This window comes from Streptomyces katrae (assembly GCF_000717655.1).
Taxonomy (GTDB): Bacteria; Actinomycetota; Actinomycetes; order Streptomycetales; family Streptomycetaceae; genus Streptomyces; species Streptomyces katrae_B.
In genome coordinates this window covers 508,567-597,876 of the sequence record NZ_JNZY01000002.1, presented here as the reverse complement: position 1 = coordinate 597,876, position 89,310 = coordinate 508,567, and the positions used below count along the sequence as shown (strand labels likewise).

Annotated in this window: 87 protein-coding genes (1 of these 87 only partly in view); 31 read left to right on the top strand and 56 right to left on the bottom strand. The window is 71.6% G+C overall.

Going from position 1 to position 89,310, the window contains the following annotated elements; genetic code table 11:
- Positions 1–285 precede the first annotated feature (285 nt).
- From IF09_RS0104945 to IF09_RS42325, 9 genes are all read right to left on the bottom strand, one after another.
- On the bottom strand, positions 286–666 hold the full coding sequence (locus IF09_RS0104945; protein ID WP_030292293.1) for a hypothetical protein: 381 nt from the start codon (positions 664–666) through the stop codon (positions 286–288).
- Complete coding sequence (locus IF09_RS0104940) at positions 663–1,274, bottom strand: hypothetical protein (RefSeq protein WP_030292292.1); 612 nt, start codon at positions 1,272–1,274, stop codon at positions 663–665. Before IF09_RS0104940 ends, IF09_RS0104945 begins: the two co-directional genes overlap by 4 nt.
- A gap of 90 nt (positions 1,275–1,364) precedes the next feature.
- The gene (locus IF09_RS0104930; protein WP_030292290.1) at positions 1,365–1,613 is read right to left on the bottom strand and encodes a hypothetical protein; all 249 of its coding nucleotides are present in this window, start codon (positions 1,611–1,613) and stop codon (positions 1,365–1,367) included.
- Positions 1,610–2,080 (bottom strand): hypothetical protein, encoded by a 471-nt coding sequence (locus IF09_RS0104925; protein ID WP_030292288.1) that lies wholly within the window; start codon positions 2,078–2,080, stop codon positions 1,610–1,612. Before IF09_RS0104925 ends, IF09_RS0104930 begins: the two co-directional genes overlap by 4 nt.
- The gene (locus IF09_RS0104920) at positions 2,077–2,262 is read right to left on the bottom strand and encodes a hypothetical protein (protein ID WP_030292286.1); all 186 of its coding nucleotides are present in this window, start codon (positions 2,260–2,262) and stop codon (positions 2,077–2,079) included. The genes IF09_RS0104925 and IF09_RS0104920 overlap by 4 nt, the downstream gene beginning before the upstream one ends.
- Positions 2,259–2,522 carry a hypothetical protein gene (locus IF09_RS0104915; RefSeq protein WP_030292284.1) on the bottom strand — a complete coding sequence of 88 codons (264 nt, stop codon included), beginning with the start codon at positions 2,520–2,522 and terminating at the stop codon, positions 2,259–2,261. The genes IF09_RS0104920 and IF09_RS0104915 overlap by 4 nt, the downstream gene beginning before the upstream one ends.
- Positions 2,515–2,817, bottom strand: a complete 303-nt coding sequence (locus tag IF09_RS0104910; protein ID WP_158709906.1) for a hypothetical protein — start codon at positions 2,815–2,817, stop codon at positions 2,515–2,517. The genes IF09_RS0104915 and IF09_RS0104910 overlap by 8 nt, the downstream gene beginning before the upstream one ends.
- 105 nt (positions 2,818–2,922) lie before the next feature.
- The gene (locus tag IF09_RS0104905; RefSeq protein ID WP_030292280.1) at positions 2,923–3,270 is read right to left on the bottom strand and encodes a hypothetical protein; all 348 of its coding nucleotides are present in this window, start codon (positions 3,268–3,270) and stop codon (positions 2,923–2,925) included.
- A gap of 1 nt (position 3,271) precedes the next feature.
- Positions 3,272–3,514, bottom strand: coding sequence for a helix-turn-helix domain-containing protein (locus IF09_RS42325; protein ID WP_030292278.1), 243 nt, complete (start codon positions 3,512–3,514; stop codon positions 3,272–3,274).
- A gap of 151 nt (positions 3,515–3,665) precedes the next feature.
- Here IF09_RS42325 and IF09_RS0104895 point away from each other — a divergent pair, with 151 nt between their 5' ends.
- The 3 genes from IF09_RS0104895 to IF09_RS46225 all read left to right on the top strand — a co-directional run bounded on the left by IF09_RS0104895 (position 3,666) and on the right by IF09_RS46225 (position 6,242).
- Entirely contained in the window at positions 3,666–4,127 is a 462-nt protein-coding gene (locus IF09_RS0104895; RefSeq protein WP_030292276.1) for a helix-turn-helix domain-containing protein, read from the top strand.
- 430 nt (positions 4,128–4,557) lie between these two features.
- Positions 4,558–5,853 (top strand): hypothetical protein, encoded by a 1,296-nt coding sequence (locus IF09_RS0104890; RefSeq protein ID WP_051832099.1) that lies wholly within the window; start codon positions 4,558–4,560, stop codon positions 5,851–5,853.
- Positions 5,854–6,065: 212 nt separating this feature from the next.
- A complete protein-coding gene (locus IF09_RS46225; protein WP_166663187.1) occupies positions 6,066–6,242 on the top strand; it encodes a hypothetical protein in 177 nt (58 codons plus the stop codon).
- Positions 6,243–6,352: 110 nt separating this feature from the next.
- Here the strand turns inward: IF09_RS46225 and IF09_RS0104880 are convergent, their stop codons facing one another.
- Together IF09_RS0104880 and IF09_RS0104875 are read right to left on the bottom strand one after the other, a co-directional pair.
- On the bottom strand, positions 6,353–7,792 hold the full coding sequence (locus IF09_RS0104880; RefSeq protein ID WP_030292272.1) for an alkaline phosphatase PhoX: 1,440 nt from the start codon (positions 7,790–7,792) through the stop codon (positions 6,353–6,355).
- A 194-nt stretch (positions 7,793–7,986) separates the two neighbouring features.
- Positions 7,987–9,462 carry a hypothetical protein gene (locus tag IF09_RS0104875; protein ID WP_030292270.1) on the bottom strand — a complete coding sequence of 492 codons (1,476 nt, stop codon included), beginning with the start codon at positions 9,460–9,462 and terminating at the stop codon, positions 7,987–7,989.
- A gap of 364 nt (positions 9,463–9,826) precedes the next feature.
- Here IF09_RS0104875 and IF09_RS0104870 point away from each other — a divergent pair, with 364 nt between their 5' ends.
- The 3 genes from IF09_RS0104870 to IF09_RS0104860 all read left to right on the top strand — a co-directional run bounded on the left by IF09_RS0104870 (position 9,827) and on the right by IF09_RS0104860 (position 12,624).
- A complete protein-coding gene (locus tag IF09_RS0104870) occupies positions 9,827–11,668 on the top strand; it encodes an endonuclease/exonuclease/phosphatase family protein (protein WP_030292266.1) in 1,842 nt (613 codons plus the stop codon).
- A 71-nt stretch (positions 11,669–11,739) separates the two neighbouring features.
- Positions 11,740–12,186, top strand: coding sequence for a GNAT family N-acetyltransferase (locus IF09_RS0104865; RefSeq protein WP_030292265.1), 447 nt, complete (start codon positions 11,740–11,742; stop codon positions 12,184–12,186).
- A gap of 183 nt (positions 12,187–12,369) precedes the next feature.
- Entirely contained in the window at positions 12,370–12,624 is a 255-nt protein-coding gene (locus tag IF09_RS0104860; RefSeq protein WP_030292262.1) for a hypothetical protein, read from the top strand.
- A 137-nt stretch (positions 12,625–12,761) separates the two neighbouring features.
- Here IF09_RS0104860 and dapD read toward each other — a convergent pair whose 3' ends face one another.
- Together dapD and IF09_RS0104850 are read right to left on the bottom strand one after the other, a co-directional pair.
- Positions 12,762–13,742 (bottom strand): 2,3,4,5-tetrahydropyridine-2,6-dicarboxylate N-succinyltransferase, encoded by a 981-nt coding sequence (gene dapD / locus IF09_RS0104855; protein WP_030292261.1) that lies wholly within the window; start codon positions 13,740–13,742, stop codon positions 12,762–12,764.
- Between the two features lie 9 nt (positions 13,743–13,751).
- Positions 13,752–14,981 carry an MFS transporter gene (locus IF09_RS0104850; protein ID WP_051832114.1) on the bottom strand — a complete coding sequence of 410 codons (1,230 nt, stop codon included), beginning with the start codon at positions 14,979–14,981 and terminating at the stop codon, positions 13,752–13,754.
- Between the two features lie 84 nt (positions 14,982–15,065).
- On the opposite strand from IF09_RS0104850, the gene IF09_RS0104845 reads away from it, so the two are divergent.
- Positions 15,066–15,941 carry a winged helix-turn-helix transcriptional regulator gene (locus IF09_RS0104845; protein ID WP_030292257.1) on the top strand — a complete coding sequence of 292 codons (876 nt, stop codon included), beginning with the start codon at positions 15,066–15,068 and terminating at the stop codon, positions 15,939–15,941.
- Positions 15,942–16,235: 294 nt separating this feature from the next.
- On the opposite strand, the gene IF09_RS0104840 is transcribed toward IF09_RS0104845, so the two are convergent.
- From IF09_RS0104840 to IF09_RS0104805, 8 genes are all read right to left on the bottom strand, one after another.
- On the bottom strand, positions 16,236–16,583 hold the full coding sequence (locus tag IF09_RS0104840; protein WP_030292256.1) for a metal-sulfur cluster assembly factor: 348 nt from the start codon (positions 16,581–16,583) through the stop codon (positions 16,236–16,238).
- Positions 16,580–17,041, bottom strand: coding sequence for a Fe-S cluster assembly sulfur transfer protein SufU (gene sufU / locus IF09_RS0104835; protein ID WP_030292254.1), 462 nt, complete (start codon positions 17,039–17,041; stop codon positions 16,580–16,582). Before sufU ends, IF09_RS0104840 begins: the two co-directional genes overlap by 4 nt.
- A gap of 22 nt (positions 17,042–17,063) precedes the next feature.
- Complete coding sequence (locus IF09_RS0104830) at positions 17,064–18,320, bottom strand: cysteine desulfurase (RefSeq protein WP_030292252.1); 1,257 nt, start codon at positions 18,318–18,320, stop codon at positions 17,064–17,066.
- Entirely contained in the window at positions 18,317–19,081 is a 765-nt protein-coding gene (gene sufC / locus IF09_RS0104825) for a Fe-S cluster assembly ATPase SufC (protein ID WP_030292250.1), read from the bottom strand. The genes IF09_RS0104830 and sufC overlap by 4 nt, the downstream gene beginning before the upstream one ends.
- Positions 19,082–19,088: 7 nt before the next feature.
- Positions 19,089–19,406, bottom strand: coding sequence for a bifunctional 3-phenylpropionate/cinnamic acid dioxygenase ferredoxin subunit (locus IF09_RS0104820; RefSeq protein ID WP_030292248.1), 318 nt, complete (start codon positions 19,404–19,406; stop codon positions 19,089–19,091).
- On the bottom strand, positions 19,406–20,584 hold the full coding sequence (gene sufD / locus IF09_RS0104815; protein WP_030292246.1) for a Fe-S cluster assembly protein SufD: 1,179 nt from the start codon (positions 20,582–20,584) through the stop codon (positions 19,406–19,408). The genes IF09_RS0104820 and sufD overlap by 1 nt, the downstream gene beginning before the upstream one ends.
- A 62-nt stretch (positions 20,585–20,646) precedes the next feature.
- Positions 20,647–22,062: a Fe-S cluster assembly protein SufB gene (gene sufB, locus IF09_RS0104810; protein WP_030292244.1), complete on the bottom strand. Its 1,416-nt coding sequence runs from the start codon at positions 22,060–22,062 to the stop codon at positions 20,647–20,649.
- Entirely contained in the window at positions 22,059–22,802 is a 744-nt protein-coding gene (locus IF09_RS0104805; protein ID WP_030292243.1) for a helix-turn-helix transcriptional regulator, read from the bottom strand. The genes sufB and IF09_RS0104805 overlap by 4 nt, the downstream gene beginning before the upstream one ends.
- A gap of 228 nt (positions 22,803–23,030) precedes the next feature.
- On the opposite strand from IF09_RS0104805, the gene IF09_RS0104800 reads away from it, so the two are divergent.
- The 4 genes from IF09_RS0104800 to IF09_RS0104785 all read left to right on the top strand — a co-directional run bounded on the left by IF09_RS0104800 (position 23,031) and on the right by IF09_RS0104785 (position 26,978).
- Positions 23,031–23,957, top strand: coding sequence for an ABC transporter ATP-binding protein (locus IF09_RS0104800; RefSeq protein WP_030292242.1), 927 nt, complete (start codon positions 23,031–23,033; stop codon positions 23,955–23,957).
- A gap of 26 nt (positions 23,958–23,983) precedes the next feature.
- On the top strand, positions 23,984–24,751 hold the full coding sequence (locus IF09_RS0104795; RefSeq protein ID WP_030292241.1) for an ABC transporter permease: 768 nt from the start codon (positions 23,984–23,986) through the stop codon (positions 24,749–24,751).
- 84 nt (positions 24,752–24,835) lie between these two features.
- Entirely contained in the window at positions 24,836–25,984 is a 1,149-nt protein-coding gene (locus tag IF09_RS0104790) for a hypothetical protein (protein ID WP_051832097.1), read from the top strand.
- A 4-nt stretch (positions 25,985–25,988) separates the two neighbouring features.
- The gene (locus tag IF09_RS0104785; RefSeq protein WP_030292239.1) at positions 25,989–26,978 is read left to right on the top strand and encodes a COX15/CtaA family protein; all 990 of its coding nucleotides are present in this window, start codon (positions 25,989–25,991) and stop codon (positions 26,976–26,978) included.
- 15 nt (positions 26,979–26,993) lie between these two features.
- On the opposite strand, the gene IF09_RS0104780 is transcribed toward IF09_RS0104785, so the two are convergent.
- From IF09_RS0104780 to IF09_RS0104770, 3 genes are all read right to left on the bottom strand, one after another.
- The gene (locus IF09_RS0104780) at positions 26,994–28,121 is read right to left on the bottom strand and encodes an amidohydrolase family protein (protein WP_030292238.1); all 1,128 of its coding nucleotides are present in this window, start codon (positions 28,119–28,121) and stop codon (positions 26,994–26,996) included.
- A 106-nt stretch (positions 28,122–28,227) separates the two neighbouring features.
- On the bottom strand, positions 28,228–28,572 hold the full coding sequence (locus IF09_RS0104775; RefSeq protein ID WP_030292236.1) for a hypothetical protein: 345 nt from the start codon (positions 28,570–28,572) through the stop codon (positions 28,228–28,230).
- A gap of 39 nt (positions 28,573–28,611) precedes the next feature.
- A complete protein-coding gene (locus tag IF09_RS0104770) occupies positions 28,612–29,553 on the bottom strand; it encodes a heme o synthase (protein WP_030292234.1) in 942 nt (313 codons plus the stop codon).
- 260 nt (positions 29,554–29,813) lie between these two features.
- Here IF09_RS0104770 and tkt point away from each other — a divergent pair, with 260 nt between their 5' ends.
- The 5 genes from tkt to pgl all read left to right on the top strand — a co-directional run bounded on the left by tkt (position 29,814) and on the right by pgl (position 36,615).
- Positions 29,814–31,901: a transketolase gene (tkt, locus tag IF09_RS0104765; RefSeq protein WP_030292232.1), complete on the top strand. Its 2,088-nt coding sequence runs from the start codon at positions 29,814–29,816 to the stop codon at positions 31,899–31,901.
- Positions 31,902–31,936: 35 nt separating this feature from the next.
- Positions 31,937–33,055: a transaldolase gene (gene tal, locus IF09_RS0104760; RefSeq protein ID WP_030292231.1), complete on the top strand. Its 1,119-nt coding sequence runs from the start codon at positions 31,937–31,939 to the stop codon at positions 33,053–33,055.
- A gap of 5 nt (positions 33,056–33,060) precedes the next feature.
- Positions 33,061–34,587 carry a glucose-6-phosphate dehydrogenase gene (gene zwf, locus IF09_RS0104755; RefSeq protein WP_418953018.1) on the top strand — a complete coding sequence of 509 codons (1,527 nt, stop codon included), beginning with the start codon at positions 33,061–33,063 and terminating at the stop codon, positions 34,585–34,587.
- On the top strand, positions 34,584–35,636 hold the full coding sequence (opcA, locus tag IF09_RS0104750; protein WP_030292228.1) for a glucose-6-phosphate dehydrogenase assembly protein OpcA: 1,053 nt from the start codon (positions 34,584–34,586) through the stop codon (positions 35,634–35,636). Before zwf ends, opcA begins: the two co-directional genes overlap by 4 nt.
- Before the next feature lie 196 nt (positions 35,637–35,832).
- On the top strand, positions 35,833–36,615 hold the full coding sequence (pgl, locus tag IF09_RS0104745) for a 6-phosphogluconolactonase (RefSeq protein WP_030292227.1): 783 nt from the start codon (positions 35,833–35,835) through the stop codon (positions 36,613–36,615).
- A gap of 86 nt (positions 36,616–36,701) precedes the next feature.
- On the opposite strand, the gene pgi is transcribed toward pgl, so the two are convergent.
- The 13 genes from pgi to IF09_RS0104680 all read right to left on the bottom strand — a co-directional run bounded on the left by pgi (position 36,702) and on the right by IF09_RS0104680 (position 52,689).
- Positions 36,702–38,357: a glucose-6-phosphate isomerase gene (gene pgi, locus IF09_RS0104740; protein ID WP_030292222.1), complete on the bottom strand. Its 1,656-nt coding sequence runs from the start codon at positions 38,355–38,357 to the stop codon at positions 36,702–36,704.
- A 153-nt stretch (positions 38,358–38,510) separates the two neighbouring features.
- Positions 38,511–38,846: an RNA polymerase-binding protein RbpA gene (locus IF09_RS0104735; RefSeq protein WP_007263454.1), complete on the bottom strand. Its 336-nt coding sequence runs from the start codon at positions 38,844–38,846 to the stop codon at positions 38,511–38,513.
- 187 nt (positions 38,847–39,033) lie between these two features.
- A complete protein-coding gene (gene secG, locus IF09_RS0104730) occupies positions 39,034–39,255 on the bottom strand; it encodes a preprotein translocase subunit SecG (RefSeq protein WP_030292220.1) in 222 nt (73 codons plus the stop codon).
- Positions 39,256–39,396: 141 nt separating this feature from the next.
- A complete protein-coding gene (gene tpiA / locus IF09_RS0104725; RefSeq protein ID WP_030292218.1) occupies positions 39,397–40,173 on the bottom strand; it encodes a triose-phosphate isomerase in 777 nt (258 codons plus the stop codon).
- A gap of 6 nt (positions 40,174–40,179) precedes the next feature.
- Positions 40,180–41,391 (bottom strand): phosphoglycerate kinase, encoded by a 1,212-nt coding sequence (locus tag IF09_RS0104720; RefSeq protein WP_030292216.1) that lies wholly within the window; start codon positions 41,389–41,391, stop codon positions 40,180–40,182.
- A gap of 144 nt (positions 41,392–41,535) precedes the next feature.
- On the bottom strand, positions 41,536–42,543 hold the full coding sequence (gene gap, locus IF09_RS0104715; protein ID WP_030292214.1) for a type I glyceraldehyde-3-phosphate dehydrogenase: 1,008 nt from the start codon (positions 42,541–42,543) through the stop codon (positions 41,536–41,538).
- Between the two features lie 231 nt (positions 42,544–42,774).
- Positions 42,775–45,729, bottom strand: a complete 2,955-nt coding sequence (locus tag IF09_RS0104710; RefSeq protein WP_030292213.1) for a M14 family metallopeptidase — start codon at positions 45,727–45,729, stop codon at positions 42,775–42,777.
- Positions 45,730–45,887: 158 nt separating this feature from the next.
- Positions 45,888–46,877 carry a DNA-binding protein WhiA gene (gene whiA, locus IF09_RS0104705; RefSeq protein WP_030292211.1) on the bottom strand — a complete coding sequence of 330 codons (990 nt, stop codon included), beginning with the start codon at positions 46,875–46,877 and terminating at the stop codon, positions 45,888–45,890.
- Positions 46,868–47,938, bottom strand: coding sequence for a gluconeogenesis factor YvcK family protein (locus tag IF09_RS0104700; RefSeq protein ID WP_030292210.1), 1,071 nt, complete (start codon positions 47,936–47,938; stop codon positions 46,868–46,870). The genes whiA and IF09_RS0104700 overlap by 10 nt, the downstream gene beginning before the upstream one ends.
- A complete protein-coding gene (gene rapZ / locus IF09_RS0104695; protein ID WP_030292208.1) occupies positions 47,935–48,882 on the bottom strand; it encodes an RNase adapter RapZ in 948 nt (315 codons plus the stop codon). The genes IF09_RS0104700 and rapZ overlap by 4 nt, the downstream gene beginning before the upstream one ends.
- Positions 48,883–48,914: 32 nt before the next feature.
- Positions 48,915–50,951, bottom strand: coding sequence for an excinuclease ABC subunit UvrC (gene uvrC, locus IF09_RS0104690; RefSeq protein ID WP_030292206.1), 2,037 nt, complete (start codon positions 50,949–50,951; stop codon positions 48,915–48,917).
- A gap of 341 nt (positions 50,952–51,292) precedes the next feature.
- Positions 51,293–52,072 carry a hypothetical protein gene (locus IF09_RS0104685; protein ID WP_078613058.1) on the bottom strand — a complete coding sequence of 260 codons (780 nt, stop codon included), beginning with the start codon at positions 52,070–52,072 and terminating at the stop codon, positions 51,293–51,295.
- Positions 52,073–52,077: 5 nt separating this feature from the next.
- A complete protein-coding gene (locus IF09_RS0104680) occupies positions 52,078–52,689 on the bottom strand; it encodes a papain-like cysteine protease family protein (protein WP_030292203.1) in 612 nt (203 codons plus the stop codon).
- A gap of 248 nt (positions 52,690–52,937) precedes the next feature.
- Here IF09_RS0104680 and IF09_RS0104675 point away from each other — a divergent pair, with 248 nt between their 5' ends.
- Positions 52,938–53,894: a hypothetical protein gene (locus tag IF09_RS0104675; RefSeq protein ID WP_037633882.1), complete on the top strand. Its 957-nt coding sequence runs from the start codon at positions 52,938–52,940 to the stop codon at positions 53,892–53,894.
- 13 nt (positions 53,895–53,907) lie between these two features.
- Here the strand turns inward: IF09_RS0104675 and IF09_RS0104670 are convergent, their stop codons facing one another.
- Positions 53,908–54,339, bottom strand: coding sequence for a Rieske (2Fe-2S) protein (locus tag IF09_RS0104670; protein ID WP_030292200.1), 432 nt, complete (start codon positions 54,337–54,339; stop codon positions 53,908–53,910).
- 105 nt (positions 54,340–54,444) lie between these two features.
- Here IF09_RS0104670 and IF09_RS0104665 point away from each other — a divergent pair, with 105 nt between their 5' ends.
- Positions 54,445–55,332 carry a carbohydrate kinase family protein gene (locus IF09_RS0104665; RefSeq protein ID WP_030292199.1) on the top strand — a complete coding sequence of 296 codons (888 nt, stop codon included), beginning with the start codon at positions 54,445–54,447 and terminating at the stop codon, positions 55,330–55,332.
- On the opposite strand, the gene IF09_RS0104660 is transcribed toward IF09_RS0104665, so the two are convergent.
- A complete protein-coding gene (locus IF09_RS0104660; RefSeq protein WP_030292198.1) occupies positions 55,322–55,927 on the bottom strand; it encodes a TetR/AcrR family transcriptional regulator in 606 nt (201 codons plus the stop codon). The genes IF09_RS0104665 and IF09_RS0104660 overlap by 11 nt on opposite strands.
- A gap of 63 nt (positions 55,928–55,990) precedes the next feature.
- Here IF09_RS0104660 and IF09_RS0104655 point away from each other — a divergent pair, with 63 nt between their 5' ends.
- Positions 55,991–56,638 (top strand): NAD(P)-dependent oxidoreductase, encoded by a 648-nt coding sequence (locus IF09_RS0104655; protein ID WP_030292196.1) that lies wholly within the window; start codon positions 55,991–55,993, stop codon positions 56,636–56,638.
- Between the two features lie 55 nt (positions 56,639–56,693).
- Here IF09_RS0104655 and uvrA read toward each other — a convergent pair whose 3' ends face one another.
- Positions 56,694–59,699, bottom strand: a complete 3,006-nt coding sequence (gene uvrA, locus IF09_RS0104650) for an excinuclease ABC subunit UvrA (protein ID WP_030292195.1) — start codon at positions 59,697–59,699, stop codon at positions 56,694–56,696.
- A gap of 186 nt (positions 59,700–59,885) precedes the next feature.
- Between uvrA and IF09_RS0104645 the strand changes: the two genes are divergently transcribed.
- From IF09_RS0104645 to IF09_RS0104635, 3 genes are all read left to right on the top strand, one after another.
- Entirely contained in the window at positions 59,886–60,584 is a 699-nt protein-coding gene (locus tag IF09_RS0104645) for a maleylpyruvate isomerase family mycothiol-dependent enzyme (RefSeq protein WP_030292193.1), read from the top strand.
- A 9-nt stretch (positions 60,585–60,593) separates the two neighbouring features.
- Positions 60,594–61,250 carry an MBL fold metallo-hydrolase gene (locus IF09_RS0104640; RefSeq protein WP_030292191.1) on the top strand — a complete coding sequence of 219 codons (657 nt, stop codon included), beginning with the start codon at positions 60,594–60,596 and terminating at the stop codon, positions 61,248–61,250.
- Positions 61,251–61,410: 160 nt separating this feature from the next.
- Positions 61,411–62,745: an MFS transporter gene (locus IF09_RS0104635; protein WP_051832092.1), complete on the top strand. Its 1,335-nt coding sequence runs from the start codon at positions 61,411–61,413 to the stop codon at positions 62,743–62,745.
- 19 nt (positions 62,746–62,764) lie between these two features.
- Here IF09_RS0104635 and IF09_RS0104630 read toward each other — a convergent pair whose 3' ends face one another.
- The 4 genes from IF09_RS0104630 to uvrB form a co-directional block, all read right to left on the bottom strand.
- The gene (locus IF09_RS0104630) at positions 62,765–63,748 is read right to left on the bottom strand and encodes a TerC/Alx family metal homeostasis membrane protein (RefSeq protein ID WP_030292187.1); all 984 of its coding nucleotides are present in this window, start codon (positions 63,746–63,748) and stop codon (positions 62,765–62,767) included.
- Between the two features lie 238 nt (positions 63,749–63,986).
- Positions 63,987–65,972, bottom strand: a complete 1,986-nt coding sequence (locus IF09_RS0104625) for a TerD family protein (RefSeq protein ID WP_030292186.1) — start codon at positions 65,970–65,972, stop codon at positions 63,987–63,989.
- 87 nt (positions 65,973–66,059) lie between these two features.
- The gene (locus IF09_RS0104620; protein WP_030292185.1) at positions 66,060–66,638 is read right to left on the bottom strand and encodes a TerD family protein; all 579 of its coding nucleotides are present in this window, start codon (positions 66,636–66,638) and stop codon (positions 66,060–66,062) included.
- An 85-nt stretch (positions 66,639–66,723) separates the two neighbouring features.
- The gene (gene uvrB / locus IF09_RS0104615; RefSeq protein ID WP_030292184.1) at positions 66,724–68,883 is read right to left on the bottom strand and encodes an excinuclease ABC subunit UvrB; all 2,160 of its coding nucleotides are present in this window, start codon (positions 68,881–68,883) and stop codon (positions 66,724–66,726) included.
- Positions 68,884–69,129: 246 nt separating this feature from the next.
- On the opposite strand from uvrB, the gene IF09_RS0104610 reads away from it, so the two are divergent.
- The 3 genes from IF09_RS0104610 to IF09_RS0104600 all read left to right on the top strand — a co-directional run bounded on the left by IF09_RS0104610 (position 69,130) and on the right by IF09_RS0104600 (position 72,151).
- Positions 69,130–70,077, top strand: a complete 948-nt coding sequence (locus IF09_RS0104610) for a glycerophosphodiester phosphodiesterase (RefSeq protein WP_030292183.1) — start codon at positions 69,130–69,132, stop codon at positions 70,075–70,077.
- A 50-nt stretch (positions 70,078–70,127) separates the two neighbouring features.
- A complete protein-coding gene (locus tag IF09_RS0104605; protein ID WP_030292181.1) occupies positions 70,128–70,691 on the top strand; it encodes a methylated-DNA--[protein]-cysteine S-methyltransferase in 564 nt (187 codons plus the stop codon).
- A gap of 155 nt (positions 70,692–70,846) precedes the next feature.
- Complete coding sequence (locus tag IF09_RS0104600; protein WP_030292179.1) at positions 70,847–72,151, top strand: MFS transporter; 1,305 nt, start codon at positions 70,847–70,849, stop codon at positions 72,149–72,151.
- On the opposite strand, the gene IF09_RS0104595 is transcribed toward IF09_RS0104600, so the two are convergent.
- Both IF09_RS0104595 and IF09_RS0104590 read right to left on the bottom strand, forming a co-directional pair.
- The gene (locus IF09_RS0104595) at positions 72,141–72,503 is read right to left on the bottom strand and encodes a cupin domain-containing protein (protein ID WP_030292177.1); all 363 of its coding nucleotides are present in this window, start codon (positions 72,501–72,503) and stop codon (positions 72,141–72,143) included. The genes IF09_RS0104600 and IF09_RS0104595 overlap by 11 nt on opposite strands.
- 98 nt (positions 72,504–72,601) lie before the next feature.
- Complete coding sequence (locus IF09_RS0104590; RefSeq protein ID WP_030292176.1) at positions 72,602–73,387, bottom strand: class I SAM-dependent methyltransferase; 786 nt, start codon at positions 73,385–73,387, stop codon at positions 72,602–72,604.
- An 80-nt stretch (positions 73,388–73,467) separates the two neighbouring features.
- Between IF09_RS0104590 and IF09_RS0104585 the strand changes: the two genes are divergently transcribed.
- Together IF09_RS0104585 and IF09_RS0104580 are read left to right on the top strand one after the other, a co-directional pair.
- On the top strand, positions 73,468–74,394 hold the full coding sequence (locus IF09_RS0104585; RefSeq protein WP_030292175.1) for a pseudouridine-5'-phosphate glycosidase: 927 nt from the start codon (positions 73,468–73,470) through the stop codon (positions 74,392–74,394).
- Complete coding sequence (locus IF09_RS0104580) at positions 74,391–75,299, top strand: carbohydrate kinase family protein (protein ID WP_030292174.1); 909 nt, start codon at positions 74,391–74,393, stop codon at positions 75,297–75,299. Before IF09_RS0104585 ends, IF09_RS0104580 begins: the two co-directional genes overlap by 4 nt.
- 55 nt (positions 75,300–75,354) lie before the next feature.
- On the opposite strand, the gene IF09_RS0104575 is transcribed toward IF09_RS0104580, so the two are convergent.
- Both IF09_RS0104575 and IF09_RS0104570 read right to left on the bottom strand, forming a co-directional pair.
- A complete protein-coding gene (locus IF09_RS0104575) occupies positions 75,355–76,014 on the bottom strand; it encodes a hypothetical protein (protein ID WP_051832090.1) in 660 nt (219 codons plus the stop codon).
- Positions 76,015–76,180: 166 nt separating this feature from the next.
- Positions 76,181–76,834 carry a uridine kinase gene (locus IF09_RS0104570; protein WP_030292172.1) on the bottom strand — a complete coding sequence of 218 codons (654 nt, stop codon included), beginning with the start codon at positions 76,832–76,834 and terminating at the stop codon, positions 76,181–76,183.
- 91 nt (positions 76,835–76,925) lie between these two features.
- On the opposite strand from IF09_RS0104570, the gene IF09_RS0104565 reads away from it, so the two are divergent.
- Positions 76,926–78,371: a WGR domain-containing protein gene (locus IF09_RS0104565; protein WP_030292171.1), complete on the top strand. Its 1,446-nt coding sequence runs from the start codon at positions 76,926–76,928 to the stop codon at positions 78,369–78,371.
- Positions 78,372–78,426: 55 nt separating this feature from the next.
- Here IF09_RS0104565 and IF09_RS41565 read toward each other — a convergent pair whose 3' ends face one another.
- On the bottom strand, positions 78,427–78,798 hold the full coding sequence (locus tag IF09_RS41565) for a cupin domain-containing protein (protein WP_051832088.1): 372 nt from the start codon (positions 78,796–78,798) through the stop codon (positions 78,427–78,429).
- A gap of 152 nt (positions 78,799–78,950) precedes the next feature.
- Between IF09_RS41565 and IF09_RS0104555 the strand changes: the two genes are divergently transcribed.
- Complete coding sequence (locus IF09_RS0104555; RefSeq protein ID WP_051832087.1) at positions 78,951–79,646, top strand: DUF2293 domain-containing protein; 696 nt, start codon at positions 78,951–78,953, stop codon at positions 79,644–79,646.
- A 10-nt stretch (positions 79,647–79,656) separates the two neighbouring features.
- On the opposite strand, the gene IF09_RS48185 is transcribed toward IF09_RS0104555, so the two are convergent.
- Positions 79,657–80,358 carry a chaplin gene (locus IF09_RS48185; RefSeq protein ID WP_030292166.1) on the bottom strand — a complete coding sequence of 234 codons (702 nt, stop codon included), beginning with the start codon at positions 80,356–80,358 and terminating at the stop codon, positions 79,657–79,659.
- Positions 80,359–80,485: 127 nt separating this feature from the next.
- On the opposite strand from IF09_RS48185, the gene IF09_RS0104545 reads away from it, so the two are divergent.
- Positions 80,486–81,034, top strand: coding sequence for a hypothetical protein (locus tag IF09_RS0104545; RefSeq protein WP_030292164.1), 549 nt, complete (start codon positions 80,486–80,488; stop codon positions 81,032–81,034).
- Here IF09_RS0104545 and IF09_RS0104540 read toward each other — a convergent pair.
- Complete coding sequence (locus IF09_RS0104540; RefSeq protein WP_030292162.1) at positions 81,015–82,220, bottom strand: SWIM zinc finger family protein; 1,206 nt, start codon at positions 82,218–82,220, stop codon at positions 81,015–81,017. The genes IF09_RS0104545 and IF09_RS0104540 overlap by 20 nt on opposite strands.
- A 19-nt stretch (positions 82,221–82,239) precedes the next feature.
- Positions 82,240–85,113 (bottom strand): DEAD/DEAH box helicase, encoded by a 2,874-nt coding sequence (locus tag IF09_RS0104535; RefSeq protein WP_030292160.1) that lies wholly within the window; start codon positions 85,111–85,113, stop codon positions 82,240–82,242.
- A 226-nt stretch (positions 85,114–85,339) separates the two neighbouring features.
- Between IF09_RS0104535 and IF09_RS0104530 the strand changes: the two genes are divergently transcribed.
- Positions 85,340–85,600, top strand: a complete 261-nt coding sequence (locus IF09_RS0104530) for a DUF6343 family protein (protein ID WP_030292154.1) — start codon at positions 85,340–85,342, stop codon at positions 85,598–85,600.
- Between the two features lie 7 nt (positions 85,601–85,607).
- On the opposite strand, the gene IF09_RS0104525 is transcribed toward IF09_RS0104530, so the two are convergent.
- The 4 genes from IF09_RS0104525 to rpsA form a co-directional block, all read right to left on the bottom strand.
- Positions 85,608–86,015: a tetratricopeptide repeat protein gene (locus tag IF09_RS0104525; RefSeq protein WP_030292153.1), complete on the bottom strand. Its 408-nt coding sequence runs from the start codon at positions 86,013–86,015 to the stop codon at positions 85,608–85,610.
- 66 nt (positions 86,016–86,081) lie between these two features.
- Complete coding sequence (gene coaE / locus IF09_RS0104520) at positions 86,082–86,702, bottom strand: dephospho-CoA kinase (RefSeq protein WP_030292151.1); 621 nt, start codon at positions 86,700–86,702, stop codon at positions 86,082–86,084.
- 70 nt (positions 86,703–86,772) lie between these two features.
- A complete protein-coding gene (locus IF09_RS0104515) occupies positions 86,773–87,711 on the bottom strand; it encodes a PAC2 family protein (protein ID WP_030292149.1) in 939 nt (312 codons plus the stop codon).
- Positions 87,712–87,894: 183 nt separating this feature from the next.
- Positions 87,895–89,310 carry the 3' portion of a 30S ribosomal protein S1 gene (gene rpsA / locus IF09_RS0104510; protein WP_030292147.1) on the bottom strand. The gene runs 93 nt beyond the window's last position, so only the last 1,416 of its 1,509 coding nucleotides appear in the window; its start codon lies beyond the right edge, outside the window; the stop codon is at positions 87,895–87,897.

Below are 89,310 nucleotides of genomic sequence, written 5' to 3'. Positions count from 1 at the left end.
AGTCGGTGAAGTTGGCGATCTCGTTGGCGACCCAGTTCGCGTCGTCGACGTCGGTGCAGGCGGCGATGTGGCGGCCGGAGTGGTGGCCGACGTACCAGCAGTACTCGTCGCCAGCGGTGGAGGGACCGGCCTTGTAGATCCGCAGTCCGGGGACGGGGTAGGTGACGTTCACGGTGTCTCCTGGGATGCTTGGGGTGCGCCCCTGCCGCACTCACCGCGGCGGGGGCGTCCTGCTCTGGTTGGGTCGTCCGCCGCTGGTACGTGGTCATCCAGCGGCGGACGGGTTCAGAGGCCCGGCACGTGGCTCGGGCTGGCGCCGGCGAACTGGGCGCGGAGGGTGCGGACGTCGGTGCCCTGCGGATGTGTCGGCTCCTCGCCCGGCCAGATGTCCCGGGCGAAGGTGGCGGGGACCGTCACGCGGGTGGCGTTGGCCAGCTCCGACTGGAGCCGGCTGCCTTCCAGCTGTGCGATCTCCAGCTGCCCCTGCAGGCCGAACAGTCGGGCGTGGACTTCCTCGAGCTCCTTGCGGAGCTCGGTGGCCTCGGTCGCGTACTTGATCGCGGCGATCGTCGCGGCGTCCTTCTGCCGGTGGCAGGCCTTCAGGTCCGCGGCGAGCTGCTGGCGGGACGGCAGGCGGTGCAGGCCGGTGCCGGATATGAGGCTCACAACGTCCTGCCGATCTCGTGGATCTCGCCACCGGCAGCGTGCACGTCGGTGATGAGAAGGCGCAGGCCGGACGCGACCACGGGCCCGATCCACTGGGTGCCCGCGCTGCGCTCCGCGTCGACCCAGTACATGCCGTTGCCGTCCATGTAGACCCGGCGCCGCTTGTCGTCGGGCCGGTCCTCCCGCTCACCGGCTGCTGCGGACCGGACGGTGGACACCCACTCGGGTACGGGCAGAGGCTGCTCCCAGCGGGTTGCCTGCTTCTCCGCCTCCCGGCACACGTCGTGCACGGCGTTGAGGCAGCGGTTCAGGTAGGCCATCTCCTCGCGGACCGTCGGCTCCTTGCCCACATACCGCTCCAGCGTGGCTTCCAGCTCGGCCACCTTGGCCAGCAGCGAAGCCACATCCACGGGGGCATGGATCACGAACTCGCGGTCTGCGTCGGCCTGCGCCCCTTCGCCGAAGTCGAAGTTGCCGACGCCAGCCAGGTACTCGCCCTGCTGGAAGGCGTAGAAGTTCGGCCCGTACTCCTTGCAGGGCTCCCACGGGCCCTTTGTGGCGGCTTGCAACCGAGCTTCGATCTCGGCGAGGCGGTACTCGTCAGGCACGGTTCCCCCTGAGGTTGCGGTGCCCCCACAGCAGGAGGCCGGTGAATACGAGGCCCGCGAGGGCGTCCAGGGCGGCGGCGCGGCGGAGGGTCACGGCGCCTCCCCCGTGCACTTGGTGTGGACCTCGGGCTCGGTCTTCCAGGCCTCGGCCTTGGCTTCGAGCTCCGGATAGATGTCCTGGTACGACTTGACTTCGCCGGCAGTCGTCTTGTTGAACGGGCTGATCGTCTGCTCGAACGTGCGCTGCCGCCGGATCTTCTTGCCGCAGATCTCACACGGCACGGTCTTGGTGGCGGTGAGCGGGACCCGCTCGAATCGGGTGGTGCGGTACGGGCTCATCGGACAGCCTCCGGCCAGTCGGCGATCAGATCGGGGCGGGCCTTCGCCCAGAACGCGCGGGCCTTGTCGTGCGCGGCATAGGTCCAGTCCGACGGGCGGTGTGCTTTCAGATGCTCGGCCCAGCCATCCCGGACCCTCGTGAAAGCACTGTCAGACAGGTCGTAGCCCATGACCGGGCAAATGTCCGCCGGGTCCACACCACGGGCCAGGCAGATCTCCCGCCGCAGCGCCGCCCGCTTCGGTTCGGCGTCCGGATCGGCCGGGTCCACGGTCGCCAGAGCAGCGCGCACCCCACCGGTCCGGGCGATCCACTCGTCGGGGGACTCGACGTAGCCGGCCTCGACGGTGTCCGCGAAGTCCGGGTCGACCGGCACCAGCCCGAGCGCCCGAACCAGCGGGGCGCCAAGCTGCGGGATGGCCTTCGGGTCGCACAGCGCAGCCGACAGGACGATCTCGGTCCGGGTCACGCCGCCTCCCCCCAGTTCGTGGCCCGCAGTCGGGCGAGGCGGCAGTCGATGAGGTACTCGCCGACGACGGCCGGCGACCACGAGGCCGGCGACCCGAACACGCCCTGGTACTGGGTGTCCACGGCGGCGAGCGCGTCCTGCAGCAGGTCGGCTGCCGGGCGGGGCTCCACCGGGGCGCTCACGACGTCACCTGCTTCGGCTTGGTGCACTTCTCGGGGTGGGCGGCGGCCAGGTCCCGGAAGACCGCCTCGTACCAGTCGGCCGGCTGGAGCTCCTCGACGTGGCCGAGAGGCGGGTGCGCCAGCAGCTCGGTCAGGTGGACCGCGGCCTCGACTACGGCGGCGGGCACGTCCAGGCGGGCGATGGTCGGCGCGGACGCAGGGGCCGGGGTCAGCTCGGCGACGGCCTGCGAGGTCGTGTCGGCGGGGAGGATGTCAGCCACGAGACTCACCGGCCTGCGCCTCGTAGCGGGCGAGGGTCTTGCGGTCCATGTCGCGGGCCGACCAGTACGTGTAGAACAGCTGGTCGAGCGCGCCGTACAGCTCGTCCTCCGGCAGCTTCTCGAACGCCAGCCGGCCGATCTCCTCGACGTCGAAGCCGTCCGGCCGCGTGGCCAGCAGCAGCTCCTCCGCCTCGTTGAACAACGTGGCGAACGGGGTCAGGACCGGGGCCTTGTTCTTGCTCATCAGGTCGTCGAACTCGTCGGGGGCGTAGGGGTCGGGCATCATTGCGTTCACGGGTCCTCTTCTCCTTGCATGTGTCCGTGCAGGTGAGGGGTGGATCGGGAGGCCCTGACTTGCCGGTTTCTGCCAGGTCACCGGCGGTCAGTGGCCGCATAGCTTTCAGCCCGTAGGGCGAAGCTGCTTATCGACGGCCGCCTTCGACGAGCGAACCGACGGACGCTTCCGCGTTCCGGTGCTCCGTCGGCGACCGCGAGTCTCAGGCTTGTTGCGGTTCAGTTCCTGGATCTCGGCCAGGTCGGACTCCGAAAACCGGAGCTGACCGCCCAGCCGGTAGTGCGGCCAGCCGTGGAGGTTGACTCCGTCACGGAGCCACTTCTCGCCCTTCTTGCTGGCTTCACCGTTCTTGTTGACCTCGTCCTCCTCTCGGAGCTTCAGGCGAACGGCTGCCTCCGAGACGGAGTAGGTGTTCTCCACGATCTTCAGCGGGGGCGCCTTGATGGCGGGCATGTCACTCCTTGCTGAGCTGGTCCTCGGTGTCGAGGAGGCTGTCGTCGGTCACACAGAGGGCGGTGCGGAGCGCCGCGTATATGGGCGGTCGGGGGTGGCGCCGTTGGCCGAGTTCGAGCTGGTCCAGGTAGGCCCTGCTGATCCCGGCGGCGACGGCACACTCGGCCAGTCCCATGCCGAGTTCCTTGCGGCGTGTGCGGATTGCCGCCCCGTTCACCTGGTAGGTGGCTGGGGGTCTTTCCATGCCTTGAATCTAGACGCGACATCTAGCTACGTCTAGATGAACCAGCTAGTAACTTCTAAAAACCTCTAAAGAGCTCTAGGGGTATGGGCATCTAAGGTCAAGTTCCGGCCTCACACCCAGCCGTTTCTAGCGGTAGCTAGAGGTAGCTGGGATGATGGCCAGCATGGCCGCAGCTATCGAGACCCCCACTGACCAGCAGATGCTCCTCGGAGCCCTGGTCAGGCAGCGCCGCGTGGCGCTCGGGTACACGCAGGCACAGGGCTCCAAAGCCTGCGACCTGTCCGGGCAGACCTACTGGAACGTCGAGCACGGCAGGCCAGTCAGCGCGACGACCTACGCGAAGGTCGAGCACGGCTATGGCATGCGCGCCGGCTCCTGCCGGGCAGTCCTCGAGGGAGCGGACTCCATCACCCTGGACGACGGCACGGAGCTCATCGCCGGCGGGCAGATTCAGCGCGTTGAAGCGGGACGGCTGGCCGAGGACATCCGTGAAGCCGTCAACTCCGCCGCCCGCCTGACGGCGCCCGACCTGACGCACCGGCAGACGGAGGAGATGACTGCGAAGGTTGTGGAGGAGCTGCGAAAGCGCGGAATCCTTCCCGCCGCCTCGTGATCTGCGCCGATCTGCGTACAACCTTTTCGTCGTTACCGTTCCGCAACATGACAGAGCGGAACAATGTTCAACCAACCAGTGACCAACAGGCGTTCGATCTGTCAGGCTTTAGGGCACCTGGAGGGGTCTCCGCAAACTAGGGGGACTCATGAACACTGTCATCGAGCTTGACCTTGGACCCGGCCACGAGGCTCACGCGGTCCAAGTTGACGGCAAGATGGTATGTGTCCTGGCCCCGCAAGCGGCCACTGATGCGTGCATGCAGAAGCGCATTCGGCGACTGATGCGAGGCGAGGGCGTGGATTGCAGAGCGTGCCACGGGTGCCCCGTTGGCACGTCAGAGTAAGCCTGCAATCAGATGCGGACGAGCCGACGGCAGGGGTGCCCGTCGGCGCATCCGCCCACACTCCAGACGATCTGAGGGGACCCCATGCCCTTTGTGGAGCAGCGCGGCAACAAGTTCCGGGTCAAGTGGTGGGCCGGCGAGTACCTCGACAATGGCAAGAAGAAGTACGAGAGCGAGTCCGGCTTCGACGACTGGGACAAAGCGCACGACTTCGGCCTTGACCGCGAGTATGAGGTCCGCCACGGCACCCACCACCGCAAAGCCGCCGGCGACATCCTCTTCAAGGACTACAGCCTGCCGATCTGGCTCGCCGACCAGGATCTGCGCCCCGAGTCCGTCAAGTCCTACCGCTCCATCATCAAAGCCCAGCTGGACCCCGTCTGGGGACGCAGGCGCGTCGGCGACATCGCCACCCCTGAGTACCTTGCGTGGAAGAACCAGCTGAACGCGAAGGTCGAAGCCGAGCAGCTCTCTCGCACCTACGTCAACGACATCTTCATGGTCTTCAGCATGCTGATGGCCGACGCGGTCGAGCGATACAAGTACCGCAAGGACGTCCCCATCCCCCGGGCCGCGCCGCGGCGAGGCCGATACGTAAAGAAGACGCGCAAGGCCAAGCGCGCTCTGACCATGGCCCCCGTCTACCAGCTCGCGGTCAATGCCTACATGGTGTGGGGCTTCACCGGATGGGTGTACATCTGGCACGCGGCCTTCTCTGGGATGCGGCCGGGCGAGATGTACGGGCTACAGAAGACCTATTCAGCCCCCGACTGGCCGGCTAGCGAGCCGCAGGGGCAGAAGCGCCTCGAGGCCATGGACCGGTACTCCAAGGTGCCCGCCACGCGGGTCGAGTACCAACATCAATGGGTGGACGGGAAGAAGACGCTGACGGCCCCCAAATACGAGAGCCACCGAACCCTGGTCCTGCCACCGTTCCTCGCGGCGATGCACCAGGAGCTCGTCGGCTCAAGCGACTCCCGCTGGCTGTTCCCCGCCATGAGCGGGGGCGACCTTCTCGGGGCCCGCTTTGACCGGGACTACTGGGGGCCGATCCGGGACGGCTCGCCGGCCCGGGAATCTCGACGGGACTTTGCCCGGCCCGCCATCCCTCCGGTTGCCGAGTTCGCCGGCCTCCCGATCTACCGGCTCCGGCACTGGATGAAGGAGTGTCTGGATGAGGAGGGGCATTCGGAGGTGGCCGTGGAGACTCGAATGGGGCACGAGCTCGCCGGCGTGAAGGGTCTGTACAGCAACCTGACGCCGAAGATGGAGGCCGATATCATCGAGTCTCAGCAGGTCAGGTGGGATAGCTTCCATCACGCTGCCGGCGGGCTCTGGATGCCGCCGTTTCCCAGTTCTCTCCCAGTTGATCTTCAGTAGGCCAGTTCTCGGGCGAATGGGAGATGACGGCGATCGGAGACTTTGTGAAGTCGCGCACAGTACGCGGGATGGTCCAGCCCGGCTCGCAGGCACTCTGAGCAGGTGGGCGGGCACGCGGAGCTACCATGACGGATCCGGCCCGCGGGCCGAGGTGATGGATTCCACCCTAAATCCGGAGGTGTCTGTCAGTGCCCACCCGTAGCCTTGAAAGCATGTACAGCACACTCCGGCCCGCGGGACCCGCCCGTCCGTCCGCCGCTGAGGCGAACGAGGCGATACGGCACCTCGTCGAGACCCGGGTGGACGAGGAGTGGCCCTCCGAGGCGTACGAATTCCTGCTCGAGGAATGGGCCGCAGCCAGCCGCGCCGAGGTCGCCGCCGCTCAGTGAACGACCACAGGCTGCGCCGCCGCCCGGTGAACGGGCGGCGGCGCAGCCTGCGGTCATGAGCACCGGCCGCCGGGGTTCCGGCCACCGGTCCGTCGGCCGCCGCCGCCGCGTCAGTGCGCGCGCCGCCACGGTCCGGTGATGGCCAGCATGATGCCGGGGTCCTGGATGTTGGCGTAGAGCGTGCGCCCGTCCGGGGAGAAGCAGACGCCCGTGAACTCGGAGTACTCCGGCTCCTGCGCCGTCCCGATGTTCAGCTCGTTGCGCGCCAGCGGGTAGGTGCGTCCCGACTCGGTCGCGCCGAACAGGTGCTGCAGGCCGCTGCCGTCCTCCGCGATGACCAGGCCGCCGTACGGGGAGACCGTGATGTTGTCGGGGCCGTCGAAGGAGCCGTCCTTGGCCGGGTCGGCGTTCACCCCAAGCACCACCGTCAGCCGGACCGTGCGCCGCTTCGGGTCGTAGAACCACACCTGGCCGTCGTGCGCCGCGCCCGGGCTCTCCTCACGGGCGTACGAGGAGACGAAGTAGGCGCCGCCGTCGGCCCACCACATGCCCTCCAGCTTGCGGGCACGGGTCACCGCCCCGTCCGCGAACTGCTTGCGCACCGGCACCGTCCGCGCGTCGCGGTCCGCGACGGTCACCCAGTCGACCCCGTAGACGGTGCCCGTCTTGGTCGCGCGCGAGAGGTCGTCGACGAACCGGCCGGCGCTGTCGAAGCACTTGGCTGCGGCCAGCACGCCGGCGTCGGCGGCGAGGGTACGGAGCTTGCCGCGCCCGTGGCGGAAGCCGCTCGGCGGGGTCCAGCGGTAGAACAGCCCGTTGGGCCCGGAGGCGTCCTCGGTCAGGTAGGCCTGGCCCTGGCGCGGGTCGATGACCACGGCCTCGTGGGCGTACCGGCCGAAGGCCTTGACCGGCTTCGGGTCGCGGTTGGCGCGGCGGTCGTGCGGGTCGACCTCGAAGGCGTACCCGTGGTCCTTGGTCATCCCGTTCTTGCCGGCGAGGTCCTCGGTCTCCTCGCAGGTCAGCCAGGTGCCCCAGGGGGTGGCACCGCCCGCGCAGTTGGTCGACGTACCGGCGACGCCCACCCATTCGGCGACCTCTCCGCCGCGCCGGACCTCGACGACCGTGCAGCCGCCGGCCGCGGCCGGGTCGTAGACGAGGCCCTCGGCGAGGGGGACGGGGTGGGCCCAGTCCGCCCGCTTGCCCTTGAGCTCGTGGTTGTTGACGAGGAGGGTGACCCCGCGGTGGCCCTCGAAGGCGGCCGTGCCGTCGTGGTGGGACGGCGTGGACTCGCCGGACTCGAGCGTGGTGACACCGCTGTGGGTGATCACGCGGTAGCTGAACCCGGCGGGGAGGGCGAGCAGCCCTGCCGGGTCCGCGACGAGCGGGCCGTAGCCGGGCTCGCAGGGCCGGCCGTGCTCGTCGCGCCGGGTGCTGTCGTCGGCCGCCAGCGCTCCCGGGGCGGTGGCGAGTGCGCCGACCGTTCCGGTGAGCGCGACTCCCGCGCCGGCGATGACGGTACGGGCGGTGAAGTCTCTACGGCTGAGCGGCATCGGATCTCCAGGGGTGGGGAGGTGGGTGCGCCTGTCGTGCGGTCGTCGGCGCACACGCTCCCGCCCGCACGTGAACGGCGGCTGAACTACCCACGAAGGGAAACCAACCCCTTGCCGGTGCCCGGAATGGCCAACTCCGGCTCAGGAACGGCGCGTTCCGGCACCCGCTCCGGCCCTCGTCCGTTCCCCGCGCGTCAGGACTGCCGCGAGCGAGCCTTGAAGGCGGCCTTGCGGGCCTCCTTGGCGGCCTTCTTGTCCGGGTGCAGCCGGCCCATCGCCTCCAGCACGTACGCCGTCGCCGGGTGCTCCACCCGCCAGACCTGGTCGAAGAACCCGGCGTGGTGCGCGGTCAGCGACTGCATCAGCAGCGGCAGTTCGGCGGTCTCCCCGTCCGCTGCGAGCTGCGCCGCGATCGTGTCGACGGTCAGCCAGAACACCATCGCCCCGTCCGGCGCCGGTACGTCGGCCACCCCGCGCTCGGACAGCCAGACCCGGGCGAGCCCGCCGAGCTCCGGGTCGTCCAGCACCGCGCGGACCGCCGCCTCGGCCTCCGGACCGGCCGGGGCGAGGGCCTGCTGGCAGCGCAGCCGGCGCAGCGGGCCGCCCTCGTCGGTGCCCCGGGCGGCGGCCAGCAGTTCGGCGACGGCAGCGGGCAGTTCGCGGCCGGTGAGCCACTGCTCGATCTCGGCCTGGGCCGCGCCCTCGGGGTAGCCGGAGACGGCGTCGAGGAGTGCGTCCGCGCCCTTGTCGGCCAGCTCTCCGACAGCGGGGGCGGTGACCCCGGCCTCCAGCATGCGGGCGCGGATCCCGTACAGGCCGAGCGGGGTCAGCCGCACCATCCCGTACCGGGAGACGTCCTCGTCGTCGGCCGCGCCTGCCGCCGAACCGGCGGGGAGCTCCTCGTCGTCCGTCTCCGCCATCAGCGCCTCGTCAACGGGCCGGAACTCCACGAGCCCGATCGGCTCCAGCTGCCGGAACTGGTCGTCGAGGCGCATCATCGCGTCCGAGACCTGCTCCAGCACGGCGTCGGTCGGCTCGCTCATGTCCTGCGGGATGACCATCGAGGCGGCGAGCACGGGCAGCGGAACCGGGCCGCCCGAAGCGCCGCGCTCGGCGACGGTGAGCAGGTAGAGGTTGGCGAGGACCCCGTCGAGGAAGTCCGCCTCGCGGCGCGGGTTCCAGTCGAGCTGGTCGAAGTCGATCTCGCCGCCCGCGTCCAAGGCGTCGACGAGGCCGTCCAGATCGGGCACGGAGGCGTCCGCGAGCACGGTGTCCAGGGCGGCCAGCCACAGGTCGAGCACCTCGCCGGGCGCGCCGCCGGTCACCAGGGCCAGGTCCTCGCCGGGCACGGCGGTGCCGGACTCCTCTTCGCCTTCGTCGTCATCGGGTTCGGTCACGTCGACCAGGCCGGTGTCCACGGCCACCCGCCAGGCCTGGCTCGCGAGGACCGCGCCTTCCTCGTCGGCGGCGTCGAAACCCAGCGCGGCGGCGGCCTCGGGCAGCTGTGCGGCGACGAGTTCGCCGCCGATGTCGACGCGGGTGTCCGGTCCGGCCCAGCGGGCCAGCCGTACGGCGCGGGCGAACAGCGGGGCGACGAGGGCGTGGCGGGCCAGTTCCGCATCGGAAGGCAGCCGTACGGGCGGCAGCGTGGCGTGCGGCTCTGCGGACATGGGGCGGTCTCCTCGCGGACGCGGTGGGGCGGTGGGCACGGCCGCCGCGGGGCGGCGGTCGGGCCGCCCCCTTGCGGTGGGCACGGCCGCCGCGGGCGGCCGTCCGGCGCACAAGCGTAGACGCATATCGGGCGCGCCAGGCGGGTCATCTCCTTTGGTTCATCCCACAGTCAGTTTCCGTATCCCTTGGAGGCCTTGACAACTTCCCCGGTCACACAGGAAATTGACGCGCGTAGATCTATGGGGAACCAGCGGGACTCCTGCGGATCTCCAGCGGCCCGGCCGCACACCCGCCGCACGTATCCCGCCAAAACCACGCATCACCCCCTTCGCTCGTCTCTTCCACACACCGGAGTTCCTGACCATGCGCTCCTCGCATCCCCGTTCCGCCGCCGTCTCGGCACTCGTCGCCACCGCCCTGGCCACCGGCCTGCTGGCGGGCACCGCCGACGCCGCCGAAGGCGCCGTGTCCGCCGATCCGATACGCATCCACGACATCCAGGGCACCACCCGGATATCGCCGCTCAACGGCAAGCAGGTCGCCGACGTCGCGGGCATCGTGACGGGCGTGCGCACGTACGGCTCGCGCGGTTTCTGGATGCAGGACCCGGACGCCGACGACAACGACGCGACCAGCGAGGGCGTCTTCGTCTTCACCAGCTCCGTCCCGACCGTCGCCGTCGGCGACGCGGTCAAGGTCTCCGGCCTGGTCGGCGAGTACATCCCCGGTGGCGTCTCCTCCGGCAACCAGTCGGTCACCCAGATCTCCAAGCCGGCCGTGACCGTCGTCTCCTCGGGCAACGCGCTGCCCGAGGCTGCCGCGATCAACGAGTACAACGTGCCCGCCGCGTACGCCCCGGCGGGCGACCCGGCCGCCGCCGGCAGCATCAACGGCCTGACCCTGGACCCCTCCCGCTACGCCCTGGACTTCTACGAGTCCCTCGAGGGCATGAACGTGCAGATCGGCACCTCGCGCGTGGTCGGCGCCACCGACCCGTACGCGGAGCTGTGGGTCACGGTGAAGGGCTGGGAGAACACCGCCAAGCGCGGCGGCACGATCTACGGCTCGTACGAGTCCCAGAACACCGGCCGGCTCCAGATCCAGCAGCTCGCGCCGCTGGCGCAGCAGCCCTTCCCGGTGGCCAACGTCGGCGACAAGCTGACCGGCACCACCGAAGGCCCGCTGGACTTCAACCAGTTCGGCGGCTACACGCTGGTGGCCCGCACCCTCGGCACGGTCAAGGCGGGCACCCTCGCCCCCGAGAAGACCAAGGCGCAGTCTCCCGGCGAGCTCGCGGTGGCCACGTACAACGTGGAGAACCTCGACCCGAGCGACCCGCAGGAGAAGTTCGACAACCTGGCCAAGGCGGTCGTCGAGAACCTGGCCTCCCCCGACATCGTGGCCCTGGAGGAGATCCAGGACGACAACGGCGCCAAGAACGACGGCACCGTCTCGGCCGAGGCGACCCTGACGAAGTTCACCGCGGCCATCGCGGCGGCGGGCGGCCCGGCCTACCAGTGGCGGACCATCAACCCGGAGAACAACAAGGACGGCGGCGAGCCCGGCGGCAACATCCGCCAGGTGTTCCTCTTCAACCCGGCCCGCGTCTCCTTCACCGACCGCGCGGCGGGCGACGCGCTGACCGCGACCGGTGTGTCCAAGGAGAACGGCAAGGCCGCCCTGACCCACTCCCCCGGCCGCATCGACCCGGCGAACCCGGCGTGGGCCGACAGCCGCAAGCCGCTGGCGGGCGAGTTCGTCTTCCGTGGCCGCACGGTCTTCGTGATCGCCAACCACTTCGGCTCCAAGGGCGGCGACGAGGGCCTGGCCTCGCACCACCAGCCGCCGGTGCGCAAGTCGGAGGAGAAGCGGCTGCTTCAGGCGCAGGCCGTGAACGCCTTCGTCAAGGAGATCCTCGCGGCGGACAAGAACGCGAACGTCCTCGCCCTCGGCGACATCAACGACTTCGAGTTCTCCGGGACGGCGAAGGCGCTGGAGGACGGCGGGGCGCTGTACGCCGCGGTCAAGTCGCTGCCGAAGGCGGAGCGCTACTCGTACGTCTTCCAGGGCAACGCCCAGGTGCTGGACCAGATCCTGACCAGCCCGGCGATCAAGTCCTTCACGTACGACAGCGTGCACATCAACGCGGAGTTCTCGGCGCAGAACAGCGACCACGACCCGCAGGTGCTCCGCTTCCGCCCGTAACCGCGGTGCGGACCTGAGCCGCAGGGGGCCCGGACGCCGTCCCGTCCGGGCCCCCTGCCACACTTCCGGTCATGATCTTCCGTACTGCCACCCGTGAGGACCTGCCCGCCGTACTGGCCCTGCTGGCGGACGCCGGCGAGGAGGAGCGGGCCGAGGTCACCGAGGCTCACGAGCGGGCGTTCGCCGCGATCGAGGCGGACGCCCGCAACGAGATGCTGGTCCTGTGCGAGGGCGGGACGGGAGCGGTGCTCGGCTGCCTCCAGCTGACGTACGTCCCGGGCCTCGGCCAGGGCGGGCGGGAGCGGGCGCTGGTCGAGGCGGTACGGATCCGCGCGGACCGGCGCGGCGGGGGGCTGGGCGCGGAGCTGATGCGACTGGCGGTGGCGCGGGCGCGCGGGCGCGGCTGCGGTCTGGTCCAGCTGACCAGCAACAAGCAGCGGTCGGACGCCCACCGCTTCTACGAGCGGCTGGGCTTCGCGCGCAGCCACGAGGGCTTCAAGCTGCGCCTGGCGGACTGAGCGGGGAAGCCCCCGGGCCGGATCGGTTCGGTTCTGCGGACAAGTCGGGACTTTCGCCCCTGGCGTGACGCTCGCCACATCATCACCCATTCGACCCGGGTTGTGGTGTTGAGTGTCCCCACGCTCGACGCTCGACAGTGTTCCCAGGCTCGGCCATGTCCGCCCGTATCCCCGGAGGACCGCGTGTTCCCCTCCATCTCCCTCGCCCAGGAAATCGGCCTTGCCGTCCTGCTCGTGGCCGCCCTGGTCTGGGTGCTCGGCCTCGGCCACATGCTGTGGGACGCCCGCTTCCAGCGCCCGGAGCCCGGCGTGTTCGAGGGCATCGCGGTGATCCCGGCGCAGCGCACCGCCGCCGCGCACCCGATGGAGTCGGTCGAACTGACCGAGGCGGAGGAAGAGGCCTTCGCAGGCCTCATCCGCACCCTCCCCCACTCCTGACCGACCCCTCGCGCCCTTGGCCGCCCTCCCCCGCTCGGGGAGGGAGGGCAGCCCGGGCACCGGGGGACGCCGAACGCCCTCCCCACCCTTGCCGGGGTGAGGAGGGCGTTTCGGCTGCTGCCGCCGGGGAGGGAACGTCAGTTGTGGCTGTGGAGGACCTCGTTCAGGCCGCCCCAGACCGCGTTGTTCGGGCGGGCCTCGACCGTGCCGGTGACCGAGTTGCGGCGGAAGAGGATGTTGCTGGCGCCCGAGAGCTCCAGGGCCTTGACGATCTGGCCGTCCGGGAGGGTGACGCGGGTGCCCGCGGTCACGTAGAGGCCGGCCTCGACGATGCACTCGTCGCCCAGCGCGATGCCGACGCCCGCTTCGGCGCCGATCAGGCAGCGCTCGCCGATCGAGATGATCTGCTTGCCGCCGCCCGAGAGGGTGCCCATCGTGGATGCGCCGCCGCCGATGTCGGAGCCGTCGCCGACCACGACGCCCGCCGAGATGCGGCCCTCGATCATGGAGGTGCCGAGGGTGCCGGCGTTGAAGTTGACGAAGCCCTCGTGCATGACGGTGGTGCCCTCGGCGAGGTGCGCGCCCAGGCGGACCCGGTCCGCGTCGGCGATGCGCACGCCCTTGGGGGCGACGTAGTCCGTCATCCGCGGGAACTTGTCGATCGAGGTGACCTGGAGGTACAGGCCCTCGGCGCGCGCGTTCAGCCGTACGGCCTCCACCTGGTCCACGGCGACCGGGCCCAGTGAGGTCCAGGCGACGTTGGCCAGCAGTCCGAAGACGCCGTCCAGGCTCTGGCCGTGCGGCTTGACCAGGCGGTGGCTGAGCAGGTGCAGGCGCAGGTACGCGTCGTGCGCGTCCAGCGGCTTGTCCTCGAGGGAGGAGATCACGGTGCGGACGGCTACGACCTCGACGTCGCGGACCGCGTCCAGGCGGATCGCCTTGGCCGCGGCGGCGCCCAGCAGCTCCACGGCCTGGTCGGCGGTGAGGCGCTCGGTGCCGGCCGGGCCGGGCTCGGCGACCAGCTCGGGGGCGGGGAACCAGGTGTCGAGGACGGTGCCGTCGGAGGCGATGGTGGCAAGTCCGGCGGCGACGGCGCCGGTGGTACGCGTAGCAGTCATGCCCGAAACCTAACCGGCGACGGCCTGCGGTTGCGAACCGGTCTCATGTGCCGGTCGGCCCGCGTGTCGCCGCTGCCGGGCCGACACCCACAGGACCGCCCCGCCCGCGCCCGCCGCCAGCACCGCGCACAGCGGCCACAGCAGCCCGGGCGCGGCCGCGTACAGGGCTCCGCCCAGCGGCGGCCCGAGGACGACACCGCTGACCGAGACCCCCGCGTACAGGCTCTGGAACCGCCCGATGGCGTGCTCGGGCGCCTGGTCGGCGACGTACGCGGTGGCGGTGGTCTTGTACAGGATCTCGCCGAGGCTCAGCAGCACCATCATCACCACGGCGCTCGCGAGCCCCACCCCGGGCAGCAGCGCCGCGTACCCGGCCCCGACCAGCACCAGGCCCGTGCCGATGACCGGGAGCGGCGGCCGGGCGCGCAGCGCGACGGCGGCCGGGAGCTCCAGCAGCAGGATGACCGCGCCGTTGAGGGCGATCACGAGGCCGAAGGCCCGGGTGCCCTGCCCGTGGTCGGCGAGGAAGACGGGGAAGGTGCCGTACTGCTGGCGGTAGACGAGGTCGGTCACCAGGACCGCGCCGAGGAGGACGAGTACGGCGGGCCGGGCGCGCAGCTCCGCCCACACACCGCGGCCCCGACCCCCGTCCGGGGCCGCGGCGGCATTGCGGGAGGCCCCGCGGGCGGGGACGACCCGCGCGGTCCAGAGGGCGAAGAACAGGGTCCCGAGGCCGTCGCAGACGAAGAGCCAGTCGTACGAGAGTCCGGTCGCGATCAGGGCTCCGAGGGGCGGCCCGAGGGTGAAGCCGCCGTTGGAGACGCAGCGGACGACGGCGAAGGCCTGCCGGCGGGCCCCCTCGGGGACGGTGACGGCGACCAGCGCGGAGTTCGCGGCCCGGACCACGCCGGAGGCGTACTGGGCCAGCGGCAGGACCGCGTAGAGCCCGGCGGCGGGCAGGAGCGGGAAGGACATCAGGGCGAGGCCGCCGGCGGTGGAGGCGGCGAGCAGCACCCGGCGGTGGCCGAAGCGGTCCCCGTACCAGCCGCCGGTGAAGTTCCCGGCGACGAGGCCGACGCCGCCGATGCCGGTGACCAGGCCCGCCTGGGCGGCGCCGAGGCCGCGCGGGCCGGTCAGGTACAGGAAGACAAAGACGAAGGTGAAGCTGACGACGGCGTTGACGAACACCCCCGCCGCCAGCAGCCACACCGCTCTCGGCACGTCCTTGAAGCCTTGCACCACGCCCCCGCCCGTCGGTTAGTTCCTTTTGGGAACGGACTATGTCAGCATGACAGCCTTGGGTCAACGGACAAAGGAGTGCCCATGGCCCAGCGCACACACCTCGACGACGCGGACTGCGCCATCGCCCAGGCCCTCGACGTGGTGGGCGACTGGTGGACGCTGCTGATCGTGCGCGACGCCGCGCGGGGCGTGCACCGCTTCGACGCGTTCCAGCGCGAGCTGGGGATGTCCCGCAAGGTGCTCGCCGAGCGGCTGAAGCTGCTGGTCGAAGCCGGGGTGCTGACGCGCGAGCCGTACCAGGAACGCCCGGTGCGGCACGAATACCGGCTGACCCCGCGCGGGCGGGGGCTGCTGCCGGTCCTGGTGGCCCTCCAGGACTGGGGAGACGCCTGGGTCCTGGGAGAGGGAGAGATGACGGCGACGACGGAGGAGTTCTCGCGGGAGGCGGAACGGGTGCATGCGCTGCGCGGCACGCGACTGCCGGAGCTGGCGCTGCCGGACCGGTTCGGGGAGGTCCGGGACCCGGTGGCGGACACGCCGTTCACGGTCCTGTACTGCTTCCCCGGCGCGTACGCGCGGGCCGAGTCCTACCCGCCGGGATGGGCGGGCATCCCGGGGGCGAAGGGCTGCACGCTGGAGTCGTGCACGTACCGGGACCAGCTGGCGGAGTTCACGGCGGCGGGGGCGACGGTGCACGGGGTGTCGACCCAGCGGCCCGATGAGCAGCGGGAGTTCGCAGAGGCGGAGGGGCTGCGGTTTCCGCTGCTCTCGGACGCGGAGCTTTCGTTGACGGCGGCGTTGCGGTTGCCGACGTTTCGGGCGGCGGGGGTGAGCCGGCTGAAGCGGTTGACGTTGGTGGTGGATCGGGGGCGGGTGGTGCGGGAGGTGTTCTATCCCGTTCGGGACGTCGAGGGCGGCGTCGCTGCGGCCTTGGCCGCGGTGCGGGCCGCCGAGTAGCGTCGCCGCCGGGTACGGGTTCCGCTGCGCGGGCTTTCTCCCCGCCCCGCCCCTTCTCCGTTTCCCGGGGTCTCCGCCCCCAGGCCCCGCGCCTCAACGCCGGCGGGCCGTGACGGCCGTCGAGCAGGTCCGGCCACCGTGGCCGGCATCCGGTGCACGTCAACCGTCCGCCGGGCGGACACGGAGGGCCTCCCGGAAAGCTCCGGGAAGCTCCCGACAGCTCCCGCAAGCCCCGGGAGAACACGAAGGGCCCCCGGCACTGAGTGCCGGGGGCCCTTCGCGGAGCGAGGTTGCTCAGACGTTGAAGCCGAGCGCGCGCAGCTGCTCGCGGCCGTCGTCCGTGATCTTGTCCGGGCCCCACGGGGGCATCCAGACCCAGTTGATGCGGAGCTCGTTGACGATGCCGTCCGTCGCCGACTTCGCCTGGTCCTCGATGACGTCCGTCAGCGGACAGGCCGCCGAGGTCAGCGTCATGTCGAGGGTCGCGATGTTCGCGTCGTCGATGTGGATGCCGTAGATCAGGCCCAGGTTGACGACGTCGATCCCCAGCTCGGGGTCGACCACGTCGTAGAGGGCCTCGCGGACCTCCTCCTCGGTGGCCGGCTTGATCGACGCCTCGGCGGGCGTCGCGTTCTCGGTCATGCCGTCTTCCTCTCCGCGTCGCCCAGTGCTTGGGCCGTCGCGTCCTTCCAGGCCATCCAGCTCAGCAGAGCACACTTCACGCGAGCCGGGTACTTGGAGACGCCGACGAACGCGACCGCGTCCTCCAGCACCTCCTCCATGGCCTCGTCGGGCTCGATCTTGCCCTTCGACTGCATCATCTCCAGGAACACGCCCTGGATCTTCTGCGCCTCGGCCAGCTCCTTGCCGACGAGCAGCTCGTTCAGCACGGACGCGCTGGCCTGGCTGATGGAGCAGCCCTGGCCCTCGTACGAGACGTCGGTGAGCGTCTCGCCGTCGTACTTCACGCGCAGCGTGATCTCGTCGCCGCACGTCGGGTTGACGTGGTGCACCTCGGCGTCGCCGTCGCGCAGGCCACGCCCGTGCGGGTGCTTGTAGTGGTCCAGGATCAGTTCCTGGTACATCGAATCCAGCTTCACTGCGTCGTCCTCGTCGCCCTCGTCAGCCGAAGAAGTTCCGTACGTGCTCCAGCCCGTCGATCAGTGCGTCGACGTCCGCCGGAGAGGAGTACAGATAGAAAGACGCTCGCGTGGTCGCGGGAATTCCGTAGCGCAGGCAGACCGGGCGCGCGCAGTGGTGTCCCACGCGCACCGCGATGCCCTGCTCGTCCAGGACCTGGCCCACGTCGTGGGGGTGGATGTCACCGAGCGTGAAGGAGATCGCGGCGCCGCGGTCCTCGGCCGTCATCGGGCCGATGATCCGCAGGTCGGGGACCTCCAGGAGGCGCTTCACCGCGTACTCGGTGATCGCGTGCTCGTGCGCGGCGATCTTGTCCATGCCGATCGCGCTCAGGTAGTCCACGGCCGCGCCGAGGCCGACGGCCTGGGCGATCGGGGGCGTGCCCGCCTCGAACTTGTGGGGCGCCGGGGCGTACGTCGAGGCGTGCATCGACACGGTCTCGATCATCTCGCCGCCGCCGAGGAACGGAGGCAGGTCCTCCAGCAGCTCCTGGCGGCCCCACAGGACGCCGATGCCGGTCGGGCCGCACATCTTGTGGCCGGTGAAGGCCACGAAGTCGGCGCCGAGCGCCTGGACGTCCAGCGGCATGTGCGGAGCGGCCTGCGAGGCGTCGATCAGCACCAGCGCGCCGACCTCCTGGGCGCGCCGGACGATCGCCTCGACCGGGTTGATCGTGCCCATGATGTTGGAGACCAGCGTGAAGGAGACGATCTTCGTCTTCTCCGTGATGACCTCTTCCATGTTGGACAGGTCGAGCCGGCCGTCGTCGGTCAGGCCGAACCACTTCAGCTTCGCGCCGGTGCGCTGCGAGAGCAGCTGCCACGGGACGATGTTGGAGTGGTGCTCCATCTCCGTGATGGCGATCTCGGTCTCGCGATCGACCCGGTAGGGCTCGTCCGCCCAGCCGAGCATGTTCGCGACCAGGTTGAGCGACTCCGAGGCGTTCTTGGTGAAGATCACCTCGTCGCGGCTCGGCGCGTTGATGAAGGCGGCGACCTTGTCGCGGGCGCCCTCGTACAGCGCCGTGGCCTCCTCGGCGAGCACGTGCACGCCACGGTGGACGTTGGCGTTGTGCTGCTCGTAGTACTCGTTCAGCGCGTCGAGGACCTGGCGCGGCTTCTGCGAGGTCGCAGCGTTGTCCAGGTAAACGATCTTCTTCCCGTCGTGGACCACACGATCCAGAAGGGGGAAGTCCTTGCGGATCGCCTCGATGTCGAGGAGGCCAGGCATCTGTGTCACGCGGTCGCGCCACCCTTCACGTACTTGTCGTAGCCCTCGGCCTCCAGCTGGTCCGCCAGCTCGGCGCCACCGGACTCGGCGATGCGGCCGTTCGCGAACACGTGCACGAAGTCGGGCTTGATGTAGCGCAGGATGCGCGTGTAGTGCGTGATCAGCAGGGTGCCGACCTCGCCGGTCTCGCGGACGCGGTTGACGCCCTCGGAGACGATGCGCAGGGCGTCGACGTCGAGGCCGGAGTCGGTCTCGTCGAGGATCGCGATCTTCGGCTTGAGGAGCTCCAGCTGGAGGATCTCGTGGCGCTTCTTCTCACCGCCGGAGAAGCCCTCGTTGACGTTGCGCTCGGCGAAGGCCGGGTCCATCTGGAGCTGCTCCATCGCGGACTTGACCTCCTTCACCCAGGTACGCAGCTTCGGCGCCTCGCCGCGGATGGCGGTGGCCGACGTGCGCAGGAAGTTGGAGACCGAGACGCCGGGGACCTCGACCGGGTACTGCATGGCGAGGAAGACGCCGGCGCGGGCGCGCTCGTCGACGGACATCTCCAGGACGTCTTCGCCGTCGAGGGTCACGGTGCCACCGGTGATGGTGTACTTCGGGTGACCGGCGAGCGAGTACGCCAGGGTGGACTTGCCGGAGCCGTTGGGGCCCATGATGGCGTGCGTCTCACCCTGCTTGAGGGTGAGGTCGACACCCTTGAGGATCTCCCGGGCGCCGTTCTCGGCCTCGACGGAGACGTGCAGGTCGTGGATTTCAAGCGTTGCCATGGGTGCCTCAGGACTCCTGGGTGAGGGAGACGAGCACGTCGTCCCCTTCGATCTTTACGGGGTATACGGGTACGGGGCGGGTCGCCGGCAGACCGGAGGGCTTGCCGGTGCGCAGGTCGAACGAGGACCCGTGCAGCCAGCACTCGATCATGCAGTCCTCGACCTCGCCCTCCGAGAGCGAGACGTTCGCGTGCGAGCAGATGTCGTTGATCGCGAACACCTCCCCCTCGGCGGAGACGATGGACACCGGCGTGCCGTCGAGTTCCACCCGCTTCGGGGTGTTCTCCTCGAGCTCGCTCAGCGCACAGGCCTTGACGTAGGTCATCAGACGGACGCCTCGAGCTCGGTCGCGATCTTGGCGAGCAGACGCTCCTCGATGTCCGGGACACCGATCTGCTGGACGAGCTCGGCGAAGAAGCCGCGCACGACCAGGCGGCGGGCCTCGTCGGCCGGGATGCCGCGGGCCTGCAGGTAGAAGAGCTGCTCGTCGTCGAAGCGGCCGGTCGCGGAGGCGTGCCCGGCACCGACGATCTCGCCGGTCTCGATCTCCAGGTTCGGCACCGAGTCGACCCGCGCGCCGTCCGTCAGGACGAGGTTGCGGTTCAACTCGTAGGTGTCGGTGCCCTCGGCGCTCTTCTCGATGAGGACGTCACCGATCCAGACCGCGTGGGCGCCCTCACCCTGCAGCGCGCCCTTGTAGACCACGTGGGACTTGCAGTGCGGGGCGTCGTGCGTGACCAGGAGGCGGTGCTCCTGGTGCTGGTCGGCGTCCGTGAAGTACAGGCCGAGGAGCTCGGCCTCGCCGCCGGGGCCCGCGTAGCTGACCCTCGGGTGCAGGCGTACGACGTCGCCGCCGAAGGTGACCACGATCGACTTGAAGGTCGCGTCGCGGCCGACCAGCGCGTTGTGCTGGGAGCAGTGGACGGCGGTGTCGTCCCAGTCCTGGACGGACACGACGGTGAGCTTGGCGCCGTCGCCGACGAGGAAGTCGACGTTGGCGGCGCGCACGCCGTCACCGGTGTGGTCGATGACGATGACGGCCTCGGCGAAGGCCTGTACGTCGAAGACGGTGTGGCCGAAGGTCGTGCCGCCCTCGCCGTGCAGCGAGACGCGCACCGGCTCGGTCAGGACGGCCTCCTTGGGCACGGTGACGACCGTGGCCTTGGCGAAGGACGAGAACGCCTGGGCGGCGACCCGGTCCACCGGGGTGCCGGCCTTGCCGATGCGCGCGTCGTCACGCTCCACCGACTCGACGGTGACGCCCTCGGGCGCGTCGATCTGGGCCTTCATGGTGCCGTTGGCGACCGCGGTGCCGTCGTGCAGACCACGCAGGCGCGCCAGCGGGGTGAACCGCCACTCCTCCTCGCGGCCGTGGGGGACCGGGAAGTCCGCCACGTCGAAGGACGGGGGTGCGCTCATCCGGGTGGCGACGGTGGACTCGGCGGCCACCGCGATCGCGCCGGCGGTGGTCGACCCCGCCGGGATGTTCTGAGCCTCAGCCATGGCTGTCGTGTTGCTCTCTTCCTACGTCAATAGCGATGTGCGGGATGGCGGGCGGGTCGGGACTAACCGACCGAACCCTCCATCTGCAGCTCGATCAGCCGGTTGAGCTCCAGCGCGTACTCCATGGGCAGCTCGCGCGCGATGGGCTCGACGAAGCCGCGCACGATCATGGCCATGGCCTCGAACTCCGTCAGACCGCGGCTCATCAGGTAGAAGAGCTGGTCGTCGGAGACCTTGGAGACCGTGGCCTCGTGGCCCATGGAGACGTCGTCCTCGCGGACGTCCACGTACGGGTACGTGTCCGAGCGGGAGATGGTGTCGACCAGGAGCGCGTCGCAGAGCACGTTCGACTTGGAGCCGTGGGCGCCCTCGCCGATCTCGACCAGGCCGCGGTACGAGGTGCGGCCGCCGCCTCGCGCCACCGACTTGGAGACGATGTTGGAGGAGGTGTTCGGCGCCATGTGGACCATCTTGGAGCCGGCGTCCTGGTGCTGGCCCTCGCCCGCGAAGGCGATGGACAGGGTCTCGCCCTTGGCGTGCTCGCCCATCAGGTAGACGGCCGGGTACTTCATGGTGACCTTGGAACCGATGTTGCCGTCGATCCACTCCATGGTCGCGCCCTCGTACGCCACGGCGCGCTTGGTGACCAGGTTGTACACGTTGTTCGACCAGTTCTGGATCGTCGTGTAGCGGCAGCGGCCGCCCTTCTTCACGATGATCTCGACCACGGCGCTGTGCAGCGAGTCCGAGGAGTAGATCGGGGCGGTGCAGCCCTCGACGTAGTGGACGTACGCGTCCTCGTCGACGATGATCAGCGTCCGCTCGAACTGGCCCATGTTCTCCGTGTTGATGCGGAAGTAGGCCTGGAGCGGGATGTCGACCTTGACGCCCTTGGGCACGTAGATGAACGAGCCGCCCGACCACACGGCGGTGTTCAGCGACGCGAACTTGTTGTCGCCGACCGGGATGACCGTGCCGAAGTACTCCTGGAAGAGCTCCGGGTGCTCCTTGAGCGCGGTGTCCGTGTCGAGGAAGATGACGCCCTGCTCCTCCAGGTCCTCGCGGATCTGGTGGTAGACGACCTCGGACTCGTACTGGGCCGCGACACCGGCGACGAGGCGCTGCTTCTCCGCCTCCGGGATGCCGAGCTTGTCGTACGTGTTCTTGATGTCCTCCGGCAGGTCCTCCCAGGAAGCGGCCTGCTTCTCGGTCGAACGCACGAAGTACTTGATGTTGTCGAAGTCGATGCCGGAGAGGTCGGAGCCCCAGGTCGGCATGGGCTTCTTGTCGAACAGCTTGAGACCCTTGAGGCGGAGCTTCAGCATCCACTCCGGCTCGTTCTTCTTGGCCGAGATGTCGCGCACGACGTCCTCGGACAGACCCCGCTTGGCAGCGGCGCCGGCCGCGTCGGAGTCGGCCCAGCCATATTCGTAGGTGCCCAGGCCATCGAGCTCAGGGTGAGCAGTCTCCGTGGTCATGCGGGGTTCCTCCCGGCCGTACTTGCAGATGCTGGTGTGTCGGTCTGTGTGGTGCCCGCGCCTCGTGGGATGAACGTGGTGCACACCCCGTCGCCGTGGGCGATCGTGGCGAGGCGCTGCACATGCGTCCCGAGCAGGCGGGAGAAGACTTCGGTCTCCGCCTCGCAGAGCTGCGGGAACTGCTCGGCGACATGGGCGACCGGGCAGTGGTGCTGGCAGAGCTGTTCACCGCTGTGCGGACCGGGAGCGCTCTTCGCCGTAGCAGCGTACCCGTCCGCGGTCAACGCCTTGGCAAGGGCCTCGGTGCGCTCCGCGGGGGCAGCGGCGGCCAGGCGTTCCCGGTAGGTCTCGGCCTGTGCGTCCATCCGCGCCCTGGCGAAGGCGGCGACGGCCGCCTCCCCCTGCTCGCCTCCGCCGGCGGCCTGCGCGATCCAGCGCATGGCGTCCGCGGCGAGCGAGTCGTAGGACTGGTCGAACGCGTCGCGGCCGCAGTCGGTCAGCGCGAAGACCTTGGCGGGCCGGCCCCGGGTGCGCGTGCCGTAGACGCGCTGCTCACGGGGCTCGACCACGTCGTCGGCGACGAGCGTGTCGAGGTGGCGGCGGACGGCGGCCTGGGTGAGGCCGAGACGCGCGGCGAGGTCGGCGACGGTGGACGGACCGTGGTCCAGGATGGAGCGCGCGACCCGGTTGCGGGTTGACCGCTCCCCGGTTGCGAGCTCCCCCTGGGGGGTCTCGATCATCCGTTCGCCGTATTTCACAACGCCATTGTTGCGTAATTAGTCGAGCCCCGACAAGCCGTGACCGACGCCACTCCTGGTGGCCTCCATCACTAAGGGTTACCTAATTGTCCCACGGAGGGTGCGGTCGCACCCCCTGCCACCTGCAAGGAACCCGCGTGCAGGCGCCCCGCGGCAGGCGGTCTCCCCCGCCGCCCGGGCCCCCATCTCCGGCTCCGTAGACTCACCCGCATGAGCAACGACCCCGCCGTGGAGATCCGCGGACTGGTGAAGCGGTACGGATCCAAAACCGCGGTGGACGGGCTGGACCTCACCGTCCGCAAGGCCTCGGTCACCGCCGTCCTCGGTCCCAACGGCGCGGGCAAGACGACCACCGTGGAGACCTGCGAGGGCTACCGCCGCCCCGACGCCGGCACCGTCCGCGTCCTCGGCCTCGACCCGGTCGCCCAGGCCGAGGCACTGCGCCCGCGGATCGGCGTGATGCTCCAGTCCGGCGGGGTCTACTCCGGCGCCCGCGCCGTCGAGATGCTGCGCCACATGGCCAGGCTGTACGCCGACCCGCTCGACGTGGACGTCCTGGTGGAGCGGCTGGGACTGGGCGGCTGCGGCCGCACCGCCTACCGCCGCCTCTCCGGCGGCCAGCAGCAGCGCCTGGCCCTCGCCATGGCCGTGGTGGGCCGGCCCGAGCTGGTCTTCCTGGACGAGCCGACGGCGGGTCTGGACCCGCAGGCCCGCCGGGCGACCTGGGACCTCGTACGGGAACTGCGCGCCGACGGGGTCTCCGTCGTCCTCACCACCCACCACATGGACGAGGCCGAGCAGCTCGCGGACGAGGTCGCCATCGTCGACGCGGGCCGGGTCATCGCCCACGGCAGCCCCGAGCAGCTGTGCCGCGGCGGCGCCGAGAACACCCTGCGCTTCACCGGCCGGCCCGCCCTCGACCTCGGATCGCTGCTGAAGGCGCTGCCCGACGGCACCGAGGCCGCCGAGCTCAGCGCGGGCGTCTACCGGGTCACCGGCGCCGTGGACCCGCAGCTGCTGGCCACCGTCGCCTCCTGGTGCGCGCAGCACGGGGTGATGCCGAGCAGCCTCTCGGTGGAGCGGCACACCCTCGAAGACGTTTTCCTGGAGATCACGGGCAAGGAGCTGCGTTCATGACGCCGATCACCACAGACGCTGCGCGGATGAGCGCCGGTACGTTCGCCCCCAATCCGGGGGCCGCGCCCGTCTCCCGCATGATCCTGGCGCAGACGGCGCTGGAGACGCGGATGCTGCTGCGCAACGGGGAGCAGCTGCTGCTGACCGTGATCATCCCGGCGCTGCTGCTGGTGCTCTTCTCCGCCGTCGACATCGTCGACACCGGCGCCGAGAACTCCGTGGACTTCCTCACGCCCGGCATCCTGGCGCTGGCCGTGATGTCCACCGCCTTCACCGGCCAGGCCATCGCCACGGGCTTCGACCGCCGCTACGGGGTGCTCAAGCGGCTCGGCGCCTCGCCGCTGCCGCGGTGGGCGCTGATGGCCGCCAAGACCCTGTCCGTGCTGGTCACCGAGGTGCTGCAGATCGCGCTGCTGACGGCGATCGCCTTCGCGCTGGGCTGGTCCCCGCACGGCAACCCGCTCGCGGTCGCCGCGCTGGTCCTGCTGGGCACGGCCGCCTTCTCCGGGCTCGGGCTGCTGATGGCGGGCACCCTGAAGGCCGAGGCCACGCTGGCCGCCGCCAACCTGGTGTTCCTGCTGCTGCTGGTCGGCGGCGGGGTGATCGTGCCGATGGAGAAGTTCCCCGGCGCCGTGCAGTCCGTACTCGGCCTGCTGCCGATCTCGGCGCTGTCCGACGGGCTGCGCCAGGTGCTCCAGCACGGGGCCGCGCTGCCCTGGGGGGACGCGGCCGTGCTCGCCGTCTGGGCCGTGCTCGGGCTCGGCGCCGCCGCGAAGCTGTTCCGCTGGGAGTGAATCCCCGCCCCCGGACGTTGGCCTGGCAGGAGGATGGGCGCCGCCCCGCGGGGGCGGTGCACACCAGGACGCCGGGGGGCGGGCATGGCGCAGCGGGAAGACGTTCTACGGCTGGACGCCCAATGGGCAGGGATCCGGTCGGGGGCCGCACGGGCGGCGCCCGCCGAGGCCGAGGCGCTGCTGACGGAGCTGATCGGCGCGCTGCGCGAACCGGCGCGGAGCGATCCGGAGTGCGCGGCGCGGCTCGGCCTTCGCCTCGGTGACCTGGCGGCCCGCCGGTTCGCCGGCGGGGACCGGGCCGGGGCCCTGGCGGCCGTCGAGGAGGGGCTGCGGTATGCGCAGCGGGCGGCCGGGCACGCCCCCGAGTACGCCCGCTGGTACGCCCGGGGCCTGATCAACCAGGGGGTCTGGCTCTCCTGGCCGCTGAGCGACGGGGAGCGGCTGCCCCGCTACCCGCTCGGCCCGGCGGCGGAGACCGGCCCGAGCGCCATGGAGCGGGCGGCGGGCGAGCGCGCCCGGGACCTGACCCGGGCGGCGGTCGAGGTCTGGGCGGGCCTGGACCAGCACGATCCGGTCAACCGGCGCGGCCTCGCGCAGGCCAAGGTGTTCCTCGGGGACCGCCTCGCGGAGCTGGGCTCCGCCGAGGAGGCGGTGGCGTGGGCGGTCGACGCGGAGGGCGGTTTCCGCCGACTGCTGCTCGCGGACCCCGGTTCGGAGGAGGCCCAGGAGGCGGAGGAGGCCCTCGACCACATCGGGCGCCAGCTGGAACTGCGCCTGCGCTTCCTGTCCTTCGACTCCCTGGTGAACCTGCGCGCGCGGGGCCTGCTGCCCGAACCCCTGCTGCCACGGGCCGTGGTCGCGGCCAGGATCCACGGGGTGGCCGAGCCCGAGATCGCGGCCCGGCTGCGCCTCGGCGCCGAACAGGTGCGCACGATGCTGGAGGTCACGCCCTGGCGCGCGGTGTGGCGCTTCGAGGTGCGCGGTCCTGACGGGCTGTGGACCGTACTGGAACATCCGTGGCGTAGCGGGGCAGAAGTGAGAAACAGGTCAGCCGAGGATGTGGGCGCCGAATTGGTGCACGGTTTCACGGCCTCCGCGGACTACCCCGGCGACGGCGTCCCTTGGCGCGTGCGCGTCTGGTGGCACGAGGAAGGCGACCCCGCCGGGGCCCGGTTCCGGCTGGTCGTCGGGCCGGATGCGGCCACGGGCAGGACCGTCGGGCCCCCCTCGTGAAAGTTTGCACAAGGCCCCGCGTACGATTAGGGCCGTGTTGACCCCTCTCGCTTACATCGCCGGCCGCTGGACGCCGTCACCCCGGATCGTCCGGCAGGCCGCGTCCGCCGCGCTCGTCATGAGTGTGCTCATCGTCGTCACCGGCGGTGCGGTGCGGCTGACCGGATCCGGTCTCGGCTGCGACACCTGGCCCAAGTGCACCGACGACAGCCTGATCGTGACCCAGGCGCAGGGCTTCCACGGGGCCATCGAGTTCGGCAACCGCATGCTGACGTACGTGCTCTGCGCGGCCGTCGGCTGGTGCATCGTCGCGGCCCGCTCGGCCAAGCCGTGGCGCCGTTCGCTGACGAAGCTCGGCTGGCTCCAGTTCTTCATCGTGATGGGCAACGCGGTCCTCGGCGGCATCACCGTCCTGACGGGGCTCAACCCGTACAGCGTGGCCGGGCACTTCCTGCTCGCCACCTCGCTGATCACCGTCACGACGGTGACCTGGCAGCGCACCCGCGAGGGCGACGGCGCTCCCCGGCCGCGCGTGCCCGGACCCGTGCGCAAGCTCTCATGGGCCCTGATCGCGACCACGCTGGTGCTGATCGCCGCGGGCACGGTCGTCACCGGTTCCGGTCCGCACGCGGGCGACCGCAGCGAGATCAAGCGGATGCCGTTCGACTGGGCGGCCACCGCCCACGTCCACGCGGTCTCCGCCTGGGTGGTGTGCGCTCTCGCCGTGGCCATGTGGCTGGTGCTGCGCGTGGTCGACGCGCCGGTGGACACCCGGGCGCGCGCCCGGGACCTGCTGATCGTGCTGCTCGCGCAGGGCGGCATCGGCTACGTCCAGTACTTCACCCACGTGCCCGAGGCCCTGGTCGCCGCCCACATGCTCGGCTCCTGTCTGGTGTGGATCGCCGTGGTCCGCGTGGCACTGAGCCTGCGCGAGCGGCCCGCGGTGCAGGCGGAGATCCCGGCGCAGAGCGACCCGCAGCTCTCCTCCGTCTGAGCCGAGGGGACCGGCTCACCCGCGCTCGTCCAGCCGGTAGACGCGGCGGGCATTGCCCGCCGCGATCATCGCCGCCACCCGTTCGGCGTCCCGCCAGGACCAGGCGCCCTCGCCGACCCAGCCGCCCAGCACCCGGCCCAGCGCCTCCCGGAACACCAGGGCGCCCACCGCGTGCAGTTCGGGCAGCCGGCGCCCGCCGCTGGAGAACAGCAGCTTGCCGAAGGGGGCGACCTCCAGCACCTCGGCCAGCACCCCCGCCGCCCACGGCCCGCTCTGCCCGAGCGCCGTGCCGAGATCGGCGTGGACGTGCGGGAAGGCCGCCGCCAGCTGGGCGGCGTGCCGGTGGTACGGGTATCCGCCGAGCAGCACCAGCCGGGTCCCCAGACCCGCGGTGGCCCGTACGAACTCCGTCAGCAGTGCCGGATCGGCCTGCTCCGGCCGCTGCCCGGGCTCCCCCGCACCCGCTCCGGTGTGCAGCTGGAGCGGCAGCCCGGTCGCCACCGCGCTCCACAGCAGGTGCCGCAGGAGTACGGGGTCCCGGACGGCCCCGCCCTTGGAGCGCCGGGCCAGCCACCGCCCGGCCGCCCCGTTCACCTCGCCCGGACCGGGCGGATCGGGGGCGCGGCCGAGGACGGCGGGATATTCCGCGTCCGCACCGCAGGTGAAGGCCACGGCCGCCGTGGCGGCGTGGTGGACGGCCTCGGCGAGGTTGGCGAGGAAGGCGGGGACCGTGCCGGAGGTGTCGGCGGCCTGCTCGGCCAGCAGCTCCAGCCGTACGACCTCGAAGGCGTCGGCGTCCGACGCGAGCGCCAGCTCCTTGGGGCCGGTGAGGTCGCCGGGCACTCCCGTGTCGACCAGATAGGCGGCGACGCCCGAGCCGCGCAGCAGCCTGCGCCCGGACTCGACCACGCCGAGCTCGCGCCGCCGGGCCAGGTACCGGGCGGGGGAGCAGTGCGGCTCCAGCCCGAGCAGCGGCGGGCACCAGCGGCGCACCGCGAACCCGGTCTGGGTGTCGAAGAAGGTGGTCCCGGCGGCGGGCGGGCCGGCCGAGCGGATCAGCTGGGCCTCGAAGGTTCCGAGGCCCAGCTCCGTACGGAGCACTCCGTGGCAGTACTGGTCCACCAGGGGCGGCGTTTCGATCATCCGGGCATCCCGTTGCGGACGTGAGGAAGGGGCTTCCACACGTCCTAACGGGTGAGCGGGGTGTGAGGTGTTGCTCGCGCTGTTGACCGAGCGGCCACCGCCACGATCAGGCGGCCGGGTTCGCCGCCCCGCCGAGCTGGATGCCGGCCATCCGCGACCACTCGTACGGGCCGGTCTTCACACGGGCGGCGAACTCGCCGTCGAACTCGTCGTGCAGGGTCAGGCCGGCCTTCTCGGCGGCCAGCTGGGCCACCGCGTAGGTCGGGGCCACCAGGTCGCCCCAGCCGCCGTCCGTGCCGACGAGGACGATCCGGGTGCCGGCCTGGCCGATGTGCGCCAGCTGGCCCTCGGCGCCGCCGTGCTGCTTGGCGAACGCGCCGATCTGCTTGGCCAGCTTCGCGGCCGTCCGGTCCTGCTTCTTGTCTGCGGTGTCCGCGGTGGTGTCTGCCATGGGCACCATGCTACCGGCGGGTAACGAGCGGAGGAAGTATCAGCGGAGGAAGGGATCCACGGCCACGGCGACGAAGAGCAGCGACACGTACGTGATGGACCAGTGGAACAGGCGCATCTCCTTGAGCTTCGCGCCCGTCACGCCCGCCTTGGCCCGCGCGTGCAGCGCGTGCGCCTCCCACAGCCACCAGCCGCCCGCCGCCAGGGCGACCGTGGTGTAGAACCAGCCGGTGTACCCCAGCGGGGTGAGCAGCAGTGAGACGGCCACCATCACCCAGCTGTAGAGGACGATCTGGCGCGCCACGGCCTTGTTGCCGGCCACGACCGGCAGCATCGGGACGCCAACACGCGCGTAGTCGTCCTTCACCTTCATGGACAGCGGCCAGTAGTGCGGCGGCGTCCAGAAGAAGATGACGAGGAAGAGGATGACGGCGGCCCAGGAGACCTCGTTCTTGACGGCGGACCAGCCGATGAGCACCGGCATGCAGCCCGCGATGCCGCCCCACACGATGTTCTGCGCGGTGCGCCGCTTCAGCAGCATCGTGTAGACGACGACGTAGAAGAGGAGCGCGCCGAGCGCGAGCGCGGCCGACAGCCAGTTGACGAGCAGCCCGAAGAACAGGGTGGAGACCACGCCGAGGGTGATGCCGAAGACCAGGCACTCGCGCGGGCTGACCATGCCGGTCACCAGCGGCCGCTGCGAGGTCCGGTCCATCAGCGCGTCGATGTCGCGGTCGATGTACATGTTCAGCGCGTTGGCGCCGCCCGCGGACAAGTAGCCGCCGAAGCAGGTCGCGAGGACCAGCCACAGCGACGGCACACCCTGCTCGGCGAGGAACATCACCGGCACTGTGGTGATCAGCAGAAGTTCGATGATCCGCGGCTTGGTCAAAGCCACGAAAGCCATGACCCGGGCCCCGAACGGCCGGTGACCGGGGCTCGTCCCGAGCACCCCCGCTGGACGGGATTCGACGGCCGTCACGCACACCCCTGACAGAGAAACCAGCAAGCTCCGGACATAAAGGTCCGCTGAAGGCTCGCACGTACCACGCCACTCTAGACGTTGCACTTACGTCGCCCTGCGCGGGGGTCGCCTCGTGTTGGTCCGATCGGACTGCCGACGTTGTGACGGACTGCGGGCACTCGAATAGCTGCACGCCGTCACGGGGGTAGGCTCGGAATCGCGCCGGTGCACCGTTCGTCACCGGGTAACAGACATGTGGAGAGGAGCCCTGACCCACGGTGAGCACCAAGCCGACGACCACAGAGCTCGACTGGACCGACCTCGACCAGCGGGCCGTCGACACCGCCCGCATCCTGGCCGCCGACGCGGTCCAGAAGGTGGGTAACGGCCACCCCGGTACGGCGATGAGCCTGGCCCCCGCCGCGTACACCCTCTTCCAGAAGGTGATGCGGCACGACCCGGCCGATCCCGAGTGGGTCGGCCGCGACCGTTTCGTGCTTTCCGCGGGGCACTCGTCCCTCACTCTGTACACGCAGCTCTACCTGGGCGGCTTCGGCCTGGAGCTGGCCGACCTCGAGGCGTTCCGCACCTGGGGTTCCAAGACCCCCGGCCACCCGGAGTACGGCCACACGGCCGGCGTCGAGACCACCACCGGCCCTCTGGGCCAGGGCATCGCCAACGCGGTGGGCATGGCCATGGCCGCCCGCTACGAGCGCGGCCTGTTCGACCCGGAGGCCCCCCAGGGCACCTCCCCCTTCGACCACATGGTCTACGCGATCGCGGGCGACGGCTGCCTCCAGGAGGGCATCTCCCACGAGGCGTCCGCGCTGGCCGGCCACCAGAAGCTCGGCAACCTGGTGCTGCTGTGGGACGACAACCACATCTCCATCGAGGGTGACACCGAGACGGCCGTCTCCGAGGACACCCTCAAGCGCTACGAGGCGTACGGCTGGCACGTCCAGCGCGTCGCGCAGCAGCCGAACGGCGACCTCGACCCGAAGGCGCTGTTCGAGGCCCTGGCCGCGGCCAAGGCCGAGACCGGGCGCCCCTCCTTCATCGCGATGCGCTCGATCATCGCCTGGCCGGCCCCGCACGCCCAGGGCACCGAGGCCTCGCACGGCTCGGCCCTCGGCGACGACGAGGTCGCGGCCACCAAGCGCGTCCTCGGCTTCGATCCGGAGAAGTCCTTCGACGTCTCCGACGAGGTCCTCGCGCACACCCGCAAGGCACTGGACCGCGGCCGCGAGGCCAAGGCCGCCTGGGAGAAGGACTTCTCCGCGTGGCGCACCGCCAACGCGGAGCGCGCCGCCGAGTTCGACCGCATCAACGCCAACGAGCTGCCCGCGGGCTGGGAGGACAAGCTCCCCGTCTTCGAGACGGGCAAGGGCGTCGCCACCCGCGCGGCCTCCGGCAAGGTGCTCGAGGCGCTCGGCTCGGTCATCCCGGAGCTGTGGGGCGGCTCGGCCGACCTGGCCGGCTCCAACAACACCACGATCGACAAGCACTCGTCCTTCCTCCCGAAGGGCAACCCGCTGCCGGAGGCCGACCCGTACGGCCGCACCGTCCACTTCGGCATCCGCGAGCACGCCATGGCCGCGACCATGAACGGCATCGCGCTGCACGGCCACACCCGTGTCTACGGCGGCACCTTCCTGGTGTTCTCCGACTACATGCGCAACGCCGTGCGCCTGTCCGCGCTGATGCACGTGCCGGTGACGTACGTGTGGACGCACGACTCCATCGGCCTGGGCGAGGACGGCCCGACCCACCAGCCGGTCGAGCACCTCGCCTCGCTGCGCGCCATCCCGGGCCTGAACGTGGTCCGCCCGGCCGACGCGAACGAGACCGTCATCGCCTGGCGCGAGATCCTGCGCCGCCACACCAAGGTGTTCGGCAAGGGCGCGCCGCACGGTCTGGCGCTGACCCGCCAGGGCGTGCCGACGTACGAGCGCAACGAGGACGCCGCCAAGGGCGGGTACGTGCTCTTCGAGGCGGAAGGCGGCGAGGCGCAGGTCGTCCTCATCGGCACCGGCTCCGAGGTCCAGCTCGCCGTCGCCGCGCGCGAGGCGCTGCAGGCCGAGGGCGTCCCGGCCCGCGTGGTCTCGATGCCGTCCGTCGAGTGGTTCGAGGAGCAGGACCAGGCGTACAAGGACAGCGTCCTGCCGCCGTCCGTCAAGGCGCGCGTCGCGGTCGAGGCCGGGGTCGGCCTGACCTGGCACCGCTACGTCGGCGACGCCGGCCGGATCGTCTCGCTGGAGCACTTCGGTGCCTCCGCCGACGCCAAGGTGCTGTTCCGCGAGTTCGGCTTCACCGCCGAGGCCGTGGCCGCCGCCGCCAAGGAATCCATCACCGCCGCCGCGCGCTGACACCGGTACACGAACCAGTAGGAGATGCAATTCCCATGACAGACGCACTCAAGCGCCTCTCCGACGAGGGCGTGGCGATCTGGCTGGACGACCTGTCCCGCAAGCGCATCACGTCCGGCAACCTGGCCGAGCTCATCGACCAGTCGCACGTGGTCGGTGTCACCACCAACCCGTCGATCTTCCAGAAGGCGATCAGCAGCGGCGACGGCTACGAGCAGCAGCTCACCGACCTCGCCGCCCGCAAGGTCACCGTCGACGAGGCCATCCGCATGATCACGACGGCGGACGTCCGCGACGCCGCCGACATCCTGCGCCCGGTCTACGACAGCACCGACGGCCAGGACGGCCGGGTCTCCATCGAGGTCGACCCCCGTCTGGCCCACAACACCACGGCGACGATCGCCGAGGCCAAGCAGCTCGCCTGGCTGGTGGACCGCCCGAACACGCTGATCAAGATCCCGGCGACCAAGGCCGGTCTGCCGGCGATCACCGAGGTCATCGGCAAGGGCATCAGCGTCAACGTCACGCTGATCTTCTCGCTGGAGCGCTACCGCGAGGTCATGGACGCGTACCTGGCGGGTCTGGAGAAGGCCAAGGCCGCGGGCCTGGACCTCTCCGAGATCCACTCGGTCGCCTCCTTCTTCGTGTCCCGTGTGGACAGCGAGATCGACAAGCGCCTGGACGCCGTCGGCTCCGACGAGGCGAAGGCCCTGAAGGGCAAGGCGGCCCTCGCCAACGCCCGGCTGGCCTACGAGGCCTACGAGGAGGTCTTCTCCTCCGACCGCTGGAACGCCCTGGAGCGTGTCGGCGCCAACAAGCAGCGTCCGCTGTGGGCCTCGACGGGCGTCAAGGACCCGGCGTACAAGGACACCCTGTACGTGGACGACCTGGTCGCCCCGAACACGGTGAACACCATGCCGGAGGCCACTCTGGAGGCCACCGACGACCACGGTCAGATCACGGGTGACACCGTGCGCGCCACGTACGACCAGTCCCGCGCCGAGCTCGAAGCGGTCGCGAAGCTGGGCATCTCGTACGACGATGTGGTGCAGCTGCTCGAGGACGAGGGCGTCGAGAAGTTCGAGGCGTCCTGGAACGACCTGCTGAAGTCCACCGAGGCGGAGCTCGAGCGCCTCGCCCCCACGGAGGCCTGAACACTTTGTCTGTGAACGGAGCGAACCCGCTTCGTGACGCACAGGACCGGCGGCTCCCGCGCATCGCGGGGCCGTCCGGCCTGGTCATTTTCGGCGTTACGGGTGACCTGTCGCGCAAGAAGCTGATGCCGGCCATCTACGACCTGGCGAACCGGGGGCTGCTGCCGCCGGGCTTCTCGCTGATCGGTTTCGCCCGGCGCGAATGGGAGCACGAGGACTTCGCCCAGGAGGTGTACGAGGCCGTCAAGCAGCACTCGCGCACCCCCTTCCGGGAGGAGGTCTGGCAGCAGCTGGTGCAGGGCTGCCGTTTCGTGCAGGGCAATTTCGACGACGACGCGGCGTTCGAGACGCTGAAGTCGACCATCGACGAGCTCGACAAGGCGCAGGGTACGGGCGGCAACTTCGCCTTCTACCTGTCCGTGCCGCCGAAGTTCTTCCCGAAGGTCGTCCAGCAGCTCAAGAACCACGGGCTGGCGCAGAAGGAGGGCTCCTGGCGGCGTGCCGTCATCGAGAAGCCCTTCGGGCACGACCTCAAGAGCGCCGAGGAGCTCAACAAGGTCGTCCACGAGGTCTTCCCGCGGGACGAGGTCTTCCGGATCGACCACTACCTCGGCAAGGAGACCGTCCAGAACATCCTGGCGCTCCGCTTCGCCAACACGATGTTCGAGCCGATCTGGAACCGGTCGTACGTCGACCACGTGCAGATCACCATGGCCGAGGACATCGGCATCGGCGGCCGGGCCGGGTACTACGACGGCATCGGCGCGGCCCGTGACGTCATCCAGAACCACCTGCTCCAGCTGCTCGCGCTGACCGCGATGGAGGAGCCCGGCTCCTTCCACCCGAAGGCGCTGGTGGCGGAGAAGCTCAAGGTCCTCACCGCCGTCGAGCTCCCCGAGGACCTGGGCAAGCACACCGTGCGCGGCCAGTACTCGGCGGCGTGGCAGGGTGGCGAGAAGGTCGTCGGGTACCTCGAAGAGGACGGCATCGACCCCAAGTCGAAGACCGACACCTACGCGGCCATCCGCCTGGAGATCAACAACCGCCGCTGGGCGGGCGTCCCGTTCTACCTGCGGACCGGCAAGCGCCTGGGCCGCCGGGTGACCGAGATCGCGGTGGTCTTCAAGCGGGCTCCGTACCTGCCGTTCGAGTCGGGCGCGACCGAGGAGCTGGGGCAGAACGCCCTGGTCATCCGGGTCCAGCCGGACGAGGGCGTGACGGTGCGCTTCGGCTCGAAGGTTCCGGGCACCTCCATGGAGGTCCGGGACGTCACCATGGACTTCGCGTACGGCGAGTCCTTCACGGAGTCGAGCCCCGAGGCGTACGAGCGGCTGATCCTCGATGTCCTGCTGGGTGACGCGAACCTCTTCCCGCGCCACCAGGAGGTCGAGCTGTCCTGGAACATCCTCGACCCGATCGAGGAGTACTGGGACAAGCACGGCAAGCCCGCGCAGTACCCGGCGGGGACCTGGGGGCCGGTCGAGGCGGACGAGATGCTCGCACGAGACGGACGGAGCTGGCGCCGGCCATGAAGATCGACCTCACGGAGACCACCTCCAGCAAGATCAACGCCGCCTTGGTGCAGGCGCGCCGGGACATCGGCACGCCGGCCATCGGCATGGTCCTCACGCTGGTGATCGTGACCGACGAGGAGAACGCGTACGACGCGCTCAAGTCGGCGAACGAGGCGTCCCACGAACACCCTTCGCGGATCGTCGTCGTCATCAAGCGGGTCAGCCGCTCGCCGCGCAGCCGCCGCGACGCCCGTCTCGACGCGGAAGTCCGCGTCGGGGCGGACTCGGGCACCGGCGAGACGGTGGTGCTCCGCCTTCACGGTGAACTGGTCCACCACGCCCAGTCGGTGGTTCTCCCGCTCCTGCTGCCGGACGCGCCCGTCGTGGTCTGGTGGCCGGACGGTGCCCCGTCGGACCTGGCGGGCGACCCGCTGGGTGCGCTCGGGCAGCGCCGGATCACGGACACGTACGCCTGCGAGAACCCGCTGCGGGCGCTCGGGGAGCGGGCCGCGGCCTATGCCCCGGGTGACACGGACCTGTCCTGGACCCGGATCACGCCGTGGCGGTCGATGCTGGCCGCCGCGCTGGACCAGCAGGCCCTGAAGGTCACCTCGGCGGCCGTCGAGGGCGAGGACGAGAACCCGAGCTGCGAGCTGCTGGCCATGTGGCTGGCGGACCGCCTCCAGGTGCCCGTCAAGCGGACCCACTCGGAGGGCCCCGGCCTGACCTCGGTCCGGCTGGAGACCAAGGACGGCGACATCGTCCTGGACCGGGCCGACGGCTCGCTGGCCACGCTGTGCATGCCGGGGCAGCCCGACCGTGCGGTGGCGCTCAAGCGCCGTGACACGGCCGAGCTGCTGGCGGAGGAGCTGCGCCGGCTCGACCCGGACAACACGTACGAGGCCTCGCTGAAGTTCGGCGTGGCCAAACTGGCGGCCGAGGCTCCGGCTCCGGCTCCGGCTCCGGCTCCGGCCAAGGCCTCGGACTCCCCGGAGACCGTGACCGGCCCGAAGGCCGATGCCGCGAAGCCCGCGGCCAAGCCCACGAAGAAGGCCTCGGCCAAGTAGCCGTACCCGCTGCGTGGAGCCGTTCCCTACCCGCTCTTCCCCACGCCGGCGAGGCTGGATCTTCCAGCCCGTCCGGCGTTTGAGGACCGGATCCGGGCTGAGCCCGTTGAACGGGAGAAGGGCGGGGCGGGGAGAAGGCCCCGCGCAGCGGCACCGGCACCCACTGGCACAACCGACAAGGCGGCAGCACATGGGTATGACGACTCCCCAGGTCGTCGTCCACCGGGACAAGGAGCTGATGGCCCAGGCCGCAGCAGCCCGGCTCATCACGAAGATCGTCGACGCCCAGGCGGCCCGCGGCAGCGCCTCCGTCGTCCTCACCGGCGGCCGCAACGGCAACGGCCTGCTCGCCGCACTCGCGGCCGCCCCGGCCCGCGACGCCGTCGACTGGGCACGCCTCGACCTCTGGTGGGGCGACGAGCGGTACGTCCCCGCCGACGACCCCGAGCGCAACCACGTACAGGCTCGTGAGGCCCTCCTGGACTCCGTCCCGGTGGACCCGGCGCGCGTGCACGTCATGCCGGCCTCGGACGGCCCGTACGGGGAGGACGTCGATGCGGCGGCGGACGCGTACGCGGAGGAGCTGCGACGGGCCGCGGGCCCGGAGGACCACGGTCCGGTGCCGCGTTTCGACGTGCTCATGCTGGGCGTGGGCCCGGACACGCACGTGGCCTCGCTGTTCCCGGAGCACCCGGCGGCGCGCGAGACCGAGCGCACGGTGGTCGGCGTGCACGGCGCGCCGAAGCCGCCGCCGACGCGGGTCTCGCTGACCCTCCCGGCGATCCGGGCGGCCCGGGAGGTCTGGCTGCTGGCGGCCGGCGAGGACAAGGCGGGCGCGGTGGCGATCGCACTCGGCGGCGCCGGGGAGATCCAGGCCCCGGCGGCGGCCGCGTACGGACGCTCCCGCACGCTGTGGCTGCTGGACCGTGCGGCGGCGGCGAAGCTGCCGTCGTCGATGTACCCCCCGGCCTCGGCCTGACCCGTACCCGCACCGTACGCACGAAGGGCCCGCCCCCCCCTGACGAGGGAGCGGGCCCTTCGTGCGTCGCCGTGCCTGCCGGAGGATCAGCCGCGGCCGCGCAGCCCGCGGTACGCGGCCACGAGGGCCTGCGTCGAGGCGTCCAGCCCCGGCACGTCCACGCCCTCGGTCAGCGCCGGCTCGACCCGCTTCGCCAGGACCTTGCCGAGCTCCACGCCCCACTGGTCGAAGGAGTCGATGTTCCACACCGCACCCTGGACGAACACCTTGTGCTCGTACAGCGCGATCAGCTGGCCCAGCACCCCCGGGGTGAGGTCCTGCGCCAGGATCGTCGTGGTCGGGTGGTTCCCCTGGAAGGTCTTGTGCGGGACCAGGGGCTCCGGTACGCCCTCCGCGCGGACCTCGTCCGCGGTCTTGCCGAAGGCCAGCGCCTGCGTCTGCGCGAAGAAGTTCGCCATCAGCAGGTCGTGCTGGGCCGCGAGCTTCGGCGGCAGTTCGCCGATCGGCCGGGCGAAGCCGATGAAGTCCGCCGGGATCACCTTCGTGCCCTGGTGGATCAACTGGTAGTACGCGTGCTGCCCGTTGGTGCCGGGCGTGCCCCACACGACCGGACCGGTCTGCCAGTCCACCGGCTTGCCGTCCCGGTCCACGGACTTGCCGTTGGACTCCATGTCCAGCTGCTGCAGGTACGCCGTGAAGCGGGAGAGGTAGTGGCTGTACGGCAGGACCGCGTGCGACTGCGCGTCGAAGAAGGCGCCGTACCAGATCCCCAACAGGCCCATCAGCAGCGGTGCGTTCTGCTCAGGGGGCGCCGTGCGGAAGTGCTCGTCCACCGTCCGGAAGCCGCCCAGCATCTCCCGGAAGGAGTCCGGCCCGATCGCGATCATCAGCGAGAGCCCGATCGCGGAGTCGAAGGAGTAGCGCCCGCCGACCCAGTCCCAGAACCCGAACATGTTGGCCGGATCGATACCGAAGGCCGTGACCTTCTCGGCGCTGGTCGACAGCGCCACGAAGTGCCGTGCCACGGCGGCGGTGTCACCGCCGAGACCCGCCAGCAGCCACTCCCGCGCCGACTCGGCGTTGGTGATGGTCTCGATGGTCGTGAAGGTCTTGGAGGCGATGATGAACAGCGTCTCGGCCGGGTCCAGGTCCCGTACGGCCTCGTGCAGGTCGGCGCCGTCCACGTTGGACACGAACCGCACGGTCAGGGCACGGTCGGTGAACGCGCGCAGCGCCTCGTACGCCATCGCCGGGCCCAGGTCGGAGCCGCCGATGCCGATGTTGACGACGTTCTTGATGCGCTTGCCGGTGAAGCCGGTCCACTCCCCCGACCGGACCTGGCCGCAGAAGGCCGCCATCTTGTCGAGGACGGCGTGCACCGCGGGGACGACGTTCTCGCCGTCCACTTCGACGACCGCGTCCTTCGGCGCGCGCAGGGCGGTGTGCAGGACCGCCCGGTCCTCGGTCGTGTTGATCTTCTCGCCGCGGAACATCGCCTCGCGCAGCTCGGCCACGCCCGTCGCCGCCGCGAGCTGGCGCAGCAACTCCAGCGTCTCGTCGGTCACCAGGTGCTTCGAGTAGTCGATGTGCAGGTCCCCGACCCGCAGCGTGTAGCCCGTGCCCCGGTTCGGATCCGCCGCGAACAGCTCTCGCAGATGCGTCTGCCCCAGCTCTTCGCGGTGCTTGCCGAGTGCCAGCCACTCGGCAGTCCGGTTGAGACTCGTACGCCTGTCTGCGTTCATCTCGGACATCAACCCGTTTCTTCCGTCCTGTCGTGCCCCGCCGATCACCAACTTAAGGGATCGGAAGGGACGCAACGCACGCAAAGGGGCCCGGCCCGCTGGAGAACAACTCCTGCGGGCCGGGCCCGATGTCACACCGTCACTCTTGCGTTTTCAGATCTCGCCGCGGAGCTTGGCGAGCGCCTCGGCGAGGATCGCCTCGCCGTCGGCGTCCGTGCGGCGCTCCCGTACGTACGCCAGGTGCGTCTTGTAGGGCTCGGTGCGCGGCGGCGCCGGCGGGTTGTCCCGGTCCTGTCCGGCCGGGAACCCGCAGCGCGGGCAGTCCCAGGTGTCCGGCACCTGCGCGTCGCTGGCGAAGCTCGGCTGCGTCTCGTGCCCGTTCGAGCACCAGAAGGAGATGCGCAGGCGGGGCGCGGACTCGCCGCGCTCGGCCTCACCCATCGGCCCCGCTCCGACCCGACTACCACGGATCGCGTTGCCACTTGCCACGGTCGTAACTCCCTGCGTGATGGTGCCGCGAAGCGTGAGTGGATTCCGCCGCGGGCGCCCCAGTCTACGTAAGGCCCAACGCACGTCCAGCAAATGGAGTTACTCACTCCAGGCCGCGGACGCCGTCCTCATGATAGGCGGGGCGGAGCCGACCGGACCGGCTGAATGGCCAGAACCGTCGGCTTCCCTACTTCAGCAGAATGCCGAGCGTCAGGATGCAGGCGAACCAGAGCAGACCCACCACGACGGTGATGCGGTCCAGGTTGCGCTCCGCGACCGAGGAGCCGCCGACCGACGACTGCATGCCGCCGCCGAACATGTCGGAAAGGCCGCCGCCCTTGCCCTTGTGCATCAGCACGAGGAGCATCAGCAGGCCGCTGAAGACGATCAGGGCGATCGAGAACCCCATAATCACGGCTGATTCCTACTTTCTGGCTTTCCGGCTCTGCCTGGATGTGCGCGGGGGCCAGTGGCTGTGTCCAGCCTCCTGGCCCCCGCAAGGGTACGACGGATCCGTCCTACCGCCTACTCGCTGCGACGATCACGCAGCTCACTGGTCGCGGAACCGGACGATCTTCACGAACTCGTCCGCGTCCAGCGCCGCGCCGCCGATCAGGGCGCCGTCGACATCGGGCTGGGCCATGATCGCCGCGATGTTGCCGGACTTCACCGAGCCGCCGTACTGGATGCGGACCTTGTCGGCGAGCTCCTGCGAGTACAGCTCGGCGAGGCGGCCGCGGATCGCCCCGCAGACCTCCTGCGCGTCGTCGGGGGTGGCGACCTCGCCGGTCCCGATCGCCCAGACGGGCTCGTACGCGATCACGATGGATTCGACCTGGTCGGCCGGGACGTCCTTGAGGCCGCCGTCGACCTGGGCCAGCGTGTACGGGACCTGCTGTCCGGCCTTGCGGATGTCCAGGCCCTCGCCGACGCACAGGATCGGGGTGAGCCCGTGCTGGTAGGCGGCCTTGACCTTGGCGTTGCAGAGCTCGTCGCTCTCGCCGTGGTACTGGCGGCGCTCGCTGTGGCCGACGGCCACGTACGTGCACTTCAGCTTCGCGAGCATCGAGCCGGAGATCTCGCCGGTGTACGCGCCGGAGTCGTGCGCAGAGATGTCCTGGGCGCCGTACTTGATCTTCAGCTTGTCGCCGTCGACCAGGGTCTGCACCGAGCGCAGGTCGACGAAGGGCGGCAGGACCGCGACCTCGACGGCGTCGTAGTCCTTGTCGGCGAGCGCGAAGGCGAGCTTCTGGACGTGCGCGATGGCCTCGAGGTGGTTGAGGTTCATCTTCCAGTTGCCCGCCATGAGCGGGGTACGCGTGGTCATTGAGGGTCAGACCTCCAGTGCGGCGAGGCCGGGGAGCGTCTTGCCCTCGAGGTATTCGAGGGAGGCGCCGCCACCGGTAGAGATGTGGCCGAAAGCGTTTTCGTCGAAGCCGAGCGTACGCACGGCCGCGGCGGAGTCCCCGCCGCCGACCACGGTGAACGCGCTGCTGTCGACGAGGGCCTGCGCGATGGCGCGGGTGCCTCCGGCGTAGTCGGGGTGCTCGAAGACGCCCACGGGCCCGTTCCAGAAGACGGTCTCCGCATCGGCGATCTTCGATGCGTACAGCTCACGGGTCTTCGGACCGATGTCCAGACCCTCCTTGTCGGCGGGGATCTTGTCCGCGTCGACGGTGGCGTGGTCGGCCGGGGCCTTGGTCTTCAGGTCCGGGAAGTCGGCGGAGACCAGGACGTCCACCGGGAGGACCAGCTCGACGCCCAGCTTCTCGGCGCGCGCCATGTACTCGAGGACGACGGGGATCTGGTCCTCCTGCAGGAGGGAGATGCCGATCTCGTGCCCCTGGGCCTTCAGGAAGGTGTAGGCCATGCCGCCGCCGATGAGGATGCGGTCGGCCTTGCCGAGGAGCTGGTCGATGACGGCCAGCTTGTCGGAGACCTTGGCGCCGCCCAGGACGACCACGTACGGGCGCTTGACGTCGGCGGTCAGCTTCTTCAGGACGCCGACCTCGGTGGCGATCAGGTAGCCGGCCGCGTGCGGGAGGCGCGCGGGCAGGTCGACGACCGAGGCGTGCTTGCGGTGGACAGCTCCGAAGCCGTCGCCGACGTAGACGTCGGCCAGCTCGGCGAGCTGGTCCGCGAAGGCGCCGCGCTCGGCGTCGTCCTTCGAGGTCTCACCGGCGTTGAAGCGCAGGTTCTCGATGACGGCGACCTGGCCGTCGGCGAGGGCGGCGACGGTCGACTTGGCGGATGCACCGACGGTGTCGGTGGCGAACGCGACGTCCGCACCGAGCAGTTCACCGAGCCGCTTGGCGGCCGGGGCGAGGGAGAAGGCCGGGTCCGGGGCGCCCTTGGGGCGGCCCAGGTGCGAGGCGACGACCACGCGGGCGCCGGCTTCGGCGAGCTTCGCGATGGTCGGCTGCACGGCACGGATGCGGCCGTCGTCGGTGATCGTGTCGCCCGCGAGCGGCACGTTCAGGTCGGCGCGGACGAAGATCCGCTTGCCGGCGACGCCTTCGGCGAGCAGTTCGTCGATCGTCTTCATGTGTTTCTACTCCTTATCCCCATACACGGGTTCTGCCGGTGCGGGGCCGATCGGTCGAGGCAGACAACAGGGCCCGTGCAGCGCTCCATCGCGCTGACCGGACCCTGTTCTCACATCTTGGTGCCTAGCCCTGCTACCTGAGACTTAGAGCTGGCCGCCGACGAAGACGGTCAGGTCGACGAGGCGGTTGGAGTAGCCCCACTCGTTGTCGTACCAGCCGACGACCTTGACCTGCGTACCGTCCTGAACCATGGTCAGGGAGGAGTCGAAGGTGCAGGAAGCCGGCCAGTTCACGATGTCGGAGGAGACGATCGCGTCCTCGGTGTAGTCGAGGATGCCCTTGAGCTGACCCTCGGCGGCCTTCTGGAAGGCTGCGTTGATCTCTTCCTTGGTGGTCTCGCGGGAGAGCTCCAGGACGAGGTCGGTGACCGAGCCCGTCGGGACCGGGACGCGCATCGCGATGCCGTCCAGCTTGCCCTTGAGCTGCGGGAGGACCAGCGCGGTGGCCTTGGCGGCACCCGTCGAGGTCGGGATGATGTTCTCGGCGGCGGCGCGGGCGCGGCGCAGGTCCGAGTGCGGGAAGTCCAGGATGCGCTGGTCGTTCGTGTACGCGTGGACCGTGGTCATCATGCCCTTGACGATGCCGAAGTTCTCGTCGAGAACCTTGGCCATCGGCGCCACGCAGTTGGTGGTGCAGGAGGCGTTGGAGATGACGTGGTGGTTGGCCGCGTCGTACTTGTCGTGGTTGACGCCCATCACGATGGTGATGTCCTCGTCCTTGGCCGGAGCCGAGATGAGGACCTTCTTCGCGCCCGCCGCGATGTGCTTGGCGGCGTCGGCCTTCTTGGTGAAGATGCCGGTCGACTCGATGACGATGTCGGCGCGGAGCTCGCCCCAGGGCAGGTTCGCGGGGTCGCGCTCGGCGAACGTCTTGAAGGTGTTGCCGCCGACGGTGATGGTGTCGGCGGTGTGGGAGACCTCGGCCTTGAGGCGGCCCAGGATGGTGTCGTACTTGAGCAGGTGCACCAGGGTCGCGTTGTCAGTCAGGTCGTTGACACCGACGATCTCGATGTCCGCTCCCTGCTCAAGGAGCGCCCGGAAGTAGTTGCGGCCAATTCGACCAAAACCATTGATGCCTACGCGGATCGTCACGAACCGATCTCCTCGTTGGTGCGCCGGTAAGTCCGCCGGCGAGCTGTATGGGATGTCCCCGACCGCTTACGACCCTACCTCTCCGTGAGCTCTTGAGTGACATCGGCCGGGACCTGACACTCCCCCTGCCACATGGGGGGACCGCGGCCGGGGCCCCGTACCGTGCGCTCGGTACGGGACCCCGGACCTTCGCCCTTCGTCACTCAGGGTGAGCGACGGGGGCTCGTATGATCAGCGGTGCAGCGACCTGAGCGCCTTACCGACGAGTACGGCTCGGTCCGCCGCCGCCGGCAGGTGTTCGAGGCCGAAGCCGAGGAGCACCGTGTTACGCGTAGTGACCGACGCGTACGACTTGAACAGCTCCCCGGACCGGGACCAATCGCCCGCGACCACGGGACTTCCGGCAGGTGCGCCCTGGGCGGTCCAGGCCCCCAGCGAGGTCTCGAACCCCTCCACGGCCTGGTCCGCCCCGCCGACCGAGACGCGTGCCTCGTCCGCGAACACCCCGCGGCCGCCGGCACCGCCGTCCGAGACGTACGAGAGGGAGACCTCGACGGTCTTGCCCGCGTACGCGCTCAGGTCGAAGACGACCTGCTTCCACCCGTCGGACGAGCCGGTGAAGCTGTTCCACTGGCCGCTGGTGCCGTGGGCGGTGCAGCCGGCGCTGTCGAGGGTGAGGTAGTGCTTCAGGAACGGGTGGCCGTTGACGTAGAACCCGGCCTCGCACTCCGTCGGGACGGCGGTGGCGGTCAGGCCGCCCGCTTCGGGCAGCGTGGTCCAGTCCTCCGCGCCGGTGGTGTGGGCCTCGAGGAGCGCGTTGTCGTAGCCCGGCTCGGTGTTCCAGTTGAGAGCCATCTTGAGCTGCGGCCTGTCGGCGGCGGTGACCTTGGTCAGGTCGATGGTGCGGGTCAGCCGCTTCCACTCGTCGTCCTCGTGGGTGGCCGCGGCCATCCCCGCGCCGGAGTAGGGGGCGTACGGGTTCACGACCCCGGCGTACGAGCCCGCCTGCGCGCTCTTGAACTGCGGGAACTGCGCCGCGGGCAGGGAGTCGGAGGTGACCGCGTAGGAGCCGGGGGCGTTGAACGGGTTGCCCGTCGCATCGCCCAGGCCGCCCTTGGCGCCGGCGAGGGCACCCGCACCGGTGAAGCCGGCGGCACCGGCGGCACTCGTACGGCTGTAGGCGCCGAGGTAGTACTGGCTGAAGTCGTCGGTCACGGCGCGGCCGACCTGGGCGTTGCCGCCCGCCAGCTCGCCGGCCTCGATCAGCTTGCCGCCCTCGTTGAGGAAGTCGCGCACGGCGAGCTGGGTGTCGCCGCCGGGCGTCTTGGCGCCGGTGTAGTGCACGGCCGTGCGGAAGTGGGAGAGCACGCCGAGGTGGTGCGGGGCGCCCTGCACGGCCACGTCCCAGACCGCCGCGGACTTCCCGTTGGCGCGCAGGGCGTCGACGTACTCCTGCGCGTGCTGGGCCTTGGCACCCTCCTCCGCGATCACCAGCACGTCGGCGCGCGGCCGCTCTGCCACCGTGTACGTGAAGGGCTCGCTGGAGACCTGCTTGCCGGAGCGGTCGCGGCCGGTGAACCAGACCTCGACCTTGTCGCCGGGCCTGGCCCCGTCGACCTTGGCCCGGTACTCGTCGAACCAGTTGTTGTCCTCGCCGCCGTAGACGTCGCCGCCCTTCCAGGCCTCCAGTCCGTCGTCGTGCGTGCGGCCGCCGTTGATACGGAACTTGAGCTGCTTGTCCTTCAGTGCCTTGCGGGCGGTGACGGAGACCGTCTGGTCCTCGCCCTTGGCCACGTACGAGGTGGTGAAGGGGTCCGGGGTGAAGTCGGCGGCGCTCAGGCCCACGGAGGACTTCGGCTGGTCCGGGTGGGCGGCGCTCTCGCCGACGGCGAGCGCGAAGGGGACGTTCTTCGCGAACTCCGCCTGGATGAGCTTCTCGTCGTCCGGGAAGTTGAAGCCTGACCGGCAGTCCTCGGGCTTCCACCGGTCGTTCGGGTCGATGGCGGAGGCCGTCTTGCAGGTGGTCATCTCCGGCGTGAACATCATGACGCCGTTGACGTTGGCGGCGTGGCCGTCGGCCTCGCCGTTGGTGGTGTAGAGCTCGGAGGAGACCTGCGGGTAGTAGCCCGGGACCGCGGAGTTCTCCGGAGTGCCGGCGAGCGCCTTGTAGGCGACGTCGTCCGGGGTCGGGGTGGCCACCTGCCAGCCCACGCCGTAGAGCAGCAGCTCGGCGGCGGAGTGGTAGTTGATGGCGTACTTGAAGCCGATGCGCTTCTCGAACCTGTCGAGGGCGACGGTCTCCGGCTCGGAGGACGCCTTGGTGCCGCGGTAGGTCTCGCTCGACTGGTTCGGCGAGGAACCCTCGTTGTCGTAGCCCCACTTGTAGGCGAAGTTCCGGTTGAGGTCGACGCCGTCACCGGTGGTGATCTTGCCGTCCCCGTTGTTGTCGTGCAGGTTCTTGCGCCAGAGCCGGTCGCCGTCGGGGGAGTGCGTGTAGTCGTACCCGTCCGGGTTGGCGGACAGCAGGAACCACAGCTCGGTGGAGTCCACCAGCTGGGTGATCCGCTGGTCCTTGCCGTAGTTGTCGAGGGTGTGGTGCATCAGCCGCCGGGTCATCTCCGGAGTGATCCACTCCCGGGCGTGCTGGTTGGACATGTAGAGCACGGACGGCTTGTCGCCGTCCTTGGTGGTGCGGGCGTTCTTGGTGACCTTCAGGGCGAGGATGTCCTTGCCCTGGACGGTCTTGCCGATGGACACCACCTTGGCGAGGCCCGGGTTGGCCTTGGCCGTCGCCAGGATCTCCTCCTGGAGGCCGCCCTTGCCGCTGTACGGGCGGAAGACCCCGTCGCCGGCGGCCCTGGAGCGGGCCGCGCCCGCGGGGGCCTCGTGCTCGGCCAGCTTGACGCCCCGGCCGGCGAGTTCCTTGGCCTGGGCGCCGGTGAGGAACAGCTCGACCTTGGCGGTCCCGGTCTCGGGGGCGCGTTCGGTGAGCTCGTGGGCGTCCTGGCCCGCGGCGAGGAGGAGCGGGATCTGCTCCTTGGTGACGTCCGCGTCGTAGACCCGTACCTCGTCGGCGCCGGGTGCGGCTTCTGCTGCGGGGCGGGCGTGGGCCGCTGGGAGGGCGGCCAGTGTGGTTCCGAAGACGAGTGCGCTTGCGGCGAGGATCGATCTCGCGCGGTGCCTCATGTGCCCCCCTGGGCGTCGTCTGCCACGAAAGCGTTCGGACGACAGGCTCACGATCGGGCGATGCTCATGTCAATGGGGCGTGTCTCAAAGGGGCCCGCACGTGTGACGTGCGGGCCCCCTTGCGGCGTACGGGACGAGGCGTACGGGACGCCGCGCGGCTAGCCGACCATGTTGTCGGCCAGCTCCTCGCTGAGGTTCGACTCGGTGCCCGGAATGCCGAGGTCCTGGGCCCGCTTGTCGGCCATGGCCAGCAGGCGGCGGATCCGGCCCGCGACGGCGTCCTTGGTCAGCGGCGGGTCGGCGAGCGCGCCCAGCTCCTCCAGGGAGGCCTGCTTGTGCTCCATGCGCAGCCGGCCGGCCGCGGCCAGGTGCTCCGGGACTTCCTCGCCGAGGATCTCCAGCGCACGCTGGACCCGGGCTCCGGCGGCCACCGCGGCCCGCGCCGAGCGGCGCAGGTTGGCGTCGTCGAAGTTGGCGAGGCGGTTGGCGGTGGCGCGCACCTCGCGCCGCATCCGCCGCTCCTCCCAGGCCAGCACCGACTCGTGCGCGCCGAGCCGGGTCAGCAGGGCGCCGATCGCGTCGCCGTCGCGGACCACGACCCGGTCCACGCCGCGCACCTCGCGCGCCTTGGCGGCGATGGAGAGCCGGCGGGCGGCGCCCACCAGGGCCAGGGCGGCCTCCGGACCGGGGCAGGTCACCTCCAGGGAGGAGGACCGGCCCGGCTCGGTGAGCGAGCCGTGGGCCAGGAAGGCACCGCGCCAGGCCGCTTCGGCGTCACAGGTGGCCCCGGAGACCACCTGCGGGGGCAGACCGCGGATGGGGCGGCCGCGGCCGTCCACGAGGCCCGTCTGGCGCGCCAGCTGGTCGCCGCCGGCCACGACCCGGACGACGTACCGGCTGCCGCGGCGCAGGCCGCCGGGAGCCATGACCACCAGGTCCGAGGAATGGCCGAAGATCTCCAGGATGTCCTTGCGCAGGCGCCGGGCAGCGATCCCCGTGTCCAGCTCCGCCTCGATGACGATCCGTCCGCTCACCAGGTGCAGCCCGCCCGCGAACCGAAGAATCGCCGAGACCTCCGCCTTCCTGCAGCAGGTCCGGGTGACGGGGAGCCGGGAGATCTCATCCTTCACCGCTGGCGTCATCGCCATGGGCCGATCCTTCCATGCATCCGAAAAATACGGTCGTACGCGGCGGCGAGCAGCTCCGGGTCATGCTTCGGAGAGCCGTCTTGCCTGGCCACCGGCGCCAGCTCGACCGCGGCACCGAACCGTTTTGCGGCATCGGCGAGGGACTCGCGGTCGGGCACGGCGGCCTCGTCGGCCAGCACCACGTCCAGGGCGAGTTTAGGGGCGTGTCGGGCCAAAACCTCCAAATGACGCTGCGGAGAGAAGCCCTCTGTTTCACCGGGCTGCGGCGCGAGGTTCAGCGAGAGGACCCGCCGGGCCTTCGTCTCGATCAGCGCGTCGAGCAGCTCCGGCACCAGCAGGTGCGGGATCACGGAGGAGAACCAGGACCCCGGACCGAGCACCACCCAGTCGGCGTCCAGGACCGCGGCAACGGCCTCCGGTACGGCCGGCGGATCGCCGGGCACGACCTGTACGGAGAGCACCTCGCCGGGGGTGGTGGCCACCGTGGCCTGCCCCCGGACGGTGTCGACCTCGCCCGGGCGGGTCTGGTCGTGGCCGCGCACGAGGGCCTGGAGCTCCAGCGGCACCGCCGACATCGGCAGCACCCGGCCCTGCGCGCCCAGCAGCTTCCCGACCAGGTCGAGCGCCTGGACGGGGTCGCCGAGCTGCTCCCACAGGGCCACGATCAGCAGATTGCCGACCGCGTGCTCGTGCAGGGCGCCGGCCGACTGGAAGCGGTGCTGGATCACACGGGCCCAGGTCTGGCCCCAGTCGTCGTCCCCGCACAGCGCGGCCAGCGCCTTGCGCAGGTCGCCGGGCGGCAGCACGCCGAGCTCCTCGCGGAGGCGGCCGCTGGAGCCGCCGTCGTCGGCGACCGTGACCACGGCCGTGAGCTCGCCGGTGATCCGGCGCAGGGCTGCCAGGGAGGCCGACAGGCCCATGCCGCCGCCGAGCGCGACGACCTTGGGTGCGACCACCTTGGGGGCTGCGCCGCGGCGCAGCCCGGTGCGTCCCGCGCCGTCCTCGCCCCGCCCCGAGGTGAGGCGGCGCAGGCGGCGCAGCCGCAGGGTGCGTCCGGTCACTCGCGCCCCATGTCCCGGTGGACTACGACGGTCTCGACTCCCTCGGAGGCGAGGCGGGCAGCGAGCTTCTCGGACATGGCCACACTGCGGTGCTTGCCGCCGGTGCAGCCGACCGCGATGGTCACGTAGCGCTTGCCCTCGCGGCGGTAGCCGGTGGCGATGAGCTGGAGCAGCTCGGTGTAGCGGTCGAGGAACTCCTTGGCGCCGGGCTGGCTGAAGACGTAGCCCGACACCTCCGGGTTGAGGCCGGTGAACGGCCGCAGCTCGGGGACCCAGTGCGGGTTCGGGATGAAGCGGCAGTCGACGACGAGGTCGGCGTCGACGGGGAGGCCGTACTTGTAGCCGAAGGACATGACGGTCGCCCGCAGCTCGGGCTCCTCGTCGCCCGCGAACTGGGCGTCCATCTTGGCGCGCAGCTCGTGCACGTTCAGGCTGGAGGTGTCGATGACCAGGTCGGCGTCGCCGCGCAGCTCGCGCAGCAGGTCGCGCTCGGCGGCGATGCCGTCGGTGATGCGGCCGTCGCCCTGAAGGGGGTGGGGACGGCGGACCGACTCGAAACGGCGGACCAGCGCGTCGTCGGAGGACTCCAGGAAGACGATGCGCCGGGTGACGCCCTTGCTGTCGAGGTCGGCGAGGGATTCGCGCAGGGCGTCGAAGAACTGCCGGCCGCGGACGTCGACGACGACGGCGATGCGCGCCACGTTGCCCTGCGAGCGGGCACCGAGCTCCACCATGGTGGGGATCAGGGCCGGCGGGAGGTTGTCGACGACGAACCAGCCGAGGTCCTCCAGACACTTGGCCGCCGTACTGCGGCCGGCCCCGGACATCCCGGAGATGATCACCAGCTCGGGGATGGCCGCCTCGGCGGTATCTCCGGGCTCCGCTGTCGTGCCCGTGCTCACCTGTGCTCCGTCTCGGTCGTGCTCGGTCGTGTGGTCGGTCATCTCGTCGGTCGTCTGCTCGGTCTCGCGCTCGGTCATTGCTCGGTCCCCCGTTCGGACGATGTCCCCCAGCTGCCGCTGGGAGGTGCCCCCACCCGCGGGGGCGGGGTCTCATCCTCAATGATCTCTCCTGTCGCCGTGTTGACGGCAGGACCGGCGGGAACCGACCGGGCGAGCGCCGCGGCCACGGTCTCGGCCGTCTTGCGGCCTATGCCCGGCACCTCGCAGATCTGGTCGATTGTCGCCTGTCTCAGCTTCTTCACCGAACCGAAGTGCTTGACCAGGGCCTGCCTGCGGCTTTCCCCGAGTCCGGGCACCTCGTCGAGCGGACCCGCCTTGAGCCGTTTTCCGCGCTTGTTCCGCTGGTACTGGATGGCGAACCGGTGGGCTTCGTCACGTACCCGCTGGAGCAGGTAGAGCCCCTCGCTGGTGCGGGGCAGCACGACCGGGTCGTCCTCGCCGGGCAGCCAGACCTCCTCCAGGCGCTTGGCCAGCCCGCACACGGCCACGTCGTCGATGCCGAGCTCCTCCAGCGCCCGCTTGGCGGCGGCCACCTGCGGCTGCCCGCCGTCGACCACGACGAGCTGGGGCGGGTACGCGAAGCGCTTGGGCCGCCCGTCGTCCTCGGCGAGGGGGTCCTCCCCGTCCTCCGGGGACCACTCCCCCGTCTTCAGCTTCTCCTGGAGGTAGCGGCGGAAGCGCCGCGAGACCACCTCGTGCATGGACCGGACGTCGTCCTGCCCCTCGAAGGATTTGATCGCGAAGCGCCGGTACTCGGCCTTCCTGGCCAGCCCGTCCTCGAAGACGACCATCGAGGCCACCACGTCGTCGCCCTGGAGGTGCGAGATGTCGAAGCACTCGATGCGCAGCGGCGCGCTGTCCAGCTCGAGGGCCTCGGCGATCTCCTCCAGGGCCCGGGAACGGGTGGTGAGGTCGCTGGCGCGCTTGGTCTTGTGCAGGGCCAGGGACTGCTGCGCGTTGCGGTGGACGGTCTCCATCAGCGCCTTCTTGTCCCCGCGCTGCGGGATGCGCAGGCTGACCTGCGACCCGCGCCGCTCCGCGAGCCACTCGCCCAGCGCGGGCGCGTCCTCGGGCAGCGCCGGGACGAGCACCTCCTTGGGGACGGCCTCGCCGCTCTCCTCCCCGTAGAGCTGCTGGAGGGCGTGCTCGACGAGCCCCGCGGTGTCGACGGCCTCCACCTTGTCGGTGACCCAGCCGCGCTGGCCGCGGACCCGGCCGCCGCGTACGTGGAAGATCTGCAGGGCCGCCTCCAGCTCGTCCTCGGCGACGGCGATGAGGTCGGCATCCGTGGCGTCGGCGAGGACGACGGCGTTCTTCTCCATGGCCCGGCGCAGCGCCCCTATGTCGTCGCGCAGCCGGGCGGCCTTCTCGTACTCCATCTCCTCGGCGGCCTCGTGCATCTCCCGCTCGAGCCGGGAGAGGTACGTCCCGGTCCGTCCGGCCATGAAGTCGCAGAAATCCTCGGCGAGTTCGCGGTGCTCCTCGGGGGTGACCCGGCCGACGCAGGGCGCGGAGCACTTGCCGATGTAGCCGAGCAGACAGGGCCGGCCGATCTGGGCGGACCGCTTGAACACCCCGGCGGAGCAGGTCCGGACGGGGAACACCCTCAGCATGAGATCGACGGTCTCGCGAATCGCCCAGGCATGCCCATAAGGTCCGAAGTACCGCACGCCCTTCTTCTTGGGCCCGCGCATGACCTGGACCCTCGGATACTGCTCGTTCATCGTCACGGCGAGGGAGGGGTAGCTCTTGTCGTCGCGGTACTTGACGTTGAACCGGGGGTCGTACTCCTTGATCCAGGAGTACTCGAGCTGCAGCGCCTCGACCTCGGTGGAGACGACGGTCCACTCGACGGAGGCGGCCGTGGTCACCATGGTGGCGGTACGGGGATGCAGCCCCGCGATGTCCTGGAAGTAGTTGGCCAGCCGCTGCCGCAGGCTCTTGGCCTTCCCGACGTAGATCACCCGGCGGTGCTCGTCGCGGAATCGGTAGACGCCCGGGGAGTCGGGAATCTGCCCCGGCGCGGGACGGTAGCTGGAAGGGTCGGCCATGCCAACCACCCTACTTCCGCCCACCGACAACCCCCGTACCCCGTGCCCGCCCCAGCCCCACCCGGCCCCGTCGGCGTTCGAGGTGCCGGGGGCGAAATCCAGCCCCCGGCGTTCGAGGCGCGGGGGCGCGGGGGCAGCGCCCGGCAACGGCGCCGCACCCGCACGGGGCCCGGGGCGCAGCCCCGGGTCTTCCCGGCCGGCCCGGCGTTTGAGGGCCGGCCGGGAAGGGCCCGGGGACCGGGAGAAGGGCGGGGCGGGGAGCAGCCACCCGCAGGGCCCGGACGGCCGACGGGCCGCCCGGGTCCTGCCGGCTGCGCCCCGGCGGGCGCGAACCGGACGGGTCAGACGACCACGCGGTCCCGGCGCGCCCGGCGCGCCCGCCGCACGGCGACAACCCCGAGCGCCCCCAGCGCCAGCCCACCGGCGACGGCCCCGGCCGCCACCGGCGTGCCCGGATCATCGGCGGCAGCCGAGTACCCCCCGGCCATGCCCCCCTCCGCATACGCCGACCCCGGCAGCTTGTCCCCGTACGCCCGCGTCACCCGTGACCGGTACGCGGCAAGGCTGGTACCCCCCGCCCCGACGGCACGCTCCGCCTCCTCGTCCAGCGGCAGCACCCGGCCGCCCTGGGCCACGTACCACGCGTCGATCTGCGGTTCCCGGAACACCGTCCCGCCCGGCAGCTTCGCGGCGCCCATCTGCGCGTAGCGGAATTCGTCGTCGCCGGTGGCGATGTTCACGACCTGCCACCCCGCCCCGGTCCGGGCGGTCCACAGCGCGGCCTGCTGCCCGTCCGAGGAGACCGCCTTGCTGGCCAGGAACTCCAGCCGGGCCACGGACGCCCCGGCCTTGCCCGCCACGAAGTCCGGGGACAGGTAGCTGACCGGTATCGCCTCCCCCTCGATGTGCGGCCGGGCCGCATCCCTCGCGACCTTGCCCTCGCGGGCGAAGAAGCGGGAGAGCGTGGCCAGGGTGTCGGGGGCGCCGGCCGCCTGCGCGGCCGCGGCCCTGGTCTCGGCGGTGACGGACTGCGGCTGCGGTACGGGTGCCGCCGAGGCCTGCGGGGCCAGTACGAGGACGGCCGAAGCCGTGAGGACCGCGACGGAAGCACGCTTGGACATGGCGGTCACGCCCCGATCCGGTAGAGCGAGTGGGTCCAGGAGAAGGTGCTGTTGTCGACGTACCAGGCGTGCGAGGCCCAGTTGTAGCGGTCGCTGGACGGCCACGGATCGCCCCAGTAGACCCAGCTGTTGGCGGTGTCGTAGCCGTAGATGACGTGCATGTGGCCGCCGCCGTTGGACCACTGGATCCGGGTCTCGACCGGCCGGTTCGCGTCGATCTCGCTCTGCACGGTGGTGTAGCGGAGCCAGCCGTTCACGTACGAGCCGGAGTTGATGCCGGTCCAGTTCAGGGCGGTCTGGACGTTGCCGAGGGTGGCCTGGTTGTTGGGGCAGTCGTAGCCCTGCTGACGGTTGAAGGCGGCGTTGCAGAACTGGTTCTGGGTGTGGTTGCGGCCGAACCAGGTGGCGATGGTGTTGCCGCTCGCGGCCCAGCACCAGTTGGTCTTCTGCTGGGCCTGCATGGTGATGTCCAGGCGCTTGTACGCCAGGGCGGAGCCGGTGCCGGCTTCGGTGCCCGCACCGGCACCGACGGCGGTGGCGGTACCGGTGGGCAGGGTGAAGAGCACGGCGGTGAGGACGGCGGCCAGGGAAAGCCGCCGCCGGTTTCGGTTGCGCATCGCGTTCCTCCCGTGTGGGGATCTCCCCGGGTGGGGCCGGGGAGGCTGGGGATGGAGGAGCACGTCCGGACGCTGCGCCGAGCATCAGGGTGTTGTCGCGACCAGGTCAACAGGCTTCAATACGCGGTGACATTGCAGTGTGAACGGCGGGATCGCAGTGTGAACGACTGTCGTCCTTTCACCTGGACCCCGGCTGCCACCCGCGAGCCCTCCCGCCCCACCGTGCGTGAATGTTCACAGGAGGAGCCGTGACCGGGGAGAGAACGCGGGAAAGCGCACGAGGGGATGCCCAGGAGCTGGGGCAGCTGCTGCGCGCCGGCCCCTTCCATCTCGCGCTGCGCGCCGCCCTCACCGCCCGCGGCCTCCCCCTGCACCGCGTCCAGCACCGCCTCGCGGCCCGCGGCATCAAACTCGGCGTGACCAGCCTCAGTTACTGGCAGCAGGGCGCCCGCCGGCCGAGCCGCCCCGAGTCCCTGAAGGCCGTACGGGCCCTGGAGCAGATCCTGGAACTGCCCGAGGGCACCCTGCTGCGGCTGCTGGCCGCACCGGACGGCACCGGCCCCGGGGCGATGCGCCCGCCGGCCCGCTCGTACCGGGCCCTGGTCAGCGTCGGCGCGGCCGTGGAAGGGCTGCTGGCCGGCCTGGAACTGCCCGCCGACGGCGGCCTGCACACCGTCGGCCACCACGAGCGGGTACGGATCGGGGCGGGCGGCGAGCTGCTGGGCCGCGAGTCGCAGCACGTCGTACGGGCCCACCGCGACGGGGTCGACCGGTACCTCGCCGTCCACCACGGCGACCCCGGCTGCGACCCGGCCAGGGTCCGCGTCCGGGCGGACGAGAACTGCCGGACCGGACGCGTCCGCTGGCACCGGGAGGCCGAGGTGCTGGTCGCCGAGCTCCTCTTCGACGCCCGGCTGCGCGCCGGGGACACGTACGTCTTCGGGTACGGCTTCGAGGACGGGACCGGCGGCCGCTGCACCGAGTACGTCCGCGGGTTCAGCTACAGCGGCGGGCAGTACGTGCTCCAGGTCCGCTTCGACGAGGCGGCCCTGCCGGTGCGCTGCCGGCGGTTCAGCCGGTCCGGACCGGGGGCGCCGCGCAGCGGGCTGGCGGACCTGACGCCGAGCGGCCGCCACCGGGCCGTGCACCTCGTGGAGCCGGGGGTGCGACGCGGGCTGCTGGGGATCGCCTGGGACTGGGCCTAGGGGGGTCTTTGGCTCAGCCCGCGACGAGCTTGCCGCCCTCGGCCTTGACGGGCACGGCGGGCAGCGGGTCGGCGGCCGGGCCGCGCAGCACCTTGCCGGTCGTCACGTCGAAGCGGCTGCCGTGGCAGGGGCAGTTGCCCTCGCCCTCGACGATCTTGTCGAGGACGCAGCCGGCGTGCGTGCACTGGGCGCTGAACGCCTTGTACTGGCCCTCCGCCGGGCAGCTGACGACCACCTTCTCCTTCCGGAACAGCTTCGACCCGCCGACCGGGACCTCGGACGCGGCGCCGAGCTCCACCGGGGCGGCCGGTACCGCCGGGGAGCCGGAGCCGCTGTTGCCCTCGGTGGAGCAGGCCGCGAGCGCCGTCCCTCCGCCGACGGCCCCGACGATCGCGGCGGCGCCCTTGAGCACGGTACGGCGGGCGGCGGACTGCGACGCGGACATGCGGTTCTCCTGGTACGGGGGTTCTCCGGGCACGAAGGCCCTGCTGGGCGCCCCCCGACGATACCGCCGCCCGGTTCCGCCGCCCGATGGGATACCTTCCCCCGCGTGATCGTCGTCGGTGGAGAAGCCCTGATCGACCTCGTGCCCGTGGCGCAGCCGCCGGGCGCGCTCGTGCCGCGGGCGGGGGGAGGGCCGTACAACACCGCCCTCGCGCTGGGCCGGCTCGGCGCGGACGTCGCCTTCTGCTCCCGGGTCTCGACGGACGGCTTCGGCGAGGGCCTCCTCTCCGGGCTGCGTGCGGCCGGGGTGGACCTCTCGCTGGTCCAGCGCGGGCCGGAGCCCACCACCCTCGCCGTGCCCTCGCTGGCCCCCGACGGCTCGGCGGCGTACGGCTTCTACGTGGAGGGCACGGCCGACCGGCTGTTCACCCTGCCCGAGGCGCTCCCCACCGGCACCCGGGCCCTGGCCCTCGGCACGTGCTCCCTCGCCCTGGAGCCGGGCGCGAGCGCGTACGAGGCCCTGCTGCGCCGGGAGTCCGGGCGCGGGGTGCTGACCCTGCTGGACCCCAACATCCGCCCGGCGCTGATCGCGGATCCGGCGGCGTACCGGGCCCGGTTCCTGGGCTGGCTGCCGTACGTGTCCGTCCTCAAGCTGTCGGAGGAGGACGCCCGGTGGCTGGGCGGCCGGGTCTCGGACTGGCTGGCGGCGGGGCCCTCGGCGGTGGTGCTGACCCGGGGTGCACAGGGGCTGACGGTCCGGACCCGGGAGGGTACGCAGTACACGGCGCCGGCCCGGCGGGTCGCCGTGGCGGACACGATCGGCGCGGGCGACACGGTCAACGCGGCCCTGCTGCACCGCCTGTCGGGTCCGGCGGGTCCGGCCGGGGGCCCGGTGGACTGGCCCGGCGTACTGGCCTACGCGGCCCACGCGGCGGCGCTGACCTGCACCCGGGCGGGCGCGGAGCCGCCGTTCGCGGCGGAGCTCAGCGGATAGCGGCCCACAGGGTCCGGGCCACGGAGGGGGCGAACTCCTCGACGGGCCGGACCACCTCCGGGCCGGAGAAGTGCAGGAAGAAGGCCCGCTGGAAGCAGGCCCCGAGCAGCAGCCCGGCAGCCGCCTCCGGATCGGCGTCGGGGCGCAGCCGCCCCCGCTCGAGCTCGCGGCGCAGCCGGCCGGTCAGGGCGTCGCGTACGACGTGGGGGCCGGTGCCGATCTCCTGGACGCCCTCGCGGTGCCGGGTCAGCAGGGCGGGCTCGGCGAAGAGCGAGGCGGCCATGGGCATGGCGTCGGCGTAGAAGAGCGAGGCGTGCCGGGCGATCGCGGTGAGCGCCTCCTCGACGGAGCGCTCGTCGTGGTCGCCGGCGAGCTCGGCCATGAGCGGCCCGGCGTTGGGGGTGCGCTCCATGAGGACGCGCACGAAGAGCTCCTCCTTGTTCGCGTAGTGCTTGTAGAGCGCGGCCTCCGAGCAGCCGGCCTCGCGGGCGATGGCCTTGGTGGTCGTGTTGGCGAGGCCGATGGTGCGCATGAGCGTCTCGGCGGCGTCGAGGAGCCGCTCGGGCGTGGGCCGGCTTGACTTCGGGGTGAGCATTCACTCACCCTAGCGGAAGAAGGGGTGAGTAAATGCTCACCCACCCTTGGACGGGAGCCGGCGATGAAACTGACGGTGTTCGGAGCCACGGGCGGTGTCGGGCGCGAGGTCGTCCGACAGGCCCTCGACGCGGGCCACGAGGTGACGGCGGTGGTCCGCGACCCCGCGCGGCTGGGCGTGCCGGCGCACGACCGCCTCCAGGTGGCCGTGGTGCGCGATCTGACGGACGAGGACGCGCTGGTCCCGGTCCTGGCGGGCCGGTCCGCGGTGATCTCCGCCCTGGGTTCGGCGAGCAACAAGCAGGCCCGGCTCGCGCCGGTCACCGGGCCGGCGGTACGGGCCGTCGTGTCGGCGATGGACCGGGCGGGGGTGAGCCGCCTCGCGGCGGTGAGCGCGGCGCCGGTCGGGCCGGACGTGGCGAGCGACGGGGTGCTGGCCCGGAAGGTCTTCCTCCCGCTCCTCCGCCGGGCGCTGCGCGACCTGTACGCGGACCTGGCGGTCATGGAGGCGGCGATCCGGGCGAGCGGCACCGAGTGGACGGTGATCCGCCCGCCCCGCCTCCTGAACAAGCCGCGCACGGGCTACCGACGGGTCATCGGCGCCAATGTCCCCAACGCGCGCACGATCTCCCGCGCAGATGTCGCAGACGCCCTCCTGACGTCCCTGACGGACCCGGCCACGACGGGCCACGCGGTGGGCGTGGCGACGTAGCCCTGAGGGGGCCCGGCCGGCGGCCGGGCCCCTCGGACCACGCACCTCGCAGCAGCTAGGCCTTGCGGGCCCGGGCCGCAGCCTTCTTGGCCGGGGCCGCAGCTGCCTTCTTTGCCGGGGTCGCAGCCTTCTTTGCCGCGGTCGCCGTCTTCTTGGCCGGAGTCCGCTTCGCGGCGGCCTTCTTCGGCGGGGTCACGAGCGAGCCGGCGTCCGAGACCCGTTCCGCCCCCAGGATGTCCCGCAGGAACTTGCCCGTGTGGCTCGCGCCCACCGACGCGACCTGCTCCGGCGTGCCCTCGGCGACCACCAGACCGCCCCCGTAACCGCCCTCCGGGCCCATGTCGATGACCCAGTCCGCGGTCTTGATGACGTCCAGGTTGTGCTCGATGACGATCACCGAGTTGCCCTTGTCCACCAGCCCCGACAGCACCTTGATCAGCTTCGAGATGTCCTCGAAGTGCAGACCCGTCGTCGGCTCGTCCAGCACGTACACCGTCCGCCCCGTCGACCGCTTCTGCAGCTCCGACGCCAGCTTCACGCGCTGCGCCTCACCGCCCGAGAGCGTCGGCGCCGACTGGCCGAGCCGGACGTACCCCAGCCCCACCTCGTTCAGCGTCCGCAGGTGGCGCGAGATCGTCGGCACCGCCTCGAAGAAGTCCAGCGCCTCCTCGATCGGCATGTTCAGGACCTCGGCGATGGACTTGCCCTTGTAGTGGACCTCCAGCGTCTCCCGGTTGTACCGGTCGCCGTGGCAGACCTCGCACGGGACGTACACGTCCGGCAGGAAGTTCATCTCGATCTTGATCGTGCCGTCGCCGGAGCAGTTCTCGCACCGGCCGCCCTTCACGTTGAAGGAGAAGCGGCCCGGCAGGTAGCCGCGCACCTTCGCCTCCATCGTCTCCGCGAAGAGCTTGCGCACGTGGTCGAAGACGCCCGTGTACGTCGCCGGGTTGGACCGCGGGGTCCGCCCGATCGGCGACTGGTCGACGTGCACGACCTTGTCGACGAGGTCGTCCCCGTCCACCCGCGTGTGCCGTCCCGGCACCGAGCGGGCGCCGTTCAGCTCGCGCGCCAGGTGCGTGTACAGGATGTCGTTGACCAGCGTCGACTTGCCCGATCCCGAAACGCCCGTCACCGCCGTGAGCACGCCCAGCGGGAAGGACACGTCGATGTCCCGCAGGTTGTTCTCCTTGGCACCGTGGACGGTCAGCTTACGGTTCCCGTTGACGGGCCGGCGGATGTCCGGCACCGCGATGGACCGCTTCCCGGACAGGTACTGCCCGGTCATCGAGTCGCCGTTCTTCAGCAGCTCCTTCAGCGAGCCGCTGTGCACGACCTTGCCGCCGTGCTCGCCGGCGCCCGGGCCGATGTCCACGACCCAGTCGGCCACCTTGATGGTGTCCTCGTCGTGCTCGACGACGATCAGGGTGTTGCCCATGTCCCGCAGCCGCACCAGCGTCTCGATCAGCCGGTGGTTGTCCCGCTGGTGCAGCCCGATGGAGGGCTCGTCCAGGACGTACAGCACGCCGACCAGGCCGGAGCCGATCTGGGTGGCGAGGCGGATGCGCTGGGCCTCGCCGCCCGACAGGGTGCCGGCGGCGCGGTTCAGCGAGAGGTAGTCCAGGCCGACGTCGACGAGGAAGCGGAGCCGCTCGTTGACCTCCTTCAGGACCCGCTCGGCGATCTTCTTGTCGCGGGCGTCGAGCCGCAACCGCCCGAGGAAGTCCGCGCACTCGCTGATCGACATCGCGGCGACCTCGGCGATGGACTTCTCCATCACCGTCACGGCGAGCACGATCGGCTTGAGCCGGGTGCCCTCACAGGTCGGGCACGGCACCTCGCGCATGTAGCCCTCGAAGCGCTCGCGGCTGGCGTCGCTCTCGGACTCGGCGTGCCGGCGCTTGACGAACGGCACGGCGCCCTCGAAGGCCGTCGTGTACGCCCGCTCCCGCCCGTACCGGTTGCGGTAGCGGACCTCGATCTGCGTCTTGTGCCCGTAGAGCAGGGCCTTCTTCGCCCGCAGCGGCAGCCCGGCCCACGGGATGTCCGTACGGAAGCCCAGCTCGCCGGCGAGCGCGCCGATCAGCCGCTGGAAGTAGTCCTTGGTGTGGCCGAGGGACCACGGGGAGACCGCGCCCTCGTCCAGGGACTTGTCCTCGTCCGGAATGATCAGCTCCGGGTCCACCTCCATGCGCGTACCGATGCCGGTGCACTCGGGGCAGGCGCCGAAGGGCGAGTTGAAGGAGAAGGAGCGCGGCTCCAGCTCCTCGAAGGACAGGTCGTCGTACGGGCAGTAGAGGTGCTCGGAGAACATCCGTTCGCGCTCGGGGTCGTCCTCGGCGAGGTCGACGAAGTCAAGGATCACCATGCCGCCGGAGAGCCCGAGGGCGGTCTCCACGGAGTCGGTGAGCCGGCGCTTGGCGCTGTCCTTGACGGTGAGGCGGTCGATGACCACCTCGATCGTGTGCTTCTCCTGCTTCTTCAGCGTGGGCGGCTCGGAGAGCTGGATGGTCTCCCCGTCCACCCGCGCCCGGCTGTAGCCCTTGGTCTGGAGGTCGGAGAAGAGGTCGACGAACTCGCCCTTGCGCTCGCGCACCAGCGGCGAGAGCACCTGGAAGCGGCTGCCCTCGGGGAGCGCGAGCACCTTGTCGACGATCGCCTGCGGCGACTGGCGCGAGATGGGGCGGCGGCACTCGGGGCAGTGGGGCTTGCCGATGCGCGCGAAGAGCAGACGGAGGTAGTCGTAGACCTCGGTGATGGTGCCGACCGTCGAGCGCGGGTTGCGCGAGGTCGACTTCTGGTCGATCGAGACGGCCGGCGAGAGCCCCTCGATGAAGTCCACGTCGGGCTTGTCCATCTGCCCCAGGAACTGGCGGGCGTACGACGAGAGCGACTCGACGTAGCGGCGCTGGCCCTCGGCGAAGATCGTGTCGAAGGCCAGGGAGGACTTGCCCGAACCGGAGAGTCCGGTGAAGACGATGAGTGAGTCGCGGGGCAGGTCGAGCGAGACGTTCTTGAGGTTGTGCTCGCGAGCGCCACGAACGATGAGACGGTCGGTCACGCCGGTCCGCACCTTTCTTGAGAGAGCGGGGGCACGGGCCCCCGTCCCAGGGTATGGGGGGCGCCTCTGCAACGGGGAAGAGAGCTTGGACTTCGAGCGTATAGCACGCGCATTCGATTTACGGCACTCCCCGGACGGCTTCACCCGTTCGTGTGGCCGGGGCACCGCGGCACTAGGCTCGGATCCATGACTGATCATGTGCACGACCTGCAATCTGTACGTGCAGCCACGGACCGACTGCTGACCGCGGTCGCGAAACTGGACAACGCCGCCCTGGCCGAGGAGTCACACCTCCCGGGCTGGACCCGCGGCCACGTGCTGGCCCACCTCGCGCGCAATGCGGACGCCCTCGTCAACGTCTTCGCGGGCCGGCCGATGTACGAGAGCGCCGAGGCCCGCGACTCCGACATCGAGCGCGACGCCCCGCGCCCGCTGGAGGTGCAGCTCGCCGACCTGCGCGAGACCCACGCCGGCTTCCTGGCGCAGACCGGGCAGGACCAGGACTGGTCGCGCACCGTCGAGCTGCGAAACGGCGTCACCGACCTGGCCGCGAACGTGCCCTTCCGCCGCCTCGTCGAGGTCGAGCTGCACCACGTCGACCTGAACATCGGCTACGAGCTCTCCGACCTCCCGGAGGAGTTCACCGGGCGCGAGATCGCCTTCCTCGCCGACCGCTGGGCCGGGCGCCCCGAGGTGCCCCCGGTGACCCTGCAGAGCGAGGGCGACGGCAGCGGCTCCACCTGGCACACCGGCGGCGCCGAGGGCGGCCCCGTCACCCTGGTCGGCACCGCGGCCGAGCTCCTCGGCTGGCTGGCCGGGCGCGGGGACAAGGGCGCACACCTCACTGTCGTCGGCGGCCTCCTCCCGGCCCTCCCCCCACTCTAGGATCAGGACATGACGTACAGCGGAGCGGTCAAGGTCGGCGGTCCGGCCGACGTGCACGAACTCCCGGACCTGATGATTTCCAAGGTCGCGGTGGGCCCCATGGACAACAACGCGTACCTGCTGCGCTGCCGGGCCACCGACGAGCAGCTGCTGATCGACGCGGCCGCCGAGCCGGCGACCCTGCTGCAGCTGATCGGCGACGACGGCATCGCGTCCGTCGTCACGACGCACCGGCACGGCGACCACTGGGGCGCGCTCCAGGCCGTGGTCGAGGCGACCGGCGCACGCACCTACGCGGGCGCCGACGACGTCGAGGGCATCCCGGTGGCCACCGACGTACCCGTGGCCGACGGGGACACGATCAAGGTCGGACGGGTCACGCTGACCGCCCGCCACCTGGTCGGGCACACCCCCGGCTCGATCGCGCTGATCTACGACGACCCGCACGGGCATGCGCACGTGTTCACCGGGGACTGCCTCTTCCCGGGCGGCGTCGGCAACACCAACAACGACCCGAAGGCCTTCGCCAGCCTCATCGACGACGTGCAGCACAAGCTCTTCGAGCAGCTGTCGGACGAGACCTGGGTCTACCCGGGGCACGGCAACGACACCACGCTCGGCGCGGAACGGCCGCACCTGGCCGAATGGCGCGAGCGCGGCTGGTAGCACCCGCCCGATCCCGGTCAACACCGCGACAGGAAGCACTCCTTCCGGTCGAAGATGACCGAACGCACGTCCTGGGGGTGTGGGGCGGGGTAATTGCTGCACCATGCAACAAGACCCCTCCCCCGCCCTCCCTCTCCCCGTCGTTCCCCGCTCCCCCTCGATGCTGCGGCTGGCCTCGGCCTCGCTCGCCGGAACGGCCATCGAGTTCTACGACTTCTTCGTCTACGGCACGGCCGCCGCCCTCGTGCTCGGCCCGCTGTTCTTCCCGTCCTTCTCCCCGCTCGCCGGAACCCTCGCCGCCTTCGGCACGTTCGGCGTCGGCTTCCTCGCCCGCCCGCTGGGCTCCGTCGTCTTCGGCCACATCGGCGACCGCTACGGGCGGCGCCCGGTCCTGCTCGGCTCCCTGCTGCTGACGGGCCTCGCCACGGTGGCGGTCGGCTGCGTGCCGACGTACGCGACGATCGGCATGGCAGCACCCCTCCTGCTGCTGGTGCTGCGCTTCCTCCAGGGGCTCGGCCTCGGGGGCGAGTGGGGCGGCGCGGTCCTGCTGACCGCCGAGCACGCCCCCGAGCAACGGCGCGGGCTGTGGGCCAGCTTCCCGCAGGCCGGCCCGGCGGTGGGCTTCCTGCTGGCCAACGGAATGACCCTCACCCTGTCCGCCACGCTGACCGACGGGCAGTTCACCTCATGGGGCTGGCGCGTCCCGTTCTGGGCGGCGGGCGTACTGGCCCTCGCCGGGCTGTGGCTGCGCCGCTCGGTGGAGGAGACCCCGCAGTTCCGCGCCCTCGCCGAGACCGGCCGGCGCTCCGACGCCCCGCTGTCCGAGGTGGTGCGCGGGCACTGGCGGCTGCTCCTGCTGACCGGCGGCGCCCTGTCCATGGGGTACGCGGTCTTCTACGCGGTCACCACCTGGTCCCTCGCGTACGCGACCGAGCACCTGCGCGTGGACCGCACGGTGATGCTGGCCTGCATCATGACGGCCGTCGCACTCAAGGGCCTGATGACCCCGGTGATGGCGGTGCTCGGCGACCGCCACGGCCGGCGGCCCCTGTGCCTGGCCGGCTGCGCGCTCTGCCTGGTGTGGATGTTCCCGTTCATCGCGCTGCTGCGCACCGGTGACCCGCTGCTGATGACGCTGGGCTGCCTCGGCGGGCTGCTGGGCATGGTGACGATGTTCGCCGTGGTGGGCGCGTACCTGCCCGAGCTGTACGCCCCTCGGATCCGCTGCACGGGCGCGGCCGTGGGCTACAACCTGGGCGGGGTGCTGGGTGGCGCGCTGACCCCGATCGTGGCGACGGCGCTGGCGGACGGCTCCGGTCCGCCGTGGGGCGTGGCGGTGTACCTGAGCGCGGTCGCCCTGCTCAGCCTGGTCTGCTTCGCGCTGCTCCCGGAGACGAACCCGACGGTCATGCGGGCCCGGACGGGCCCCGGTACCGAGTCGGGCACGAGCGCGGGCACGGGAACGGGGGCGGCCGAAGCGGCCGCCCCCGCGTGACCCGTCGGGATCGTGGGCCCTACGCGTCGATGCTCTCCGAGCGGGCGGCGGCCTCGGCGGCCGCCTGCTTCTTCGAGGCCATCAGGCTGGTGATCGTGGTGATCACCAGGACACCGCAGATGACGCCCAGGGAGACCGGGATGGAGATCTGCGGGACGTGCACGCCTGACTCGTGGAGGGCGTGCAGCACCAGCTTGATGCCGATGAAGCCGAGGATGACGGACAGGCCGTAGCTGAGGTGGACCAGCTTCTTCAGCAGGCCGCCGATGAGGAAGTACAGCTGGCGCAGACCCATCAGGGCGAAGGCGTTGGCGGTGAAGACGATGTACGGGTCCTGGGTGAGGCCGAAGATCGCGGGGATCGAGTCCAGGGCGAACAGCACGTCGGTGGTGCCGATGGCCAGCATCACGATCATCAGCGGGGTCATGATCCGCTTGCCGTTGTTCCGGATGAAGAGCTTGGTGCCGTGGTACTGGTCGGCGACGCCGAACTTCTTCTCGATCGACTTGAGGAGGCGGTTCTCCTCGAACTCTTCCTCGTCCTCGTCCCGGCGCGCCTCCTGGACGAGCTTCCAGGCCGTGTAGATCAGGAACGCGCCGAAGATGTAGAAGACCCACGAGAAGTTGGTGATGATCGCGGCGCCGGCCGCGATGAAGATCGCGCGGAGCACCAGGGCGATCAGCACGCCCACCAGCAGCACGCGCTGCTGGAGCTGGGAGGGCACCGCGAACTTCGCCATGATCAGGACGAACACGAACAGGTTGTCCACGCTCAGGGACTTCTCGGTGATGAAGCCGGCGAAGAACTCCTGGGAGGCCTGGCTGTTGCCGGAGAACATCAGGCCGAGGCCGAAGAGTCCGGCGAGGACGATCCAGACGACCGTCCAGATGCCGGCTTCCTTCACCGACACGTCATGGGGCTTGCGGCCGATGAAGAAATCGGCGCCGATGAGGATGCTCAGACCGAGAATGGTCAGCACCCAGACGTTCAACGAAACATCCACTGCTTATTCGCCTCCGGCAGATGGCTCAGCACACATGTCAGCGTCATCGCTGCCGGAGGTCTCTTCCACCCGGGCGGCCTGGAGGCCGCGGGCCGGCGCCCCGGGACCGACTGCGGTTCATTGACCGAAGCGGTCCGTATTGACGGGTACGCCGTAGCAGGAAAGCAGGAATACTCCCCTCCGCGCGCCCAGGTTACCCGTCAGAGCCCGCAAAGGTAAAGGGAAGACCAAGAACCGGTCATGGGCGGGCATTGCGCCGGGCCGCGGCGATCCGGTCGAGGGTCTGTTCCAGGACACGGCTGCCCTGCGGCGGCAGGTCCGGCTCGAAGGTCCAGGCGTGCCCCACCCACGGGTCTGCGAGGTGGTTGTCCGATACCGGCGACAGCCGCATCAGCGAGCGCCACAGGGGGTCCAGCAGCGGCCCGTACGCCGAGGCCTCGTCGCGGTCCGCCACCATCAGCAGGTGCACGCCGACCGCCGGACCCTCGTCGGCCAGGTAGCGCAGCCGGGTGACGGCCCGGTCGTCGAAGCCGTGCGGGAAGTCGTGCACGATCAGCAGCTGGTCGGCGGTGTCCACATCGGGCGGCAGGTCCTCGGGCGCCCCGGCCCGTACGGCCATCTGCACGAGGTCCACCCGTCGGGTCAGCTCCGCCAGGGTCTTGGTGACCCCGGCGGCACCCGCTGCGGGCGGGCCGGCCAGCACCCCGGCCGCGACCAGCGGTGCCAGGGAGGCGGCTCCCGCCCCGGCCGCGTCGATGACGTGCACGGAGAACCGGTCCCCGGGGTGGACCGCGAGCAGCCGGACCGCGTGCGCGACGGCCATGTCCATGGCGGCCCGGCGAAGCCGGTCGGTGTCCATCGCCATCGCGGCCTCGGAACCGGTGCGGCCGTTGTCGATCCACAGCCCGCGCTCCAGGGGGAGCCGCACGAGCATGGGGATCCGCAGGTCGGACCTCTCGGGCAGGTGCAGGTCACCGAGGCGCAGGGCCATCGGGGCCTCTTCGGGGACCCCGTGCCCGTGCCAGACGGGGTTGGCCCAGCGGGCGTACGGGGCCGGCAGCGCGGGCTCGACCACCTCGGACTCTGCGATCAGCTGGGCGAGGTCCCGGTCGAGCACGGCCTTGGCCTGGTCGACGAGCTCGTCGTGGCGGGCCCGTGCCTCGTCGCGGGCGGCGTTGCCGGAGCCTGCGAGGCGGTGGCGGGGGTCGGACAGCGCATCGTCGAGCTCGCGGTCCATCCGGGACTCGGCGAAGTCGCAGGCGCTGCGGTAGGCGGCCACCGAGCGGGCCAGGTCCTCGAACATGCCCCAGACCTGGTTGTAGAGCCGCTCGTCCATGGACCAGCCGCTGGCGTCGCCCGCGACGGGCACGGGCGGTCGGCCGGGCTGCGCGGGCGCGGCGGCCTGCGGCGCCGGTTCGGGCGGCTCGGTGGTACTGCGGCGCCTGCGCGGGTGCACGTAGTTGAGCGTGGGCGGGCCGTCGCCGGAGTCCCCCGGCGCACTGCCCGGCGTACCGGCGTACGGGACTCCGGAGACCGGGACGGGCCCCTGCTGCCCGGGGGCCGCCGGGGCGGGCACGGCCGCAGCCGCGTCCTGCGGTTCCGGACGGCCGAGCGGAGTCCCGGGGGCCGCCCCGGTGGGCAGGGACGCGGTGGGCGCGGGGGCGCGCGTCGCCTCGTCCCGCGCGGCCGCTCCCACGACCGCGGCGGCCAGGGCGACGGCGGCCGGTGCGCCCAGCCCGGCGTCGGCGAGCAGCCCGCCGAGCCCGTCGGCGTACCCCTGGCCCACGGCGCGGACCTTCCAGGCGTCCTGGCGCCGGTAGAGCTCGAGGGCCACGACGGCGGTCTCGGACTCCAGCCCGGTCACGGTGTACCCGGCGAGCTCGGCGCCCTCCGGGTCGGCCACGGCCACGTACGAGGCAGGGGCCGCGCCGAAGCGCGCCGGGCCGCCGGGCGGCAGGACGAGCACCACCCCGAGCCGGTGCACGGACGGTGCGACGGCGTCGAGGTCGACGGCGAAGCGGTGCTCGCCCGCCACCACCCCCGGCACCTCCACTCCGGGCAGCTTCCGGGCGCCGGGGTGGGCCACCGACTCGGGGCCGGCCAGCCGGCCCGCGTCGTCGCAGGCCGAGGCCAGGGCCAGGACGGGCGTACCCGCCGAGACCCTGATCTCCACCTGCGTCCGGGACAGGGGGTGGTTCTGCCCCCGGACCAGTTCGGCCGTCATCGTGCAGCCCTCCCCCGCGCCCTTGCTCTTCTTTTCCGTTGCTCTGCCGTACTGCTGCCGTGCCGTACTGCGGTGGTGCCGTACCGCTTACAGGTGCGGCAGGATCGCCGGCATCAGGTCCTGGAAGGTGCGGCCGTTGGCCGGGTTGCCGAGGGCCGTCATCTGCCAGCCGCTGCCGGCGCGCGACACCTTCGCCATGATCTGCGCGGTGTACTGCCCGCCGCCGTCCAGGGTGTAGCGGGCCAGCTCCTGGCCGTTGGTCTCGTCGACGATGCGGCAGAACGCGTTCTGCACCTCCTGGAACGTCTGGCCGGTGAACGAGTTCACCGTGAAGACGATCTGGTCGATGTGCACCGGCACGCGCTGGAGGTCGACGAGGATCGACTCGTCGTCCCCGCCCTGGCCGGCGCCGCCGACGAGGTTGTCACCGGTGTGCCGGACCGAGCCGTCGTCGCTCTGCAGGTGCCGGAAGAACACCACGTCCACCGGCTGCTTGTCGGCGAAGAGCACCGCCGACGCGTCCAGGTCGATCTCCCGGGTCCGCGAGCCGAACAGCCCGCGGCGCTTGGCCGCCTGCCAGCCGAGGCCCATCCGGACCGCGGTCAGCGTGCCCCCGTCCTGCTTCTGCAGACTGATGGCCTGACCCTTGGTCATGTTGACCGTCACGCGCTGTCCCCTCTCCTAGCCCGCCCCCGATGTGGGTGCGCACATGTACCTGCGGCTGCTGCCAACCCTACTGACCGGCCCCGGGTCAGGCGAGGCCCGCTTCCTTCATCTGCCGCAGCTCCTTCTTCAGCTCGCCCACCTCGTCGCGGATCCGGGCCGCGACCTCGAACTGGAGCTCGGCCGCCGCACCGCGCATCCGCTCCGTCATCTGCTCGATGAGCGCGGCCAGTTCCTCGGCCGGACGGTCCGTCAGCACCGCGGCCTCCTTGGCCGCCTTGGCGGCCTTGGCGCCCTTGACCCCCTTGCCGCCCACGGTGACCTGGCCCGCCTTGACCACGCCGAGCGAAGGCACGGGAGCCTTGGCGTCCTTGCCCTGGCGGTACCCGGTGCCGAGCAGCTGTTCGGTGTCCAGCTCCTCCCGGGCGATGGTGGCGACGATGTCGTTGATCTTCTTGCGCAGCGGCTGCGGGTCGATCCCGTTCGCCGTGTTGTAGGCGACCTGCTTCTCCCGGCGGCGGTTGGTCTCGTCGATCGCCTGCGCCATCGCCGGGGTGATGCTGTCCGCGTACATGTGGACCTGACCCGACACGTTGCGCGCCGCGCGGCCGATGGTCTGGATCAGGGAGGTCCCCGAGCGCAGGAAGCCCTGCTTGTCGGCGTCGAGGATCGCGACCAGCGACACCTCGGGCAGGTCGAGGCCCTCGCGCAGCAGGTTGATGCCGACCAGGACGTCGTACTCGCCGGCGCGCAGCTCGCGCAGCAGCTCGATCCGGCGCAGGGTGTCGACGTCGCTGTGCAGGTACCGGACCTGGATGCCGAGCTCCAGGAAGTAGTCCGTGAGGTCCTCGGCCATCTTCTTGGTGAGGGTGGTGACCAGGACGCGCTCGTCCTTCTCCACCCGCTGCCGGATCTCGTGGACCAAGTCGTCGATCTGGCCCTCGGTGGGCTTGACCACGACCTCCGGGTCGACGAGGCCGGTGGGACGGATGATCTGCTCGACGAAGCCGTCGCCGCGGGAGAGCTCGTACTTGCCCGGGGTCGCCGACAGGTAGACCGTCTGGCCGATCCGCTCCTGGAACTCCTCCCACTTCAGCGGCCGGTTGTCCAGGGCGGACGGCAGCCGGAAGCCGTGGTCGACCAGGGTCCGCTTGCGCGAGGCGTCGCCCTCGTACATCGCGCCGATCTGCGGCACGGTGACGTGCGACTCGTCGATGACGAGGAGGAAGTCCTCGGGGAAATAGTCGATGAGGGTGTTGGGCGCGGAGCCGCGCTCGCGGTCGTCCATGTGCAGCGAGTAGTTCTCGATGCCGGAGCAGGACCCGATCTGGCGCATCATCTCCAGGTCGTACGTGGTGCGCATGCGCAGGCGCTGCGCCTCCAGCATCTTGCCCTGCTTCTCCAGCTCGGCGAGGCGCTCCGCCAGCTCCGCCTCGATGCCGGCGATCGCCTTCTCCATGCGCTCGGGGCCGGCGACGTAGTGGCTGGCGGGGAAGACGTACAGCTCGCGGTCCTCGCTGATGACCTCGCCGGTCAGCGGGTGCAGGGTGGAGAGGGCCTCGATCTCGTCGCCGAACATCTCGATGCGGACGGCCAGTTCCTCGTAGACCGGGAAGATCTCGATGGTGTCCCCGCGCACGCGGAAGGTGCCGCGGGTGAAGGCCACGTCGTTGCGCGTGTACTGGATGTCGACGAAGCGGCGCAGCAGCTGGTCCCGGTCCATCTCGTCGCCGACCTTGAGGGGGACCATGCGGTCGACGTACTCCTGCGGGGTACCGAGGCCGTAGATGCAGGACACGGACGCCACGACGATCACGTCGCGCCGGGTGAGCAGCGAGTTGGTCGCGGAGTGGCGCAGCCGCTCCACCTCCTCGTTGATCGAGGAGTCCTTCTCGATGTAGGTGTCCGATTGCGGAACGTACGCCTCGGGCTGGTAATAGTCGTAGTACGAGACGAAGTATTCGACGGCATTGTTCGGCAGGAGCTCGCGGAACTCGTTCGCCAGCTGGGCGGCGAGCGTCTTGTTCGGCGCCATGACCAGAGTGGGGCGCTGGAGCTTCTCGATCATCCAGGCGGTGGTCGCCGACTTGCCGGTGCCGGTCGCACCCAGCAGGACGACATCCTTCTCACCTGCACGGATGCGCTTCTCCAGCTCGGCGATGGCCGCCGGCTGGTCGCCGCTGGGCTGGTAGGGGCTGACGACCTCGAAAGGCGCCACCGTGCGTTCGATCTTCGATACGGGCCGCATGAGTCCACCGTACGACCCCCCACTGACACTCACGCAGCCGCGCGCGGGTCCCGCGGCGCTGCGCCGGGTCCGGCGGGCGGGACGGAAGTCCTCCTTTCTGGTCCGTTTGTCGTAGTTCGGTGGCGGCCCCGTGATCATCAACCGCATGATCGCCGTAGAGGTCCCCCGTGTGGTGCATCGCCGCAACGTCTGCCATCCCGCACGCGTCTGACGCAGGAACAGGGCTCCGAACCGAGGAGAACGCACATGTACGTCCGACCCGCCGCCGCGGCCGCCGCCGCATTCCTGGGCTTCGCCCTGACCGTGCTGGGCGGGACGACCTCGTCCGCCGCCACCGGCCCCTCCTCCCCGGCCTCCCCCGCCGGCGCCACCGGGGCGACGGGGCTGCTGGGCCCCGTGGTGTACGCCCACCGGGGCGCTTCGGCGTACGCGCCGGAGAACACCCTCTACGCGATCGACCTCGCGATGCGGCTGGGCTTCGACTGGGTCGAGAACGACGTCCAGCGCACCAAGGACGGGGCGCTGGTGGTGGTCCACGACGACACCCTGGCCCGCACCACCGACGTCGAGCAGGCGTTCCCGGACCGGGGCCCCTGGCGGGTCGAGGACTTCACGGCGGCGGAGATCGCCACGCTCGACGCGGGCAGCTGGTTCGGCCAGGAGTTCACGGGCGCCCGGGTGCCGACCTTGCGGGAGTACCTCGACCGGGTGCAGGACAACCGGCAGCGGCTGCTGCTGGAGATCAAGAAGCCCGAGCTCTACCCCGGGATCGAGAAGGAGACGCTGCAGGTGCTGGACGAGGCCGGCTGGCTCGACACGGACCACGTGCAGCGCCGCCTGGTCGTGCAGAGCTTCAGCGCGGACTCCGTACGCATCGTGCACGGCCTGCGCCCGGACCTCGTGACGGCCTTCCTGGGCACCCCGACCGTCGCCGACCTGCCGAAGTACGCCGAGTTCACGGACCGGATCAACCCGTGGCACACCACCATCTCGGCCGACTGGGTGGCGGCGGTGCACGGCCTGCTGGGCGCCCACGGCAAGGCGATGGAGGTGGACACCTGGATCGTGGACGACGAGGCGACGGCCCGGAAGGTGCAGGGGATGGGCGTGGACGGGATCATCACCAACGCCCCCGACGTCGTACAGCAGGCGGTGCTCGGCCAGGAGGCGCTGCTCGGCGCGTTCCCTTACTAGGGGTACCGGGAAGTGTCCGGGCTGTCGTACCCGCCCCGTACGGTGGAGGGGTGGACAGCACCGAGCGGCCCCGCGGGCCGCACCTCGAATGGACCGTCGTCCCCAGCGACGTCGGGCCCCTGCTCCTGGCCGCGACCCCCGAGGGTCTGGTCCGGGTCGAGTTCCATGCCGGTCCGGACCGGTTCGAGAAGATGATCGGCTCCCTCGTCTCCCGCCTCGGCGCCGACGCCTGGCGCCCGGCACCGGGCGAGGAGGTGCTGCTGGCCGAGCCGATACGCCAGCTGACCGCCTACTTCGCGGGCTCGCTCAAGCGCTTCGGCCTGCCGCTGGACTGGCGGCTCAGCTCCGGCTTCAACCGGCAGGTGCTCCAGGAGCTGGACCGCTCGGTGCCGTACGGGGCGGTCGTGGGGTACGGGGAGCTCGCGGCCCGCGTCGGACAGCCGGGCGCCGCCCAGGCCGTGGGCAACGCCATGGGGTCGAATCCGCTCCCGCTGGTGGTGGCCTGCCACCGGGTCGTGGAGAACGACGGGGGCATCGGCGGGTTCGGCGGCGGGGTGGAGACCAAGCGGTCGCTGCTGGCGCTGGAGGGCGTCCTGCCGCAGCCGCTGTTCTGACCGGGGTGCCCGCGGGGGCGCCCCGGGGGTGCATCCCCCGTTCCGTCCGGCGGTAAGGGGTGGGAGACTGCCGCGGTGACTACTCCTGCCGCCTCAGGCCGCACCGCGCCCGCGCCCGTACACCGCCCTGCGCCGCCGCGACGGGGGTGGGCGGCATGACCACCGTTCCCGGCACCGACCGGACCGCTCCGCCGGCCGGCCCGGCCGACCTGCCCCGGCTGCAGCGGCGCACCTCCGCGGTGCTGATCGCGAGCCAGATGCTGGGCGGCCTCGGCGTGCCCATCAGCATCGCCCTGGCCCCCGTCCTCGCGACTCAGGTCAGCGGCACCGAGTCGCTGTCCGGCTTCGCCTCCACCGCCGCGGTGATCGGCACCGCGGCCGTCTCCCTGCCGCTCGCCGCGCTCATGACCGCGCGCGGCCGCCGCCCGGGGCTGGTTGTCGGGTACGGGATCGGCGCCGCCGGTGCGGCCCTGGTGGTGCTCGCCACCGCGATCAAGAGCTTCCCGCTGCTCATGCTCGGCATGGCCGCCTTCGGAGCGGCCTCCTCCGCCAACCTCCAGGCCCGGTTCGCGGCCGCCGACCTCGCCGCACCGGACCGGCGGGCCCGGGCCGTGGCCGTCGTCGTCTGGGCGTCGACCCTCGGCGCGGTGCTCGGCCCCAACCTCTCCGCCCCGGCCAGCCGCAGCTTCGCCGGGACCTCCATACCCGAGACGGCGGGCCCCTTCGTCTGGGCCGGCGCCGTCTTCGTCCTCACCGGCGGCCTGATCGCCGTACTCCTGCGGCCGGACCCGCTGCTGACGGCCCGGGCGCTGGCCGCGCCCGGGGAGCAGACCCGCGCGGGCCGCTCGCTGCGCGCCGGGCTCGCGGCCGTCAAGGCCTCCCCGCGGGCGAGGCTGGCCCTGGTCACCGTCGCGGTGTCCCACACCACCATGGTCTCGATCATGGTGATGACCCCGGTCGACCTGGGCCACCACGGCGCTGGGCTGGAGCTCGTCGGCCTGGTGATCAGCGGCCACATCGCCGGCATGTTCGCCTTCTCGCCGGTCATGGGCTGGCTCGCCGACCGGGTCGGCCGGCTGTCGGTGATCGGCCTGGCGGCCGGGCTGCTGTCGCTGGCCGCCCTGCTCGCCGGCACCGCCGGACCCGACCACGCGCAGAGCGCCGTCGGCCTGTTCCTGCTCGGCCTCGGCTGGTCCGCCGGCATGGTCTCCGGCTCCGCGCTGCTCACCGATTCGGTGCCGCAGGCCGCGCGGGCCGCCGTACAGGGTCTGAGCGACCTCACCATGAACACCTGCGCGGGCGTGGGCGGCGCGGCCGCCGGCCTGATCATGTCCCATGCGGGCTACGGCTGGCTGAACGTGATCGGCGCGGGCCTGCTGCTGCCGATGGCGGCGCTCGCCCTGTTCACCGGGCGCCGCCATCCCGCTGCCGCCGCTGCCGCGCCTGCGGCTAGTAGCTGATGTGGTAGGCCTTGCGCAGCGTCTCGTGGACGGTCCAGGTGGTCTTGTCGCCCTCCCGGAGCACACAGGCGGAGCCGGGGCCCACCTCCAGGGTCTCCCCGCCCTCGACCTCGATGGTGGCGCGGCCGCTGACCACGACGAACAGCTCGTCGGCCTCGGTGTCGGTCACCACGCCCGGGGTGATCTGCCAGATGCCGCGCAGCTGCTTGCCGTCGGGGGACTCCCACAGCACCTTGCCCGTCACGACGGGCTCGCCGGAGAGGATCCGGCCGGGATCGAGGTCCTCGACCTCCAGCTCGGCGTCCGGTACGGATACGGCGAACGAGGCGGGGCCGTGCTCACTGGTGCTCATGCCGAGTCACCCTAATCCGGCCGTCCGGCGCGCCGCGGCGACCAGAGCGTCCAGGTTCCGCCCGCCGGACAGGTCAACCTGTCCAGCCGGTCCCCGCCTCAGCCAGGCCGACGGGCGCTGAGCACCGGCTGGTGGAATCCGGTGGCCTGCGCCGGGTGCCACACCGTTTCGGCGAACCCGGTCCGGCGCGCGTAGGCCGCCGTCTCCTCCTCGGGCAGCGCCCAGTACGTGGCCTTGGCCGTGCGGGTGGTCCACGTCTCGCGGCCGGGCGTTCTGGACGGCAGCAGCTGGAACAGCTCCAGGTCGTACCGCTCTCCGTCCTCGTGCCACTGCCAGAGCTGGAAGCTGACGGTCCGTCCGTCCGGGCCCGTCCGCACGTGCGGGGCGTCGCTCTGCGGCCGGGCCCGCCGCAGTTCGCCGTACGGGCGGGTCGAGAGCAGCAGCAGGCCGCCCGGGCGCAGCACCCGCAGGGTTTCGGCCAGGGCGGCGCATACGTCGTCGGCCGTCAGGAGGTGCGGCAGGGCGTTGTCCGCGCACACGACCGCGTCGAAGGAGCCGTCCCGGAAGGGCAGGGCCCGCATGTCCGCGGCCGCGGTGGACAGGGCGAGGCCGCGCGCCGCCGCCTCGCGGCCGGCGCGGGCGGCCGAGGGCGGGCTCAGGTCGGTCCCGGTGACCCGGTGGCCCAGCGCCGCCAGGCCGAGGGCCTGGGTACCGATTCCGCAGGCGTTGTCGAGGACGCGGTGCGGGCCGGGGCCCAGGCAGGCGGTGAGCAGGGCGTTCAGCGCCCGTCCCTGGCGGGCGATGCCCGCGTCCCAGTCCGCGTACAGGAGGTCGTACCGGTCGGCGAGTTCGTCGTAGAAGGCACGGGTGTCCCGGGGGTTCATGGGGGAACGCTACTCGGACAGGTTGGCAAGGCGGGCCGGGAGCGCGTTTGGGGGCGCACGTCCCGTGCCATGGATGGGACATGCACACATCACCCGAGGTCCCCGTCCTGTCCGAAGAGGTCCGCGAGGCACTCGACCGGGGCCGTCCCGTCGTGGCTCTGGAGTCGACGATCATCGCGCACGGCCTGCCCCGCCCGCGCAATCTGGCCGTGGGCACCGAACTGGAGGCGCTGGTGCGCGCCGAGGGGGTGGTTCCGGCCACGATCGGGGTCGTCGACGGGGTGGCGTACGCGGGCCTCGACAAGGCGCAGCTGGAGCGGATCGCCGGCGGCGAGGAGGTGCGCAAGCTCGGCCACCGGGATCTGGCTCCCGCGCTCGCGGCCGGGGCGACCGGCGCGACGACGGTGTCCGCGACGGCGTTCCTGGCCGCGCGGGCCGGGTTGCGGGTCTTCGCCACGGGCGGGCTGGGCGGCGTACACCGCGAGTACGCCCAGACCCAGGACGAGTCGGCGGATCTGCAGTTGCTGGCGCGGACGCGGATCACGGTCGTGTGCGCGGGGGTGAAGTCGATCCTGGACGTGCCGGCCACGCTGCAGAGGCTGGAGACGCTGGGGGTGGGGGTACTGGGGTACGGGACGGAACGTTTCCCCGGTTTCTACCTGGCCAGTTCCGGCGAGCCGGTGGACTGGACCGTCCACCGGCCGCAGGAGGTGGCGGCGGTGATGGCCGCTCAGGACGCCCTCGGTGGACCGGAGTCGGCACTGCTGGTGGCGAATCCGGTGGCGGAGATGGACCAGTTGGATCCGGACCTGCACGACCGGGTGCTGGCCGAGGCCCTCGAGGAGTGCCGCGAGCGGGGGATCACGGGGCAGGCGGTGACCCCGTTCCTGCTGGGGTTCCTGGTACGGGCCACGGGCGGGGCCTCGCTGGAGGCCAACCTGGCGGCGGTACGGGGCAACGTGGTGCTCGGGGCCAGGATCGCGGGGGCCTGGGCGGCGCGCGCGTGACCGCGCCCGGGGCGCTGCTGGTCGTCGGGGACGTGGTGACGGACGTCGTGGCCGTGCATCCTGAGCCGCTGACCCCGGCCACGGACACGGCCGCGCGGATCCGGACCCTGCCGGGCGGCGCCGGGGCCAATGCGGCCTGCTGGGCGGCCCACGCAGGGGTGGCGGAGGTACGCCTGCTGGCGCGGGTCGGCACGGAATCCGCCCGGTGGCACGAGCAGTCGCTGCGGGACTGCGGGGTGCGGCCGCGGCTGGTGATCGATCCGGCCGCGCCGACCGGGACGGTGGTGGCGCTGGTCGGCAAGGACGCGGAGCGGACCTTCCTCACCGACAGCGGCGCCGCGCTGCGGCTGTGCCCCGAGGACTGGGCGCCGGCCCTGCTGGACGGGGCGGCCCATCTGCACCTGTCCGGCTACCTCTTCTTCGCCGACAGCAGCCGGGAACTGGCCCTCGTCGCGCTGCGGGCGGCCCGGGCCCGCGGAGTTCCGGTGAGCGTGGACCCGGCCTCGGCGGGCTTCCTGGTCGCGCTGGGTCCGCAGCGCTTCCTCGATGCCGTGGCGGGGGTCGGCGTACTGCTGCCCAACGAGGACGAGGCACGGCTGCTGGCCGGGCTGCCCGCGGCGGCGGGAGCGGCCGGGGCGGCCCGGGCCGCGGCGGAGCTGAGCCGGCGGGTGCCGCTGGTGGTGGTCACCCGCGGCGCCGCGGGGGCGCTCGTGGCGGAGACGGGCAGGGTGACCGCGGAGGTGTCGGCGGAGTCGGCCCGGGCCGTGGACTCGACGGGGGCCGGGGACGCGTTCACCGGCGGGTTCCTGGCGGCCCGGCTCGCGGGCGCGGCCCCGGCGGACGCGGCCCGGGCGGGCTGCCGGGCGGCCGCGCAGGCGGTCTCCCGGCTGGGCGGGCGTCCGTAGCGGCGGGAGCGGCGCGGCGCACGGCGCTCACGACGGCACCGGCCGGCCCGGGCGGCTACGAGGTGTACTCCTCCTGGCCGAGGGTGTCGATCACGCCCGCCTTGTTCACGTTGTAGTGGAACACCAGGCCCTTGTCCGGGTGGGTCTCCAGCCACGAGGTGAGCTCGTGCGTGCTGATCGGCGTGCTCACGGTGGTGGACAGGATCGGGGCGAAGGCGCTGATCTTGGCGTCCTCGGCGATCGGGATGAAGGTTTCCTCGCCGACGGTCACGAAGGGGGTGGCACCGCCCGCGACGGCGCAGCCCCAGTTGCCGTGCTTGACGATCAGGCTGTAGGCGCCGCCCTCGGGCGTGTAGCGGTAGACGGCGATCTCGTTCGGCGAGACCGGCGCCTTGGGGGCACAGGTGGGTCCGGGTGCGGGCGGCTTCGGCTTGGCCGGAGTGGTGGCGGTCGGGGCCGGCTTCTTCGAGGACACCGCTGCGGACGGCGACGCTCCGCCCGCCGGGGTGGCGGAGGTGGCAGGGGTGGCCGGGGTGGCCGACGGACTCACCGGGCCCGCACTGGGGCTCGTACCGGCGGCTCCCGCTCCCGCGTCGCTGCCCTCGTCGCCGTTGCAGGCCGTGAGGGCCAGGGCGCCGCACAGCACCAGCGCGGCGCAGGCGGCCTGCCGCCGCAGCCGTCTGCGACCCGGAACCGCCGTACCGCGTCCGCCCATTGCCGTCTCCCTCTGCCAAGGCGCCACCGGGTGGCCGCCGTCGAAGCGTGGCGTCAACGTAGCGCTGTGTTCCGGCCGCGGCGATGGCCGGATTCCGTTCGTCGCAGAGCCGCGATGCCGCTGTTGCGGATCCCTGACGTCCGTGACGGTACGGGCGCCGCTGAGGTCAGCCCGTGGGGCCCGTGAGGCCGGTCCAGGCGGGGTGGCGGGGGTCGTCGGCCCGGACCACGGCATCGGCCTGCGCCGCGGGGCCGGTCTCCGCCTCGTAGCGGGCGAAGGCGTGCAGGGTCCAGCGCGCGGACTCCTCGGTGCGGCGGGCCAGCGCCCCCGGCGAGAGCCGGATGTGCACGCTGAGGTCGAAGGGGAACCAGTGGCCCAGCAGCAGCGGGCCGTGGACGATCACGACGCCGCCCGGGGGGAGTTCGGTGTACGGGCTGCGGGTCGCCCGGTCGGTCGCCGGGTCCCAGAGGTCCGGCAGCACCCGCCCGGTGCCGCCCGGGTCGGTCGGGCCGAACACCTCGCGCCAGAGGGCGGCGGTGTCGTACCAGCCGCCGAGGTAGGAGTCCACGTCCTCGCGGCCGAACTCGTAGCGGAGCGAGGCCGGGCGCAGGAAGCCCTCCGCCGGGACCACCAGGACGGGGCGGCTGCGCAGGCGCAGCTCGTCGGCGAGGTGGCCGGCGAGCACGCCGGTGCCGGCGGCGGGTGCGCCGTCGATGCCCACCCGCTGCCAAATCGCCTGCCCCGGGGATGCCTTGTGTTCGTCGAGGTGACCGGCGAGCCGCTCGGCCATCCGCTGCCATGTGATCGCTTCCAGCTGCACGGGCCCATTGTCAGTGGTGGGCCGTAGCGTTTTTCACGAGGGATCACCGGCGGGAAAGAGCCGTTGGCCCGGCCTTGGGGAGGGGTCTGACATGGCTCGCGAGACGACGTATCTGGAGCTGTCGCAGGATGGCGGCGGGGCGCACAAGTTCTACGAGGTGACCGTGGACGGCACGGCCATCTCGGTGCGGTACGGGCGCATCGGCGCGGACGGCCAGCTGCAGAGCTCGTCGTTCCCGACCGTCGAGAAGGCCCGGGCGGCGGCCGCCAAGAAGATCGGGGAGAAGGTCCGCAAGGGGTACGCGCCGGCGGTGGCCGGACAGCGCGCGGCCCGGGCGGTGACGCGCCGCCAGGTCACCTCCGCTCCGTCGACGGCGCGGGCCGTGGCTCCGGTGCTGTGGCGGTTCCGTACGGGTTCCTCGGCGTTCGGGATCCATGTGGACGAGGACCGCTGCTGGGTCGGCAACCAGGCGGGGGACGTCTACACGCTGAGCCACGGGGGCGAGGTGCTGGCCCGGTACTCGCTGCCGGACGGGGTGAAGTGCCTGGTGGCGGACGAGTTCTGGATATACGCCGGCTGTGACGACGGCACGGTGTACGACCTGTCGTCGAAGGTGCCGTTCGGGGCCTACGACATCGCGGCGGACGTGGACATCTTCTGGCTCGACATCCACGAGGGCGTGCTGAGCGTGTCCGACCGCAGCGGCGGGCTGACGGTCATCGACCACGAGGACGAGTTCCAGTGGTCGCGGCGGTCGTCGGGCTCGAACGCGTGGATGATCCGGGCGGACGAGCGGGCGGTCTACCACGGGCACAGCCAGGGCGTCACCGCGTACGCGGCCGACGGCGGGGCACAGTTGTGGCACACGCCGACCAACGGCTCGGTGCTCTTCGGCTGGCAGGAGGACCACACGGTCTACGCGGGCACGGGCCGCCACACCGTGCAGCGGCTGGCGAAGGCGACGGGCGTCGTGGAGGCCTCGTACCGGTGCGACGCCGCCGTGTACGCGTGCGCGACCTCGCCGGACGGCCGGCACGTGTTCGCCGCCGACTGCGCCTCCTCGGTGTACTGCTTCGATGCCGACGGGCAGCGGCTGTGGAAGCTGGGTACCGGCGGCGGTTCGGCCCTGTCGATGCAGTACCTGGACGAGCGGCTGTACCTGGTGACCACGGACGGGTCCCTGATCTGCATGGACGCGAGCGAGGCGGCGATCGTCGCGGCACAGCGGGGTTCGGTGCCGACGGCGGTGGATGTGAAGTCGGCGGCTGCGCTGCCGGTGTTCACCCCGGCGGCTTCCGCGGCGGCGGTGGCGACCGTCTCGGTGGCGGCGGCGCCGGCGGACGGTGTCGTGGTGGAGTGCGTCCGGCAGGGCGGCCGGATGCGGGTGCAGGTGGTGTCGGGCGGCTTCGAGCCCTCGTGGAACGTGCAGTTCCCGCGCGGGATCCGGGAGCCCGGAGCCCGGTACGTGGTGGACGGGCTGCACGCGGCCTCGGGAGGCTTCTACCGTGTGCGCGGGGAGATACGCCGCCTGGTCTGAGCGGGGCGGCTCCGGGCGGAGCAGCGCCGGGCGGGGCGGCTCGCGGGGGGCCGGTTCACGCGAAGTTGCCCGAGCAGGAGCACGGTGTTGCGCCGCGCGGGGCGGCCGCGGGTATGGAGAAGGCTTCGCCCTCGGCCAGCGTGGAGGTCACGTACAGCACGACGGGAACCGTGCCGAGGTTGCGGCCGAGGTGGAGGTGCGCGACGCCGGGCGGCTCCACGAAGCTGGACCCCGGCCGGTGCACGACGACCGAGTTGTCGTGCAGGATCCGGGTCAGCGTCCCGGACTTGACCAGCGCGATGAGCGGGACCCGGTGGAAGTGCCAGCCGGTGCAGCCCCCGGGTTCTATGACGACCTCCCGGCCCGCGAGGTCCTCCGCGCCGGCCGTGTCCCGCGCAAGCCGCGCAGTCGCCTGCCGTCCAGCCATGTAAACGCCCCTCCCCCATGGGCATCACGGCCCTACCGCAGCCCCGACGCCCCACGGTAGAGGGACATCCGGCCAACCGGGAGAGTTGGCGAAACCTCAACCGCCGTTTTCGGCAAGGTGATAAGCAGACCGGACGGCGGTATCACATCGTCATGAGCCTCGTGGTGTTCGAGTCGCTGAAGCAGATCAACTGTGCGGAGTGCCGCCAGGGGCCGCTCCGGCATCTCGTCCGCGAGGCCGGTGTGCCCCGCTGCCTGGACTGCGCCGACCTCGGCCACCTCGTCTACCTGCCGCGCGGGGATGCCGCACTCACCCGGCGGGCCCGTGAGGCCAGTTCGCTCTCCGCCGTCGTCGTCCGCTTCAACAAGCGGCGCCGCCGCTATGAGCGCCAGGGGCTCCTGGTCGAGGACCCGGCCCTGGCCCGCGCGGAGCGCGCCTGCCTCGCGGACGCCGAGGCGCGGGCCCGCCGCCGGGAGCGCGACCGGCTGCGCCGCGCGGTCGAGGACACCCGGTTCACGGCTGCGTTCGCCGCCGAGATCGTGCGGCTGTTCCCGGGGTGCCCGGCCGATCGGGCGGTGGCGATAGCCACCCACGCCTCGCTGCGCGGCAGCGGCCGGGTGGGCCGTACGGCGGCCGGCCGGGCCCTCGACGTGCAGGCGGTGTCGGTGGCGGTCCGGGCGGCGGTGCGGCACACCGACACCGAATACGACGCCCTGCTGATGGCGGGTGTCCCGCGGTTCGCGGCCCGGGCCCGGCTGGCTGCGCGGATCGACGCGATCCTGGACGGCTGGCGCACATCCCCGCCCCCCACACCGCCCCCTGCGCACGCTTCGGGTCCCGAGCCGTAGGCCCTGCGGCCTACTGGGGGCGGAAGCGGCGGTAGAGCAGGACCCCGCCCAGCAGCAGCGCCCCGCCGCCGGGCAGCAGGTAGCCGGCGGCGTCGGCCCCGGTGTGGGCGAGCGCCGGGCCGTGCTGCGGCGGCGCGGACGGGGTGACGGGCCGCTCGACGACGGGCGGCTGCTGCGGGGGCTTCCCGCCGCTGGGCTCCTCGCCGTTGGGCTCCTCGCCGTTGACGGAGCTGTTGCCGGTGGAACTGTTGCCGACCCCCACGACGCTGACCGCGTTCCCGCTGATGTTGACCGGGACGTCGACCGGGAGCTGGATCCCGTTGCCGGACAGCAGCCCGGGCGAATCCTTTCCGCCCCCTTCGGCACGGGCTCCCCCGCCCGTGCCGGTGCCGTTCCCCGCCCGGGTCCCGGGTTTCGCGGGTTGCGAGGACACGGACCCTGGATGCCCGTCGCCACCGCCCCCGGCCTCGTTGGCACAGCGGTTGCCCGCGGCCGGGTTGAGCAAACCGACCACGCTCACGGTGTTGCCGCATACGTTCACCGGGGTGTGCACCGGCAGCTGCACCAGATTTCCGGACAGCAGCCCCGGCGAGCGCTCGGCCTTCCCGCCCGCGTCCGCATCGGCGTAGGCGAACCCGCTGATACCCGCGACCGCCAGTCCACCTCCCGCGACCACCGCCGCGATCAAGCCGTTCCGAGGACTGTGACGCATCAGTTTCCCTGCCTTCCGGAGGAGTTCACGGGCGCTGCACCCGCACCGGAAACAACGCGGTAAACCCATTCGGGTTATAGAGCCGGTAGGCATTTCACTCCATCGTGTACTGGGTAATGCCTACTTCATGACCGAACACCCGCTCCTGCTCCTCGACGTGGACGGCCCCCTCAACCCCTTCCGGTCCCGCCTCGCCGGACTGCGCGGATACACCAGTCACCGGATGCGTCCGACCGGCTGGATGTCCCACCGTGACCCTGACTCGCGCAGCGCCCGGCGCGGGCTGCGGGTCTGCCTGCACCCGTTGCACGGCGTCCGTCTGCTGGCCCTGCCCTACGAACTCACCTGGGCCACCGCCTGGATGCACGAGGCCAACACGATGATCGCCCCGCACATCGGACTACCCGGCGATCTTCCTGTCATCGAGTGGCCGGAACTTTTCGCCGACGATCCGGACGGCCTGTTCTGGAAGACCCGCCCGCTCCTCGACTGGGCCGCGGGCCGCCCCTTCGCCTGGGTCGACGACATGATCACCCCCCAGGACCGCGCCTGGATCGCGGCCCACCACCCGGCTCCGGCGCTCCTCCTCACCATCCACGCCCGCCACGGCCTGCGCGAGCGCGACTTCACCACGTTGACGCGCTGGGCGGCGGAGGTCAGCGGCGCAGGGCGGTGAGCGGGTCGGCCGAGGGGGTGCCCGTGGGCCACCAGTCCTCGGTGTCCGGGCGGGACTCGTAGGCGTACCAGAGGCCGTCGCGGCCCAGGCGGAGCTGGCGGGTGTACGCGGTGAGGCGGTTGCGGTCGGGGCGGAAGGCGCCCCGGGAGGCCGCCAGGAGGGCCGGGCGGGCCCGGTCGAAGGGGCCCGCCGGGGGATCCCAGGGCTCCTCGAGGGCGGCGAGCGCGGGCAGGCCGCCCTGGCGCCAGGCCGCGGCGGCCCGGGCCAGGTCGGTGGTGGTGCGGCCGGTGGCGCGGGCCAGGTCCCGGTAGAGGGTGCGGGCCGCGCCGGTGAGGCCGGCCGTGTGGTGCGCGGAAGCCAGGCGGACGGCGTCCTGCCAGAGGGTGAGGCCGGCGATCGGGTCCTCGGCGGTGGTGAGCAGCGCGAGGGCGCGGGCGGCGGCGTCCGTGGCGAGCTGGTCGAGGGCCAGCGGGTCGGGGGCTGCCGGGTCGGCCGGGTAGGCGGGCGGAAGGCCCACGGCGACGGGCGCCGCCGGCGGGGCCGGCAGCGGCGGCAGGCTGGTGCGGGCCAGCGCGGCGCGGGCCGGGACACCGGGGAAGTCCGGTGCGGCGTCGGGCTGTTCGCGGGCGGCGTGGGCGGCATTGCGGCGGGTCAGCTCGTCGAGGAGCTCCCGCTCGCCCCGGCCGCGCAGGAGCAGCAGCACGAACGGGTCCTCGTCGAGGAGGCGGGCCGCCCGGTAGCAGAGGGCCGCGGCGTGCTTGCACGGCGGGCGGCCGGTGTCCGGGCAGGAGCAGCGCGGGACGAGCTCGCCCGCGCCGGGCAGGACCGTGCCCGCCAGGGACTGCGGAACCTCCCGCTCCAGCAGGCCGGCGAGGGCCGCGGGGTCCGCGGCGACCGCCTCCAGGAGCTCGCTCCACTCGGCGTCCGGGAAGGGGCTCAGGGCCAGTTCCGTGCGGTACGGGCGGGCCCGGCTGCCCCGTACGTACGCCACGATCCGGCCGGGGGTGACCGTGACCGCGTCGACATGGCCCTCGGCGGCGTACGCGCGGCCCCGGGCCAGGCGGGCCGGGTCGCGGGACACCTGCTCGAGCGCCGACACCCAGGCCCGGCCCCACCAGCTGGCGGCCTCCACGCCGGCGGGCACGGTCTCGAAGGTGCGGCGGCGGTCGTCCCTCGCGGTGATCATGCAGACCTCCACGCCGTGATCATGCGGGCCTCCGCAGGGAGACGAGGTCGGCCAGCTCGCGGTCGGTCAGCTCGGTCAGCGCCGACTCCCCCGAGCCGAGCACGGCATCGGCCAGCGCCCGCTTCGCCTCCAGCATCTCGGCGATCCGGTCCTCCACGGTGCCCTCGGCGATGATCCGGTGGACCTGGACGGGCTGCGTCTGGCCGATCCGGTAGGCGCGGTCGGTGGCCTGCTCCTCCACCGCCGGGTTCCACCAGCGGTCGAAGTGGATGACATGGCCGGCCCGCGTCAGGTTCAGCCCCGTGCCCGCCGCCTTCAAGGAGAGCAGGAAGACCGGGACTTCACCGGACTGGAAGCGGTCCACGAGCTCCTCGCGGCGCGGGACCGGGGTCCCGCCGTGCAGGAGCTGGTGGGAGATCCCCCGGGCGGCCAGGTGCCGCTCGATGATCCGGGCCATCGTCACGTACTGGGTGAAGACCAGCACCGAGCCCTCCTCCGCGAGGATCGTGTCCAGCAGCTCGTCGAGCAGGGCCAGCTTGCCCGAGCGGTGCGGGATCCGGGGCTGCTCCTCCTTCAGGTACTGAGCGGGGTGGTTGCAGATCTGCTTGAGCGAGGCCAGCAGCTTCATGATCATGCCGCGCCGCTCGATGCCCTCGCTCGCCTCGATCACCGCCATCGCCTCGTCCACCGCGGCCTGGTAGAGCGAGGCCTGCTCACGGGTGAGGGAGACCGGATGGTCCGTTTCCGTTTTCGGCGGCAACTCGGGGGCGATCCCCGGGTCGGACTTCTTGCGCCGCAGCAAGAACGGGCGTACGAGCGCGGCCAGCCGGGCCACCGCCGCCTCGTTGCCCCCGTCCTCCTCCTGCTGGTGCTCCACCGGGCGGGCGTGCCGGGCCCGGAACGCCGTCAGCGGGCCCAGCAGCCCCGGCGTGGTCCAGTCGAGCAGCGCCCACAGCTCGGACAGGTTGTTCTCCACCGGGGTGCCGGTCAGTGCCACCCGGGCCGGTGCCGGAATCGTGCGCAGCGCCTTCGCCGTCGCCGAATGCGGGTTCTTCACGTGCTGCGCCTCGTCGGCGACGACCATGCCCCAGGGCTGCTCGGCCAGCCGGGCCGCGCTCGCGCGCATCGTCCCGTAGGTGGTCAGCACGAATCCCCCCGCCAGCCCGTCGAGGCTGCGGCTGCCGCCGTGGAAGCGGCGCACCGCGACCCCGGGCGCGAACTTCTCGATCTCCCTCTGCCAGTTGCCCAGCAGCGACGCGGGGCAGACGACGAGCGTCGGCTCGGGGCGGTCCCGGTGCAGGTGCAGCGCGATCAGGGTGACGGTCTTGCCCAGGCCCATGTCGTCGGCGAGGCAGCCGCCGAGGCCGAGCGAGGTCATCAGGTCCAGCCAGGCCAGGCCGCGGGCCTGGTAGTCGCGCAGGGTGGCCTTCAGCCCGACGGGCTGCGGCAGCGGGGCCAGCTCGCCGGTCAGCCGCTCCCGCAGGGCGGCCAGCGCACCCACCGGGACCGCCGCCACCGGCTCCCCGTCCACTTCGGCCATCCCCGTCAGTACGGTGGCCAGCGCATCCACCGGGTCCAGCAGCCCCAGCTCGCGCTTGCGCGCCTTGCGCACCAGCTCGGGATCGACCCGCACCCACTGGTCGCGCAGCCGGACCACGGGCCGGTGGGCCTGCGCCAGCGCGTCCATCTCCCCCGGGGTGAGCCGGTCGCCGCCCAGCGCGAGCTCCCAGGAGAAGGAGAACAGCTGCCCGGCGTCGAAGAACGCCGTGCCGTCGGTGGCGGAGCCCGGCGCGGTGGACCGTACGACCGCGGTGGCGGACAGCGTACGAGCCAGCTCCCGCGGCCAGTGGACCGGGACCCCGGCGGCCGCGAGCCGGTTCGCGGCCCGGCCCAGCAGGTCTTCGAGCTCCGGATCGGAGAGGGCGAGGACATCGGGCACCGGCTGGTCCAGCAGCCGCAGCAGCGGCGGCCAGACCCGGGCGGCCCGGCGCAGCGCCAGTACGGCGTCGATCCGGGCGCGCGGCCCGAAGCCGGCGGCGGCCGCACCGGCCCACAGCAGCCCTGCGTCGGTGACGAGGGTGGGGTCGGCGAGGCTGTGCACCTGGACGACGGCGGCGCCCGCGCGACGGATGCCGTCCGTGGCCGCCGCATCGGCCTCGTCCGCCTCCTCGGCGCCGTCGAAGAGGCGGAAGGAGGACAGGTCGAGCCGCAGCGAGATCCCCACCCCGGCGTCGGCGCCCGCCGCGACCTGCGCGGCCCACTCCTGTATCCCGGGCACACGCTGCGGCTCCTGCGCGGCGAACGGCCGCCCGGCGGCCAGCGGCGCCGCCGGGGTGCGGGGCAGGCTGTCGGCGACGGCATCGAGGAACGCCCGGACCAGGGCCTGCGGATCGGGCAGCTGGAGGGGGCGGCGGCCGGGCAGCGGGGTGGCGTACCCCTCGTACGGGAGCGCGGCGGCCACCGCGCGCAGGTGACTCACGTCCTCGGCGTCGAGCGGGCCGGCCCGCCAGGCGTCGACCCCGCCGGGGGTGACGCCGGGGAGCAGCCGGCCGCGGGCGACGAGCGCGAGGGCGTGGAGGGCGGCAGTGCCCCAGGCGCGGGTGGCGGGGTGGCCCGCGGGGCTGCGGGGGGCGCGGGCGAGCAGGGGCAGGGCTTCGGTGACGGAGAGGGTGAGGGAGGGGACGGTACGGCTACGGACCCCCTGGCCGTGCGGGCGTACGACCGTGAGCGGGGCCGGTGTCCCGGCGCCGTCCGGGAGCGCGTCCCCATCGGGGGCCCAGAAGGCGATGCGGGCCTCGCGGGGGACGGGGGCGGGGAGGAAGACGGCGGGGTGGCGGAGGAGGGGGTCGTGCGGATGCGGCTGCTGCCGTTGTGGCTGCGGCTGCCGTGTCATGGTGTCGCCTCCCCTCGCCCTCGGTGCCATCAGGTCAGACGGATCCCGTCTGCCGTCGAGTCTAGGTGCGGGCACTGACAATGCCGCTGAGCTGGGTGGATGCCGGCTCCGGGGCCGATGCGCGGGGCTTCTCCCCGCCCCCCGCCCGAAGACGACCGCGACAGCCGTGAACCGCCTCGGCCCCTGACCGCCCCGCTGGTGGGACCATGGACCTGAGGCGATGGTCATGCGTTCCGGAAACGAGCCGGTGACCGCCCGCAGTCCGCTGCGGCTGCGGTTCTGGCTGAGCCTGTGGGGGCTGGTCTGGGCCGTCGCCGGGACGGCCGCGTTCTCGCTGGTCGGCCGTCCCGGGTGGGCGGTCGCCTGCGGCGTGCTCGCGGTGCTCGCCGCCGTGGACCTGGCCGTGGTCCTCCACCACATCCACCAGGGCCCGCACTACCAGCCGGGCCCGGACGTCCCCCCGTACGAGCCTCCCCACGGCCGGTGATACGGAGCTACTCCTCGAAGCGGGCCGCCGCCAGGTAGTCCGGCCGGGGGTCCAGGGCGGCCGCCAGGCGGAAGTGCTTGCGGGCCTGGTCGGGCCGGCCGGAGCGCTCGTGCGTGCGGGCCAGCGCGAAGTGCGCGAAGGCGTTGTCCGGCTCCCGTTCCAGCACGAGCTCGAACTCCAGCGTCGCCGGACGCAGTTGGGCGGCGGCGAAGAAGGCACGGGCGCGCAGCAGCCGGGCCGCCGTGTTCTCCGGGTGGGCGGCTATGACCGAGTCGAGCAGCTTCACGGCGCCGCGCGGGTCCCGCGCGGCCAGCAGGTGCTCGGCGGCCCGGTAGTCGATGACATGCGTCTCGGGGGACGAGCCGGACGGCGGAGGCGGCTGCGACGGTACGGGCTGGGGCGTGGTGTCGGACACGGTCTGTTCCTTCCCTCTGCAGGCGCGTTCAACGCCCCGCGCCCCGCCCGCTATTCCATGTGCACGTCAGGCACCAGCCGTACCGGCCGTCGCGGCCGCGCGCTCCTTGAGGTCCGCCCACACCTTGCGCACCTGCGGCTCCAGCGCCTCCAGCGGCCCGTCGTTGTCGATCACGACCGTGGCTACCGCCAGCCGCTGCTCCCGCGTGGCCTGCGCGGCCATCCGGGCCCGCGCCTCCTCCTCGGCCATCCCGCGCAGCGCGGTCAGCCGGGCCAGCTGCGTCCCGGGAGCGGCGTCCACCACGACCACGAGGTCGTACAGCGGCGCCAGGCCGTTCTCCGCGAGCAGCGGTACGTCGTGCACCACGATCGCGTCGGGCCCTGCGGCGGCTTCCAGCTCGGCCGACCGGGCTCCGACCAGCGGGTGCAAGATCGCGTTGAGGGTCTGCAGCTTCGCCGCGTCGGCGAACACGATCGACCCCAGCTTCGGCCGGTCCAGCGCCCCCTCGGCGGTCAGCACGGACTCCCCGAAGGCCGCCACGACGGCCGCCAGCCCGGGCGTACCGGGCTCCACGACCTCCCGCGCGATGCGGTCGGCGTCCACGACGACCGCCCCGTACCCCGCCAGCAGCCGCGAGACCTCGCTCTTGCCGGCACCGATTCCGCCTGTCAGGCCCACCTTCAGCATGTCCAGCAGACTAGACCCCGCACCCGGGCCCCCGTACAGCCCCCCGCCCCGGCCGACCGGGACGAGGAGCTCAGCCCTCGCCCTCGCGCTCCGCCAGGAACCGCTCGAACTCGCGGCCGATCTCGTCCGCCGACGGGATCTCCTGCGGCTCGGCGATCATGTTGCCCCGCGTCTCGGCGCCGGCCGCCGCGTCGTACTGGTGCTCCAGCCCCTGGACCAGGGCGACCAGCTCCTCGTCGCCCTCGCGGATCTGCCGGTCGATCTCCGTCTGCGTGCGGTGCGCCTCGGTACGCAGCGCGTGCGCCACCGCCGGCAGGACCAGCCCGGTCGCCGCCGTGATCGCCTCCAGCACCGTCAGCGCGGCGTCCGGGTACGGGGAGCGCGCGATGTAGTGCGGTACGTGCGCGGCGACGCCCAGCACGTCGTGCCCGGCCTGGCCGAGCCGGAACTCCACCAGGGACTCCGCACTGCCCGGCACCTGCGCCTCGTCGAACGGGCTGCGGTGCCCCGGCATGAGGTCGGTCCGGTTGCCGTGCGGGGTGATCCCGACGGGCCGGGTGTGCGGGACGCCCATCGGGATGCCGTGGAAGTTGACCGAGAGCCGGACACCGAGGCGCTCGACGATCTGCCGGACGGCAACGGCGAAGCGCTCCCACTCCACGTCCGGCTCGGGCCCCGAGAGCAGCAGGAACGGCGCGCCGGTGGCGTCCTGGACGAGGCGCACCTCCAGCCGGGGCTCCTCGAACTCGGTCCAGTGGTCGCGCTGGAAGGTCAGCAGCGGACGCCGGGCGCGGTAGTCGACCAGGCGGTCCGCGTCGAACCGGGCCACCACCTGGTGCGGCAGGGTGTCGAGCAGCCGCTCGACGATCTGCTCCCCGGCCTCGCCCGCGTCGATGTACCCCTCGAAGTGGTACAGCATGACCAGCCCGGCCGAGTCCTGGGCGAGCGCCAGGTCCGCCACTGCCAGGCCCTTGGCATCCCATTCGTACAAACCCTGTGGATCAAGCACCGCCACCACTCCTCCTCGCTGCCTTCTCAGCGAAGAACGTCCAAGGCGGCTGCTCCATTCCCCAGTTGGCCCTTTCGCGGGAACCGGGAACTTCACGGGACCGGGAACGTGACAAGGCCCGCCCCCCTGAGGGGACGGGCCTTGCTTTCAGCTCAGCTCACACCGGGGTGTGATGCGCTGCGATCAGCTCTGGCCGCCGGCCAGCTTCTCGCGGAGCGCGGCCAGGGCCTCGTCGGAGGCCAGGGCGCCCGAGGTCTCGTCCGACTCCGAGGAGTACGAACCACCCGAGATGCCCGCACCGGCGTTGCCACCGGCGGCCGGGGCGGCAGCGCCCTCGGCAGCGGCGGCCTCGTCGGCCTCGCGGCTCTTGATGACCTGGGCCTGGTGCTGCTCGAAGCGGACCTGCGCCTCGGCGTACTGGCGCTCCCACGTCTCGCGCTGGGTCTCGTAGCCCTCGAGCCAGTCGTTGGTCTCGGGGTCGAAGCCCTCGGGGTAGATGTAGTTGCCCTGGTCGTCGTAGGACGCGGCCATGCCGTACAGGGTCGGGTCGAACTCGACCGACGCCGGGTCGGCACCGAAGGACTCGTTGGCCTGCTTCAGCGACAGCGAGATCCGGCGACGCTCGAGGTCGATGTCGATGACCTTGACGAAGATCTCGTCGTTGACCTGGACGACCTGCTCCGGGATCTCCACGTGGCGCTCGGCCAGCTCGGAGATGTGGACCAGACCCTCGATGCCCTCGTCCACGCGGACGAACGCACCGAACGGAACCAGCTTGGTGACCTTACCCGGGACGACCTGACCGATCTGGTGGGTCCGGGCGAACTGCTGCCACGGGTCCTCCTGCGTCGCCTTCAGCGACAGGGAGACACGCTCGCGGTCCATGTCGACGTCGAGGACCTCGACGGTGACTTCCTGGCCGACCTCGACAACCTCGGACGGGTGGTCGATGTGCTTCCAGGACAGCTCGGAGACGTGGACGAGACCGTCGACGCCACCCAGGTCCACGAAGGCACCGAAGTTGACGATCGAGGAAACGACGCCGGAGCGGACCTGACCCTTCTGCAGGGTGGTGAGGAACGTCTGGCGGACCTCGGACTGGGTCTGCTCCAGCCAGGCACGGCGGGACAGGACCACGTTGTTGCGGTTCTTGTCCAGCTCGATGATCTTCGCCTCGAGCTCCTTGCCCACGTAGGGCTGGAGGTCGCGGACGCGGCGCATCTCGACGAGGGAGGCCGGCAGGAAGCCGCGGAGGCCGATGTCGAGGATGAGACCACCCTTGACGACCTCGATGACGGTACCGGTGACGATGCCGTCTTCTTCCTTGATCTTCTCGATCGTGCCCCAGGCACGCTCGTACTGAGCGCGCTTCTTGGACAGGATCAGACGGCCTTCCTTGTCCTCCTTCTGGAGAACCAGGGCCTCGATCTCGTCGCCGACCTTGACGACCTCGTTCGGGTCGACGTCGTGCTTGATCGAGAGCTCACGGCTCGGGATCACGCCTTCGGTCTTGTAACCGATGTCGAGCAGGACCTCGTCCCGGTCGACCTTCACGATGACGCCGTCGACGATGTCGCCGTCGTTGAAGTACTTGATCGT

Excerpts from the sequence above, each read along its gene's own strand:
- IF09_RS0104930 (WP_030292290.1), bottom strand. The coding sequence starts at position 1,613 with ATGAGCCCGTACCGCACCACCCGATTCGAGCGGGTCCCGCTCACCGCC.
- IF09_RS0104905 (WP_030292280.1), bottom strand. The coding sequence starts at position 3,270 with ATGCCCGCCATCAAGGCGCCCCCGCTGAAGATCGTGGAGAACACCTAC.
- IF09_RS42325 (WP_030292278.1), bottom strand. The coding sequence starts at position 3,514 with ATGGAAAGACCCCCAGCCACCTACCAGGTGAACGGGGCGGCAATCCGC.
- IF09_RS0104895 (WP_030292276.1), top strand. The coding sequence starts at position 3,666 with ATGATGGCCAGCATGGCCGCAGCTATCGAGACCCCCACTGACCAGCAG.
- IF09_RS0104890 (WP_051832099.1), top strand. The coding sequence starts at position 4,558 with ATGCCCTTTGTGGAGCAGCGCGGCAACAAGTTCCGGGTCAAGTGGTGG.
- IF09_RS46225 (WP_166663187.1), top strand. The coding sequence starts at position 6,066 with ATGTACAGCACACTCCGGCCCGCGGGACCCGCCCGTCCGTCCGCCGCT.
- IF09_RS0104880 (WP_030292272.1), bottom strand. The coding sequence starts at position 7,792 with ATGCCGCTCAGCCGTAGAGACTTCACCGCCCGTACCGTCATCGCCGGC.
- IF09_RS0104875 (WP_030292270.1), bottom strand. The coding sequence starts at position 9,462 with ATGTCCGCAGAGCCGCACGCCACGCTGCCGCCCGTACGGCTGCCTTCC.
- IF09_RS0104870 (WP_030292266.1), top strand. The coding sequence starts at position 9,827 with ATGCGCTCCTCGCATCCCCGTTCCGCCGCCGTCTCGGCACTCGTCGCC.
- IF09_RS0104865 (WP_030292265.1), top strand. The coding sequence starts at position 11,740 with ATGATCTTCCGTACTGCCACCCGTGAGGACCTGCCCGCCGTACTGGCC.
- dapD (WP_030292261.1), bottom strand. The coding sequence starts at position 13,742 with ATGACTGCTACGCGTACCACCGGCGCCGTCGCCGCCGGACTTGCCACC.
- IF09_RS0104845 (WP_030292257.1), top strand. The coding sequence starts at position 15,066 with ATGGCCCAGCGCACACACCTCGACGACGCGGACTGCGCCATCGCCCAG.
- IF09_RS0104840 (WP_030292256.1), bottom strand. The coding sequence starts at position 16,583 with ATGACCGAGAACGCGACGCCCGCCGAGGCGTCGATCAAGCCGGCCACC.
- sufC (WP_030292250.1), bottom strand. The coding sequence starts at position 19,081 with ATGGCAACGCTTGAAATCCACGACCTGCACGTCTCCGTCGAGGCCGAG.
- IF09_RS0104820 (WP_030292248.1), bottom strand. The coding sequence starts at position 19,406 with ATGACCTACGTCAAGGCCTGTGCGCTGAGCGAGCTCGAGGAGAACACC.
- sufD (WP_030292246.1), bottom strand. The coding sequence starts at position 20,584 with ATGGCTGAGGCTCAGAACATCCCGGCGGGGTCGACCACCGCCGGCGCG.
- sufB (WP_030292244.1), bottom strand. The coding sequence starts at position 22,062 with ATGACCACGGAGACTGCTCACCCTGAGCTCGATGGCCTGGGCACCTAC.
- IF09_RS0104805 (WP_030292243.1), bottom strand. The coding sequence starts at position 22,802 with ATGATCGAGACCCCCCAGGGGGAGCTCGCAACCGGGGAGCGGTCAACC.
- IF09_RS0104800 (WP_030292242.1), top strand. The coding sequence starts at position 23,031 with ATGAGCAACGACCCCGCCGTGGAGATCCGCGGACTGGTGAAGCGGTAC.
- IF09_RS0104795 (WP_030292241.1), top strand. The coding sequence starts at position 23,984 with ATGAGCGCCGGTACGTTCGCCCCCAATCCGGGGGCCGCGCCCGTCTCC.
- IF09_RS0104790 (WP_051832097.1), top strand. The coding sequence starts at position 24,836 with ATGGCGCAGCGGGAAGACGTTCTACGGCTGGACGCCCAATGGGCAGGG.
- IF09_RS0104780 (WP_030292238.1), bottom strand. The coding sequence starts at position 28,121 with ATGATCGAAACGCCGCCCCTGGTGGACCAGTACTGCCACGGAGTGCTC.
- IF09_RS0104775 (WP_030292236.1), bottom strand. The coding sequence starts at position 28,572 with ATGGCAGACACCACCGCGGACACCGCAGACAAGAAGCAGGACCGGACG.
- tal (WP_030292231.1), top strand. The coding sequence starts at position 31,937 with ATGACAGACGCACTCAAGCGCCTCTCCGACGAGGGCGTGGCGATCTGG.
- opcA (WP_030292228.1), top strand. The coding sequence starts at position 34,584 with ATGAAGATCGACCTCACGGAGACCACCTCCAGCAAGATCAACGCCGCC.
- pgl (WP_030292227.1), top strand. The coding sequence starts at position 35,833 with ATGACGACTCCCCAGGTCGTCGTCCACCGGGACAAGGAGCTGATGGCC.
- pgi (WP_030292222.1), bottom strand. The coding sequence starts at position 38,357 with ATGAACGCAGACAGGCGTACGAGTCTCAACCGGACTGCCGAGTGGCTG.
- secG (WP_030292220.1), bottom strand. The coding sequence starts at position 39,255 with ATGGGGTTCTCGATCGCCCTGATCGTCTTCAGCGGCCTGCTGATGCTC.
- tpiA (WP_030292218.1), bottom strand. The coding sequence starts at position 40,173 with ATGACCACGCGTACCCCGCTCATGGCGGGCAACTGGAAGATGAACCTC.
- IF09_RS0104720 (WP_030292216.1), bottom strand. The coding sequence starts at position 41,391 with ATGAAGACGATCGACGAACTGCTCGCCGAAGGCGTCGCCGGCAAGCGG.
- IF09_RS0104710 (WP_030292213.1), bottom strand. The coding sequence starts at position 45,729 with ATGAGGCACCGCGCGAGATCGATCCTCGCCGCAAGCGCACTCGTCTTC.
- whiA (WP_030292211.1), bottom strand. The coding sequence starts at position 46,877 with ATGGCGATGACGCCAGCGGTGAAGGATGAGATCTCCCGGCTCCCCGTC.
- rapZ (WP_030292208.1), bottom strand. The coding sequence starts at position 48,882 with ATGACCGACCACACGACCGAGCACGACCGAGACGGAGCACAGGTGAGC.
- uvrC (WP_030292206.1), bottom strand. The coding sequence starts at position 50,951 with ATGGCCGACCCTTCCAGCTACCGTCCCGCGCCGGGGCAGATTCCCGAC.
- IF09_RS0104685 (WP_078613058.1), bottom strand. The coding sequence starts at position 52,072 with ATGTCCAAGCGTGCTTCCGTCGCGGTCCTCACGGCTTCGGCCGTCCTC.
- IF09_RS0104680 (WP_030292203.1), bottom strand. The coding sequence starts at position 52,689 with ATGCGCAACCGAAACCGGCGGCGGCTTTCCCTGGCCGCCGTCCTCACC.
- IF09_RS0104670 (WP_030292200.1), bottom strand. The coding sequence starts at position 54,339 with ATGTCCGCGTCGCAGTCCGCCGCCCGCCGTACCGTGCTCAAGGGCGCC.
- IF09_RS0104660 (WP_030292198.1), bottom strand. The coding sequence starts at position 55,927 with ATGCTCACCCCGAAGTCAAGCCGGCCCACGCCCGAGCGGCTCCTCGAC.
- IF09_RS0104655 (WP_030292196.1), top strand. The coding sequence starts at position 55,991 with ATGAAACTGACGGTGTTCGGAGCCACGGGCGGTGTCGGGCGCGAGGTC.
- IF09_RS0104645 (WP_030292193.1), top strand. The coding sequence starts at position 59,886 with ATGACTGATCATGTGCACGACCTGCAATCTGTACGTGCAGCCACGGAC.
- IF09_RS0104640 (WP_030292191.1), top strand. The coding sequence starts at position 60,594 with ATGACGTACAGCGGAGCGGTCAAGGTCGGCGGTCCGGCCGACGTGCAC.
- IF09_RS0104635 (WP_051832092.1), top strand. The coding sequence starts at position 61,411 with ATGCTGCGGCTGGCCTCGGCCTCGCTCGCCGGAACGGCCATCGAGTTC.
- IF09_RS0104625 (WP_030292186.1), bottom strand. The coding sequence starts at position 65,972 with ATGACGGCCGAACTGGTCCGGGGGCAGAACCACCCCCTGTCCCGGACG.
- uvrB (WP_030292184.1), bottom strand. The coding sequence starts at position 68,883 with ATGCGGCCCGTATCGAAGATCGAACGCACGGTGGCGCCTTTCGAGGTC.
- IF09_RS0104610 (WP_030292183.1), top strand. The coding sequence starts at position 69,130 with ATGTACGTCCGACCCGCCGCCGCGGCCGCCGCCGCATTCCTGGGCTTC.
- IF09_RS0104600 (WP_030292179.1), top strand. The coding sequence starts at position 70,847 with ATGACCACCGTTCCCGGCACCGACCGGACCGCTCCGCCGGCCGGCCCG.
- IF09_RS0104595 (WP_030292177.1), bottom strand. The coding sequence starts at position 72,503 with ATGAGCACCAGTGAGCACGGCCCCGCCTCGTTCGCCGTATCCGTACCG.
- IF09_RS0104590 (WP_030292176.1), bottom strand. The coding sequence starts at position 73,387 with ATGAACCCCCGGGACACCCGTGCCTTCTACGACGAACTCGCCGACCGG.
- IF09_RS0104585 (WP_030292175.1), top strand. The coding sequence starts at position 73,468 with ATGCACACATCACCCGAGGTCCCCGTCCTGTCCGAAGAGGTCCGCGAG.
- IF09_RS0104575 (WP_051832090.1), bottom strand. The coding sequence starts at position 76,014 with ATGGGCGGACGCGGTACGGCGGTTCCGGGTCGCAGACGGCTGCGGCGG.
- IF09_RS0104565 (WP_030292171.1), top strand. The coding sequence starts at position 76,926 with ATGGCTCGCGAGACGACGTATCTGGAGCTGTCGCAGGATGGCGGCGGG.
- IF09_RS41565 (WP_051832088.1), bottom strand. The coding sequence starts at position 78,798 with ATGGCTGGACGGCAGGCGACTGCGCGGCTTGCGCGGGACACGGCCGGC.
- IF09_RS0104555 (WP_051832087.1), top strand. The coding sequence starts at position 78,951 with ATGAGCCTCGTGGTGTTCGAGTCGCTGAAGCAGATCAACTGTGCGGAG.
- IF09_RS48185 (WP_030292166.1), bottom strand. The coding sequence starts at position 80,358 with ATGCGTCACAGTCCTCGGAACGGCTTGATCGCGGCGGTGGTCGCGGGA.
- IF09_RS0104545 (WP_030292164.1), top strand. The coding sequence starts at position 80,486 with ATGACCGAACACCCGCTCCTGCTCCTCGACGTGGACGGCCCCCTCAAC.
- IF09_RS0104540 (WP_030292162.1), bottom strand. The coding sequence starts at position 82,220 with ATGATCACCGCGAGGGACGACCGCCGCCGCACCTTCGAGACCGTGCCC.
- IF09_RS0104535 (WP_030292160.1), bottom strand. The coding sequence starts at position 85,113 with ATGACACGGCAGCCGCAGCCACAACGGCAGCAGCCGCATCCGCACGAC.
- IF09_RS0104530 (WP_030292154.1), top strand. The coding sequence starts at position 85,340 with ATGCGTTCCGGAAACGAGCCGGTGACCGCCCGCAGTCCGCTGCGGCTG.
- coaE (WP_030292151.1), bottom strand. The coding sequence starts at position 86,702 with ATGCTGAAGGTGGGCCTGACAGGCGGAATCGGTGCCGGCAAGAGCGAG.